Raw genomic sequence first — 115,343 nt, forward strand, 5'->3', positions numbered from 1 at the left:
AAATCGCTTATTAGCTCTCTTCTTGCACGCTGCTCATCTGTTTCGTTTCTTCGCCTTCTGCTCATAATTAAAACCTCCGAAGTAGTGTCTCTTCTATTATACACTACTTTGGAGGTTTACACAAATTTTAGGATAGACTCATTTGTGTTGCGGTCAATTTTCTCATAACTGAAATACTCCATTGGGCAGAACGTCAGCGTTTCGATGAATATCTGCTTTGCAAGATAACTGTTGATATGCTTACGTTCTGTAAGTGTTCTGTTATCGTGAGTGATGAGTTTGAGTTCTTCGAGCTTACCATTGTGCTGCATTTTCTTAGCAGTGTTCGAGTCATTTTTCGCAGCTGCTATCAATGATTTCTTAGCTTCAATCGTCTCAGGCAGCTCCTTTATTCTGCGTTCAACTCTTGTAGTTTCACGATTGTACTCAGCACGAACGACTTGTAATTCATCTATCTTGTTCTTTAATTCTGAATACTGTCTCAGCTTCGGATTACCTTCCGCTGCTGCTTCAAGTTCTCCAAATGTAAGAACCTTTTCGTCAATGTCCTCTGATGTTCTGCTGATACAAGTGTCATTCCAGAGCTGTGCGATTCCTCTTGCCTTATCCGTCACGCCCTGATACAAGTAGCTATCGAGAGTACCTTTTGTAACGTAATTGAATATCTCAACTTCATCATTGAGGTTGCCCTGACGGACAATTCTTCCCTCGCGTTGCTCGAAGTCGCTTGGTCTCCAAGGTATATCCAGATGATGCAGCGCATACAGATTTTTCTGAATGTTTGCTCCAGTTCCGAGCGTTCCCGTGCTTGCAATGACTACACGATACTTAGCTTCATTGATGTCTCTGAATATTTCTGCTCTGTTCTTTGCATCGGATTTCGGAGCAAAAATTATTTCATCTTCCTTCACACCGTTAGCTATTTACAAGCTTTCTACGGTCAAATATAATAAGGTTCTGTGTCATTTTATTCTGTCCGTAGTATAAGCCACCTTCATGAAGCAGTTCCTTTGCATTGAAAGGCATGAAGCCAGCAGTTGCCGATGAAGAAAGAGTCCTTCTTATCTGTAAATTCTTCTCCTTATCAACAGATGAAGCATTACCTACTGGAAGTACACTGTCAAAAGCTTCTTCCTGAAGTCCAGCACACCTCATGGGTTGTAACTGAAACTTTCTGAGAGTAATTTTCAGCGCATCGGTATTCTTTTCAAGTTCTTCATAACTGTCAGCTGTAATCATGATAATTATCTGTCCACGCAGCATTTTTTCATTTCTTTCCTGTAAATCTGTAAGGAGAGCTTGTGCAGCAGCCATATCTTTCTGGAGCTGAGAGCCTTCTATCGGATCAACAAAAGCTCCTTTTGCTGCTTCGGAAGATCTTTTCACCTTGGTGAGAGCTTCATATTTCATATCGGTGTTCTTTCTTTGCAGCAGACTAATGGCTTCCGACTGCTCAACAAAGTCAAGGTTTTCCGTTATTATCATAGATTGATTAAGCTCTATGATATTTTTAAAAATCGTATCTATTATGGATGCTGGATATTTCTGGATAGCTATGCATCGTGCGAACTTTTCATTGAAAAGAAAATAATCTTTCTTAAATTCCATGTATTCAGGACAACAATGCTGCTTTTCGGCTTTTCTTGCAAACTCATCACGAGAACAAGGCAATATCTTACAATCAACGTCCCTGAGTATATCAGCCATAAGTCTGACTCTGTCATTGGCAGTTAAAGGTATAAGCTCAGTTCCCATACGATTTAAGCAATTTATCATGTGTGCCTCAATGTTAAAGAACCTTGTGTTAGCTGTATCGAAGTTTATTGCCGCAACAGTGACAGTAAAAAATTTACGGCACTTCAAACCGTTCTGACTGTGAATTATTTTATCGTTGAGTATCTCGTTAAACTCATGGCGTTCACTGTCAAGACCATCATTCTTGTCTTTCAGAAGTATTTTCTCAGTAAATTCTTCTTTATTTATCTGAGTGTTCAGAATGGAAACCTGTAAACTTACTGTATCATCAAATCCGTTAAGCAGCTCAATATATAGAGCTTGAAGTTCTTCCTGTTTATCTATCGGTACAGATGAATAATTAATATCAGGAACAAGATATGTTTTGGAATAAAGGTTCGCAGTCTGCTTTCCAATCCTTACTCCTGTTTTATTAAGCATTACATAGTTACTTACAAAGCACTCATAAGGCATAGTCTGAATAGTTGTCCGCTTGATTTTACGCTTTTCTTTCTTATTCCTTTCTTTCTTGGAATGTTTTGATTTGGCTTCTCTTTCCTTATCAAGTTCTTTAGCAGATTTTATACCACTTGTGTCACTCTTTTTCTTGAATAAGCTCATATATAATTATTTCCCTCCTCCTGATCGTCATCATATTCACCATTTTCAATACGCTGCTGTAATATGCTTTCTTCAAGCAGTTCTTCATGTAAGGCTTGTAAAAGGCTTCCATCGGTATCTTCATAAACTCTTTTCTGAGGAAGAAAATTAAATGCAAACCATGAACGTATGTAATCTTCAAATTTCATACCTTGAAATGTGATAAATCCCCAAAGTACCCATGGTATAGTAACAAAAATTATGAACCACGGTAATATATCTGAGGAAATGCGATTATGCCCTAATACTCCAATCGGCAAAGCTGTTATAAGTGCTCCGCCGATAGCGATGAGCTGACGCAGCGATAAACCAGCTATGACTTTGGATTTATAACCCTGTATTTCTATCGGTATCTTTACTTCTAACATAGTTTTACCTCCGTTGTTACTTGTGTCAATTTATGCCGCATATCTTCTTAGACCATGTACCAGACCGCATAACTCCGAGTCCTAATGCACAAAGAATAATAAAATTGATAAGTTTCAGCTTAGTACCGCCTTGTGCAGCCATTTGTCCGACAACGTAAGTATCTGTTGCTGCATAAACAATAAACATCATAACTATTACAGCTACCTGTATTACAGTTGCTATATAGTTTTTTAGGAAGTTCTTTGCAACTTCATGAGTCGTATCTGATGCAAATGTTGCCAATGGTAATGGTGCAAATATCGTATATATTGAAAGCTCAAATACACGTCCTATAACTATGACAAAAACTATATATGCAATTGCTTTCATTATAAGGAACAGCGGCTGTAGTTTAGCCATTTCCCATGTTGGGAAGAAATTGATTTTTTCAGTTGGTGAAGGAAACGCATCTACAAACGAGTCAACTGATGTAAAATTTGTTGTTGATGGAATAACTGCATCAGGATAAAACATTCTTACAGCATCAGCCGAAATCTTATATGTATATGTGTCATATACATTATCAGCACCCTTATCGTACCAATAATCCCACCATCCCTTAGAGATCTGTTTAACAAAGCTTTGCTTTATAGTAGCAGTATATGTGCTTGTATTTCCATTTGGAAGATAATTGACCGATGTTTCGGTTGCAGCTTTGTTGATTGAGTCGAACATCTGATATATGTATCCGACGATAGTATCAGCGTTCTGAACTAATTGTTTTATTACAAGTATTTTTATCAGGAATATAAGGATATTTTCCCATTTTGATGACCATTCAAAATTTATAGATTTACGGAAAAAATCAACCATTAATAACAGTGTAGCAACTACAAGAGCCATAGTTTTTGATGCATTACGAACTGCAATGGCAATACCATGACTTTGTGAGGTTAATGGGATACTGTTTACTACACTGTATGGAGATGTTCGAGAGAACTTAAATGCTTTTGCTAAAATGCTATTTGTTTCATTTACATTATCAGTGATATCTTCGTATACATCTGGAACATAAAAGCCAAATATGTCTGCATGAGCCACAAACGGCGGTGCTATTATTGCTAACACTCCAAATACAATAATAATGATGAATACAGTTCTGTGAAACTTTTTAAGTCTCTGATATTGAGGATAAGGTATTACACCGTGCATTATATCCCTCCTTTACACAAATGTACTTAGAATAGCCGATACAGCAACTACTATTCCACCCGATGAAAATGTTCTTAGTGCAGTGACTTTTTGTCCAGCATCGTGATTTTTCATTGAAAAACCAATCATTACTGCTCCCATAAACATTCCAAATGCACCGACTCGTCTTGTCCATTTGCCTATAAAGCTTAGTATTGATTGGAATTCGGTATTAGCTGCTGCTTCTGAATACGTTTTAGGTATATTGAAAATACTTAAATCCTGTACGGCTGCTTTTATCATAAAACCTGATACCATTACCAGAACAGCTAACATCTGTTCTTTTGCATTATCGTCCTTTATTGAAAGAGCAAGCTTGATAGCTCCAACAAATGCTACAAGACCTCCTATACGAGCTATCCATGTAGAAAAGAAGGTGATACCATCTGCTGCAAGTTCGTTAGGTGTACCTGCTGGCGGATTGGGAAGTATTTGAAGTAAAGCGGCAAAATGTGAGAATAATTCCATTTTTACCTCCTTTAAAGGTGTTCTGCCCTTGCTTTCACAAGGGCAGAGTATATAAGCTTATTATTATGAGAACAAGTCAAACATATCGACTGCTCCACATACGGCGAATACTACAAATCCAGCAATTGCTGCCCAGATACCTCTTTCTTTTGCATCAACATCCTGTTGTTTAAGTCCTAAAGCGAGCATAATGATACCGAAGAATGCTACAAGAGCACCAGCACGGCGAACCCATGTTATAATGAAGTCAACTGTGTTTTCATAAGCTGAGTCAGCAGTTGCTGAACCTGACTTTGGAGCTCCCTGCTGTCCACCACCCTGTGGATTACCAAGCTGCTGAATAACTGGCTCTTCATAAGTATTCGCCATAGCCTGAACATAAATTACTTCTTCCTGTTCTGTGTATGTAGGAGCTGCTTCATCAGCAACAATTACTGCCTTTTCATTATCAGCTGCAAATGCAGTAACAGGGAGTGCTGCAACAATAGCAAGTGTGAATACTGCCATAATCATTGTTGTTAAACGGACAAAAAACTTTTTCATAATAATTTCCTCCAATTATAAATATTGTTTTTATCTAAATAGATCGTCCATATCAAAGTCTGCATCTTCCATAGCATCGTCTGATATAGTATGGTTTTCAGTTGAAGTGACAACCGCTTCGTTTATATCTTCTGAGGATAGTTCCTCAATAGTTGAAGTTCCCATTTCAGGTACTTCATAATCCTGTTGACTTTCTGATGCATCTTCGTTGCTACTTGTAGCAACGGTATCATCAATGCTACCATCTGGATTAATCATATCGGGCGTGATCTGTTCCTGATATTCACTTTTGGTTTCCTCCTTTCCCCATATCGGTTCTCCTAAGTCAAACCTTTCAATTGTTAGGCTGACTTTGTCATATTCGACTTCTTCGTCTGTAAGCTCTTCATCGCCGTAGATCTTTATCTTTTGACTTTCAAAAAGCGTAAGAGTATCAATATCAGGTGATATAGAGCTGTTTGTATCAATCAATACCGTTTCATTTATTGACTCAAATTCAGGACTTTCATCGTTGCTACTTGTAACAACGTCTGTCCTCTCGTTGTTACTTGTATCAACGACTCTTTTATTATCTGAGCCAGAGCTTTGATCGTTGCTATTTGTAGCAACCATATTAATCTCTTTTATAGAAACAGCATGAATTGAACTGATTTGGAATGTCCTTTCTGCCTTTTCTTCGTCTGTTTTAGCAGCGTCAGCAAGAAAGACATAATTTGGATGCTTTTCCAGAGGATACTTTTTACACTGGAATGGATTGTGAGAACGCATTATTATCAAGCATTCATCAATAGGGATTGAACCGACTTCGTTAGGTTGCAGCAGCTCACGACCTAAAATACTGTTGTTTTCAGATGTGCTTGATTGCCGTCCTTTGGTACGATTTGAACCTTTAACATCGATTGTCTCTTTTCCGAGATTTTCGGAAATATACTTTTTTGTCGTATCTTCATTACCGCCAATAAATAAGAGAGTACTACAACAACCGATAATACCCTCCCATGTCTTTTCATATTTGGATTTAAAAAGCGATAATGTCTGTACAATGACATTTAGTGACATTCCCATTGAACGAACGAAAGCAATAACACTTTCAAAGTTTGGAATCTGTGATATATTGCAAAACTCGTCCATGATACATCTTACATGGACAGGAAGCTTACCACCGTACTTGAAGTTTGCTCTGTTTGAAAGAACATCAAACATCTGCGTATAAAGCATAGATACCATAAAATTAAAGGTCTTATCTGTCGCAGGTACTATGATGAATATAGCTGTTTTTTCATCACCGATAGTTTCAAGATGAATATTATCACAGCAGCTTAAATTCTGTACTTCTTCCAAGTTGTACATGAATGTCTTCACATTTGCTGAAGAAAGGAATGATTGTCCCGTTTCCTCCGGAGCATTTCTGACTTCCTTATACATTCGCACCGCCAGACAGTCAGGTTTTCTTTTTTCAAGTTCAATGAAGTCCTTGTCCAGCGCACAAAGAAAAGCTTTATTACGACGTTCATCAAATGCTTCTTCTGTCTCATTGGCATCACGCTGCATAGTAAAACCGTCTTTTTTACCTTTTGTGGGATATACAAGTTTTCTCATTTTTTCTGTAACAGCAAAGAAATTAAGATTTCTTGTATCACGGGTAGACTCTATTATATTTCCGTTATCGTCCTTTTCAGCGTTGTATTCGCTTTCTTCAAAGAGTAGGAATATGATAGCCTGTAATAAGGATTTACCTTTCTGCGACCAGAAATCTTCTTTTTCTCCGTCAACCTTTGTTGCCGTGAACAGCACATCGACCATTTTTACAATATCTTGCGTTGACAGCTTACCTTCAGGATCATATACATAATGAAACGGATTATAGTTATTTGAATGCTTCATCTGGATAGTATTAAAAACTCTTACCTTATATCCAGCCTCTAAAAGCATTTTACCTGTATCCGCAAGTATTTCCCCCTTTGGATCAGTGATAACATAACTTGTGTTGAGTTGCATTATATTTGGTTTTGCAACGTATCTTGTTTTACCTGAACCTGAGTCACCGATTATGAACATATTCAGATTAAGGTTATGCTGCCAAGTGTTCAGTGATAGCTTTAGTTTGTCAGCGATGATGATGTTGTTATCAATTGTGAAGCCTACGAAATTGCCCTTACTGTCAAACACTCTCTTCCCGTCACGAAGAACAGGCTTGAATTCAGGCTTTTTCTCTTTTTCAGCAAGGCTCTTCATTTCTTTTTCATCGCCCCACTTGGCAGAGCCGTGTTCTTGCCCTCTGCGGTGCAACCGTTTTGGAGTCGCTGCGTACTTGTATAAAACAAAGACAGCCATGCATAAAAGACCAAAAAAGGTCATTTTACATACATTACTGTCTTTATCCGAAATATGATGTAATATATATGGTATGTTATTAGTAGCTCTTTTGAAGCCGATTCCCATTTTTGTATAATCTAATTTTCCATTTATACTAACGGAAAAGTCCATAGCACAACCTAATAACGAACATAGCACCGCCGTGAGCAGTGCTATTATTACATATATAATTACTGTTGTTTTTGTAAAACGTGGCTTTGGGCGAGGAGCTGACATATATTATCTACCTCCCCGTGCCGAAACTTCCTCTACTTTTTCAGTCATATCATCTATCCTGTCAGCGGTTTTATCTGCCGCAGATGAAAGCTTATCAGCATTTTCAGACAGGATATTTCCCTCTGGATGCATCTCATGACCGTTTTTGGCAGTTATTTCACTTTCGTTGTTACTTGTAACAACGACTGTTTCTTCGTTGCTACTTGTGTCAACGAGTTCATCTGCCTTATCCATAATATCAGAGGCTTCTTCTTTGGATATTCCGTATTCTTCAGCGAGAGCATCAATAGCACCTTCACGGTCAACGGCAGAGACTTCAAATGTATCATTACCATTTGAAAAAGAAAGAATATCATCCTTTGTTCTTTCGATTGCAAGCACAGGTGCTACATTTTGCAGTTCTGCTTTGTGATATACATTCTTTGCCATATCCTTTGCTGCTGCTTCAGGAACACCTTGAGATATGTACATCTCCTTTATTTCCTCCAGAGCAGTTTTTTTGTTTGCAAAAGAAAGTACAATCTGCTGCGTTTGTGATACACTGTTCTGCTGTCCTTTATTATCAGTTTCCGTTGCTATTGCTGTGCTTTTGATTTCAAATGAGTCTGCACCTTTTCTTGTTATTATGGTTGATACACTGTCAATAGGCTGTGTTTTGGCATATGTATTTCCGTCATCATCAGTCCGAAGCATACCTGAAACAACTGCTGCATTTGTCATATCAAAGGCAGCTTTGGTGAAAGAGGCATTATGAATGTGAATGTCCTCTATATTACCGAATACATTCCTGTATTTAGCGTTTGCCTTTGAAACATACTCAGCCTTTGTAATTAGAGCATCCTGTTCATGAACATCTGTTATCCCAAGATCTTTGGCGAGTATATTACGCATTTTCGCTTTGGTCTGACGTGGGGGATTGAGGATTGCAAAGCTTTCATCATCTTTATGATATACAACTCTGGAAATGCCGTCCTCTTTTGGCGTAACATAATAGCATTCATAAGCCTTTGCAAGAACATCTTCTTTATCCCAAGATACCTGTGAAACATAGGAGAAATCGTTAACAGGATTATCTTGGAAATACTGAGTTTTAGTATCTCCTACAAGCAGTTCATTTCCAAACTTCTGTGCTGCTATATCGGCTTTGTTTTTATCAAAGCCAAAACTTTTCTGTAATTCACGAGAGACAAACTTTTTGTTTGGTGTATCGTCAAACGAACAGGCATTACCAGATAATTTATCCTTTATAGTAAAGAACCCTTCATTATCCTTTGAAAACTCAAGGCTTCTCTCAATTTCATGAGCTTTGCGTACAAATTCAGAACGTGCGATTTCTATAGCTTTCGCGTCCTTTCCTTCGTATAGTGCAAGGAACTCCCCACTTTTGGTTTTAGCAAACTGAGCCGATAGATCGAGCCGTGTAAGCTCTGCGTTAATAAACGGTATCTCCCATTCTTTACACTTGAAGTTTGCAAGCTCCTGTGGTCTTGTCGCAAGCTTTTCTTTCATATTCTCAGTTGATATTTGTTTCAGTATCGGAACATCGCTCTTTCTTACAAGGGCATAAATATTGTCTTTTCCTTTTTCATTTCTGAAAGCAATAGGAATTCCATAGCTTTTAGCTTTGGAAGTTATGTAGTGCATATCTTCTTTTGTTATTCCTATTTCCGATGTAACAAGCTGTTCTCCTGTATTTCTGCAATGTGTTGTTAAGTCCTTTATTGTAACCTTACCGTTTTTTAATTCGGTAATTTCTTTGTTTGTTACGTCAGTTTTCTGCCGCCTTTTTTCTTTGTCACGTTCAGCCAGATGATGAAGCAGCTTATATATAGCTTCAATTACAGAGTTGGTAACATGAGCTGCTTCCTCTACTCCTTTAGCTGATACTTGTACAACAGCTCCAGCCACATCATCACTCATATTCATTATGATCACCTCCAAATGGGTATAAAAAAACCTTTAGCATTCATACTAAAGGTTTTTTATGTATTCACTTTTGTTCTTTTGATTTTTCTTCTTTCGTTCTGCCTATGCTGCGGACTATAATTCCTATTAAGAAACAAAGCAGACCGCCAACAGTGACGAAAAAGAAATGATCTGCAATTAAGTGCCCAAGACCAGACGAGTCTCCAAATGTTAATACATATATAACAGCAAGGGCAAAAAATACGCCTATTACTATAAAGAGAGTGCCAACATCTTTGATTTGTTTACCCATATTGCTTTTCATTTAAATACCTCCTTGAAAAATAGAATTTATTTTTAAACAAATTATATCATATCAGCCCTATGAAGTCAAGTATCATTAGAAAGGCGAATTCTCACATATTATTTCATCAAACTCTGCTGGAAAATCCCTGTCTGCATCATCTGTTGTGCCAGATGTAGACTTGTTGTATCCAGCAAATTCGACACTTTCAGCCTTGACATAGTTGTAATACTGCTTTTCACCGTTCTTTTCGTAAACGTCACACTTATTCTTACCGATTACAGCTATTCTGCTGCCTTTCTTGAAATACCTACTTACATATTCCGCAGTAGAACGCCATGCTTTGCAGTTGATGAAGTCAACGTCTCTTGAACCATCCTTGTTCTTATAGTCCTCCTGAACGGCAACAGTGAAACGACACGTTGAAATGCCACTCTCTGTTTTTCTGAGTTCAGGATCAGCGGATAGTCTACCCATAATAATTGCCTTGTTCATAACTCATTCCTCCGTTTTTATAATTTTATTAGCGTTGCTACTTGTAGCAACGTATACAATATTCACTATTATTAGAATTGTATCAACATTTATTACAAAGGAAAAGCTTCGGTAAAATGCCGAAGCTTATATATATACGAAACTTTTTTATTTTAGTGAACCTGTTGTCATTTTTTCGAACACCTCAACAGCATATCTTTCACCGTTATAATACTTATTAAAATAATAATCTTGCCAGTATGTACAGCTACTTGCCAATATAGAATAATACCCTTCATTTGAAATTAAATAACCAGAAATACAGAAAGAATAATGATGTTGACGAATAGCTGTAGTTGCGGAAATTTCTGCAGTTTCCTTAAAATTATTAGCATAACCTTTTAGAAGGTCAGACGATGGTTCTGTGAGAGCAGTTAATAATACCGGTACGCCACCTAATAATGTAGCTCCTCCACTTATTATCGCAATTACACTTTCCGCTTCCCCAAATGGCAATAATAAAAGCCCAGTAATTGATGCAAAATCTCCTATCTTATCCATAACATTAATATCTTCATAAACTTCTTTGTAAAATTTGTGATACATCTCATCTGCTATATATTGTCGATAGTGTTCTTCGCCTTCCTCAACGGTATAAAGTTGACTATTATTAATCTTTTTTTCGAGATTATCTAACCAAATCCAATCTTTAACTGTATCTTCAGGTAAATACACCATATAAATAGGCATAGAATCATCTGTATATTGATTAACAGCTCCACCATGTGGTGCATAAACCCAGTTATCCTGAGATATTCTTACCGCAAATTCGCCTTTATCACAATCATTATAATTTAACATACGTATTATATATTTTTTTCCAGATTCTAAACTTAGTTTTGAAATTAATGTTTTATTATCAATAGTTATTGAATACGGTTCTATTTCTTTGCGTTCATTACCTTTTTCATCAATTTCGTAAACTCGTATAAAATAGGCATCCATGCTTGAATCACTCATAGTTATTTCATAATCAGAATTTTTTGTGGGTTCGATTACAAACTCAAAATTATAATTAACTTTTCTTACAAACTCATAGTAATTCTTGTATTTTGATCCTTCTCCTACACGTATCGTTCCTAACCTGCCATCTGTTGGATAATCGGACTCAATAACATCCCAACCTGCCCAGTCAACATTGTCATTCAATGTACTGTCATCTATTTGTATTGGTTGAACAGTAAGTGGATCAGGATCAATGCCATCATTAAGATAATCTCCATCAGTATCAGGATTAAGTGGTTTTGTTCCTTTATCTTTTTCCTCTTTATCGGTCAAGCCATCGCCGTCTGTATCAGGATTGAAACGATTTGTTCCAAGCTTATATTCTTCAAGGTCAGTCAGCCCATCAGAATCGCTATCATTATCATTATTGATTATATTACTGTCGTTAATAGGCTTCTTACCGTTTATATGCTCTTCTAAAGCCGTGATATCCTTTTCATCAACAACACCGTCACGATTTGCATCAGCGGCTTTTCTCGCTCTGTCATCAGGTAATTCAATATCCCCATTGAGGAAATCAACGATCATACGCGCATCTTCAATATCTATTACACCGTCATCGTTTATATCACCATACATGAAATATGGTTCAATAATTGTACCATCGTTCATAATTATAGGAACATTAGTATAAATCGCAGATCCACTACCTACGCCTATATTTACACTGGAACTTTTCCATCCTCCGTCGTTATCTCTATTTCTTTCAATGCTATTTCCACATAAATAACATTCATAAGTTATGTTTGCTATTCTAAAGCTCTTTTTAGTGGAATCATCCCAATATCCTTTCAATACAATGTCATTATCTTTGAAATCATCTGTTTTTACAAAAAAATGTTCAAGACTCATTTGGTGATTATAAACACCTCGACTATGACTACTGTTATGCACAATAGTTGCAACACATTTGTACTTATCTCTTCCTCCATCCTTCAAAGATAGCGCATTATTAAGCAGTTCATCACTCGGAAAAATCTTGTCCATTTTAAAATCGCCGCCGAATTTATCACAGTAAAAGATTTTTTTCTTTATTTCAGAATCTTTATCTTTAACTTCCTCATAAGGTTCCCATGCTGGATTTCTCAAATCAATATCATACCAATCTGGCACAGTAAATGTTTTGGAGTAAGAACTATAATTATCTAGTTTAATGCTTTTTGCGCCAGAATCATCAATGAGCTGAACATTTTTGATTTTTTCAAGAGGAACCTCTTTATTTGGCGTTAAAACGGTATCATCTTTTTTAGTACCATCTTTTTCAGTGCCTTCATTTATAACTATAGGAATATTGGTATAGATAGCATAACCTTGTGTAACACTATTTATAGAAGAAAGCGACCATTCATCACTTTCTGATTCACTTGTAATTACGTGATTTTTATCATAATTATATATATGCGACCTTTTATAACAAAACGTTTTTAAATATGTGGGGTTAAAATATATGCCTTTTTTGTCATTTTCATTTGTCCACTGCCCTTTTAATTCAGTAATATCATTGTCTACAAATACATGATAAAGAGTTACTTCTCGAGTACCTACTATATTTTCATCTTTTTTGGGATTTAAAACAATTGTTGCGACACATCTGTAATCGCTCAGATTGCCAAACTTATCCTGTTCAAACTTTTCTTTAAGTTCTTTCTCATTTGGAAAGAATTCATCCATTTTATAATCTCCACCAAATTTGTCACAGTAATAAACCATTTCCTTTGTTACAGGATCTTTCTCACAATATTCCCAAGTCGGACTAGTAAGATCAATATTATAATCCATAGAAAAATCGTGAATCGGATTATTCTGTACTGACGGCTTTACAGCTTTAACAGAATTTGCTGCATAAATAGCAAGAACAGTTGACGCATCAACAGCATTGACTACTCCGTCATTATTTATATCTGCGCTTTTTATCTGAGCTTCAGTTAAAATACCCTTCTTATTTGTTGAAATAAGTGCATAGTGCGCAAGTATAGTAGAAGCATCAATCGCATCTATTCTACCATCATTATTAACATCACCAGAAATAATGTCCTTGGCAACAGGAGTTGTTGTACTTGAAGTAATAGAAGTTACAACAGATGTGGTTGATGTCGCAGATTTCGCAGTTTTAGTTACAGCAGCAGTAGTACTTGTTACAGGCGCTTTCACTGTAGTAGTTACAGCTGCTTTGGTTGTGGTAGCTGCTGCCTTTGTTGTTGAAACAGTAGTTACATCTGCTTTTGTAGTTGTGGTAGCAACAGCTTTGGTAGTTGTTACAGTTGTGGTAGTAGCCGCTATAGTAGTTACAATCGCCGTATCAACTTCCGCATTTGCTTTAACTGAGTAGTGTGGAGCATAGTTGTTAATGTTTGTAGTTGCCCCTGCTACAAACGATAGCGACAATACAGCCGCTATAAGCTTGTTTAGGTTCATCATTATCCTCCTTAAAAAAATATACTTATTAATTATACTACAGTATCAACTAAAAATCAAGCTGTTAATTGCTATGGAAGTGCTTATAATGTGCACATTCTGCCATATCCATATCACAATTAAGTATGATATCTAAATAGAAATCAAAGTTGCTACTTGTAGCACCCCTCTTGTCCGTAGTCGTTAAACTCAATAGTCAATGCTCTTATGACTTCGATAATTATGCGTTTCTGGGGAATAGCCATGAAGATGTGATACGGTATTTCGTAGTTAATCTCGTTATATCCTATGAAACAGACTTTTGCGGATTTTTCGTCAATAATCATATATGCATGAGCTAATATTTTCATATTGACACGCTTCTCAACTTCCTGTATTACAGCTTCGATTTCTTTGAGAACTTTCATACCATTGCTTCTTTCAGTGTCCGTCATAACTTTTCCTCCTTTTTTTATTTGTGCATAAGCACTCTATCAAGCATACCGAAGGTTCAGTATGTTTAAACAATGCCCATGTTATATCGTTGCTACAAGTAGCAACGAACTTTATTAAAAATGGATACAATAAAACCTCCACATTTTCGTGGAGGTTTCAAATTGCTATATTGTCTCTCAGCAGAAAGTTCCCCTTATTCTTGGCAAGTTTTTAAGGGAAACAACTTGAGCGTAAGGGAATCAGTTTATTCTATAATAACAAGTAAGCTTTCCCTGTCCTTCTCTCTTTAATTCACCTGTTTCAACCAGTTTTCTTAATGCACCTTCAACCGAACTCAAACTTAAAGAAGGGCAGAGTTCTCGAATATCTTGCTTGTTGAATCTGCCAATTCTTGTTTGTGTGGCACGTCTGACCATTTCTAAAGCTGTTAGCTTTACTTCAACAAGAGAAAAGCGTTCTTCAAAATCTTTATACGCAGAAAGAATGGTGCCAAGTAAATATTTTATAAACGGTAAACTATCTTCTTTACCTTCGTGCCAACCATTTTGAGCTTGACTTAACGCATCATAATACAAGTCCTTATTCTTCGCTATCTTTGCTTCAAGAGATATATATTTTCCTACATAAAAACCGTTACGGTATAGCAGAAGTGTTGTTAGCAAACGGCTCATTCTGCCATTACCATCGTTAAAAGGATGAATACAAAGAAAATCATGTATAAAAATAGGTATTGCTATAAGCGGCTCAACTTCCATATTACCGATAACACGATTGTACTCGTCACAAATACTGTCAAGTGCAGCGGGTGTTTCATAAGGAGCAAGCGGAGTAAAAAGTGTTTCTGTTCTGCCATCAGGATAAGTAGCACTTATATAATTCTGAACACTTTTGGTACGTCCTGCCATTGGATTATTCAGATGGCTATACATTATCTTATGAAGCTGTAAAATATAATTTTGAGATATCGGGATAGCATCAAAACTCTCATGAATTATATTTAAAGCATCACGATAACCTGCAATTTCTTGTTCATTACGGTTTTTTGGTGTCGTTTTTTCCTCAACGAGTTGTTTTAGTCGAGTATTTGTTGTTACAATGCCTTCAATTGCATTAGAAGCTTCAGTACTTTGAACTTTGGCAATCTCTACAAGTTTTTCAAGATCATCTGGACGTTGTTTCAAAAACAATTCCTGTTTACCGACTTCTTTATATATGGCAGCAATGAGACCAACAATCTCAGAATCCCATTTTTGATTTCTTAGTTCAGAATAATTAAACTGTCTCATATTTCAACTCCTTTCTGTTTCCCTTAAATTATACCTCAAAATAAGGGAAAAGTCAATATGTAAGGGAATAATAATATAATACCCTAAGATTAGTGCTTTATACATTTTTAGTGGACATTATAATCATGCAGATATAAAGCCTTGGAATGTTTTATTCGATAATCTTTCGATATTAGTACAATATGGGGTATTTTATTATACTGTTCTATCTCGAAAGATACTTGTCCTCAGCTGCTGTCTTATCGTAGCTGGAAAGAGCTTTCATCATTCCGCCTAAGAGTGCATTAATCTGCTCTTTTGAAAAAGAAGCTTCCTCAGCTGCAAGCATTATATAACCTTTCATAGCATTTGAAGTATACTTGTCGTCGTTGCTACTTGTAGCAACTTCTGTTGCTGCGCTGAGACGTATCGCTGCTTCTTTTAGTTTAGCTTGAAGCTCTGGTTCATCGTCAATGCTTGTATCATCGTTGCTACTTGTAACAATATCATCAATTTCGTTGTTATTTGTGTCAACCGCTCTTTTGTTGGCAGCATCTTTCTTATCGTTGCTACTTGTAGCAACGTCTTTCCTTTTTATATCCTTTGGCTGCACCTTGCTGAGATCTGTAATTTTGCTCTGTTCTTCTTTATCAAGCTTTGCTATCTCATTAGCGGTACTGATTGTTAGTTCACCGCTTGCAACAGCTTCTTTTACAGGCTCAATTGCATTTTTGTCAACATTCTGCATTTTTCCTACCTGTGAAGCCGAAACACCAAGTGTTTTTGCAATATCATCACGAAGTCTGCCATAGTATTCGCCTTTATCCTTTTTATCTTTTATAATTTTATCGAGTGTTTCATAAGCTCTCCAAAGCTCTTGATCGGAGATTTGTCTTGCTGAAACATTCATAAGGATAAGGTCAAGCATTTTATCATCTTCATTTGCATAGTCCTGAACAAGACAGGGGAGAACACGGGCTATGTTCTCTCCATTATCAAGAAGATACTGAACCGCAGCTCTGCGTCTATGACCACTAATGATTTCATAACCGCCAGTTTCAAGAGGTTTTACAATAAGGTTGTCCTTAACGCCTCCTTGACCGAGGATAGTCTGAGCGAATTGCTCTATATTCTCTACAACAAAGAAATTATCAGCCGACTCATGCAGTTCATTAATATCTATCATCTTTATATCATCGGTAAGTGTATTTGATACGACTGTTTTTAAGTTATCCAACATACTCTTTCTCATTATGCTTCAACCTCCTTAAGTATTTCGTCTGCCAGACTGTTATACGCATTGACTATCTTCCATGATGTGCCGATTTGCGGTACATTTCTTTCAATGAAGTACGCTTCTATCGGAAGCCCGGCTTTCTGAGACTCACGAACAGTGGTAGAAAAGGGAATAACTGTATTCATAAGGCGATTTTTGAGTACCGAGCGGAATTCCTCAATAAGCTCCTTATCGTTCTTTGCCTGAAACATAGTAACAAAGATACCTCCGAGCTTCGTTCCCTGATTATTGATTTCATCTGTAACCTTTTTTAAGCCCTGTATCTCAAATTCACCAAGCATTGTAGGCACATATACCTCATCAAGGTGCTGTATTATCTGCTTGACTTCATCGCTCAAAGCTGGGGGAAGGTCAAACAGGATATAATCATAGTCGTTGTTACAAGTAGCAACTTCCATTGAAACATATTTCTGCCATGTTGTGTGCAGAATACCGTCATATTCTGTATCAAATACTTCCTTTGAGGACTGATTTGAAAAGAAAAATGAGAAACAATTCTCCTGATTATCGCAGTCCACGACAAGTATGCGCTTGCCTTTTTTTGCAAAAGCATACGCAAGATTGATGATTGAGGTGGTCTTTGCAACGCCACCTTTGTTGTTATAAACGCCTATTCTTCTTGTCTTATTCATAACGAGCCTTCTTTCTGCACTTATGTGCGTTATATTTTTTACCTTCTTTTACATATATAATCACGGGACAGGGCAGAGAAGGCTCAACTGCCCTATTGTGTTTGCAACCACCGTCCGTGATGTTATATCCCTCATAGGGGATAATAACCGTTTACGTTGTTATTTGTAACAACGTAGCTTCACTTATTATTGTTTTCATTATCGTTGCTACTTGTAGCAACTTCAAATCTATTCATATAATTACTTAGCTGCTCAGCACCATGAATACGCATTTCATCCAAACAATGCCCATATACATCAAGCGTAAAAGCAGCTGAATAATGCCCCATATTATATTGGAGTGTTTTAATGTCCATTCCTGCTTTTAGTGATAAAACAGCGTGTGTATGACGTAAATCATGGAATCTAACATTAGGGCAACCTATTGATCTCATAACCTTCTTAAACGAATTATATATGGCTGCCGGCGTAAAATGCCTTCCATTGCGATTTTTAAAAATAAAATCTTCTGTTCCTTGATTTACGCAATACTTATTCAGAATGTCATATGCCTGTTGAGTAAGACTCAGCACACGCATTTTGCTGTTTTTTAATGATGTGAATTCATAAATATGCTTTCTGTCATTATATACGCATTGACGGTATACTTTCAGAGTATGTTCTTCTTTATCGAAACAATTGACTGTTAATCCAATTATTTCAGACTCTCTTAACCCTGTTAAAAGCGCAAATATAAATATATCCCTCTTTTCGTGATATTTAATCCTTTCAAAGAATTTTATAATTTGTGCATCCGTTAAGGGAGTAGGTGGTGTCCTTTCGATATTAGGTAACACAGTTCCCTGAGCAGCATTAAATGGCACGCATCCCTGTGTAACTGCTACACTTAACGCTTTATGTAAAACACCATGAATGTTTTTTATTGTTTTAGCATTTAACGGCTCTGGTATCTGATAGCCTATTATCAAACTATTAATAAATAATTGGACATCATCAGCTGTCAGATCTTCAAGTTTCATATCTTTGAAAACTCGCTTGAAGTGATTGTTTATTACGTATTCATATGAACTGCGTGTTGAGTCCTTTAAATTGTTGGCTCTCGTTGACAACCAATATTCGCACCATTCTATCAGCGTTGTCTTCATAGGTTCATAGCGTGGAATATTGCTGATGCTTCGCATATACTCTAGTACATCTTGCTCTTTTTTTGCCTTCTTTTTCATAGTGTACCTCCAAAATGTCATTTATTCGGGGAATACCCCTTGAAAATTATAGCATATAATAAAAAAGCCTGATATTGACTAAACACTTAAAGTTTCAGCAAATATCAGACTTTTTTCAAAAAAGTACTTGATTTAATTTGGCAAATATGATATAATTTGTCATATATTATTAGTCGTTTTGAACAATAATTTCGGCTGGGATCGTTTGAAGAGGGGGTGGCTACCCTCCCTTCAAATCCTTCCACCCCAACCAAAAGCCCGACAGCAAGCTGTCGGGCTCAATTTATAATACAGCTAAAAAGCTCTCCTCACGGAGAGCTTTTCTTACTTTAATACAGATCATTCGATCACGAAAAAATCATCCACGCCTTCGCCGTTCATGTCAAACAGGTCGTCATAATAGCCTAAATAGCGATATTCCTTATCATACATCCTTATCGTTGCAACTATCATTTCGCTGTCATCATGGAATATCTTATACGCCAGGGAAAAGAACTCAGGAATTATGGAATCCTTATCTGTTATGCCGTATTTCAGCGCTTCTTCCCTGTCCTCAGTGATATAGCTATCGAAGTTATACCAAAAATTCTCCCATGTCCTTTCGGTTATCTTATGCTCATCAGCAAAGGCTTTCAAGCTGTGCTTTATATCTTCCATGATCTACTCCTTACTGCTCCGGCGTTAACTGTAATTCTTAGCCACACGATAATCCACAGAGCCCGTAAAAGCGTCGTAGATTATATCCTCGTTATCCTCGTCCGCGACAAGGTAGGAACTCTTATAAAACAGCGGGATAAAACCGAACTGGTCAAGTATATCCTTTTCCTGCTGACTGTACCTGTTGACAAGCTCCTCTGCCGACGGGCATTGCAGTATTTTTTCCGCGCAGCTCATACCGTTTACAGCGTTTTTAAGGCATTCCACTGTATCAAACTCGTTCATTACCGCGATACCGCTGTTGAAGTCCGCCTTGAGCGGGTAAAGAGCTATGCTGTACTCGCCGTCAGCCAGTCTCCTGCTAAACTCCGCAGAAGTAAGGTCCTCGATACCTATATAAATTCCGAGACTATCCTGCCAGCTCTGGGAAAGCTGGTGCAGATACCTCGAGTCAATGGTATTCGAGTCCACGATTATCTTCACGCTCTCCACCGAGTTTATATTGAGCTCTGCCTTCGCCTTTGCAAGGAGCTCCGCCGCCGCTCTCGTATCGAAAACGTCGAACTGCTTATCGGAGACGAGCTCACGGTAGCTTCTGCCGAAAAGGTCTGTTGCAGGCGGTATTATGCCGTATGCAGGGGAAATATCTCCGCTGTTCTCGTCGCGGATAGCGTTCCTGTCCGCTGCAAGGGCTATAGCCTTCCTTATGTTTGGATTCGAGTATATTTTATCCTCTGGATTGAAGACCAGTCCGAGAGTAATGGCTTTCTGCCCGATAATGCTGTACTTCCTCGGGTTATAGCCGCCGACCTTCATAGTGGTGAAGCACTCCGCCTCCTTCGCCTTAAAGCGCTGACGTACCTCCTCCTCGCCGTCCTCTATGGAAAAGCTTACAAACGTCGGCAGAACGCTGTAATTATCGTTCTCGTTGACCTCGTTCTTACGCATATAGAGTATATTATTGCTTCCGTAGGGGTCAAAGAACCACTGACGCACAAAGAACGGTCCATTCGACATAACGGACCTGTCATCGAGCCCGTATCTGCCCTTAGTGGACTGGAAAAACTCCTCATTGCATGGGAAAGCCGCAGGAGTTGTCATAAGCGCAAGGAACTCCGCGCAGGGCTTGTCGAGGTCTATCACAAGGGTGCGGTCGTCCTCAGCCCATGCTCCGAGACCGTTTACCGTACCGCTTCCGTCAACAACATACCGGCTGTTTCTGATACACATGAAGTCCTTTGCGTAGGGGGAATGCATATTCGGGTCAAGTATCCTCCTGAGGGCGAAAACGTAGTCCGCAGCCACAACGGGGAAATACTCGTCCTCATCTATCTTGTCATTCTCATTCTTGTCAAAGAACCAGTAATTGTCATCACGCAGATGAAAGGTATACTCACGGCCGTCGTCGGAAACGCTGTAGTCCGAAGCATTACAGCAGACGATATTGCCGCTGCCGTCCTTCATCACAAGACCGCTGTACATATTTTTTATTACAGTTGCAGACGAGGGGTCGTTGGCAAACTGTGGATCGAGACTTTTGGGATTGTATTCAAGCGCGGCGCTGTACATATGACCTGCACCGCTGCCTCTTTTGTCATCATTGCCTCCGCAGCCGGCAAGGCTGCTCATAAGCAGCACAGCAGCCAGCATGACAGCTTTTCTTTTATTCTTCATTCTGTTTCTCCTATAACCAAAATATGTCCCCCATGCAGGGGGACATAGAATGCTTTAGTTCATAGTGACGGTCACGATAAAGCCGTCGACGTTGTTTCCCGAAACGGAATAGGTCTTGTTTGACGGGAGCGGTACCTCCGTATCGCCTGTTTTATTTGCGGGAACGTAGTATATCTGATAAAGCTTCTTATTTGCAGCCACCTCAAGAGGATTTTCGTTATTATGCCCCTTGAGAGCGTCGATATACTCTTCCAGGCAGAGATTGTTCTGCTTCATGTAGACAGCGTGGGGAACTCCCACGTATCTATATGTATAGGTCCTTGCCTGCTCGTGGGTAAATGTCTCCTTACCCTCGGGGAATCTTACGATAAAGCCGTACTCGGCAGCGTGCTCGTCCACATATCCGTAAACGCCTCTTGGCGAATAATAGCCTGTCATAGAGCCGTCTGTGGGGAATATGCCTATATCGAAGCTCCTGCCCGTATGGTAATCGGAATAACCGCTCTGGAACTGTGATCTACCGCTCCAGTAAATGTCATCCTGATTGCCCTTTGAGCGGTAAGTGCCTATAACATAGATATCAGAATTGTTTTCAGCCTCATAGAAGCTCTTCATGAGAGCTGTGAGCTGGTCGAGGACAGGCTTGTGAAGCTTCTGATTGAGGTCTGAAACGTGGTAATACTCGCCTGTGATATTTTCATATACGCTGACGAGCTCAATGTCGTCCTCGGGGAATTTATACTCATTATCTAAATTTACAAGGACGAGGTCACCTCTGTGGATATCCTCTGCCTTGAATTTCTCGTTTACGTACTGGGACTCCGAAGGCTTCTGACCGTCGGGAGTACCTGTAATGAGCGAACTTGTCTCGCTGCTTGTAACAAGGTCGTCAATAATGGATGACTGCTGTGTATTATTGGCGCTGGTCGCCTGTTTTTTATTAGCGGAGTTTTTATCCTTGTCCTTATCCGAGCAGGCATGGGCGCATGAAGCAAGCACCACAATGAGTACTACAAGGACGAGGACTGCCGCAACAAGACGATCGTATCTTACTTTATAGCGCTTTGACGATCTGTCCCTCTTGCGGTTTCTGCGCTTATCTCCGTTATTCATAAAAAGAAATCGCTCCTTAAAGAATATTCGATCAGATCGGAAGCTGCAGAATTTTTATATACAGCTCCTTCGTGCATCTGTGTTCCGCGCGTATGGCGGTCTATCTCTAAGTTTAGTTGTCCTTCGACTGTATAGTCAAAATTTGTTCACACTTAGTATTATATCACAACTTTTTGTACTTGTAAAGTGTTTTTTTTATTTTTTGCACTAATTTTTTATTGAAATTTGCACATTGTATACTAACAAAACACAAATGTCCACAATTGAAAGGCTATTCTTCTGTGGTCTTGGCTCTTCTTCTGTACTCTGTGGGAGTACATCCCTTGTGCATCTTGAACTGTCTCATGAAGTAGGATTCGCTGTCATAGCCGCAGAGCTCCGCTATCTCCGTAACGGTATTCTCCGTATTCCTGAGCATTTCAGCCGCAAAGATAAGGCGGCTCTCTATGACGTCCTGACGGCAGGTCACGCCGAAAGCTGCAAAATACAGGCGGTGGAAGTAAGTCTTGCTTATGTGCAGCTCGCCGCACATTTCATCAACGGACCATGTATTCACAGGGTCCTCGTAAATCGAGTCGCGCAGCTTTTTCAGCTTTGCATAGTGAGGTATCTTTTCCTCGGGAGACTGCTCGACGCACTCTGAGGCGTCGCTCATAGCTATGAATATCAGTCGCATGGAAAGCTCCATAAATTCACTGAAATGCTTTCCCCTGTGCATGGACTGGGACTGCATCGAGCGGAGAGCGCCCGATATTACGAAATCGTCATCAAGCTCCACGGGAGCGTCCTGCTTGAGGTTCATTGAAGCAATATACTGTCTGTCGGCAGCAGATGTCCTGAAGCTTACTATGTCATACCGCAGTGGGTTGCCCTTCACAGGCCGGAAACTCTGCTTGTAACCGCTGGTGAGGAGCGCCGCAGAAGCGCCGATGGTACGCTTGACAGTGCCGTTTTCGATGTACTCAACGGGAGACCTGAAAAGCAGCAGTACAGGGTCGGCACCCATTTCTCCGCCGAGAGCGCTGCTGCGCCTGCAATTGAGCTGTATGCGGTTTATCTTCATAGTATCCCCCCTGCCGTTCAGATAAAAACACTTATGCGCCGATTACTCCGCCGAATCCGCCATTTTCACAGCCTTCATCATGATAGCGCACTCCAGGCGCTTCTTTTCGAGCTGACATGATATCTTGTGAGCTGTTCTTATATCGCCCATATACTGGTAATTATTGGCATTGCAGCCGCCGCTGCAATAGAACTTCGCCCAGCACTCGCGGCAGTCGGGCTTGGAATAAACATGAGCCTTTGCAAAATCGGCTTTCATTTCCTGATTGAAGGTACCATCGTCTATATTGCCCATTTTGTACTCGTCGATACCCACGAACTGGTGACACGGGAAGATATCTCCGTCGGGGGTGATAGCAACATAGTCGTTTCCGCAGCCGCAGCCCCTGAGTCTCTTTATAGCGCAGGGCCCCTGGTCGAGGTCGAGCATGAAGTGGAAGAAATTGAACTTCCTGCCCTTCTTCTCATTTTCGAGGAGCTTCAGCGCAAGCTTTTCGTACTCCGCAAAAACAGCAGGAAGATCCTTTTCGGTAAGTGCGTAGATATCGTCGTCGCCCACAACGGGCTCTACGGATATCTGGTCGAAGCCTGCCTCATTGAGGGCAAAAACGTCGTTTGAGAAATCGAGGTTCTTGTTGGTGAAAGTACCTCTTACATAGTATTCCTTATCGCCTCTGCCTGCAACGAGCTTCTTGTACTTGGGCATGATGATATCATAGCAGCCCTGACCGTTGGGCAATACGCGGAAATAGTCGTTGACTTCCTTTCGGCCGTCGATAGAAAGTACTACGTTTGACATCTCACGGTTGATGAAATCTATCTTCTCATCATCGAGGAGGAGTCCGTTCGTAGTGATAGTGAAGCGAAACTTCTTATTATATTCCTTTTCGCGGCTTCTTGCGTACTCGACTACCTGCTTTACCACGCCGAAGTTCATCAGGGGCTCGCCGCCGAAGAAATCAAGTTCAAGGTTGGGGCGGTCTCCCGAGTTTTCCAGGAGGAAGTCGATAGCGTGCTTGCCTGTCTCAAAGGACATGAGCTTTCTTCCCTTGCCGAAATCGCCTGTGGAAGCGAAGCAGTACTTGCAGCGCAGCTGACAATCGTGAGCGATATTGAGGCACATTGCCTTTATGGGAGAAGCCACGGAGTACTGAGCGTACTTCTCGTAATCGTCCTCAGAGAAGAGTATCTTGTCGTTGTAGAGCTCCACGATCTCGCTGTAGCAGTCCCTGATATCCTCGGGGGAGTACGACTTTGAGAGCTTGTCCACCACATTCTGCGGACATTCAGCTTCAAAGGGCGGCTCAACGTTATCGAGAAGGTCGTATGTAAGCTCGTCCACAAGATGGACGCCGCCGCTGTTGACGTCAAGTACGATATTAAGCCCGTTAAGCTTATATTTATGGATCATGTAAAAAACCTCTATTCAAAAAATATGAGGCAGCATTTTCATACTGCCTCGACTAAACTTAGTGTTCAGCTTATCTCTCGCACTTCTGATTAGCAACTGTGCATGAAGTCTTGCAAGCTGACTGGCATGAAGCCTGGCACTTGCCGCAGCCGCCCTTCTGAGCGGATTCCTTGAGATTAGCCTTATTGATAGTCTTGATATGTTTCATTTTTTAACCCTCCATAGGAATGATACGGCTCGTGCCGTAAATTACTGATTAACATTATATCATACTTTGAAGTACAATGCAATAGTTATCAAAAATAATTTACTTTTTTACCTATATCTTACTCCTCCGCTGCGCTTTCATTGTTTATAGCGTCATTGACGAAATTGTAGATACTGATATAGGTGCCCGATGTATAGTGCAGACCGTCAGATGTTGAGAAGCCGTTCCACTGAAGGAATCCGTATGAATCGAGGAAAGTGATCCTGCTGTCCAGACCGTCCCTTACAGTGCTGTTGAACTCTTCAATGCCCGAATTGAGCCTCTCGTATGAGCCGCTGCACGGATTAACTGACAAGACGATCACCTTGTTGTTATCAAGGAATTCGTCAGGCAGACTATTGTACCAATTGAGATATGCACGGCTGTTGTGCAGATCGTTTACACCAAGGTTAAAAATGACTGTTTTATTGCGGATCTGACAGATACTGTCATGATTGCGGTTGAGCAGTGCTATGCCTACTCCGATCTCTCCGAGATAATCAATGGCAACATTATAGGACAGTCCCACTGTACGTGAGTCTCCTATCCAGAACATATCCGCATACTCACTGTCGATACGCGGAAGAGTGTACTCTGCTCCGCCATTCACAAGAGGCTGCTGGACGTCTGATATGCCGGCTTCCGGAGTCGCCGTTTCCTGAGCTCCGCTGTTTTCGTCATTTTTCTGTTTGATGCCGTGCTGTTCGAGGAAGTCTGTGAATATAGCTCCCTCATCGCTTACCGAAACGTAAGCATAATAGGAAAGTATCATGGAAGCGTCCACTGCGTCGATGATGTTGTCACCGTTTATATCAGCGGCTGATTCCTGATAGGTGTAAAGGGGACTTTCCTGTCCCGATGACACTGACGCATATGCAGCAAGGACAGAAGAAGCATCCGTTGCGTCCACCGTGCCGTCGCCGTTTACATCGCCGAAAACATAGAGTCCGGCTGCGCCGTTAGCAGTAATACCCGCTGACGGAACGACGAGCGCCGCAGCTGCGGCAAGGCTCATAAGCGTTTTGATTTTCATAGATTTACTCCTTTTCATTGGTCAAGCTCAATCAGAAGCTCGAAATCAGCGTCGATCCTCTGTTTAAGCTCTTCGATCTCGGCACATTTGCGGTTCATCAGCTCATAATCGCTGTAGACCTCTTCTTTGCCGATCTCCTCGTTGATAGAGTCGATCTGTGCCTGTAGATCGTCGATTTCCTTTTCAAGGCGTTTCATTTCATTTTTTCTCGCAGCGTCAGCACTTCTCTGCTGTTTGCTGCGATAGCCCTTAGCGGACTTTTCTTTTGCTGCTTCCGCAGCACGCTGTTGCTTTTCGGCGTCGAGAGCTTTACGCTCCGCTGCCTGTTCCTCCCTGAGCACATCGAGATATTTATTGAAGCCATAGTTATGCAAACGATAGCTTCCGCCCGATAGTTCGATGAGACGGTCGGAAATTTTACTTAAAAGGTAGCGGTCATGGCTCACAAATATGACCGTACCCGTATACTCGGCAAGCGCCTCCTCAATAGCCTCTTTTGAGCTAAGATCGAGGTGGTTTGTAGGCTCGTCGAGAATGAGCACGTTTCCATGCTCCTGCATCATTATTGCGAAGCAGAGCTTAGCCCGCTCGCCGCCGCTTATCACTCCTGTTTCCTTGAAAACATTCTCCCCTACAAGACGTACCTGCGCGAGGAGGCTGCGTACCTCAAGGTCAGACATGAGCGGATACCGGCTGTGGAGCTCTTCCATTACAGTAAGCTCCTTGTTAAGATTTGTGCTTTCCTGTTCAAAATAGGAAATCTTGATATTGCTGTTCCAGCGGACAGTTCCCTTGTGCGGCAGCTGTTCCTGGATTATGCGAAGCAGCGTTGATTTACCAATGCCGTTATCGCCTATGATACCGACTTTTTCGCCTCTGCGGACTTCAAAGTCGAGGGTATCCACAAGTGTTTTGCGTGAAGCGCCCTCCCCTACGGAAATGTCCACGCCCTTTACCTTGAGCACGTCGATAGGCGGCTCAACTGCGTATGTGAAGCGGATCTTCGCGTGTTTTGTGTCGTGGACGGGGCGTTCTACGCGCTCGATCTTCTCGAGCTGTTTTCTGCGGCTCTGAGCCATTTTGGTAGTTGACGCACGGACGAGATTCCTTGCAACGTAGTCCTCCAGTTGAGCTATCTGCTTCTGCTGGAGCTCGTATTCCTTCTCGCGGCGGGCGTCGTTCTCCTCCCGCTGTCTGACAAAGGCAGTATAATCGCCTCTGTAGCGTGTGAGAGTACCTCTTTCTATCTCGCAGATAGAGGTGCAGAGCCTGTCAAGGAAGTAGCGGTCATGGGAAACTATGAGGATAGCGCCCTTGTAGGAGCGGAGGTAGTCCTCAAGCCACATGATCGTCTTGAAATCAAGGTGGTTGGTCGGCTCATCGAGTATGAGCAGATTCGGCTCCTCAAGCAGGAGCCTGGCGATGCAGAGTCTGGTTTTTTCTCCGCCGCTGAAGCCCGAAACGGTACGGTTCAGCTCTTCTCCCGAAAAGCCCATGCCGTTGAGTACCATGCGTATCTTCACATCGGTGTTGTAGCCGTCGTTGGCTTCCACCCATGACGAGAGCTGCTGATACTCGTCCGCAGCGGAATCATCGCCCATTTCTATTTCAAGCTCAATTTCACGGAGGCGGTCTATAGCTTTATGTATAGGTCCGAATACGCTTCTCATCTCGTCGATGACGGTATTCTCCGTGTTCAGTCCGCCCATCTGTTCGAGGTAGCCCACGGTGGTCTTGGCAGCCATAGAAACTATGCCGTCCTTTTCCGTGAAGCGGTCGGGTTCGACCGAGCCCGTGAGTATTTTCAGCAGCGTTGATTTTCCGCAGCCGTTGTTTCCCACGAGACCTATCCTGTCGTTCTCATCAATGGTGAGCGAAACGTTATTGAGTACCTGGTTTCCGTTATAGAATTTATTGATGTTCGTTAAACTTGCAAGCATTGCAAAATTCCTTTTTCAGCCCTGTGTACAATGAGCATAAGGCTTTTTTGTACAGGCTGCATTCAAATATGAAGCTTTCCCCGCAGTGTTCCACAAAGGGGGCAGCATATATATACAACCATAATAACACTTTCAGTACAAAATGTCAATGGTCACGGTCAATATAATTATCATATAGACAGTTGGAGAATTTATACAATATTCATTAAATATTACGAATATTCATACTTAAATGAATAAAAAAGCGAAAAGGTCTCTCGCTGCGGAGAGACCTTTTCTCAGGAATATAAAAAGTGAGAGGGTAAATAACGTGACCTGTGAAGCACGAGCTCTGCGAGTAAAGTATATTCCCCGCAGAGCTGCCTGAACTCCGTCGGGGATATGCTTTTCCCCTGAAAGACATGGTGTGGGGCGGAAACTCCGACCGTCCCGTTTCTTGCAGTTAATGCCTTTGATTATCATTATAGCACATTTTATTGCAAAAACAATGAAAAATACTATTTTTTCAAGGAGATTTTTTGAAATTCCCACAACAAATATATATAATTGTCTTGCATTCGGCACATAATTATGATACAATAGTACATATAAATCATAGCTTTGCGAAGCAAAATTATGATTTACGAAAGGAGTGAGAGCATGAACAGAAGAATACTTATAGGCGTAGTCATCGCGGACTGCCATATCGACTTCCAGTGCGAGATACTCCGCGGCATCATCACCCAGGCTTTCAAGAGCAACTGCGATATCGCGGTAATAGCTCCCCTCCACGATTTTTCCGTACATTCGGTGCATAAGGACGCTGAAAAGTCCATTTTCGACCTCATTCTCTCCGACAGCATAGACGGTATCATCTATGACAGGAACACCTTCCATGACGATGATATCTGCCGCTATATCGACAGCCTATGCAAGCGCTCGGAGAAGCCCGTTATGCTCCTTGACCACAACGGCCACAACAGCTTCGAGACCACCTCGGTGGACGACCGCGAAGCCTTTGAGATAATCACCGACCACCTTATAAATATTCACGGTTTCAGAAAAATATACTGCCTGACAGGTCCGAAAAACACTTTCAGCGGCGAGGAAAGACTTGCAGGCTATAAGAGCTCCATGAAGAAGCACGGTCTGAGCATCGGCAGGGACTGGTGCGAATACGGAGATTTCTGGCTTGAAGCTCCAAAAAAATTCGCAAAGCGCATACTCAGCGGCGAACTTGAACGCCCTGAAGCAATAGTTTGCGGAAACGACGTAATGGCAATAACTCTTACAAAGCTGTTCACGGACGCAGGTGTGAGAGTTCCCGAAGATATAGCCATAACGGGCTATGACGCCTCCATAGAGGGCTACCAGTCCACGCCGTCCATAACCAGCTACAGCCGCCCGAATTTCCAGCTTGGGGCAGAGTCTGTAAGGCGGCTCTACCGCATAATCACGGGAAAAATATGCAGCAGAGTGCCAAACGAGAACGGCGAGCTCCGCCTGGGCGAGAGCTGCGGCTGTTCCGAAAACCCGGGACTCCGCCATAACATACAGCGAAACCTCAGCATTAACAGCCGTTTCGAGTCTCAGCTCCTTTACGGCGATATGCTTTTCGATATCACCAACGCAGACAATATTGCCACCTTTGCCGACAGGCTGGATAATTACACCTACTTCCTGCATAAAATGAGAAGGGTGCGTATCTGCCTTACCAAGAGCTATATCGACTCGACCGTTGACAAGAACGCAGAGGAGCTCGGCTTCCATACGGGAGATGTTATGAAGGTGGTACTGGCAAAGTCCGCTATATGGCGCGAATCCGAGAGCCGCGGCTTTTTCAGTTCCTCAGACCTCCTCCCCGATTACAGCGAGGAGCGCAGCTACCCCTCCGCTTTCTTTCTCTCTCCCCTGCACTACAATAACAACTTCTTCGGCTACTGCGCCGTTTCATTCGGAAAAGAACCGCGCTCGTTCAGCTCCCTCTATATGAAATGGATAAACTACGTGAACGTAGCCCTTGAACAGGTGCGTATAAAGGCTATTACCAACCGCACTATCCTCAATACCAGCAAGGCTCTGCTCTACGACCATATAACAGGTCTTCTCAACAGGAGCGGCATTGAACAGGAGTTCGGCACAAAGCTCTCCGCAGAGACGGGCAACGGCTTTATCGAGTGCGCCGCCTTTGAGCTCCACGGACTGAAAAAAGCCTACTATCAGAGCGGCGAGGAAAAGTCCAACAGTATCATGGCTGCCTTTGCAAAGAAGCTCCGTTCCTGTATCAGGAACAGGGAAATATGCGGCGCATGGGCTTCGCAGACCCTCTGCGTCATAAGTCCGCAGGAGGGACGGGCAGAGGAAATATACAGCGAGCTCTGCGGCAAGATAAAGGATACCCAGTTCAGCGGCGAGGAAAACTGCAACATCGACTTCTCGGTAGGCGTTTGCAGACTGGAGATAACACCATCCGCCGACCTTTCGGACGCTATGTACAAGGCAACGGTGAACCGCGTATTCACCTACACCATATCAGAGCCTACCTCAAATCCTCAGTTTGAGAAGCTCTGTCTCCTCAGGAACAGGATAAAGAAGAACCCCGAGCTCCCCTGGAGCATAAGCGAGATAGCGGAAAGCCTCTATCTCAGCAAGAGCTATCTGCAAAAGATATACAAATCCTACTTCGGCAGGAGCATTATCGAGGAAATGATACAATTCCGCATAGAAAACGCCAAGACGCTGCTCTCACAGACGGATATGACCGTCACGGAGATATCCCGTGAGTGCGGCTACTCGTCATACAACTACTTCGTCCGCCAGTTCAGGTCCAGCGAGGGCTGCTCGCCGTCTGACTACCGCGATGAACAGAAAAGAAAGGCTGAAGAAAATGAAGGCTGAAGTAATACTTATGAAATGTCCCGAAGCTAACCGTATCTACGGCGTGAGAGTCGAGGAATGGCAGGGAGACTGGTTCAGGACATGGGCTTTCCCCGTCGACCCGAAACGAGCCTCTCACGAAGGCTTCGACAGGAACGAGATAAAGGGCAACCTCTACCCTGCCAACGAATACAACGGCTGTCCGTACTGCAAGTCGGTACGCTTCGTGCAGTGCAGCCGCTGCGGCAAGCTGAGCTGCTGGAACAACGAAGAACGCATAACCTGCGGCTGGTGCGGTCTCACAGGCGATGTCACCTCCACTGAAGATGAAATAGAAGTTAAAAGCGGAGATTATTGATAAAGGAGATAATATTATGGCTTCTGTTATTGTCAAGGGTTCGGGAAGCGTTTCCGTAAAGCCCGACCTCATTCGTCTTGAACTTGATATGCAGACACGAAGCAGCGACTGCGGAGAGGCTATGGACAAAGCCGAAAACGGTCTCGCAGAACTCATCGGCATACTCGAAACGGAGGGCTTCGAGAGAGAGGACCTCAAGACCTCAGACTTCAATGTGCATACGGAATACGAGTCTGTTCCCGACGAAAACAATATCTATCACAGCGTTTTCAAGGGATATTGCTGCGACCACTCCATGAAGATAGAGTTCAGCCTCGACACCCGGCGTCTTGCAGCGGTGCTCAGGGCAGTTTCAGCCTCGGAGGCAGCTCCGCAGATATCGGTATACTTCACGGTAAAGGACGAGGAGGCAGCCCGTGAGGAGCTTATCCGCCTTTCCTCCGCAAATGCACGCAAAAAAGCTGAGCTTCTCTGTGAAGCCTCGGGCACAAAACTGGGAAAGCTGCTGAAAATAAGCTACGACCGCTCGGATATGAGCTTCGTTTCGCAGGCACGATACGCAATGGACATGAATTGTCTCCGTGCAGAGGCAAAAGCCGTGAGCATAGCTCCCGACGATATAAAACTCACCGACTTCGCAGAATTTGAATGGGAGATACTCTGAGGAAGGTGTATGCTGCATGAACAGAGATAAAGTAATCGTCAGAACAAGTATCGTCGGTATACTCGCAAATATTGCCCTTGCTTCATTCAAGGCCGTGGTGGGAGTCCTCAGCTCGTCCATCGCTATCGTGCTCGACGCTGTAAACAACCTCAGCGACGTTATGTCGTCGGTCATTACTATAATAGGTACAAAGCTCGCAAAAAAACGCCCCGACAAAAAACACCCCTACGGCTACGGAAGAGTCGAAAACCTCAGCACCTCCCTTATCGCAGTCATAGTCCTCTATGCAGGCGTGACTTCGCTGGTCGAATCCATAAAAAAGATAATCTCCCCTCCTGTCCCCGACTATTCCGCGTCAGCTATAATAATAGTAGCCTCGGCGGTAATAGTAAAGATACTTCTCGGACATTATGTGAGAAAGAAGGGCGAGAGCGTCAATTCCGACTCGCTTATCGCCTCGGGAAAGGACGCTCTTCTCGATTCCGTCATCTCCGCGGCAACTCTCCTTGCTGCGGCTATATATCTCTTGTTCAATATCCGCACCGAGGCATGGCTGGGAGCCCTTATCTCCCTCGTTATCATCAAATCGGGTCTTGAGATACTGGGCGAGAGCCTTTCGAGTATTATCGGAAAACGCATAAGCAGCGACCTTTCAAGAGAGATAAAGGAGACCGTTACCTCATTTCCCGAGGTGCAGGGCGCTTACGACCTGATACTCCACAGCTACGGTCCCGACCTGCTTATCGGCTCGGTGCATATAGAAGTCCCCGATACCCTCAGCGTTGCGGAGCTCGACAAGCTGGAGCACCGCATAACGGAAAAGGTCCTCGCGGAGCACAGGGTCATACTGGCAGGTATAAGCGTCTATGCGGTAAATACGCAGAACGACAGGGCTTCGCAGATGTACGGTGATATACGCAGGAACGTCATGTCCCATGAATACGTTCTACAAATACACGGCTTCTACCTGGACGAGAAGAAAATGACCATTCATTTCGATATAATCATCGACTTTGCCGCTCCCGACACTCAGGAGCTCTACGACCATATACTCACGGAAACTCAGGAGGCTTACCCCGATTATAATGTGAGCATCACCCTCGATTCGGACGTAAGCGACTGAGAATAATGCATAACTAATGAAAAAACGGCGGATTAACTGTAATACACATATGGCAGTTTTACACGTTATATTGAGGGGGACCCTGAAAAAGGATCCCCCCGATATAAAGTATAAATTACCATATAAGTATCACGGTTATATCCGCCGTTTTTTTATTACTGTGAAACAAGGAGCTTTCTGAGTTCTACCTCGTCGTATATGTCTGTATTTCCGTCGCCGTTGAAGTCGAACTGCTCTGCGGCCTCCTTACTGCTGAAAGGCGAGCCTCCGAGAAGCATTTTTCTCAGCCTTACGAGCTGCGCTACCTTATACACCTTTGCAGGCTTGGTGCCGTCGGGCTCTGTACCGCCTATGAGCTTTCCGTCGGCATACACGCAGACGTTCTCGCAACGCTTTGCAAACTCAACGCCGCTGACAATATTGTCGTAATCCTCACCCTCCTCGGTGAGGTCTATCATGCCCTTCTTGCTCCAGTCGTTGGAGGAGTCCCACTTCTCGCCGTAGTAATTGCCGATTATCAGCTGATACTTCTTGTTTGAGTTGGCGATAGCGTAATCAGGCCACGATATCTCTATGTAGTATATATCGTCCTTGTACTGCTTCGGCTGTGAAAGCACTGCGGACTTGCCTGTTACCTCAGTCTCCACCTGGTCGTAGGTCTTCTGCAGAACGAAGCTTCCGGGGATAGTCTTGTTCTCGAACTCCTCAATGCTGAAATAGTAGCGTATGGATATATCGTCATGGGGCTCAAGAGAGTCCGTATTCACGAAGAATGTGAGCTTTGTAACGCCCGAGCCTGTCTTTTCGGGAGCGTCCGAGCAGTAGCCTGCCGCCCAGAAGTCATCACCCGAGAAAAGCTCGGTATCGTCAACCTTTTCAGCAGGCGGGAAGTCCTCCTCGGGCTTCATCGTCTTGTCGCCCTTGTAGAGGTAAAGTCCTGCCGCCGCGCCGACTATCGCCGCATTGTAGTCGATAGTTACCTCGTTGTAGACCCAGTCCTTTGTGACGTCGTTGTGCTCGTCCTCTTCATCGGGACCGCCTGCAAGGGCGCCGTAAAGTACATGCTTGTGCTCAGCAGGGTCCTCTGCCATTGTAAGTCCTGAAGCCGCGCGGTGGTGAGGGTACTTGACGCTGTTCTCGCCGTATCCGACAACATAGCTCCTGCCGAGAGGATTATCACCGATGATGTATTCCATTTGTCCGAGTGACCACTTTGTAAAGGCGTAGTCCTCGTTCTTGTCGTTGTATCTGTCCTTGCCCTTCTGATACTTGTCGTAAACGAGAGCCGTGAACTGCACCGCTGTATTGTATCTTGCACTTCCCCATGTATCGAGGTGGAAGTATCCTGCAGGCGTGAGCTTCTTGTTCATTACGGTATTGAGAGCCTTTGCCTGCATTTCCCAGAAGTCCAGCTTTTCATACTGTCCTCTTCCGATAGCCACGCGGACTTCCTCACATACCTCGGGATAGATGTCCTGTATACGGCCGAAGATAAGTCCCACGCCGTTCCACATATCGTTCCAGCAGAGAACGTATCCGGGAGGCGCATAGTAGTCTATGTACTTCTCGCAGGCTTCAAGGTAGGCGTGATCCTCTGTAATAAGGTAGAGCCAGCCGGCCGCAAAGCAGAAGTCGTCCTCCCACTTGCTTGATGTGTAGAAACTCATGGGCCCCTCGCCGGGAGGGCCTACTGCCTTGTCATTTTTGTTTGCAAAGTCAAAGAGAGCCTTTGAATAGTCAAGGCATTTCTCCGCATACTCGGGGTCGGTGTCCCTGAAGTTGTAATAGTTTATGGCAAGAGCCGCCGCGCTCTCGGAAACATCGTCCGTTGTTGGGAGTTCCGAAGTTGCAAAGAAAGCAGGGCGTCCCATAGCGTCTATCTCGGGAGACTGCCAGTAGGAGTGATCGACGCTTCCGTCGCCTACCTGATAGCAGAACGCAACAACATCGCCGTTTTCGTCGCGGAAAGTGCTTCTCATGAAGTAGTCGCAGAAATAGCGGCAGATAGTCTCGACATGAGCGTCCTGCCCCGTTTCCTTGTAGGCGTCGCGGAACTCGTAATAGCCCCATGACACAACAGAAGCCGCATAAGCCTCGGGAAGTCCGAACTTTACGTGGTCGCCTGCGTCGTGGAAGCCGCCTGACACGTCGATGAAGCCGTCGCCGTCAGGATCAAGGATATCCTTGTACTTCTTCATGAACGACTCTGGGAGATTGGTTCCCGTGTGATCGTCGTCTATGGAGTGCATAGGCACCTTTGAGTCGTAAACGTGGCAGTTTCCGCGCCATGAAAGGCGGTTGTTCTCGGAAACGTCCGTACCGCACATATTGGCGTCGTAAAAATAAAGGGTGTACTGCAAAAGCTTCGCCCAGTTGTTTTCGGTCTCGTTGTAATCCACAACATCTGGAGTCGCCGCTGCATACGCAGGCATTGCCGCCGCAGAAGCCGACAGCGCAGTAAAGCCTGCAACTGCAAATGCAGATAAGCGTTTTATAAATTTCATAAGCCGGTTCCTTTCCATAAAATAATCTGTCAACTACATTTTAACGCATATTTCGGGAAATGTCAACGCATAACTTGCGGATTTATGCAATATCAGCCTGCAAACGGTCATATCTGTTCCGCAAAAAACAAAAGGCGTTCCCTTTCGCATCGGAAACGCCTTTAACGCTTATGATCTACTCATTTATCACTGCATCAATATATTCTGCAAAACACATGGGAGAGTGCGCTGCTGAGCTCGAAATACTGCTGATTTATCTCGTGAGCTTCAACGTACTCTGCGATCTCCTCTCTGAGGTCGCGCGGAACCTCGTCTTCATCAATGAGAATGCTGTCGAGAGAATAATTGAAATCGCGGTCCATTGTGAAGATAAGAACTCCGCACTGGTCGCATTCTCTCTCTAAGATATGATTTACGAACTCCTTGCTGACAGGGAGATACAAGCAATCATAGTCGTCGTCGTACATATAGTGATTTCTGCCGGTTACCACATCATCATAAATTTCACCTAACATTGAAAATAACCTCATAAATAAGGACCCCCTTAAAAGAAATAAATTATGTACTTATAATACTACTATTTTCCGCGTTTGAAAATACCTTTTCATGAAAAGTCACATTTTGTTAATCATATTCGTGATACTATAGCAAAATCCACTTGACAAATTGTATAATTTGTTCATCTGCAATATGATGTTCAACAAACTTTTGTGGACAGAAATACGTGCTGTAGGCGTTTGCAGTCTGTTTAACATTGTGTATATTGTACTATGTGTAATATTTAGCAGATTTGACGAAGCCTGTCGAAAGGTTAAAAGCACGTTTCTGTTTCCAGGACTCAGAAACGTTTCTGTTATAGTTTAATCATAAAACGTTCAGATAATAACACTTGAAAGATTTCAGGAAATGTGATATAATTAAATCAATTAAATCCCGGATCAAAAAAGGGGGACGGTCTTTTTATGACATTATCAGGTTATTTATCGGAACACTGGGGATTATTGATGATCCTTACCGCAATAGGGCTCGTTCTGCATTCCGATATCCAATTGGAACGCAGGATAATATACAGGATCTCATTTACCACCGCAATGCTGTTTTTGTATTCGGTCTCCTGCTATACAGAGAGCTACCTTTCAGATCTGCCCTCATATTCCGTATTGAGACCTATACTATGCGCTGTGAACTACAGTCTTGTCACGTTCATTCTCGTTAGTGCGATAATGATAATGTATCCTTCGCAGAAGAAATATCTGCTTATCCCCGCAGTACTGAACGCCGCGCTATGCTTCATATCCATTCCTACAGGTATCGTATTCCGTATTTCAAGCGACAACCATTTCGGGCGCGGAACTCTTGGCTACCTCACGTATTTCATAGACGCCCTGTATCTTATCTACCTTATCATAACTATGTTCAGGACTCACAGGACCGAAAAAGAAGACTACAGTCTGATGATATTCATGTCTATCGCATCGGTATTCTGCCTGATAATGCCGCTTTTCATGGAGGAGACAGCTCATCATTGGTTCAATATCACTATTGCCATAGATATTCTTGTATACTATATTTTCCTGCTGCAGCAGTTCACCAAACGCGATCCGCTCACAAAGCTCCTCAACCGAAAGAGTTACTACACAGATTCAGAGAAGTATTTCGAGGGGATAACTGCTGTTGTAGCTATGGATATGGACGGGTTAAAGGAAATAAACGACAACAGCGGACATATTGCAGGTGATATCGCTCTGAAAGCTCTTGCCGACTGCTTTTCTGCAGCTGCAAACAAAGAACAGCGCGTATACCGTATCGGCGGCGACGAGTACGCCATACTGTGTATCGGTTCCTCAGAGGAAGGAGTAAAGTCGCTGGTGGAGAAAATCAAGCAGAATATCTCCCGTACCGAGTACTCATGTTCTGTCGGCTATGCGGTCAGAGATGACGGCAGCTCAATAGACGAGACTTACCACAGAGCTGACAGTATGCTGTATGCGGAAAAGAAGCTTTATTATGCTAAAAAAGGCAATATCAGGGATAAAAAGTGATCAGGGAGTTTTATGTGCCATAAAATATAAAAAACGAGGCAGAGCAGATTTGCTTTGCCTCGTTTTTATTGCTTATCATCTAATAATGACGAAAAAAGGACACTTTTGTATTCAGCAAAATAAATAAGCGTTTCCTCATATAGAAGAAACGCTTATTTACCGCTATCTGCGTGGAGCTGATGATCGGACTTGAACCGACGACCTACGCCTTACCAAGGCGTTGCGCTACCGACTGTGCCACATCAGCACCAACATTTAATATTATACATCAGCGGCAGCCAAAAGTCAATAGCGGCTTATATTATTTTTTATGTTAACTAAATATTTTCAAAAAAAATTTCAAAAAAGGCTTGACAAGCAAATCAAATTCTGATATAATATTAAAGCAGTCACGAAATGCTACAATGCGAGTGTGCTGGAATTGGCAGACAGGCACGTTTGAGGGGCGTGTGTCGACAGACGTATGGGTTCAAGTCCCATTACTCGCACCAGGCGCGGTTCAGGAAACTGAACCGCGTTTTTTATGCATAACAGAGCGTTTACCATGGGGTAAACGCTTATTTTGTTATATACGAATTGATTTTTTGTACGCACTATGCTATAATTAGTGTGAACTCAACAGCCGTCTTCAGGCGGTTATCGCACTTATGGACTGCTGAGAAGACATTATTGATATGATCGAATGGCAAATCAAGAAAAAGGAAGCTTCTTTATGATATACACAGTAACATTCAACCCTGCCATAGACTACGTGGTACGCGCTGACGGGATAAAGCTCGGAAGCGTCAACCGTACCGCATCGGAGGAGATTTACTTCGGAGGCAAGGGCATAAACGTTTCCGCGGTACTTGCGGAGCTGGGTGTAAAGTCAAAAGCGCTGGGCTTCACCGCAGGCTTTACGGGCGAAGCTATAGAAAACGGCGTAATGGATATGGGTATCGAAGCTGATTTCGTAAGGCTCCCGGAGGGTAATTCCCGGATAAATGTGAAGCTCAGAGCCGCAGAGGAGACCGAGATCAACGGACAGGGTCCCCACATCAGCGATGAAGCCCTTGCGGAGCTCTTCGCAAAGCTGGACAATATCCGCGGCGGCGACACCCTCATACTTGCAGGCAGCATTCCGAACAGCCTTCCCTCTGACATATACGAAAGGATACTTGAAAGGCTTTCGGGGCGCGATATCCGATTTGTTGCGGACGCAACAGGAAAGCTTCTGCTGAATGTGCTGAAATACCGTCCATTTCTTATAAAGCCCAACAATTTCGAGCTCGGTGAGCTTTTCGGAGCCGGGATACAAAACGACGGGGACATCATTAAATACGCTTCGGAACTGCAGAAAGCAGGCGCCCGTAACGTCCTTGTCTCAATGGCTGAAAAAGGAGCTCTTCTCCTTGACGAAACAGGAGATATCCACCGCTGCGGCGTATGCAGAGGCGAGCTGAAAAACTCAGTAGGCGCAGGAGATTCCATGCTTGCAGGCTTTATAGCAGGCATTGACAGCGGCGATTACGACTATGCTCTGAGACTAGGAACAGCCTGCGGCGGAGCTACCGCCTTTTCCGACGGACTTGCCGCAAAAAGCCTCATAGACGAACTTATGAAACAACTCTGAAAGGAACAGCCTATGGACAATAAATACCTCTCTCTCCTTGCAAAGGAGTACCCCACTATAGAAAGCGCCGCCAGTGAGATAATCAATCTTTCGGCTATACGAAGCCTGCCAAAGGGAACCGAATACTTTTTCAGCGATATCCACGGCGAGTACGAAGCCTTTCTGCATATGCTCAGGAGCGCTTCGGGCATGATAAAGATAAAGACCGACCTCGTCCTTGGAAAGACAGTTTCCGCCCGTGACCGCGAGGAGCTTGCGGAGCTCATATACTACCCTGAAAAGGAGATAACCCGTCTTACCAACAGCGGCGAGATGTCCGACGAATGGAAAAGGCTCAGCATATACAGGCTCATTCTCGTCTGCGAGACAGTTTCCGCGAAGTACACGCGCTCACGCATCAGGAAACGTATACCCGAGGATATGGTGTACATACTCGACGAGCTTCTCAACGTTACAGAGGACGTAAACAAGGACTACTACTATGACGAGATAATCAGCGCCATAATTAGCACAGGCATTGCCGAGACCTTTATAGTCTCCCTGTGCAAGCTGATACAGTCCGTCTGTATAGACAAGCTCCATATCATAGGAGATATATTCGACAGAGGTCCGAGAGCCGACATTATCCTCGACGAGCTCATGAAAATGCACGACGTTGACATACAGTGGGGCAACCACGATATCTCATGGATGGGAGCTGCCGCAGGAAATCCCGCCCTTATCGCCAATGTTATCCGTATAGCCATGAGGTACAACAACTTTGACGTTCTCGAGGACGGCTACGGTCTCAACCTGAGAGCTCTTGCAGTGTTCGCAGCCGAGACCTACGAAAATGACGACTGCAGGCTCTATATGCCAAACGCTCTCGACGACAATATCTACGACCCCGTCGACCTTGAACTTGCCGCGAAAATGCACAAGGCAATCGCCGTTATACAGATGAAGCTTGAAGGGCAGCTCATCGCCAAGCACCCCGAGTGGGAGATGACCGACCGCGACCTTTTCGGCAGGACTGACTTCATAAACGGAACTGTCACCGCAAACGGTAAGACATATGAGCTTCTCGACAAGAGCTTTCCTACCGTTGACCCGAAATCTCCGCTGACGCTGTCAGATGGCGAGGAAGAGCTGATGAAGGTGCTGAAAGCATCTTTCCGCCACAGTGAAAAGCTGCAAAGGCATATCCGCTTCATCTACGCAAAGGGAGCTATGTACAAGACCTGCAACAATAATCTGCTTTTCCACGGCTGCATACCAATGGACAGCAACGGCGAGCTGCAGAGCGTGAACATACAGGGCGTGAAGTACTCGGGAAAGGCTCTCCTGGACAAGCTGGGTGAGCTTGCAAATCAGGCTTATTTCAGCAGCGGCGAGGAAAAGGAGTACGCCAGCGATTTCATGTGGTATCTCTGGTGCGGAGCTATCTCCCCTCTCTACGGCAAGGACAAAATGGCGTTCTTCGAGCGCGGACTGCTTGCCGATAAGGAGCTCCATACCGAAAACTACAACGCATACTATACTTTTTCGGAAAGAGCAGAGGTCTGCAAGGCACTTCTGGAGCATTTCGGACTTGACCCCGAAAAAGGCCATATCATAAACGGACACGTTCCCGTCAAGATAAAGAACGGCGAGAGTCCCGTAAAGGCAGAGGGAAAGCTTTTCGTCATAGACGGCGGTATCTCAAAGGCTTATCAGGCGACAACCGGTATCGCCGGATATACGCTCATATACGACTCCCACAGCCTCAATCTTGCGGAGCACAAGCCCTTTGTGGCAGGCGAGAGCGGCAATACTCCCACTATCCACCTTGTGGAAAAGCTTGAGCACCGTGCAAATATTTCCGATACCGACAAGGGCGAGGAGATACTTGACAAGATAAACGATCTCCGTCAGCTCCTTGAAGCCTACAAGGCAGGCACTATAAAGTAAATACGGAAATACCGACAAAAAAGGGCGCACAGTGTGCGCCCTTTGATCATGCATTATGAATTACTCAAACTCATATTCGCCGTCGTAGTTCTTCTTGAACTCCTCGAACACCTTTCCGAGAAGCTCGTCATCGTTTACGGATACAAAGTCGTCCTCCTCGGGAGTTTCGCCCGGGATAACTTCGAGAATGACTACCTCGTCGTCCTCGTCGTCGAAGGGCAGAAGTACCGCATAGAGGTGCTCCTCATATTCAACTGTTCCGATTATCTCAAAGGAAACTTCATTTCCGTCATCGTCCGTAAGGGTGATGTAGTTTTCGATCTCCTCTTCTTCCTCGAGCTCGTCAAGCTCCTTTTCGTTCATATCGCTCATGGCAGTACCTCCGCAAAAATAATATATCTCATTTTAACACAGATCGCTGTAAATTGCAATAGCTTACGCTAATTTTTCACCACAAGGACGGTTTTTATGCCGTAAGCACGGAATATTTCAATGCATTGGCGGTCTATTGTCTCTCCGCTGACCGCTATGGGAACTGCAGGCGGACAGGGCACCTTCACGGAAGCGCATACTCTCCCCTCCGCCTCCTCCACAGGTATTTCCTCGGCAGGCGCAAAGGCGGCTTCGCAGATGGCGCAGGCCATCTGCGGGAGCTTCGGCTGAAAGTCCGGCTTTTTCCTTTCGTATCGTGAAGCTCCCGATACCGCGCTCTCAAGCGCGGTGCGAAGCCGCCCGAAGTCCCCCGCAGGCGAAAAGGCTGACATCAGCAGCACAAGAAGCTCCTCGTCGGCGTATTCACACTCAACGCCGTTATCGCGGAGACGCTCCGCAAGCTCTGCTCCGCTGAAGCCGCTTTCGGCGGCTTTTATTGTTATGTGGAATGGCTCGGACTCCGCAAAAACGAGCCTGCCCGAAAAGCTTTCCCTGAGTGCGGCTATGCACGGCAGAGCCGCACTGATATCGCTTCTTATACTGTCCGAAAGATAGCGGTTGCACAGGTCGAGGGAAGCCATTATCAGGTAAGACGGGCTTGTAGAGCCGAAAAGGCTCATAGCCTGTTTGAGCTTAGGCGCATATTCCTCACACGAGGTGTGGAGCAAAGCTGCTCCCGTAAGCGCAGGCAGCATTTTGTGCGCCGAATCGCAGCAGAGGTCTGCTCCGAGAGCTATGGGGTGCATACTTTTCTCAAAAAAGGCAAGGTGAGCGCCGTGAGCGTTGTCCACCAACAGTCTTGCCCCATATTTTTTGCATAGAGCTGCCAATGCGGCGATATCCGCCAGTCTGCCCGTGTAATCGGGTGAAGTTACATACAGACAGGCAGGCTCTGCCGAGGCGGCTAAAGCCTCCTCTGCGTCGGAGAGCAGTATCCTGCCCGAAAGTATGCCGCCGCTGTACTCGGGAAGTATCCACTGAACATCGAATCCCAGCAGAGCAGCCGCATTCAGAAAGGCGCGGTGAACGTTCCGCACGGCTATGATACGGCGCCTTTCCTGTTTCATAAGCGCAAGCATAGCCTGTATGCACAGGGTAGAGCCCCCTGCCGAAAAGACCGTTGCGGCAGTCCCGTACAGCCGCGCGGTATTCGCCTCACTCCGTGCAATTATCCCCTCGGCTTCAAAAAGGCTGTCCGCGCCCTTTATCTCCGTGATATCAAGGCTGTAAAGCTCCCCGAGCTCCTTCACGGGCGAAACGCCCTTATGCCCGGGCATATGCGCGCGCAGCCCTCCCGAAGCGGCATAGCTCCGCAGAAAGTCATATATAGGAGTTTCCATTATATCTCTCCTCAGATGTAGTATTGAAGTACTCTGAACATTTTTATCCGGGCGCGTGACATCAGCTGCGACACTGCCTGCGGAGTTATCCCCAGGGTTTCACCTATTGCCACCGTGTCCATGTCCTTGAAATAGTATAACATAATTATTTCCTTTTGTCTCGGGGTAAGCTCATTATTAATAACTTTTAACATTATTCGGTGGAGCTTCCTTGCAGGCTCGTCCTCGTCGTCGCAGCCGAGTATCTTACGTATGCCTTTGTCGGCAGCTCCCGTAAACGTATCGGAATAGGTGTTACGCTTCGACACTGTCGTTCCGCCTCCTCTGACATGAGGTAAGATGAACTATTATCTCCGTAAGCTCCAGTTGCTCCGTATAGAGCAAACGTATACGGCGGTCGAGGTCGAGCTGTTCGGCGCGGAGAGCTTCCCCCCTTTCATGAAGTGAATGCCGCATGGCAAGAAGCTCTTCGATTCGCTTTTTGACAAGAGTGCGGCTGTAGGTGTAGTTTCTGATAAGATCTGTCATGTTTTGCCCCCCTTATTAAAAAAAGAAGCACGAGCAGCATATTGCTGCGCCCTTGGTAAGATAGCTTAGTGAACTTATGTTCTATTCCTTGTAATTATATTATAGAACATTTGTTCTGAAATGTCAAGGTTTTTTTCAAATTTATTATCGTCCGCGGAAACATGACAGTTTGCTTATGTAAACAGAAAGGGCGGCAAAAGCCGCCCGATCAATCACTATTTTTCAATCACTCGTCGCTGTCCGTATCATCGGAAGGTTCTTCCGCTGCTTCATCGGTTTCCTCTCCGCTGTCAGCTTCGGCCTTATCGGTGATAACGTCGGATATCACCTGCTGGAGCTCTTCGTCGTCGTACTCAATATCCTCGGCTTCAAGGGCTTCTCCCACTGTTGCAGCTGCCGCAAGCGAAGCTACCTCAAGGTCCTCACGTATACCGTCGGAGCATGAGTTCAGCTTTGTCATATCAATGATACCCGCACAGGTGACGTCGTCGCCGCTGCCCTTTTTCGTCATGGAAGGCAGGAATTCCGCAAGCTGCGCCACTCCCTCCTCCATGCCGTTTTCAACGATAGTGAGGGCAAGTCCGCGGAAGAAGCAGAAAAGCTGTTCTTCGTTCCAGTAGGAGTTTTCCACGCCGTCCGAGCACAGGAATACAGCCGCAGGCATAAGTCCTTTCGGCAGATAGAAGAATCTTGCCGAGAGAGCCGCGTCGTCCTGACACATGGAAGTCGTAACGTTCTCATAGCACCGCGGATCTTCGGGAACAGGCGCAAAAACGTTGCTGTCGCCGTCAATGACCACGCATTTTCCGTCGCCTATCTGAGCTCCGAAAGCATAGTTATGAGTAACCACCGCAAAAAGCAGGGTAGTACCGTAAGCGCCTATATAGTCGCCCGCTTCGTATCTTGTGCGGTAATTTGCAAATTTCTCGGGGATACGGTCAAGCTCCTCCTCGGAGAATGGATCGTTCTTGAAATCCTGCTCGGTCTTGTCGTGCCAGCGTGCGATTATGCCTCTCCACAGCTGATTGAATAGCTGTTCGCGCTGACGCTCGTCTGCAAGGACTTCCTCTGCGTTTCCGAGCCCATCGAGGAACTCCCTTACGCAGTCCTCCGCACATTCCACAGCAAATCTTGAACCTCTGTCGGTACGGAGATAGCAGAGACTTCCGTGACCGTCCGCAGCCGCCGCAAATGAATACTTCTCGTTATCCGCACAGGCAGAGCTGTCCTGACAAACAATTCCTCGGTTCAGGTGTGAAGCGCCGATACTTGTCTGAGCAAAGGATAATAATCTCTGCATAACCTCACCTTACCAGTCGGATTCGTCCCAGTCTGCGGTATTTGCTTCGCTGAGAGCTTCGGTCGTCTGAGTTTTAACGTCCTCTGCAAGCTGCTTTGATATCTCAACAGGGTCTGTGTCGCTGTCTACAGTACTTGAATGGCTTGCGAAAACGCTTGTGATAACGCTTGCCTTTTCGATCATAAGGCGGAGCTGATCCTTGTTCTTTACGTCGAGGACAGTTTCCGAGCTTCCGGAGAAGCGTGCAAGAATGTCCTTGTCAGCGTCATCTCCGATAGCAAAGGCTATCTTTATTGAACGCTTGAACCAGTTGTTCTTTTTGAGGGCGTCAAGTCCGCTCTCCCAGTTATCAGTAGGACCGCCGTCGCTGAAAAGCAGTATAACAGGCGGATAGGCGCCTGCAGCAGTCTGAAGGAACTCATTCCTTGAGAGCTTCTTGTCAAGCTCCTTACAGGCAGCGCCCAGGTCGGTAACGCCGCAGGCTTCAAAGGTCTTGAAGCGGTATCCCTCAGGGGAAACGGGCTCGGGAGTTACCCATGAAGCACCTGTTGAGAACTCAAGAACTGCAATTTTGATCTCAGCGTCGTCGCTTTCGTCGCTTATCTCCTGAAGAGTCTGCATGACCTCCTCGAGAGCTGATTCTACCTGTCCTATTTTGCTGCCCTGCATACTTCCAGAAGTATCAATGACATAAAAAAGAGTCATGACCTTTCTGACAGCAGGAGCGTAATCGTCTAAACCTGGCATTACTATGACCTCCGTTCGCATATAGCTTGTAAGAGCGGTCAATAATAGTATAAACCGCCCGAAATATCGCGCAATGGCATAAAAACAGCATAAGTTCCCGATATTACGGAACTAATTATACATATTATAACATGAAACTTGCATTCGGTCAAGTAGTTTGTTAATTCAGATATAATAGCCCCTGCAGCATATACTTTCAGACGGATATTGGTCGTCCATTCTCATCTCTTAGATCCTGATCCAAAATTGACAAAAGCACCGTATTGATATATAATTGAAATAGTATCCGGCCGGATAAGGAGGCAGAGATCATGGAAAAACGTGAGATAAAAAGATATATATTCATAGCAGTCCTCGCAATAGCGGTCTGCGTTATCAGTCAGAACTTCTCAGTGCTGTCGAACTTCGTATCAGTAGTTATCGGAGCTCTCAGATCATTGGTGATAGGCTTTTTCATCGCCTATATATTCAATATCATCATGAACCGCTTTGAAAAGATATACTTCCCGAAAAGCAGCTCGAAGCTCGTGATGCGGACGCGCAGACCCGTCTGCATAGCCGCTACCTTTGCTATAGCCATAGCGATAATAGCCCTTATAATGTACATAGTCGTACCCGAGATAGGCAAGGCTTTCGGTGTGCTCTATGCTGAAATACCGCCCTCATTCACCAGTGCAAAGGACTTCATAACGGGCAAGCTCAAGGAATACCCCGAGATACAGCAGCAGATAAGCTCCCTTGAATTTGACTGGGCAAACATAGCCGAAAAGGCTTCAAAGATACTCACATCGGGACTTGCAGGCATATTAAGCTCTGCAATGGGCATAATAGGAGGGCTCACCTCTGCCGTTGCGAACCTTGTCCTCGGCGTGATATTCGCAATATATATGCTTCTCCGCAAGGATAAGCTCATACATGACGCAAACCGCATAAGACGTGCATATTTCAGCGACGACTTCAACAAAAAGAGTTCTGTTGTGCTGAAAACCGCCAATACCACGTTCCAGAGCTTCTTTGTGGGACAGTTCGTTGAAGCTATCATACTCGGCTCGCTCTGTTTCATAGGCATGAAGCTGCTGAGACTGCCATATGCGGCTATGTCGGGAACTCTCGTGGGAGTTACCGCATTTATCCCCATAGTCGGAGCTTTTCTCGGCGCAGGCATAAGCGCATTCATAATCCTCACCGTTGACCCTATGCAGGCGCTGATATTCATAATCTTCCTCATCATACTCCAGCAGCTTGAGGGCAACATAATCTACCCGAGAGTAGTGGGCGGCAGCGTGGGACTTCCCAGTATATGGACGCTTGCAGCCGTTACCATAGGCGGCGGACTTTTCGGCGTACTCGGCATGATACTCGGAGTTCCGCTGACAGCTACTCTGTATAAGCTAAGCTTCCGCGTACTTGAAGCCAGGGAAGCCTCGGAAGGCATAGCTCCTCCCGAAACGGACAGCGAAAAGCCTGTCAGAAACAAACCTGCAAAGCCGAAGAAGCCTAAAAAAGCAAATAGAAAGCAGTGAGTAATAATTAACGATTAGTTTGTAGGAGACGGCGTCCTCGACGTTCCGTTGGCAAACAAAAAAGCACAAATGAACGCTCGTATGGGCGGATATTATCCGCCCATACGAAGTTCTATCTAATGCACAAATCGCTCAAACAATTTCACAACATTTTGATACGCGGCTGTTTTTATGCCGCGAAAATCTTCTATTTACCGTAAGACAAAAAACAATATTTCTCAGCGGGGTACGGACTTTGTAATCTGATAAAACGAAATCCCCGCTTTTTTAGTTTTCTGCGTGCAACTTCCGGTTTGACAATCTCGGAGCAAAGTGGTAAGATTACTATAGATATTAAAATTTAAAGGAGTAATGTGTTATGGTCAATTCATGGGCTAAGGAATGGGACGGCTTCACAGAAGGCCGCTGGAGCAGCAGTTCCATAAACGTCAGAGACTTCATCAAAAAGAATTACACTCCTTATGAGGGCGACGAGAGCTTTCTCGCAGGACCAACGGACGCCACAAAGAAGCTGTGGGAACAGGTCATGGAGCTTTCCCGTCAGGAGCGCGAAGCCGGCGGAGTCCTCGACATGGACACAAAGATCATATCAACAATAACTTCACACGGTGCAGGATACCTCAATAAAGACCTGGAGCAGATAGTCGGTCTCCAGACGGACAAGCCGTTCAAGCGTGCATTGCAGCCCTTCGGCGGTATCCGTATGGCTCAGCAGGCCTGCAAGGAGTACGGCTACGAGGTAGATCCCGAAGTCGTGGACATATTCACGAAGTACAGAAAAACTCACAATCAGGGCGTATTCGACGCATACACTCCCGAGATGAGACTTGCCCGTCACTCAGCGATACTCACAGGACTTCCCGACGCATACGGCAGAGGCCGTATCATCGGCGATTACCGCCGCGTGGCTCTTTACGGCGTGGACAGGCTCATAGAGGACAAGAAGCACCAGATCGACACTTCACTGGTGAGAATGACTTCCAAGAATATCCGTCTCCGTGAAGAGCTTGCAGAGCAGGTTCGCGCTCTCCAAGACCTCAAGAAGCTTGGCGAGATTTACGGCTTTGACATCTCAAAGCCTGCAGCTAATGCTAAGGAAGCCGTTCAGTGGCTATACTTCGGCTATCTTGCAGCTGTCAAGGAGCAGAACGGCGCGGCTATGTCATTAGGACGTACTTCAACTTTCCTTGATATATTCATTCAGCGTGACCTTGACCGCGGAGTACTCACCGAGGAAAAGGCTCAGGAGCTCATCGACCACTTCATCATGAAGCTCCGCATAGTAAAGTTCGCACGTACTCCCGAGTACAACGAGTTATTTTCTGGTGACCCCACATGGATAACCGAGTCTATAGGCGGCGTTGACGTTGACGGTCACCACCTTGTTACCAAGAACAGCTTCCGTTACCTCCACACACTGGAAAATCTCGGAACAGCTCCCGAGCCGAATATGACCATACTCTGGTCAACGAAGCTCCCGAGGAAGTTCAAGGAGTACTGCGCAAAGATGTCCATAAAAACATCTTCTATCCAGTATGAGAACGACGATATGATGAGAGTTGTTCACGGGGACGACTACGCTATCGCCTGCTGTGTATCCTCAATGGTAGTGGGCAAGGAAATGCAGTTTTTCGGTGCAAGAGCCAATCTTGCGAAGTGCCTGCTCTACGCCATAAACGGCGGCGTTGACGAGCGTCTCGGCTTACAGGTAGGACCGAAATTCCGCCCTGTTGACAGCGAGTATCTCGACTTCGACGACGTATGGGAAAAGTATATGGATATGATGGAGTGGCTGGCAGGACTGTACGTCAACACTCTAAATGTTATCCACTATATGCACGACAAGTACAGCTATGAGAGGCTTCAGATGGCGCTCCACGACCGCGATGTAAAGCGCTATTTCGCAACAGGTATCGCAGGACTTTCCGTCGTTGCTGATTCACTTTCAGCTATCAAGTACGCAAAGGTAAAGCCTGTACGTAAAGACATCGAAATAAAGGACAAGGCAGGCAACGTCACAAGCGTTGCAAAGAACGTTGTAGTTGACTACGAAATAGAGGGCGACTTCCCGAAATACGGCAACAACGACGACCGTGTCGACCAGATAGCAGTAACTGTAGTCCGCAAGTTCATGGACTGCATCAGAAAGCACCACACCTACCGCGACAGCGTTCCCACAATGTCTATCCTGACTATCACTTCCAACGTTGTATACGGCAAGAAAACAGGAAATACTCCCGACGGCAGAAAGCAGGGAGTTCCGCTGGCACCGGGAGCTAACCCCATGCACGGCAGAGACACTCACGGCGCTGTAGCTTCACTTTCTTCAGTTGCCAAGCTGCCTTTCAGACACGCACAGGACGGTATCTCCAACACCTTCTCCATAGTTCCTGACGCACTCGGCAAGGACATGGAAGTATTCGCAGGAGACCTCGACCTTGACAAGCTCAGAGGAGAATAATATGGCAGCACCCGAAAATAAAAACGCCCCTGCGGAGCTTGCTGACCTTATAGATCAGCTCATGTCCCAGGGCAGCGGTCATGTGAATATAGTCTCGGAAAACGGCGCAGAGCTGAAAGTCGATACCGTAAAAAGCACAGATATATGCGGCAAAAAAGGTGCCTGCTGTCAGCCCACCGAAAGCGCTGTTGACGAGGAAGAAGATTTTTGATTCACAACGCATTGATGATACAGAAAAGGAGAAGAAATATGGATAACCAGAAACAGGTAGATAACCTCATAGAATTACTTGACGGCTACGTTGAAAAGGGCGGACACCACCTCAACGTAAACGTTTTCACCCGCGAAACTCTCCTTGACGCGCAGGCTCACCCCGAGAAGTACCCCCAGCTCACCGTAAGAGTTTCGGGCTACGCGGTAAACTTCGTAAAGCTGACAAAGGAACAGCAGGACGACGTTATTTCCCGTACATTCCATTCAAATCTGTAAAAATAAGGCTGTACCTTCAAGGTACAGCCTTTCTTTTACTGCTCAAAGCGTATTATAATCTCCTACAAGATAGCCCTGTATCCAACGTGCGTCCAGTGAAGTAATACCGGTTCCCGGCTGATAAACATCGCCGTTTATAACGCCCTGCTTGGTTATATGGTTTTCATCGGTGCCGCCGATACCGTATTTGTCAGGATTTGCAAGAGCCTGCATGATACGGACAGCGTCGCCCATTTCGACCTTGCCGTTGCAGTTGGCGTCGCCGGGTGTACGCTCGTCATAGCTGACGGGGATATCATCAACGTCGATCTCAAGCATTGACTCGTCGAACTCCTTATCAGGGTCAAGTCTCATGAATTTGAGACCGTAATCGCTGGCATACTTTTCGGCTGTAGAGTCCTTGTAGCCGAAAATAATTGTCTTGTTATTTCCTCTTATGGAGCTCGGCTCCAGGTAGCAGTCAGGATTGAGAACTGCGACCCTTAAACCGTCGACCTCGTCACGATATGTAGAGTTGATAGCCATTCTTTCCACGTATTCAACGCTTTCGGGAAGGACCATTCTTTTCAGCTCATCGGAAAAGATCGCATAGGAACTGATAGTTTTCAGGCTGCATTCTTCCTTGAAAGTTATCTTTTTCAGGTACTGACAGCCGTAAAACGTGTACATATTGATCTTTTCAAGCTTTTCGCCGATGACCGCCTCTTCAAGGGCAGGGAACGAATAAAACGAGCCGTCCCATACAGTTCTGACATTCTTTCCTATCTGAACTTTCTTTACATTTGGGTTGTTCTTGTTACTGCCGACATAATTGCTGACTGCAACAACTGGGACTCCGTCGATGTCGTCGGGAATTACCAGCTCTTCACCGTCGCCCATTCTGACATCGAAAACCTCATAGCCGTCGTCCGCCTTGCACCAGTACATATTGTCGTTCCTGAATATTTCACGGCTTTTCTGCTTTGTCGGGTCGAGCTTCTTTTCGTAATCGCCGCTTTCGTACTGCTCGGGAGTGCAATATCTTATGCCGTTCTCCTCTGCGAAGGACTGTGCGGCAGAACCCTCAGAGCAGACGATTATGAAGCTGGTCCAGTCGCTGAGATTTTCTCTCAGACTGCAATTGGGATTCTTGATTATGATAGCCGTGTCCTCTTCCTTCGGCTCGTCATCGCTCTTATATGCAGATATCGGGCAGCCGTTGAGAGTTCCTACGCTTGCAGGGATCTCCAGGCTGCTTATGTTCTTATCATAGAACGCATTGCAGCCCACAGTCTTCAGCCTGTCCCCCAGCTTGATATTCCTGAGAGCCTCGCACTTATGGAATGCATTTTCACCGATAAACTCGAGACCTCTGCCGAAGCTTATCTCCGATATGGATGTACAGCCCTCGAAAGCGGATTCGTCTATCTTCACAAGGCTGTCCGGGAACTGCACGGAAGTCAGACCCGAACATAGTGCGAAAGCGTTTCTGCCAATGGTCGTGAGCTTTCTGTTGAACATGATCTTTTCCATGTTTTCACAGCGATAAAAAGCGCCGCTGCCGATAAACAGAAGCTCCTCGGGGAGCTCTATGCTCCTCAGCTCGGTACAGCCCTCAAAGGCGTAGCTTCCGATAGTTTTTATGTTCCGTCCGAAGGTTACGTTCTCGACTTTAGTGCCGTATATAGCGGTTCCGTTAATTTCTGTAACGGGAACGTTCTTTATCGTGTCGGGAATAGTGATGTCAAATTTCTCTGTTTTTTCGCGGTATTCAGCGGTCAGCGACCTTACAGCCGCATGATCCTGGTAAACGTCGTATATTATTCCGAATTGTGTGAAGCTTTCGATCTTTGTAAATTCATCTGTTTCAACGGTTATGCACGAAACATGGTTTACGGCATAAGCCGGCAGTGCAGCTGTGGGAAATGCTCCGCCGACGAGGAGCGCAGCCGTGACCGCTGCCATAATTTTAGATTTTTTCATGTTACAGTCCTCCTTTTATTAAATCTTAACCCCGATAAGACTGTCTCAGCTTAAATTATAACACAATTCACACAAAATCGCAATACTGCTTTCCGACAATTCACAGATTATTAACTTTTTGTTAACAGCCTTCGGATCAGAATTAAGAGCTAAGATTTAAGACCTAAGAGCTAAGAACTAAGAGCAAAGCTTAGGTGCACAGATAGAGCCACATTGTCTAACAACCTGCACATTTTCCAACGTGCATTTTTGTGCAAAATATAGAATTGCAGAATTATTTTTTTCTTATTAAACGGTTTTCCGTTTAATAAAGGCTGATTTCAGCCCCTTTACAGAAGGGCGTTTTTACTCATAGCAAAAACGGGCGCCCTTTGTGGCGCCCGTGCACTAATCACTAATTTCCTGCCAATAATCACTGCCCAAACAGTCAACGCGAGGAATTATCCGCATAGATACCGAGGATAATTGAAGCGTCCACTGCGTCAACTATCTCGTCGCTGTTCATATCAGCGCGGGCGTGCTTGTACTGGTCGAGTCTTCCTGACTTTCCCGAAGACATCGCCGCATACTCCTGCAAAACCATAGCAGCGTCCACCGCGTCTATGACGCCGTCGTCGTTGAGCTCACCGTGCTTTTCGGGAAGGTAGGCATAGCTGTACTCGCTTAAAGAGCTCATAAAGAGCTGCGTCCAGTAGAACGTCCCCTCATAGTTTGCACAGCCAACGCCGATATATCTGTAATTCGGGTTAAGAATGCTGTTGCGGTGGTCTGTGGAGTTCATCCACCCGTTCATAACGCTTTGAGGATCAGGAGAGCCCTTTGCGATATTTTCCGCGATATTTGACCATTTGAGTCCCTGCTCGTCGAAGACATCGAGTCCCGCCTTGCCGTTCCTGCGCTGATGGCTCCAGTAGGTAGTAGTCTCGTTAACGCGGATAACCGCGCATTTACTGAGCCTCGGGAACATTTTCAGCTCGACAAGTCCTCTGCTGCGTCTTTCCTTATTGACAAGCTTTATAACGCTGTCCGAATACATAACTAACTGATGCTCGCTGACAGCCTGCTTGTTTGTCTCTGTTATGACTGTATTACCGACTGAAGCTGCAAAGGTGGCAGGAGCTGTTATAAAAGCTGCTGTAAGAACCACCGAACCAATTAATGCTGCAATTTTTTTCATAGTAATGCCTCCTTTTTGCCCCTTTTACGTGACATAACAGTCAGACGCGGAGCTTCCAGAAAATACACGCTTAACAATACCATGACTAAAATCATATCCCAATCCAATTATAGCACAGTTCACTATGCAAGTCAACAATTTACAGATATTATTGTCGGCATAAACAATGAGCAGTAAACAAATTATATCATATCAAACAAGAAAGGCTGCACCCGAAAGTACAGCCAGTCTTTGTAAGCATTTTACGCAATGATTACTTGATTTCGATTGTAGCGCCAGCCTCTTCAAACTTAGCCTTGAGCTCGTTTGCCTCAGCCTCAGAAACGCCTTCCTTGATAGCCTTAGGAGCAGCCTCAACTATCTCCTTAGCTTCCTTAAGGCCAAGTCCGAGAACTTCCTTAGCAACCTTGATAACGCCCATCTTAGCGTCGCCGAAGGAAGCAAGGATTACGTCGAACTCTGTCTTAGCAGCAGCAGCGCCGCCTGCAGCACCGCCTGCAGCAGGAGCAGCAGCGATAGCAGCTGTTACACCGAATTCCTCCTGGATAGCGTCTACGAGCTCAGAAAGCTCAAGAACGGAAAGAGTCTTGATATCTTCAACAAATTTTGTGATCTTCTCAGAAGCCATGATAATAATCTCCTTTTTAATAGTATTTGCCCATATCGGGCTGTGATTTTAAGCTGCGGAGCATATCTCCGCGAAACGTGTGTGAAAGACTAAGCGGCGATTAAGCAGCTTCCTCTTCCTTCTTCTTGTCTGCAACAGCGTTGAGAGTAGCAGCCAGCTTCTGGAGTGGGCCCTGGAGAGAGCCAACGAGCTGAGCGAGGAGGGTATCCTTTGAAGGGATCTTGGAAAGAGCGATAACGCCTGCCTGATCGTAAACTTCGCCTTCAATGTAACCAGCCTTAAGATTGAACTTCTCATCGCCTGCCTTCTCAGCGAACTTACCGAGGATTCTTGCGGGAGCAGTCTGATCGTCGTTGGAAACAGCGAGAGCAGTTGTGCCGTTGAGAGCCTCTTCAAAGCCCTCGATACCGCATTCCTTGAAAGCGCGGAGAAGCATTGTGTTCTTCTCTACAAAGTAGTGAACGCCGGCCTCACGGAGCTCTTTTCTGAGCTTGGTATCCTCTTCAACAGTGATACCCTTGTAATCAACGAGAACGCCTGAAACAGAGTTCTTGATGATCTCGGTGAGTTTCTCGACCTTAGCCTTCTTTGCTTCGAGTACAGCATTGCTTGGCATAGTGTGTATTCACCTCCGAATGAAATTTATCGTATTCAGAGAGAGCAATAAAAATGCCCATTCCGACAGCGCAGAATGGACAATGATAATTCTATCAATTGCTATTCCTCGGCGGGACTTACTGAGCGTGAGCTCTGCCAGCTGTCTTTAGAATACGAGCTGTATTTTTCACAGCTTGATAATTATAGCATACTTTTTTTCGTTTGTCAAGCATTTTCTGAAAAAAAGAGCCAAGAACTAAATTCATAATTTTTAGTCTGTAGGGGAGCCCGTCCCCGGGCTCCCGACCGCGATGATGCGTATATTGCGGGAGAGCGAAGGTGACTCCCTGTAGTACAGGGAGATGTCCGAAGGACAGAGGGTACGGGCGCCTGTTAGGCGGCGTTCCCTACAAAACAATTATGAATTAAAAAGGGCGGATCGCTCCGCCCTTGCAATTACTTTTTAAGGTTAGCCTTGACTGTCTTAACGATGTTCTCAGCTGAGAGGCCGAACTCCTTGAGGAGAGCCACAGCAGGACCTGAGTGACCGAACTCGTCGTTCACGCCGATCTTTACTACAGGAACAGGACAGCACTCTGTAACTGCGTCTGCAACTGCCGAACCGAGACCGCCGATAACGCTGTGCTCCTCGGCTGTAACGATGAGACCTGTCTCCTTGGCACACTTGCAGATGAGCTCCTTGTCGAGAGGCTTGATAGTGTGGATATTAACAACTCTTGCGGAGATACCCTCTGCCTCCAGTGTCTTTGCAGCTTCAACAGCTTCGTTTACCATGAGACCTGTAGCAACGATGGTAACGTCCTTACCGTCCTTCATGACAACGCCCTTGCCGAGCTCGAACTTGTAGCTTGCAGCGTCGTTGATAACGGGTACTGCAAGTCTGCCGAAACGCATATATACAGGACCATTGAAGTCGAGAGCAGCCTTAACGGCAGCCTTTGCCTCAACATCGTCGCATGGGTTGATGATAGTCATTCCGGGGATAGTTCTCATAAGAGCGATATCCTCGTTGCACTGATGTGTAGCGCCGTCCTCACCTACTGAGATACCTGCGTGTGTAGCGCCGATCTTAACGTTGAGGTGCGGATAGCCGATAGAGTTTCTTACTATTTCAAAAGCTCTTCCTGCTGCGAACATAGCGAATGTGCTTGCGAAAGGTATCTTACCGCAGGCTGCGAGACCTGCAGCAACGCCCATCATGTTAGCCTCTGCGATACCGCAGTCGAAGAAACGGTCGGGATAAGCCTTCTTGAAAATGCCTGTCTTTGTAGCAGCAGCAAGGTCTGCATCGAGAACTATCAAGTCCTTGTATTCCCCGGCAAGCTCTTTAAGAGCCTCGCCGTAGCTTTCTCTGGTAGCCTTTTTGATAACATCTGCCATGATAATTAGTCCTCCAATTCCTTTAACTGCGCATTGAGCTCAGCCATTGCCTGCTCATACTGCTCCTGGTTGGGAGCTGTACCGTGCCAGCTTACCTGATTTTCCATGAATGAAACGCCCTTGCCCTTTGTGGACTTCTGAATGATAGCCACGGGCTTGTCCTTTACGGACTCAGCTTCTGTGAAAGCTCTGTCGATGTCGTCGAAGTCGTGAGCGTCCATTGTGATAACGTGCCAGCCGAAAGCTGCGAACTTATCGGTGATAGGCTCAGGTGAGCATACCTCAGTGATGGGACCGTCTATCTGTAAGCCGTTGTTATCAACGATAGCAACGAGGTTTGCGAGCTTCTTGTGAGCTGCGAACATAGCAGCTTCCCATACCTGTCCTTCCTCGATCTCGCCGTCGCCGAGGATAGTGTACACCTTGTATGACTTGCCGTCTATCTTGCCTGCAAGAGCCATACCGCAGGCAGCTGAGATACCCTGTCCGAGAGAGCCGCTTGACATATCAACGCCCGGTATGTGGATACAAGGATGTCCCTGAAGAAGTGCGCCTATATGACGGAGGGATTTCAGCTCGTCAACAGAAAAATAGCCTCTCTGTGCAAGTACTGAGTACAGCGCAGGAGCCGTATGTCCTTTTGAAAGAACGAATCTGTCTCTGTCGGGAGCGTCAGGGTTCTTGGGATCGTTGTTCATCTTGTTGAAGTAGAGATAAGTGAGAGTGTCGCTTATCGAGAGCGAACCGCCCGGGTGACCTGATTTAGCGTTATAAGTGCCTTCTATAACGCCCATTCTTACCTTGCAGGCAGTTTTCTGCAATTCCTTTTTAAGCTTTGCGTCCATATTGACCTCCAATATTTTATTTAACGGCATAATGCCGTGATCTGCTTTTTGGGAGCAGGGGCAGGCGTTCTCCTCCATCCAAAATGCGTAACCCAGACGGACGGTCCCACCCCTGCGGGGTTGGCTATACCAATATTATACCGCAATAATTGAGTGATTGCAATGCATTTCTTGCTGAAAATGTAAATTTAATATGTACATTATCTTACAGCCATCATTATTAATACAATGACATAAAATATGAAAAAGCCCGTACACACCACAGCAGGCAGTGATATGAGCAGTTTATTCTGTCTTTCGTGGAGAGTTCCTCTCAGTCTCAGCGCTTTCATGAGCAGCAGAGAGATTATCCACATGGGTATAGTGAATACTGCCAGTGCAAGAGTTGCGGCGTCCTCGAGAGTGAAATTCATGGTCTCCTCCGAGCTCCTTCCGCTCACCCTGCTGTATACCAGCAGTCCGATAAGTCCCAGCAGGCATATTACTGCGACTATGTATACCGTTATTGCCGCCTTCTTTTTCTTCATTGTTCTACTTTCTGCACCTTTCGATTATATATTCTATAAGCTCTGAAACAGCTCCCTCGTCGTTGGTGCGGTCAAGGATAAGGTCTGCCTTTTCCTTTACGGATCTTTCAGCGTTTGCGGGACAAGCTCCCACATCGGCTTCGACTATCATCTCTATATCGTTGTCAAAGTCGCCTACTGACACAAATGTGCAGCCCTCCATGCCGCTCAGCTTTCTGTACTCTGCAAGAGCCGAGCCCTTGCTCACTCCCAAGGGGAGCATTTCAAGAAATATATCCGAGGACTTGACATAGTCTACGCCCTCATGTCCCAGCTTCTTCACAAGAAGCTCCATATGCTCCACGTCCTCCGGGGACAGGGAGAAAAGCACCTTCAGCCAGCCGCCGTCCTCTATATCTTTCAGCTCCGCATAGTTCGGGACAATGCCGCAGAGCCTTGTGTGCAGCTGCTGATAATCTGTATTGCTGAAAACATAGGTGCCGTCGGTTTTCAGCACCTCTCCGCCCGCCTCGGGCATGAGACCGAGAAGCTCTTCAACGTAGCTCCTTGCTTCTTTCGGGAGAGGATGTGTGTAAAGTGTTTTTCCGCTTTTGTAGTCGTGGATAGCCGCTCCGTTATACATTATTATAGGATAACCGAGGGGAAGTATGCTGAGGAACTGCTCAAAGGACTGAACAGTGCGGCCTGTTGCCACTGTGAAACGTCCGCCCATAGCCGTAAAGCGCTCTATAGCGCGGCGGTCGGTGTCGGTTATCCGCTTGTCCGTACTCAGCAGAGTACCGTCAAGGTCGCTCAGCAGGACTACTTTTGATATATCTTCAAACAAGGGTATTCCTCCTACATCTTTTCAAGCCTTGCAAGTATGGATACAAAATAATCGGGCAGCCCGCTCTCAAACTCCATGTACTCTCCTGTTGACGGGTGGATAAATCCTATTTTACGGGCATGGAGGCACTGTCCCTCTATGCCCTTGTAGGGCTTTCCGTAGACGTCGTCCCCCAGTACGGGGTGTCCGATATAGCTGAGATGGACTCTTATCTGATGAGTTCTTCCCGTTTCGAGCCTGAGTTTCACATGAGCATAGCCGCCGTACTGCTTTATAACGCTGTAATGGGTTACTGCATTGCGCGAGTTTTCGGCAGTTACGCACATCTTCTTGCGGTCGGTCTTATGGCGTCCTATGGGAGCGTCTATCGTACCCTCGGACTCCTTGAAAAAGCCGCAGGCTACTGCTTCGTACTCACGGGTGAAGCTGTGAGCCTTTATCTGCTCCGCAAGCTTTAAATGGGAAGCGTCGTTCTTCGCAACTATGAGAAGTCCGCTGGTGTTCTTGTCGATACGGTGGACTATCCCGGGGCGGATAACTCCGTTTATGCCCGAAAGGCTGTCTCCGCAGTGGTGCAGGAGAGCGTTCACGAGAGTTCCCGTGTAATTGCCGTGCGCAGGGTGTACCACCATGCCCTTTGGCTTGTTCACAACGAGGAGGTCATCGTCCTCATAGACTATATCGAGGGGGATATCCTCGGGAACTGCGTCCATAGGCTCTGGCTCGGGTATCTCCACCGTGACCTCGTCCCCTGCTTTCAGCTTGCAGTTCTTGCTTACCTCTTTACCGTTCACAAGGACAAGTCCTTTTTCAATGAGCCCCTGCACGGCAGAGCGTGTAAGCTCCCCGACATTGTCCGCGATATACTTGTCGATACGGCTTCCTGCGTCCTCTGCCGAAGCCGTCAGCAAGACTGTCTCATTCATCTGCTTCCGCCTTTTCCTTCTTCGCCTTCTCAGCCTTTTCTATCTTCGGATCGATGAAAAGTCCGTAAATTATGAGCATTATGAACGCAAAGGTGACGCATATGTCCGCAACGTTGAATATAGCGAAGTGGAAGGGCTTGAACTCAAACATATCCACCACATATGCATAGCGGAAACGGTCTATGAGATTGCCGATACCGCCTGCAATAAAAAGTGCTATGGCTACATTGAGGAACTTCGAGCGGCGGTACAGCTTTATGAGCAGGAACACGCCCAGCAGTACGATAATGCTGGTAAAGCCTACAAGGAACCACCTCTGTCCCGACATAACGCCGAATATAGCTCCCTCGTTCTCAAGGTAGGTCAGGTCGAATATCCTGAAGTCGCCGATGCGGATAAAGTCCATAGTTCCCACGGGCTTGAGCTCATGCACCGCCCAGTATTTTACGATCTGATCCACTGCAACGAGCAGCACCGTCAGCAAAGTGAGTATTACCGCCATGTGTTTTATCCTTTCAATAAGACTGCCTGCCGACCTGATGAGCCGACAGGCAATATAGTACAAATCAAGCTTCTACTGCGACAGCGCATCTCTCGCAGAGAGTAGGATGTGTATGATTTGTGCCAACGTACTTGCTGAAGCACCAGCAGCGTTCGCACTTTTCTCCCTCAGCCTGAGCAACTGCGTAAACAGTCTCAGCGCCGTTCTTTTCTACCTCTACGCCTGAAACGATGAGGATATCCTTGAGCTGATCGGCGATAGCGATGTACTTGTCGTAATCCGCGTCGCTGCTCTTGATTATTATTTTAGCCTCGAGAGACTTACCGATAGTCTTTTCGTTTCTTGCGTCCTCGAGAGCCTTGTTTGCTCCGAGACGTGTATTGTAGATGAACTGCCACTTGTCGATGAAGTCGGCAGAGAACTCTATGCCGCTCTTCTCAGGCATCTGATTGAGGAATACACTCTGAGTGTCATCGCCTGCGGAGTGAGGCATGAACTGCCATATCTCCTCGGCTGTGAATGAAATGATAGGTGCGGCAAGTCTTGTTATCGCACTGATTATGCGGTACATTGCCGTCTGAGCTGCGCGGCGGAGGACTGAATCCTCCTTCTCGCAGTAAAGTCTGTCCTTGATGATGTCAAGATAGAAGTTGGACATATCTATTACGCAGAAATTGTGGAGCGCATGGAGTGCGATATGAAAATCGAACGCCTCATAGCCCTCCTTCATCTTGTCGATGAGTGAGTCGAGCTTCATGAGAGCCCATTTGTCAAGCTCTGTGAGCTGAGCGTCGCTTACGCTGTCCTTGTCGGGATCGAATCCTGCGCCGTTTCCGAGGTTGCCAAGTATGAAACGTGCGGTATTTCTTATCTTCTTGTAAGCATCTGAAAGCTGTCCGAGGATAGGCTTTGAGATACGGATATCGCTGTGGTAGTCGGAAGAAGCTGCCCACAGACGGAGGATATCAGCACCGTACTGGTCTGTTATCTCGCTGGGGTCGATACCGTTTCCGAGTGACTTGTGCATTGCCTTGCCCTCGCCGTCAACGACCCAGCCGTGGGTGCATACTGCCTTGTAAGGCGACTGTCCCTTGTATACTACTGATGTGAGGAGAGATGACTGGAACCAGCCTCTGTACTGGTCAGCGCCCTCGAGATAAAGGTCAGCAGGCCATGAAAGGCTCGGGAAGTCCTTGCCCTCCATAACAGATGTGTGTGATACGCCGCTGTCGAACCATACGTCCATGATGTCGTATTCCTTGGTGAACTCGCCGCAGCCGCATTCGCACTTAACGCTTGCGGGGATGAATTCCTTTGTATCCTTTATCCACCATGCGTCGCTGCCCTCCTTGCGGAAGAGCTCCGATATAGCGGAGATAGTCTCGTCGTTGCAGATAGGCTTGCCGCAGTCCTTACAGTAAACAACAGGTATCGGAACGCCCCATGTTCTCTGACGGGATATGCACCAGTCGCTTCTGTCGCGGACCATGCCCTTTATTCTGTCCTCGCCCCACTCGGGTATCCACTGAACGGACTCGATAGCCTTTATAGCCTCGTCCTTGAAGCCGTTTACTGAGCAGAACCACTGCTCTGTAGCTCTGTATATGATAGGGCTGTTACATCTCCAGCAGTGAGGATACTGGTGGACGATCTTCTGTGTAGCCAGCATAGCGCCAAGCTCCGTGAGCTTTGCAGCGATAGCCTTGTTTGCCTGATCTGTGTCCATTCCCTCAAATTCGCCTGCCTCGGCTGTCTGCTTGCCCTTTGAGTCAACGCATACGATGATACCGATATCGTCGTACTTCTTGCACACCTCAAAGTCCTCAACACCGTAGCCGGGAGCTGTATGTACGCAGCCTGTACCGCTTTCAAGAGTAACGTGGTCGCCGACGATTATGGGTGACGGACGGTCGTAGAGAGGGTGCTTTGTCTTCATGCCTTCGAGCTCTGCGCCTGTGAAGATATGCTCTGTGGTATACTCTGTGATACCCGCAGTCTCCATAGTAGTCTTTACGAGCTCCTCAGCCATTACATAGTACTCGTCGCCAACATGAACGAGAGTATAGTTGTACTCGGGACCGAGGCATATAGCAAGGTTGCCCGGGATAGTCCATGTAGTGGTAGTCCAGATAACAAAATATATCTTTGAAAGGTCAAGTCCGAGGCCTCTGAAGATGCCCTTATCGTCTGTTACGTTGAACTTGACATAGATAGAATAGCACGGGTCGTTTGAATACTCGATCTCAGCCTCAGCGAGAGCTGTATTACAGTCGGGGCACCAGTATACAGGCTTTAAGCCCTTGTACATATAGCCCTTCTTTACCATCGAGCCGAATACCTCTACCTGCTTTGCCTCGTACTCGGGGCGAAGTGTCAGGTAAGGATAGTCATAGTCGCCCAGCGAACCGAGGCGCTTGAAGCCCTTCATCTGGTTTGCGACCTGAGTCATAGCGTACTCGCGGCAATGCTTTCTGAGATCTACAGCAGGGATAGCACCGTTCTCAACACCGATAGCCTTCATAGCCTTAAGCTCGATAGGAAGTCCGTGAGTGTCCCAGCCGGGAACATACGGAGAACAGAATCCGCTCATATTCTTGTACTTAACGATGAAGTCCTTGAGCGACTTGTTAAGCGCATGACCAAGATGGATCTCGCCGTTGGCATAGGGAGGTCCGTCGTGGAGAACATATGAGGGCTTGCCCTTGTTCTTTTCTATCATCTTGTAGTAGAGGCGTTCATCCTCCCACTTTTTGAGAGTTTCAGGCTCTCTTTTCGGCAGATTTCCGCGCATGGGGAACTCTGTCTGCGGTAAATTAAGAGTACTGTTATAATCCTGTGCCATACTATCCGATCTCTCCTTCAAAAGCTCGGAGAGATCCTCCTTTCGATCTTTTTGTTTATGATTATTCCTCGACCTCTGAAGCAACTGCTGCTGCGATCTCTTCAGCTGTCTCTGCCTTCTCCTCTGTCTCCTCTTCCTCTGTCTCGTTGTCAAAGGTCTCGGGCATAGAGGAAATGAGCTCGAGGTGGCTCTTGTACATATCGAAGAGGCTCTTCTTGAAGTCTGCAACCTGCTGCTGAGCTTCGATGAGAGCTTCCTTTTCCTTTGCGATCTCCTCGCGGTTCTTTTCCATAGCCTCAGCGTGCTGACGGACAGCCTCGTCCTCGAGGGCGTCAGCCTTTGCCTGTGCCTCTGCGATTATCTGCTCTGCCTTTTCGTTAGCTTCGTTGAGCACCTGATGTCCCTGCTTCTGAGCGCCGAGAAGAGCGTCCTTGAGAGCGTCCTCGTCTCTCATATACTCTCTTACCTTATCTGCAAGCACCTGTATCTTGCTGTTTGCCTCTGCGCGCTCGCGCTCCATTTCGTCAAGCTCTGCCTCCAGCTGATTGAGGAACTCGTCTATCTCCTCCTGCTTGTATCCGAAAGCTGCTTTTTCAAACCTTTTGTTTCTGACATCTTTTGAAGTTATCATTTCAATTCACCTCTAAATATATTTCTTCAAGTTAATGTGTATGCGGTCTTTCTTTGTATGACCGTTTATTTCGGAAAGTACAAATCTTCCGTAGCCCCTAATCGACAATATATCTCCGCCCCTGAGTTCATGGGAGACTGATGGAACGGGCAGGTGATTGACTTCAACTCTGTCCGTGCGGATAAGTGCCGCCGCCTTTTCCCTGCTGAGCTTTGCAGCAAGTCCGACCACACAGTCGAGACGCAGCGACGCGACCGTACCGCATATTTCCTGAAACTTCTGAGCGTTTTCAAGTATAAATGGTCTGCTGTCGGAAATCTTCACTCCGACTCTGCCTATTTTGGACAAGCTTCCTGTTATATGTCTCGCAGCCACCCCGGTAACGAAGGCCTGTGTAATGCCATCTGTGACCACGATATCGCCTATGACCTCGCGCTTCAGCTGCAGGCCCATGAATGAGCCAAGAAAGTCCCTGTGAGAGAGCCTGTCCTCCGCCCTGTATTCAAAGGTGAGGCAGACGAAGGGATATTCCTCAAGGATACAGTCCTCGCAGTAATCGGGATATATGGCCAGCATCCTGCGTCTTGCGTCCTCATAGCCGCCCCACAGTCTGTACCTCAGCGCACCCGTATTCCTCGAGCACCACGCCTCTGCTTCCGCGCACTGTCTTTCATCGAAAAAGGACGAGAACACGGCTGCTCCGTCCCTTTCACAGAGCGCTGCCATGTCCCCGAGCCTTGCGGTAAAAAGCTTATCCGACGGTTCGTTCATCAGATGAATACACCGTTGTTCTCCAGCTCGCCTACGAGGTCCTCGCCGATAAAGCCTACATTATAAGGAGTGATGATGTAGGTAAGGTTAGCGACAGGCTTGAGGCTTCCGCCGTTTGCATAAGCAACGCCTACGAGGAAGTCGATTATTCTTCTCTTGTTCTCGGGCGAAGCTGTCTCAAGGTTGAGAACTACCGTCTTCTTAGCGATCAGGTGGTCTGCTATCTGCTTTGCGTCTGTAAATGCAGAGGGCTTTACAAGCACCACCTGAAGCTGTGCTGTTGTCTGTATATTAACGACCTTATTGCGTCTTTCTCTGCTCATGCCGCCGCCAAGTCCGCTTTCGTTTACGGGAGCATCGTCCTGCGGTGACGGCTGGAAGCCGCTTCTTTCGCCGCGTTCGTGACGAACAGGAACATCTGCGTCAAAATCGTCGTCCTCTTCAGCAAAGAAAAATTCCTTAATGTTCTCAAAAAGTTTCATCTTAATACTCCTTCTCCGCATTATTTATATTTTTTATCTCTCTTCACAGGATCAATGCGGAGTATCCCGTGTTGATATCCGGCTTTCCGCCGGGGAGTTACTTTGAGTAGTCCCTTGCGCCGAACAGTCCCGTGCCTATACGCACCAGTGTTGAACCGTATCTTATCGCTTCGGCGTAATCGTGGGTCATACCCATTGAAAGCGTATCCATGCCCTTGTACTCTGAGGAGATACTTTCGTACAGCTCCTTCATGCGTCCGAGGAAGATATCGCTGTCTGACGGCGGCGGAATGGTCATGAGACCTCTTACACGCACGCCTTCGAGCTCCGAGAGCCCGCTGATAAGCTCTTTCAGTCCTGTGGGAGCTATACCGCTCTTGGACTCCTCTCCGCCGATATTGACTTCGCAGAGGATATCCATTATCCTGCCGTTCTTAACAGCGAGGCGGCTTATCTCCTGTCCCAGCCTGAGGCTGTCCACGGACTGTATCATGCTTACCGTATTTATGATATATTTTACCTTGTTTGTCTGTAAATGACCTATGAACTGCACCTCTGCCGACTTGTCATAGAAGTCTGCCTTTGAGAGGTACTCCTGCACCCTGTTTTCGCCGAGAAGATCTATTCCCAGCTCAACGGCGTGATTTATCGCCACGGGAGCAACAGTCTTGGTGACCGCCATGATACGTACATTATCGTCGGGGCTCCGGTATTTTGCCATTGCCTCGGCGCATCTCTCTTTTATTATGTGCAGGTTCTCGTCGATATAAGCGAGATCGTCACTTTTCATTCTTTTCGACCTCCTCTATCAGTATATCATCGTAAAGCGCAAGGAACTCATCGTCGTTCATCGGCTTTGAGAGTACGTAATCGGTGCCCTCGTAGATTACCTCTATCCTTTTGAAGAGTATCTGCTCGCCCTTACGGATATAAACGCCCTTGCACTTCGAGACCTTTTCGCTGACATTTCCGTTCCCGTCGTCCACTGTTTCAGTGACGTCGGCGAAGCGGATAGCCTCACGGGGCACTTTAAGTCCCGTATAGTCGTCCTTTATCAGCTCGACTATCTCGGCTCTGTGCTGTACGAGCTCATAGTTGAACTTGTCGCAGTAAATGATGATGATGCTCTTATCCTTCTTTTCATCGCGGATATCGTGTATCACCGCAGGATAGCTCTCAGCCGAGGAATCAAATCTCAGCTGCACATTATCGCCGATAGCGTAAGTCTTTTTGGAATTATCCGCAACTACGGCAAGATACCAGCCGTAACCGTCGATAAGCTTGCCCACAACATTGGGCGCGGTAGACTTTCTGTCGGTGATCTCCTCCAGCATGGATACTGTGAGCTTGTCCATATTATGAGTATTCAGCTTTTCCTCATAGCCGTCGATATAGCTCACGAAATAAGCCGAGCGCGGAGCTCTGACCGTTTCGCTGGGAGCCGATCTTCTGGCATTGAGCTTGTCTATCTCGTTCCTTATGTCAATTATCTTCTGGTCGAAGCCCTGTACCTCATCTGTGACTATCTGGTATGTACTGAGCTGTATAAGGAGATCGTCCTTTGCGTCGTTCAGTTCATCCAGTTTGCCCATATCCCTGTAGTAGATAAGGCTGCGGTAGCTTTCGCTGATACTTTCGGAAAGGCTTGAAGGCTGTGCGGATTCAAGAGTACCGGGATTGGTTATCTTTTCCAGTATGCTGAGCTCTCTTCCGAGCTTAGCCAGCTCATGCTTTATACTCAGCTGTTCGTCGTCGAGGTAAGCCTCTGCGATGACCGTATCGTTTCCGACCTTTCCGCCGTCCGACACGTTGTAGCTGAGGAAGCCGTTTCCGCTGTAAAGCTGTATCTCCTCGTCCCTGATGAACACGCCCTTGTACTCCCTTGACGACAGCGCCGAGGCTGTAAGGGCGGAGACTGTATCGCTTTCCCTGTTGCGGAAGTTATAGACTATGCTGACAAACACGATCAGAAGCAGCACAAGCACCACGTTCCTGAGGAACTTGACCATGAAGCTGCCATCCGACTTGGAAAATCCCATTCAGATCACCCTTAGTCGTTCTTTTCGGAAGCGTCAAGGATTGAAACAGATCTTGCAGGTATGATAGTGGAAATAGCGTGCTTGTATACGAGCTGCTGCTTTCCGTCGCAGTCAAAGATAGCTACATAGCTGTCGAAACCTCTTACCATTCCCTTGAACTGGAAACCGTTTGTGAGTATGATTGTTACCATGATCTTGTCTTTTCTGCACTGATTGAGGAACACGTCCTGCAGATTGATTGTTTTGTTCATACACATTACTCCTATCAGATATTTGTTTCCGTGTAAAGCTTTGAGAGCAAAATTTTTTACCAAATTGCCCGCACAGAAATACACACAGTACATTATATCACATTTCCAAGTATTTGGCTATAGTTTTTTTGCATTTTTCTAATATTTCATTATTTTTATTAAATCTGTCCAAAAACAGCCACTCAATACGGGTGTTTTTGCGGAACCACGTCAGTTGGCGCTTGGCATAATGCCTTGTTTCCTGCTTTATGGTGTCAATGCAGTCGCTCAGAGCAGCTTTCCCCTCGAAATATGGTATGAGCTCCTTGTAGCCTATGGCGTTGGCGGCGGTCTTCATGGCGCTTTCATGCCAGAGCTGCCGCGCTTCTTCGATAAGCCCCGACTTCACCATTTCGTCAACGCGCATATCTATGCGGTCGTAGAGCTTCTGCCTGTCCTCAAAGCTGAGCCCGATGATAAGGGAATTGTAGGGGCTCTCCACAAGGCGGCTCTCCTTTTTCAGCTCGCTGAAACGCCGCCCAGTCACCTTGCAGACCTCCAGTGCGCGTACAACTCTCACGAGATTATTCGGGTGTATGCCCTCTGCGGCTTCGGGGTCGAGCTCCGCAAGACGGGCGTGGAGGGCTTCGTTACCGTTCTCACGGGCAAATGCGTAGAGTTCCTCACGGTAAGCCTCGTCGCTGCCGCCCTCGGAAAACTTCACGTTTTCAAGGAGGGAGTCGATGTAAAGCCCCGTTCCGCCCACTATTATGGGGAGTTTCCCCAGTGAGAGTATCTCCTCTGTCTTTTTATTGGCAAGCTGTACGTAGTCCGCGGCGCTGAAGCTCACGTCCCTGTCAAGTATGCCCATGAGATGATGCGGGATACCCTGTTTTTCGGCTTCTGTCGGCTTTGCCGAGGCTATGTCCATGCCCTTGTATATCTGCATGGAATCGGCGGAGATGACCTCTCCGCCGTAAATCTTCGCAAGCTCAACGCCCAGCCATGTCTTGCCCGAGGCTGTGGGTCCCACAACGGCAAGCACAAAGGGCTTGTTATTCTTTTCGTTCATTATCGATTTCTCCCGACTGTATGCGTTTTATGCTCCTTGCTGTCTGAATCCTTTTTCTCAATTTCACCGTGATAACAGCAGCTGTTATTGTGAAAAACAGCACAGCAGCTGTCACAGGCAAAAAGACTATCATGAAATAGGGAGGTCCTTTATTCACATCGCAGGTAAGGGTATTTCCGTCAGCTGATATATTGTATGCAGGTTTGCCCCAGAATACTTTTTTTATCCTGACTTCGTCGGTGATACCGAGGATATTGCCCTCTTTACCGCAATAAGCGACCTTTATGCTGCCGAAATGGTTGAATATCTCATCGCTTGGGATATCAAGCTTAAAAATCATATGCTTTCTGCCGTTCTCAGCGGTCATGTCACATTCCTGAAATTCGGCGCAGTTATGCTTAAAAAGCATACTCGTATAGCCGTCTTTGCTGTATTTTGCGATCTCGCTGTCACGGATGATCCCAAGAAGCTTTCCGTTGCTCTCCATGAAATCGGTCTCCGCCTTGCTCCAGCTGCCTTTCAGCAGTATATCGGCAAATACAGTTTCATCGGGGACTTTCCCCAAGCTTATATGCAGATGTGAAGTATCAGCGTCCCATGCATAGGCGGCAGTTCCGCCGAAAATACACATCAGCAACGAAAAATATACTGCAATAAGGGCTTTTACCGCTCGTTTCATGGCCTCTCCTTACGTTCTTCCGAACTGGTGGGATATATTGCTCTTTGTCATTGTGAACATCACAGGTCTGCCGTGGGGACAATGGCGTATCCTATCATCAAAGTAGACCTGCTCCGCAAGTGACTGGAGCTCCGCGATATCGTTCTTGTCATTGCCCTTTATCGCCGATTTGCAGGCAACTGTGTGGAGCATATCGTCCAGCACCCGCGACTGGGGATCGTGGCTGTACATACGGAGATTGTTTGCTATCTCCGAGATTATATCCTCCATGTCAAGCTCCATGATAAATGTGGGAACAGCCGTGGCCACCACGCAGGGTTTCTCCGAGAAGTCAAATGCGAAGCCCAGGTCCGCAAGAAGCTCCTGATTTGCCTCAAGAGCACTAAACTCGTCCCCTGTGAGAAGGACTTTCACCCCTGTGAGGAGCTGCTGGCTGTACTGGCGGCAGTTGCGGCTTTTCAGGCGCTCAAAGATTATACGCTCGTGTGCAGCGTGCTTGTCTATCATTATCATGGTGTCATCGCCCACCTCCGCGACTATGTAAAGTCCGAAGGCTTCGCCGATAACGCGGATCTTTGGCTTTTCCGTCCATACCGACTCACGTTTTTCCTCCTCCGCAGGCTTAGGCGCAGGAGCTGCCGCAAATGACTGCTGCGTGATGTAGCTGAAGCCCTCGACTGCCGCAGGCTCGGGAACTTCCACCTTTGCAGGCCCGGGAGCGGCTTCGCTCACCGTATCCGGAGCAGTTCCCGCAGCTGTCTCCGCAGGTTTTATTTCAGGTACTACAGGCTGTACGGGCTCCGGCTCGTCATAAGCAGGGCTCGGCTTTATATCCGCAGTCAAGGGCGGTTCCTCAGCTGTCGGCTTCGGAGCCGTATACACAGGGGCAGCAGCCGCCCCAAGCCTCTGCTCGGTCTCCTCTATCTTGTCAACGGGAGTGAAAAGGAACTCCTGCTGCTTCAACTCCTCCTGCTCGGGAGCAGCCTTTGTCCAGTCCGCATGGGGCTTGAGCTCAAATTCGTATATGAGACCGTCCTTCATCATGGCGTTCTTTACCGCAAAGTAAATGGCGTCGGAAACCGACTTCTCATTGGTGAAGCGCACCTCCGCTTTGGTCGGGTGGATATTGACGTCCATAGCGTTTGGGGCAAGGTCTATGAGAAGCACGCAGGCAGGGAATTTTCCCGTCATTATCATATTCGTATAGGCGTTCTCGAGAGCTGAAGAGCAAAGTCTTGAACGTACATATCTGCCGTTCACAAAGTAATTCTGGAAAGAACGGTTGGTCTTAGAGTAAAGAGGCTTTATTACGAATCCGCCCACGTGTACTCCCTCGTATTCATAATCCACGGGAATGAGGTCACGGGCGAAATCACGTCCGTAGACTGCATATATAGCCGAAAAGAGCTCACCGTCGCCGCTGGAATTGAACTCCGTGCGGTTGTCACGTATGAACCTGAACGCGATATCGGGGTGGGACATGGCTATTTTCTGCAGGATTGTGCTGACTGCGTTTCCCTCGGTAACGTCCTTCTTCATGAACTTGCGCCTTGCAGGGACATTATAGAAAAGGTCGCGTATCAGTACGGTCGTGCCGTCGGGACAGCCGCTCTCCTCATGGGACTTCTCCGCGCTGCCCTCGATACTGTAGAGAGTGCCGTAGAGCTGCTCGCGCTGCTTGGTCATTATCTCCACACGTGAGACCGCAGCCACAGAAGCAAGAGCTTCTCCGCGGAAGCCGAGGGTGATGATATTGTCAAGGTCCTCCTTTGCGCTTATCTTGCTGGTGGCATGACGAAGAAAGGCTTTCGGTACGTCGTCAAATGACATTCCGCAGCCGTCGTCGGTAACGCGCATATAGGTAGTGCCGCCGTTCTTTATCTCAACGGTGATATGCCTTGCGCCCGAGTCTATTGAGTTTTCCACAAGCTCCTTTATTACCGAGGAGGGACGCTCTATGACCTCTCCTGCGGCGATAAGCTCTGATATTTCCTTGCTGAGGACATTAATGGGGGGCATTTTTTACTTCCTTTCTGAATGACGCGCAGTTCAGACCAGCTTTATATCCTTTGGCGTGAGGATAACTCCGCCGTATTCGATATGCTCTGCGGTATAATTCGCTGTGTCCATGCGTCCGAACTGCTTTTCGGATACTATGGCGAATGGACAGGCACTGGGAGCTGCGCCGTCCCTTATATCCGCTTCGGGAGCTATCCCCTCTCCAAGCTCCAACTCTGTCTGCATGGTACGTGTTTTCGGCAGTATCCACAGCTTTGAGGCAATGGCCTTCAGCTTGTCCACAGCCTCTTTTTTGTAGGTATTCTTCTCAATGATGACTTCGTCCTCGGGGATAAGCAGAGTAAAGGTATACTCACCGCGTATAGGCGCTTCATTCGTGATAAAGCCGCGCACCTCGGAAAAGCCTTCGTAGTTGAAGCACATCTGCTTGTAGTCGTTGGAAACGTCCTCGTCATAGCCGAGCTCAAAGTCGTCCTCAAGTTTCTGCTGGTTCCAGTTCATGATACCCTCGATAGTATCGGAATGTACTGTTCCGCTTCTGAATTCGAGCCCTGCGTGCTTTATGTAAGCAGTGAGCTCCTTCATATTGTCAAAATCCAGCTCTGCACGGCTGAATTCCATTATCATAGAAAAGTAAGCAGGCATTTTGTTCACCTCAGATTTAATATAATTTATAATTGCAGTGTCTCTTATCGGACAAATTCAAAAAACAGGCGGCTTTACAGGCAGCTCTGAAAATACAAGCTTACAGGTCTCACAGTACCATGCTTCATTTTCCTCTGAAAGCTTTGCTTCATTCCGTTTCAGCTTACCTATATCCTTTTCGTCAGTCCATACAAGGCTTGAAGCAGCAATGGGATTAAGCCAGCTTGCTTTAGACCTTATTCTGCCTTTTTGCAGCTTGCTTCCGCAATATCTGCATTCCATGCCGTTCCCTCCTTCTTGTTCATGTTATCAGAGGGCGCCTTCGATATTTGGGCTCTGCCGCTTCCTAAAGGCTAAGGGCTAACGGCTCTCACTGGAGCGCCGCCAGCATATCGCTGAGGAGCTCGCGGCATTCGCTGTCCGAAAGCTCATCGATATTGGTCTTTTCAAGCATTTCCAGTGCCGCCTCACGTCCCAGACTGCCGAAGCTTATCTGTCCCGAATCCTCGCGGACGGCCACAGGACGCTCAGCCGCGTGAGCTCTTTCCATTTCTTCAAGGAGCTCCCTTGCACGTGCGACTACCTTTGCAGGAAGTCCTGCCAGCTTGGCTACGTCAACACCGTAGCTCTCATCTACGCCGCCGCGGACTATTTTTCGCAGGAAACGGATAGTTCCGCCGTGCTTGTTAACGGCTATGCTGTAGTTCTTAACTCCCTCCAGCTCGTTCTCGAGACCTATGAGCTCGTGATAGTGTGTGGCAAAAAGGGTCTTGCAGCCCAGCTTCTTTGAGCTGCATATGTACTCCGCAACAGCACGGGCTATGCTCACGCCGTCAAAGGTGGAGGTTCCGCGTCCCACTTCGTCAAGGATCACAAGGCTGTTGGGGGTCGCATTCCTGAGTATGTCCGAGACCTCGCTCATTTCTACCATGAATGTGGACTGTCCTGCCGTAAGGTCGTCGGAGGCTCCCACACGGGTGAATATCTTGTCCACTACGGATATTTTAGCACTGTCCGCAGGCACGAAGCTGCCTATCTGAGCCATGAGGACTATGAGCGCCGCCTGTCTCATATAGGTGGACTTACCTGACATATTGGGACCCGTGATTATTGACATACGGTCAGCCTTGTTGTCGATATGGAGGTCGTTGGGCACGAACATCTCGTCTGTGAGCATGAGCTCCACAACAGGGTGACGTCCCGCCTTTATATCTATCGAGCCGTCAATGGTGATATCGGGCTTTACGTACTGATTCCGCAGAGCTACGTCCGCAAAAGAGCAGAGCACGTCCACGGCCGCAACTGCTGAGGCTGTTTTCTGTACGGCTTCAAGCTTTGTGGCAAGGAAGTCGCGCACCTCGGAGAATATATCCGCTTCAAGTGAGAGAGCCTTGTCCTTTGCGCCGAGTATGGCGTTTTCAGCGTTTTTGAGCTCCTCCGTTATGAAGCGCTCCGCATTGGCAAGGGTCTGCTTGCGTATCCAGCCCTCGGGGATAAGGTCATAGTAGGAGCGCGTTACCTCAAGATAGTAGCCGAAGACGCGGTTGTAGCCTATTTTCAGGCTCTTTATGCCTGTAGCCTCCTTTTCGCGCTGCTCTATCTCATCTATTATGCCCTTTCCGTTGTTCATTATATGACGGAGGTCGTCAAGCTCCTTATTGAAGCCCTCTTTTATGACTCCACCGTCCTTTACCGATATGGGAGGCTCGTCCATAATTGCGTTCTCAACAAGGTTCACAAGCTCGTCAAGTGTGGATATCTCGCTGTTGTATCGTGCAAGGAGCTTCGAGTCGGACAGCTTTTCCAGCTCCTGCTTTATGAGGGGCAGCTGCATGGCGGTTGCCGAAAGCGATTTTAAGTCGCGGGGATTTGCGCTCTTGTACATGACCTTCGTCATAAGGCGCTCCAGGTCGTAAACTCTGTCAAGAAGAGCCGAAAGGTCCGTGAGGACTACGCTCTTGCGGTAGAGAGCCTCCACTGCATCAAGACGCTCGATTATCCTTGCAGGGCTCTTAAGGGGCTGCTCTATCCAGTTTTTCAGGAGCCTGCGTCCCATTGAGGTCTTTGTGGAGTCAAGCACCCACAGGAGAGAGCCCTTTTTCTCCTTGCTGCGGAGAGTTTCCGTGAGCTCGAGGTTTCGCCTTGCATTGAGGTCGAGACCCATGAATGAATCGCCGCTGAGAAGCTCTATTGCAGTAAATCTCGACACAGAGGACTTCTGCGTGTCGTTGATGTAGTCGAAAAGTCCGCATACAGCCGCGCAGTCGGCTCCGTCCTCGCTTATCCCGAGCTCTGTGACGGACTTCACATTGAATACGGCTGCCGCCATATCCCTGCGTGCCGAGGGCGTGAAGCATATTGTATCGCGGAGAGTCACCGCGCATGAAAGACGTACCTTTACGAACTCCGCCGCCGCTTTCAGCGAAAGGAAGTTCTGAGGGAAGATTATCTCCGCAGGACGGCAGCGGGAGAGCTCGTTGATGACGCCTGCCTCCAAGTCCTTGCCCCCGAAAAAGCTGAGTGCAGCCTCACCTGTGGAAATATCGGCAGAAGCCACGCCGCAGGTCTTGTTCTCCTCGTCGTAATAGATACTGCATATGTAGTTGTTGCTGCCGTCGTCGAGCATACTGCTCTCCGTCAGCGTACCCGGAGTTACCACGCGGATAACGTCGCGGACTACTATACCCTTGGTCTCGGCAGGGTCGGTGAGCTGCTCGCAGACAGCCACCTTGAAGCCCATGTCTATGAGCCTTTTTATGTACATATCCGCCGCATGATAGGGAACTCCGCACATGGGAGCCCTCTCCTCGAGTCCGCAGTCCCTGCCCGTCAGGGTCAGCTCGAGAGCCTTCGACACCTCGATGGCGTCATCGAAGAACATCTCGTAGAAGTCGCCGAGACGGAAGAACAGGACGCAGTCCCTGTACTTGTCCTTGACCTCGAAGTACTGCTGCATCATGGGGGATATTTTACTTCTGTCGATTTCCATTGGCTTTGCTCCTTTACTCAGCTTTACGGATCATCAGTGACAGCCGCCGCAGGTAGCGCAGCTTCCTGTACAGCCTGCCTCGGGTATCTGACAGGTTTCGGGGTCCTCGCCGTTGGCGCACATACTGATTATCTGCTGCATATTCGATACAAGCTTTTCGAGAGCCTGCTGTGCTCCCGAATACACTATCATTTTCGGGTTCTTCATGACCTTCTGATAAACTGCTTTCAGCTCGGAGTCAAGAGCCTTGATGTTGTCGGAATCGGGCTCCTCCGAGCTCATTGCCGTTCCGAGGTTGATACGGAGATCCTCAAAGTGAGCGATGTCCTCCTGGAGCTCCTGATCCTCGTCGTTAGCCTGCTTTGCAAGCATATACGCAATGTACCTGTCATCCTGCTGAAGAGCCTTTCCAAGCTCTCTTGTCATTTCCATAATATCCATTTCTATCTTCTCCTTTATTTTTTACTCAGCCTATATAATCGAGATAAAGTCCGTCATATTCCTCGGGACTGCCGTCTCCGTGATATACCCACGACTTGATATCGCCGTCAAGAAGGAATTTGTGAGCCGATACGAAATCCATATATCTTATGCCCTTTTCATCAAGAACAGTGTCATATGACGGAGTCTGCTCGTCAAGGCTGAAATCATAGCTGTCCTTTGATACCAATGTGCCGTTTTCCCATTCGTAATAAATAATGCTTGCCGCGCCCATGTGTCCCCAGAGGAGAACAAAGTTCCCCGTATTCTCGTCGTAGCAGAAGGAAGTGTGTCCGCCGCCGAAAACTCCGAGGTCTTTCAGCTCACATTCCTCGTCGTATCTGTATATGTGTATCTGATAATCAGCCTCACAGGAGCCGTATTTCAGAAGCAGCTCTGGTATTCCGTCTGCGTCAAGGTCGCGGAATGCATATTCTATGCTTGCCATGCCGTCATGTTCATTTTCAGTCTGCTCAAAAACGCTGCGTATCTTCTCCTTATATACAGCAGGGTACATATCCATGCGGCTTCCCGCAGACACATTTTCTTCGTGAGTAGTTACCTCTGTTTCAGCCTCTGCTGCTTCTGTAGTCTCGGCAGCAATTTCGGTTGTTGTCTCTGCTGTTTCCGTTGCAGCCTCTTCTGTCACTGCTGCCGTTGTATTTGCAGCAGTTGTGGTATTATTGCTGCTGTTTCCGCTGTTTACCGTATTTCCGCAGCCTGCCAGAACTAAGGCTGAAAAACATACTATTGCAATGAGCTTTTTCATTTTACTGCGTTCCTTTCTGCTATCCTTCCTGTAACTGCCCAGTTCATCGCGCCTGTTATCTCAACGTTCACGAACTGCCCTATAAGTGAACTGTCTCCCTCGAATTCCACTATTATGAACTCGCTGCTCTTTCCGGTCAGCCAGCCCTCCTTTTTCTTTGATACATCGTCCACGAGGACTCGCATGGTCCTGCCGATGAATCGCTTGTAATGCTCAGTGGATATCTCACGCTGAACTTCGAGGAGCTCCCTCATGCGCCTGCCCTTTTCCTCCTCGGAGGTGCTGTCGGGCATTTCCGCCGCTTTTGTTCCCGAGCGCTTTGAGTAGATGAAAGAGTAGATGTTGTCGTACTTCACCTTTTTCATTACGTCAAGGGTCGCACGGAAGTCCCCGTCGGTCTCATCGGGAAATCCAACGATAAGGTCGGTGGTAAGGGAAAAATCAGGGTCACGGCTGCGGATATATTCAACTATTTTCAGGTAGTCATCAATGGTGTACCGTCGGTTCATACGGGCAAGCACGTCCGTGCTGCCGCTCTGTACGGGCAGATGAAGATGCTTTGCCACCTTTTCGCAGTCGAATATGGCGTCTATGAGTTCCCCTGAAGCATCCTTCGGGTGCGAGGACATGAAACGTATCCAGAAATCACCGTCTATACCGTTCAGCTCCCTGAGAAGCCGTGGAAAGTTCATTTCGCCGCCCAGGTCCTTGCCATAGGAGTTTACATTCTGTCCGAGGAGCATTATCTCCTTGTAGCCCTCGCTCACAAGCTGCCTTACCTCGGCGATTATATCACCTGGTCGGCGGCTGCGCTCACGGCCGCGGACATAGGGCACTATGCAGTAGGTACAGAAGTTGTTGCAGCCGAACATTATGGGCACTGACGCTTTGAAGCTGCTGCTCCTCACCTGTTCCGCGGCTTCCGAGAAGTCGTCGTACTCCTTGATATCTGCCGAAAAAGCCGCTCCCCTGAGAGTATCGAGGATAAGCTCCGGCAGGGCGCTGAGTGCGGAAGTTCCCACAACGAAATCCACCTGAGGGTAGGACTTCTTTATCTTCTCCGCCACATGGCTCTGAGCCGTCATACAGCCTGCAATGCCGATCATCAGCGACGGTTTCAGCTCCTTGAGCTTCTTCATGCTGCCGACTATGCCGAAAACACGGTCCTCGGCATTCTCACGGACCGCACAGGTGTTGAGTATTATAAGGTCGGCTTCCTGCTCGACCTCCGTAAAGGAGTAGCCCATTTTTTTCAGCAGACCCTGTATCTTCTCGCCGTCCGAGACATTCAGCTGACAGCCGAAGCTCCTCACATAGGCTTTTCGCGGGCTGCTGCCCAGCAAGCCGTTTATTTCGCTTATCACTGCGGTGTTGTCCTTCAATTCGCAGAACCTCGCCTTCCAAAAATCCTGTAATAAATAATTATACCATATTATATGTCATAATGCAAGTGCGGATTTGCCGAACGCAACAAACCGGCTTTTTTCCGCATATGAGAGAAATTTTTTTCTTTTTTTCGATTTTTCAATCCATTTTTAAGTTTTTTGTGGTATAATATATAGTGTAGGAGTATAATAAAATACACCGTGGAAAGGAGTCTGAAACATGAAAAAAAACAGAAAGGCAGCTGCTCTGCTGTTTTCGGCATTTTTTGCGGCTCTCGCACTGTTCTCATGCAACGAAAAGCAGGAACAGACTGCCGCAGGAGAGCTCAAAGTCACTTTCTTTGACGTCGGAAAGGCCGACGCAATACTGCTCCAGTCCGAGAATGCAAACGTGGTCATCGACTGCGGCGAAAAGGGTGACGGAAAAAAGATCAGCAAGCTCCTTGAGGAGAATGAATGCGACACCATAGATTACCTCATCATAACCCATTTCGACAAGGATCACGTTGGCGGAGCTGCAAAGCTCATACGCAGCTTCGATATAAAGAACGTCCTCACCCCAAACTACGACGGAACTGTTGAGGAATATGACAAATATGTCGGCGCTCTTGCGGAAAAGTCCATTACTCCGATGAAGCTGACCGAGGACGTCTCATTCGCACTTGACGGTATCGACTACACGGTCTATGCGCCGAAAAGGGACTTTTACGGTAATAATGACAGCGATGAGAACAACTTCTCTCTCGTTACAAAGGTCGTACATAACAAAAACACTCTCCTCTTCACAGGCGACGCTATGGAGGAGAGACTTGAAGAAATAATGGACATCGGCGAGTGTACCCTGCTGAAAGTCCCTTATCACGGCAGAAAGCTGGACAATCTCTCCGATTTTCTGAGCGCAGTAAAGCCGAAATGCGCCGTTGTATGCACCTCGTCAAGCGAATTTTCGGGGAAAGTGCAGGACGCCCTCAAAAAGACGGGAGCAGCTACTTATGCTACCTGCTTTAACGGCGATATCACAGCAGTCAGTGACGGCAAGCAGATAAAAATAAGCACTGAAACAGGCTCTTCATTGTAATATATCACAAAAAAGCGGCGTTATAACCGCTTTTTTTGTTATTATTTATTGACATCCTGATTGGTAAATGTTATAATTTCAATATACTATATTTGATTTGATATATATATTACATTTTAATCAGGGGTGGAAAATATGAACAAACAGGAAAAACGTATCAGGACGAGCAAACGTAATTTCATCATAGCACTCGCTTTGCTTCTACTTACGAACATTCTTATGGCTATGGCGCTGACAACCATGGCTAAAAAGACTCTCCGCGAGCAGATCGACCAACGAATGCTGGATATCGCCAATACTGCGGCGTATATGATAAACGGCGACGAGATAAAGAATCTGCAGAAGGAGGACGCAGGCACCGAGCCTTACCAAAGGGCTCTCGAAACACTCAGAGCTTTTCAGGACAACATAAATCTGGACTATATCTACGGTATCAGGCAGATGCCAGACGGTTCCTTCACATTTACCATAGACCCTGCCGTTGAGGATCCGGGCGAATTCGGCTCTCCCATTGTTTCCACAGAAGCTCTCAGAAGCGCTGCAAAAGGTATTGCTGCCGTTGACAAAGAGGCATACAAAGACGAATGGGGACGCTTTTACTCGGCATACAGTCCTGTTTTCGACTCCGAGCACAAGGTCGCAGGTATAGTTGCCGTAGACTTTAATGCTAAGTGGTACGACGGAAAGCTCAACAACCACAAGGCAATATCTGTCGTTATCCTTATGGCAGCTCTTACCGTAGGTATCGTGCTAACATTTATCATCACGTCTCAGAACAGAAAGCGTTTCGCAGCTATGATTAAAGAAATCGACCAGCTCGATGCCGCTACGGACAAAATTAATGACAGTATCCTGAAAACCTCTATCAAAAAGCTCGACTTTCTCCCGAACAGTGAAAGTTCTCTGCTGAAAACACTTGCAGACGGCGAAGAGAACAAGCAGTCGTCGATCCATGACGAATATGAGGAAGTAACATCGAACCTGCATTCAGTATGCAAAAAGCTCAACAAATATATTAAATTCATTGATTCCAATATGTACAAGGACGAGCTGACAAACACTCTGAACAAGGCAGCCTATAAGAACGCGATACAAGCTCTCGACGAAGATATCAAAACGAATAACCCATTATTCTCCGTAGCTTTCTTTGACCTTATCGGCCTTAACCGCATCAATGCCCATTATGGCTTTGAAGCCGGTGACGAGCTGATGTTCCACTCTGCAAGGATACTGAAAAAGGTATTCGGAAACGATAATGTCTATCGTGTTGCAGGTGACGAGTTTATCGCCATAATGAAGGACAAGGGTATTCTCGACATGGAGGAGCTGTTCGCCCAGCTCGACAAGGAACTGAAAGAATTCAACAACATTAAGAAGATCGCACACGAGCTTGGAATATCAAAGGGTTCAAACACCTACAAGCCCGCAGAACATGATAATTACCGTCATGTATTCATGGTCGCACGCGAGAACATGAAGAAAGAAAAGGCTCTTTATTATCAGAGTCTGCAAAATTAATATCAGGACAGCGCGCCTCAGGTGCGCTGTTTTTACTGCAGTCGGCAGCAAGTGCATCGTTTTACGATTTTCATAGCGTATTTTAGCAATTCTAACTGTTGATTTTTTCATTGCAATGTGTTATAATAGATTGTAAGTGTGCATTTTTGACAGTTGACAGGTACTGTCCGCACAAATAATTATTATGAAAAGAGGAAAACAAATGCCTGCAAATATCGTAGTCGGAACTCAATGGGGAGACGAAGGAAAAGGCAAGATCATAGACATCCTTGCTTCCCGTGCAGATGTTGTTGTCCGTTCACAGGGCGGAAACAATGCGGGTCACACAGTCGTAAACAACGGTGAGGTATACAAGCTCCACCTCGTACCATCGGGTATCCTTTACTCGAACGCTCTCAACCTTATCGGTGCAGGTGTGGTTCTTGACCCCAAGGACTTCATCGGCGAGCTTGACAACCTCGAGTCAAGAGGTATCAAGACTATCGGTCACCTCAAGGTAGACCCACGCGCTCAGATCGTTATGCCGTGGCATATCGCTCTCGACGGTCTTTCTGAGGCTTTCCGCGGCGGCAAGGACATCGGTACTACAAAAAGAGGCATAGGACCTACATATATGGACAAATACGAGCGCTGCGGAATCCGTATGTACGACCTCGTTCACCCCGAGGTCCTCGCAGAGAAGATACAGTCCACAGGCAAGCTCAAGAACGAAATAATCACAAAGGTATACGGCGGTGAGGCTTTCGACCTTGACGCTGTTACCAAAGAGTACACAGAGTACGGCAAGAGGCTCCTCCCCTACATGGACGACGTTTCCGTACTTACATTCGAGGCTCACAAGGCAGGCAAGACCATAATGTTCGAGGGCGCACAGGCTACTCTCCTCGACATCGACTTCGGTACATACCCGTATGTTACCTCCTCTCACCCCCTCTCAGCAGGCGTATGCGTAGGTACAGGCGTAGGTCCCAAGGTCATCACCAACATCATCGGCGTTGCCAAGGCTTATACCACACGTGTGGGCAAGGGACCTTTCCCGACAGAGCTCGATGACGCTACAGGCGATCAGATCAGAAACGTCGGCGGCGAGTTCGGTACTACCACAGGCAGACCGAGAAGAACAGGCTGGTTCGACGCTGTTATCGTTCGTCACTCAGTAAGAGTAAACGGTCTTGACAGCCTTGCTATCAACAAGCTGGACACTCTCGCAAATATCGACACACTCAAGATGTGCGTGGCTTACAAAAAGCCCGACGGCAGCGTTATCAAGGAGTTCCCTCCCACACTTGAGGAACTCGAGGGCTGCGAGCCTATATATGAGGAGTTCCCCGGATTTACCGAGGATATCTCAAAGTGCAGGAGCTTCGACGAGCTTCCTGCCAACTGCAAGAGCTATATAGCACGCCTTGAAGAACTGGTAGGCTGCCATGTAAGTATGGTAGGTATCGGTCCTGACAGGGCTCAGATCCTTGAAAGATAAAAAATATATGCGATCAGCCGCTTCGGCGGCTGTTTGCTTATAAGTTAATGTGTATGCCATGAACTTTGTTCAGGCGGCACAGTTCCATATGATATGGAGGTCAAAGCAATGAAAAAACTGAAAAATGTACTTACTATAGCCGCAGCTGCCGCAATATGCATGAGCCCTTCAGCAAGTGTATATGCCGCTGCAAATTCCGAAATACCGTCAAAAACAACTGTATCTGCCGACACCTTTTCAATATCTTACAACGAAAACGCTCCGCGTTTCGCCGACATTGACAAAGCTACTGAGTATGTAAAAACTCAGCTCATGCAGCGCAATGAGAAATTTGACCTTATACTCACGGACTGGACTCCCGAAGAGGGCAGCGACGACAGCGCCTTTGACGTCATAAACAAAAATGTTGCGCGCCTGTCCGACGATCCGTCCGAGGGTATGTACCTTTATATGTGCTCGACAAACTCGGCAGGCTGCATATACTCCGATGACGGTGAGTATGTATACTATTCCGTCAAGTACAACACCACTGCCGAACAGGAAAAGGAAGTCACCGGGGCTGTGAACAAGCTCAGGGAAACTCCGGAGTTCAAAGCTGCTATGGAGTCAGACGCATATGACAGGATAAAATGGGCTTATGATACTGTTATCGCAGGCATGAGTCTCAACGATGACCTTACAGCTCCCGAATACAGCTCCGCTTACAGCGCTCTCATAGGCAAAAGCGCCAATGAGACAGGTCAGATACACCTTCTGGTAAGACTTCTCCAGGAAGTCGGCTTCCAGCCCACGCTTTACATATCTAACCTCAAAAGTATCACAAATGACAGCGCAGATTACCATACTCTCTGTCTCGTTGAGGTCGATGAGATATTCTATTTCCTCGACCCTGTGTGGGAGTACAGAATGGGCGGCGGCAAGCACCGCTTCTTCATGAAGGGCTATTCCGACCTTGACAATGAGAACGAGGGCAAGGAGGATTTCACCCATGTCCACCTCTTTCAGATATTCAATATCCCCATAGAGGACCTTCTTGACGGAACTGTAGTTGCAAAAAACTTCTATATAAGAAGCTGTGAGGACGGCGACGTAAATAACGACGGAGGAATAAACGCCGTTGACGCTTCACTTATTTTAAGGGAATACGCCCTGCTTTCAAGCGGCAAATCCAAAAGCTTTTCGGCTGCTCAGAAAAAAGCCGCCGATATCGACGAAAACGGTATCACCGACGCTGTGGATTCTTCCCTTACCCTTTCCTATTATGCCTACGTTTCCACTCTTGAAAACGGAAGTACGGCTAAGAGCATAAAGGAATTCATTAAAAAATAATATTTCCCGTGCAAAGGGGGTATCAGTATGAAACTGCCCATAAAACTTACCGCATTACTTTCGGCGTTTGTGCTTGCTGCCACAGCCGCTCCGGGCAGCGCAGCAGCAGTACAGATGTCAGCACCCGAAATATCGCAGACCTACGTTCTCGAATCCGAGGACGAGGCTGTTTTGCAGATAAGACAGTGCCTCAAGGAACATATCGGGGATTTCACGGTAACCGTTCCCGACAACGGCTCTTCACGAGAAGAAATGAGCTATCAGCTGCTCTACAAAGCCTTTGACGAAACAGGAAAGGGCGACGAGGGCGACTACCTGAGATTTGCCGTTAAAGGCTTCAGATGCGCTATCGCAAAAGTGAGCGGCACTCTGAAATTCACGTACAATGTCGGCTATTACACCACGGCCGAGGAGGAAGCAGCTCTTACCTCAAAGCTCGGCGAGGTAATGGACGAGAACCGCTTCGCAGGCATTGCAGGAGATTTCAACAAAATAAGGAGCATATACTATTTCGTTACCTCCTCCGTGACCTACGCCGAGGACGAGAACGACCCGTATGCATATACCGCATATAACGCCCTTTTCAACGGTACTGCCGTATGTCAGGGAGTTACTCAGCTCCTGTACCGTATGTTCAATGACTGCGGTATCTCCTGCCGTATCATTGCAGGCCTGTCCCGTGACAGCAGCACCATGAAGGAAGGACATCATGTGTGGCTCATTGTCAAGCTTGAGGGGCAGTATTACTACCTCGACCCCACATGGGACATGAAGTTCCAGGGACGCTCCTATTACTACTTCCTGAAGGGCACGGACGATTTTGATTCGGCTACTCCCTCGCTCCTGCACATCGCAACCAGTGAGGATCAGAAGACCTTCCCCGACTATCAGTCAGAGGAGTTCAGGAACGCTTACCCTATAGCAAAGACTGCTTACCCTATACCGAAATACAGCTACGGCGATATCAACGGCGACAAGATAATCGACGCTATAGATTCCTCCCTTATCCTTGCGGAGTATGCACGGCTTTCAAGCGGCGGAATGAGCTCGTTCAGCCAGTCACAGGCGTCCTGTGCCGATATCGACCACAGCGGCGTTGTGGACGCTGTTGACGCTTCATTAGTACTGTTATATTATGCAAAGGTCTCAAACGGTGCAGAAATAACTCTGTCCGACCTTATAAAAAAATAATTGACCGAGGTGTTGAATATGTATGATGAAAAGAATTTAGCAGGCGGCATTCCCGAAGAGATAAACTATTCTCCCGAAAACGAGAAAAAGGGCGCTCCCACAGGAGTTTCCGCACCTGTTCTCGACGACTTCGGGTATGTTGCTCCTTCCGATAAGAAGAACGGTCCCACAGGAGTAGCCGCTCCCGTACTTGACGATATGTCAGCATATACTCAGAGCACTGAGAAAAAAGGCGCTCCTACGGGAGTTTCCGCACCGGTTCTTGACGACGCAGTACAGTATTCACAGGCTTACGAGAAAAAAGGAGCTCCTACAGGTGTGACAGCACCCGTGCTCGACGACGGAGCCCCCTATATACACGAAAAGCTGGTAATGACCGATCAGGACGTAATAAACGGTCTCACCCCCGAGCTCAGGGCGCGTTTTGATTCTCTCCCTGCCGACAAGCAGCAGCAGATAATCGACATGAGAAGAACTCAGCTCGGCGCAGTTGCTCCCCCTGTGGAGGTACAGGCTCCCATACTGGACGAGGACAATTACACTCCTCCCCCGAAAAAGGAAGAGCCTAAGCAGCCCGAGGCTCCCATAACGGCTCCGAAACTCGACGACGAGCCCGAGCCCCCGAAGTATCAGCCGAAATACGTTGACGAGGATCTTGAAAGAGCAAAGGCTGAGGCTTCAAAAAACGCTGTATCCGCACAGCTCGTTTCCGAGCAGAAGGACTCAAAGGCAAGTCTGCAGATGATGCTCGAACTCAAGGAACAGGCTCGTCAGCAGCAGGCAGAAAAAGGCTTCAAGATAACGGCTGTACTTGCCGTACTCGGTATCGTGGCAGCCATACTGTTCTATATACTCTATTCCGGCGCAGGAATGTTCGCCTATAAGGGCGAGCTTGGCGGTATCAAGGAGACCGTTCAGCAGTCGGCAATATATATATCAGCTCTGGTGGGTATTCTCTCCGTTTCACTTATCGCAGGCATAGGCGGACTGAAAACTCTGACTTCTGTGGTAATGCTCCTTTTCGGCATAGTGCAGATAGTTCCCGGTATTATGATGATACCCCAGCACAAAGGCGCAATGCCGCTGGTGATACTCTTCTACGCTGTTCCTCTTGCAATTTCGTGGGCGATTTTTTTCCTCCTCGCAGGAAGCGAAAGCGTCGGACTGTTTTTCAGCAGAAAAAAAGAGTAAAAACTCAATTCAGTCTTTCAAAAAATATGTTAATTAAGGAGACACCCTCACTTGCAGGGCGTCTCTTCTTCACCCACAAGGGCTTTCTGCCCTTGACCTGACCAAAGGGTTGTGAACCCTTTGAAATTCCTTCCATGGATAAAGATTCTTTTGAGACAAACCAAAGGGCGGATATTTCCGCCCTTTTAATTACTGCTCTTCCTTTTTTATGCCGAATATTACTCTCAGGAGCCCTGATATGAACTTAGGGCTCTTTATGACTACTATCTTCATATGTACTCACCCCTTTGATGATATATTACATTATATTCATCAAAGGGGTTTTTGTTACTTCTTATCGGTGAGAATTATCAGCGCAAGGCCGTGGTTGATACGCAGCAGCGCTGCTTCGTCCGTTATCTCATTGCTGACGCCTATGGGGAAGGACTGCACCATCAGGTAGTCCTCGAGGGGATATTTCACTCCGCGGAGATAGTCGATGCCAATGCTGTCGGAAAGTGCAAATACCGACATATACAGACTTTCGCCCCTGCTCTTGTAGGAGACCTCTCCGTCGTCGGCAGTCTGCACCATGAGTATGCTGTCGCCGTATATCTTCAGGTCACAGCCCTGCTGAACGGCGTATATCATGGTCTGTATATTGGCTATCGTGTGCTCGATACGGCTTCCGCCGAGAGCTCCGAAGAGAGCTATGTCCTTGTATCCAAGCTCTATGGCTTTCTTAACAGCCATGAGAGTGTCCGTATCGTCCTTTTCGGGAATGCTCGCGATTATCTCCACACCTTTCGGGAGCTCCTCGGTAAAGGAATCAAAGTCTCCCGTGAGGATATCGGGCTTTATCCCCAGCTTCTTCGCGGTATAATAGCCGCTGTCAGCGCAGATTATGCAGCCGAAGCGCTCCCAGTAATCCGCATTTTTGTACTGCTCCTTGTCAGGCATATCGCCGCCTGCGATTATAGCGCACTTTCTCATTTCAATTCCCACTCCTTCAGCTGTTTTGCTTCTTCGTACATGGTCTTGTAGCTTTCATGGCGGCTGCGCGGGATATCGCCGCTCTCAACGGCTGCCACAACAGCGCAGCCCTTTTCGCACAGATGAGCGCAGTCTCTGAATCGGCACTTATCCGTAAGCCCGTCGAACTCCCTGAAACAGCCTGCAAGCTCCTCCTTGCGGATTATGTCATAGCGGTTGGTATCAAATGTCGAGAATCCAGGGGTATCCGCTATGTAACCGCCGCCGCTGAGCTTATACAGCTCCGCATGGCGTGTTGTATGCCTGCCTCTCCCGAGTTTTCGGCTTATCTCGCCTGTAGCGATGTTAAGCCCGGGGTCTACCGCATTCAGCAGGGTGGACTTTCCTGCTCCCGAGTTGCCCGTAAAGGCGCTTATCCTGCCGCGGAGCAGTTCCCTGACAGCTTCAACGGAAGCCTCGTCGTCATAATTCACTTCCTCAACGGCAATGCCTATGCGCCCGTATATCTCATGGATAGGGCGGCTGTCGCCGAGGTCGGTCTTTGTGATGACTACCACGGGCGTTATGCCCTTGTACTCCGCGATAGCTATGAACTTGTCCAGTATCAGGTAATTCGGGGCAGGCTCGCAGGTGGACACTATGAATATAAGCTGGTCAAGATTTGCAAGGGGAGGTCGGATAATACAGTTTTTTCGCCCGGCTATTTCCGTTATCACGCCGTTTTCGACGTCAACGCGGTCGCCTACGCAGGGACTTATCCCCCTGTTGCGGAATACTCCTCTCGCTTTACACTCATATATACCGTCAGGGGACTCTACACTGTAGAGTCCCCCTAAGCATTTTATTATTATTCCGCTGAACTTGTCGTTCATCAATACCAGCGCCAGGAGTTGCCCTCGCCTGTCCAGTCGCCGTTAACGCCGGCCTTGTAAGGCGTCCATGTGCCGTCTGAGTTCCATATGCCGTTTTCACCGGGCTTCTTTTCATCTTCGCCCGACGAACCCTGCTGCTCAGTTGTTGTCGGAGTTGTTACCTCTTGAGCCTTTGTAGTAGTCGGCTCTGTTGTCGGAGGTTCTGTCTCCTTGGGCTCAAATCCGTCTACTGAATTGAATGCGTTCCATACGTCCTCTGAATCCCTTGTGAACTTGTTGTTTGCAAAGTCAAAGGTATATGAACCGAGAGTTGCTCGCTTATTATTGCTGATGTTTGTAAGGTAAGCCTTTACTGTTACGTTCTTGCCAGAACCGTCGATGACCGTCGAGTAGCTGTTGCCCATTTCAGGACAGAGGATAGTACCCGATGATTCCGATGTGGTCTTCTTGCCGTCGCTGAGAACGAAGTCGATAGTAAATCTTCCGTATGCTTCATTCGGGAAGTTTACGCTGAAATCGACCTTACCGTCAGGGATAGTACCGTCGCTGAAGTAAAGTATGATCTCGTCGCCTGCCTCTATCTTTGCGCCCTTTTCAGGCTCCTGACGGATTACCTGATCCTTCTTCTCGTAAGAAGGCTCGGGCTCTGTCTTAACCTTGAGCTTCTTGTAGCCTGCCTTTACCGTTGCGTCCTTGAGCGGCAATCCAACGTAGTCCTCCATTGTCATAGCCTCGGCGTTTACACCGATACTTACATAGAGGATGACCTGAGAGCCCTTAGGCACCTCTTCGCCCTCCTCAGGTGAGGACTTGATAACGTAGTTGGCCTTTACTTCTCCGTCCGAAGTCTTTACTATCTTCGGTTCGAGACCTCTGTCCTTTAGCTGGGACTTCGCAAGGTCAACATTTATATTTGCTACGTGAGGAACCTCAACAGTCTGTGTACCGAGGCTGAGGGTAACCTTACATACGTCGTTCTTTCTGAAAACGTCGCCGGGGTCTATGCTCTGCTTGATGATAGTATTCACATCGGCTTCGTTGTACTCCGAGCCGCTGACCTCAAAGCGGAGGACATCGCCGTACTCCTGGGCAACAACATTGTAGTTCTTGCCGATAAGGTTAGGCATTGTCTTGCTGTTTCTGCTGCTTATGCCGTTTCCGCCGAGATAGTGGCTTATCATTGAAGCTATGAATATTACCGCAACGATGATAACAACAACTACTACCGCCGTAAGAACAGGAACTACCAGTGAAGAACGCTCCTCTTCCTCCTCTTCGTCGTCCTCGTCGTCATAATCATCATAATCGTCATATTTTGAAGCCTTATATGAGTCATTGTACTTCTTTGAAACTGAGCCGCCCGATGAATAGCCGCCGCCTGACGCGCCTCCTGCGAGAGCTGCCGCCATTGCAGGCGCTCTGCTGCTGGCCTTTGAAGCGTAAGCCTCTGCGACCTCATGTCTGCTTTCGGACTGTACCTCAGTACCTGCATTGCTGTCGAGGATATCGTCTGTATCGTCGCCCTCCTCTGCATAGTAGCCGAAGGAAATTGCAGGATTTGCCTTGAATGCTTCGATATCGCTTATCATTTCCGCAGTTGTCTGGTATCTGTCCTCGGGAGCCTTTTCCATAGCTCTGAGAACGATCTCCTCAAGACCGTCGGGGATATCGGGATTTATAGCTCTCGGACGCTCGGGGATATCGTGCATATGCATAACTGCGATAGCAACGGGGTTATCGCTGTCAAAGGGCTTTTTGCCCGTGAGCATCTCATACATCATAGCGCCTACTGAGTAGATATCGCTCTTTGCGTCGGTAACGCTGCCGCTTGCCTGTTCGGGGCTGATGTAATGGACGCTGCCGATAGCCTGATCTGTAGCTGTCTTGCCTTCCTCGCGTGCGAACTTGGCAATGCCAAAATCCATGACCTTGATAGTGCCGTCAGTGAACATCATGATGTTCTGCGGCTTGATATCGCGGTGAACTATGCCCTTGTCATGTGCGTGCTGGAGAGCGCGGAGAATCTGTATAACAAAGTGTACGGTGTCCTTCCATGTGAGGACCTTCTCCTCCTCGATGTACTCCTTCAGCGTAATACCGTCAATGTACTCCATTACGATATACTGTATCTTCTCTGAGAAGCCTACATCGTAGATCTTTACGATATTAGGGTGAGAGAGCACTGCTATAGCCTTGGATTCGTTTCTGAAGCGGCGGAGGAACTCCTCGTTCTCTGCATACTCCTTTTTCAGTATCTTGATAGCTACCGTCTTGTTGTCGATAACATCGACGCCCTTGTATACCTCAGCCATGCCTCCGACGCCGATAAGCTCGGTGATTTCATATCTGCCGTCGAGCTTTTTGCCAATATTCTTGTCCATTTCCTTTCCTCCTGCGTTAGTCAGAGATCACCGCAACTGTTACATTGTCACGGCCGCCCTTGGAGAGCGATAATTTGATTAGTTCGTCTGCAACATCATCAAAATCCGAGTTTAGTATGACGTTGTATATTTCATCGTCGCTGCAGTATCCCGACAGTCCGTCGGAGCACAGCAGCAGACTGATCTTGTCCTCATAGTCAAGCATGAACGTGTCGGTCAGCACCGTCTTTTCGACGCCTACCGCCCTAACGAGCATATGCTTCTGAGGGTGTACCTCCATTTCCTCCTCGGTTATCTTGCCCTGTTCAAAGAGCACCGAGGCGACGTTATGATCGTTTGTTATCCTGTATAGTCCCGTGTCGGTTATCAGATAGGCTCTGCTGTCGCCGACATTGGCAATGAAGGCAGTTTTATTGGTGACGAATGCAGCCACACAGGTAGTACCCATGCCGAAGTTCCTGAACTCGAACCTCGCCCGCGTATATATAACGGAGTTGGCTGCCGATACCGAGGAGATAAGGAGCTTGCGGATATCCTCGTCGCTGAGGCTTTCCTTGTAATCAGCCGAAAAACGCTGAAAGAATTCTTCTACAGCGAGCTCGCCTGCCTCCTTGCCTGCGCGTTCGCCGCCCATACCGTCACACACGACGGCGAGTACATTATGGCCGAAATATTCGCACCTGACCGCATCCTGGTTTTCCTCGCGGGCAAGTCCGATATCCGTACCGTAGCGAAACCTCAAGTATCCGCACCCCCATTCTGTCTGCTTTGTTTGTCGGCGTCGCGTCTCAGCTGACCGCACGCCGCTTCGATATCGCTGCCGAGAGTTCTTCTCACGGTAGCGTTTATCCCCCGTCTGCCCAGCTGCTTTGCGAACTCAGCAACGCCTGAGCGGACTGTACGATAATTTCGTTCCCTTACCTTGTTGACGGGGATAAGGTTCACATGACAGTTCATACCGCGGAGCAGCTTCGCCAGCTTGTCGGCGTCTGCCGCGGAAGAATTGACATTGTCGATAACGGCGTACTCAAAGGTGACGCGCCGTCCCGTCCTGTCGATATAGTATCTGCACGCCTCGATGAGGCTTGCAAGGTCGTATTTCCTGTTCACGGGCATTATAGCGCTCCTGCCCTCGTTGTCCGCACAGTGCAGGGACACCGAAAGGGTCAGCTGGAGCTTTCTGTCTGCCAGCTCATAGATACGCGGCACTATGCCGCAGGTGGAGAGAGATACGTGACGAAGGCTCATATCGTTGCCGTCCTTGTGGGACAGCAGCTCAAGGAACTTCATAACGTTGTCGAAATTGTCGAGAGGCTCTCCGATGCCCATGAGGACCACTCCCGACACCTTTTTGCCCGAATCGCGCTCAGCCTCGTATATCTGCAGCAATATCTCCGAGGGAGCAAGACTCCTGACATAACCTGCAATGGCGGAGGCACAGAAATTACAGCCCATTTTGCAGCCCACCTGAGTGGACACGCATATGCTGTATCCGTAGCTGTATTCCATTAAAACGGTCTCCACAAAATTGCCGTCAGAAAGCCTATAAAGATATTTTACCGTATTATCTATAGCAGATTCAAGCTTTTTCTGTATAAATAGTCCATTTATACAAAATTTTTCTTGTAAAGTACGGCGCAATTGGATAGATATATCAGTCATTTTGTCGAAATCAAGGGTCCTTTTTACGTGGAGCCATTGAAATATCTGCTTCGCACGGAATTTTTTCTCACCGATAGCCGCAAGAGCTTCTTCCAGCTCTGCCAGATCCAGACTGAGAATATCGACTTTTTCCAATTTATCACCTTACTTTTCTGAATTTGGAAATGAAAAAACCGCTGCCGAATTTCGGCGGCATAAGAGTTGCCATTGTGCCGAAGCTCTCTCCCAGCATTTCGGTGAGCGGAACTGCTTCAAGCTCAGTATGCTCACGCAGCAGTCTCTCGCAGACCGCCTCGTTCTCGGCTTTCCGCACCGTGCAGGTGGAGTAGACGAGGGTGCCGCCTGTTTTGAGGTAATTAAGCGCATTGCATACTATTTTATATTGTATGTCGGGGAGCCCCGCAAAATCCGTGATATCCTTGTACTTTATCTCGGGCTTGCTGCCGATGACTCCCAGTCCCGAGCACGGGACGTCGCAGAGTATCTTCGTGAATTTCGGCAGCTCGGGGTTGAACTTTGTTGCGTCTCCTGCCGCCGCCTTTATATTTGTGAGACCAAGTCTCTCAGCGCCTTTGCGTATGAGCTCCGCACGTTTTTCGTGAAGGTCAAAGGCGTATATCTGCCCTTTGCCGTTCATGAGCTCCGCCATAGTGAAGGTCTTTCCTCCTGGAGCAGCGCATATATCAAGGACCGTATCATTTTCAGTTGGTGCCAGCGCCTGACAGCAGAGCTGCGAGGCAAGTCCCTGAACGTGGAAGAAGCCCTTTTTGAAAGCCTCAGTCGCCGTAACGTCGCCGCTTTGCACTGCAAAGCAATGTTCATTCAGCCTTTCCGCTCCGATGCCGCCCAGTGCCGCAAGGAGCTCCTCCTCTGTGCAGCGCAGGCGATTTCTGCGGATATAGGTCACATTCTTTTCCAGCGACTGTGCAAGGAAGTTCTCGGCGGCTTCTCTGCCGTAATCGTCTGTAAGGCTCCTGACGAGCTCCACAGGCGCGGAATACTTCACGGAAGCAGCCTTTACAGCTTCTTTCGGGAGCTTTATCTCCTTACCGCCGCGGATAAAGTTACGCAGTACCGCGTTGACCATTCCCGAGGCGCTTGTCTTGCGGAACTTCTTCGCAAGAGCCACGCTCTCGTTGACCGCAGCGTTGTCGGGAACGCTGTCCATGTACATTGTCTGATACACGCCGCAGCGCAGTATATTCAGCACAATGCTGTCCAGCTTTTCTATGGGGCGCGAGCTCAGACCGCCGATAATATGGTCGAGAGTGAGCCTGCGCTCGATGACTCCGTAGTATACCGCCGAGCACAGCTTTCTGCCGCGCTCGTCAAGGTCAGAGTTTTTCAGGCCGCTGTCCAGCTGCAGATTGGAATAGCTGCCGCTCCCGAAGGTCTTATCCAGGAGCTTTACAGCAAGATATCGCGGGTCTGTCATTATCTTCTTCTGACAGACATGAGAAGTCTGAGAAGCTGAAGAATAGAAGCAACAAGGCTTGCAACATAAGTGAGTGCTGCTGCCCTGAGCACCTTCTGTGCGTGAGGCACTTCTGCCATTTCGAGTATACCGTCGCGCTCAAGAGTTTTGAGAGCCCTGTCACTTGCGTTGAACTCGCAAGGGAGAGTAACTATCTGGAATACTACAACTGCCGCAAACATAGCAATAGAAATGTAAATAAGCGGAGTTCCGATAGTAAGGCTGCTCAATAAACAGCCAACGATAAGCACAAGGTACCAGAGACGCGAGCAGATGTTCGTAAACGGAACAAGCTTGCTCCTGAGCACGATAGGACCGTAATTCTCGGCGTGCTGACAGGCATGGCCACACTCGTGAGCCGCAACTCCGATAGCAGCTACGGAAGTCTTGCCGTAAACAGAATCGGAAAGTCTTACCACATTCGAGCGGGGGTCAAAGTGGTCGCTGAGATTTCCCGAGATATGCTCTATCTGAATGTGGCTGAGTCCGTTGGAGTCAAGTATCATTCTTGCCACCTGATCTGCCGTAAGACCTCTTGAATTGCTTACCTTGCTGTACTTGCTGAATGTGGATTTTACGTTTATCTGCGCTATCAGCGGAATTATGAGCATTCCGAGGAACAGGAGCAGATATGCGCCGTAATTTCCGCCTGTTGAGCGGTATCCGTAGTAGCTGCCGTATCTCATTACAGCAGTCATCAAAGTCATTGTATACATAGATTATTCCTCCTTATGTGAGAAGTTCTCCCTCCGTGAGCTTTCTGCCCCTCAGAAAATCTTCTGTTTTCATGCGCTTTTTGCCTTCGGGCTGGACTTCGCGGAATATGACCGCACGTCCGTCGCCGCACTTCACGGCAAAGTTTTTTGTATCAACAACAGCGCCGTTCACGGCGTTGTATGTTCCGTTTGCTATTTCCGACCTGAATACCTTCAGGCGCTTGCCCTCCAGCATTGCAAAGCCGGTAACTCCGCGGATAGTATTGTGTACCTCCTCCGCAGTCTTTGAGAAGTCAAGAGCGCTCATCTCCTTGCGTATCATGGGAGAATAGCAGCTCAGGCTATCGTCCTGCACCTCGGGTCTGAGAGTTCCCTTTTCAAGGGCTTCTATGGTCTCCGCAAGGACTTCACCGCCCATTGCGGAAAGCCTTGCATAGAGCTCTTCATAGGTCTCGTTTTCCCCTATTGGTGCAGCTCTCTTTATGAGCATATCGCCTGTATCAAGTCCCTCGCTCATCTGCATGGAGGTAACGCCCGTTTCCTTTTCGCCGTTCAGGAGAACATGGTTTATGGGAGCAGCTCCCCTGTATCTCGGCAGCAGCGAAGCGTGGATATTGATACAACCGTACTTCGGCAGCTCAAGTATCTCTTTCGGGAGTATCTGTCCGTAAGCCGTTACGACTATGAGCTCGGGAGCTATATCACGGAGTATCCGCATAGCCTCCTCTGCGTCCTCCCCCTTTCTCAGGGAAAGCGGCTGATATACGGGAAGTCCGTATTCAAGAGCCGCAGCCTTTACGGGAGTAGGTATCATCTTATAGCCCCTGCCCTTCGGCTTGTCGGGCTGAGTGAACACCGCCGCGACCTCATGTCCGCTCTCTGCAAGAGTACGCAGGCACGGTACCGCGAAATCGGGTGTTCCCATAAAAACTATTTTCATTATTTGCTCTCCTCGGGTACGAAGAATTCCTCTACTATCTCGGTAAATATATGACCGTCAAGGTGGTCGTTCTCATGGCAGGTACACTGTGCGCCGAGCTCTGTGAAATCGCGCTCGAACCAGTTTCCGTTCCTGTCCTGAGCCTTTAAGCGGCAGCTCATGGGACGTGTAACATAGCCCCAGATATTCGGGCATGAAAGGCAGCCCTCCTGCACGCGCTGTTTGCCTTCCTTATTTATGACCTCGGGATTGATAGCCTCCACGATATCATTGTCTCCAAGATGCATGATGAATATTCTGCGGCATATGCCTATCTGCGGAGCAGCAAGTCCCACGCCCTCAGCCTTGTTCAGGGTCTCATGCATATCGTCGAGGAGCTGAGCGAGCTTCTCGTCAAATTTTTCCACAGGCTTGCAAACCTTATGGAGTATCTCGTCCTTATCAGTCAGTATTCTTCTTAAAGCCATTTTACCATATCCTTCTTACTTCTTATACGCCCACATCGCCGTTTATATCGGCGTAAAGGGCAATGTTTTTCATCTCTTTTATCCTCGCCGAAGCTGTCAGGACTTCGCTGATAAATCCTCTCATTTCGGCGTTATTCTTGCATTTCATGATTATCCTGTAGCGGTACTTGCCGTTTATCCTGCCGTATGAGCAGCGGACGGGTCCAAGCACGCGCACGGGAGTTTTCGGCTGGAGCGCTCTCAGCTTTTCATTCATCAGCCTCAGCACAGCATCCGCCCCGAGTCTCGCGGATATGTCCTCATTGCCCGAAAAGCAGAAGATACACATATCACAGAGAGGCGGAAATATCATTGCGCGTCGGATAGCTATCTCCTCGTTGTAGAAGCCCTTGTAGTCCTGAGCCGCAGCAAGGTTCATGACATAGTGCTCGGGAATAAAGGTCTGCAGAACAGCGCGTCCGCTGCGCTCGCCTCGTCCGCCCCTTCCCACCACCTGAGTGATGAGTGAGAATGTCCGCTCGTAGCTGCGGAAATCCCCTGCATACAGAGCCTTATCCACGGAAAGGACTCCCACCAGCGTAACGTTGGGGAAATCAAGTCCCTTTCCTATCATCTGAGTACCTATCATTATATCATATTTTCCCTCGCGGAAGTCCGTAAAGCTCTTCTCGTAGGAGTAACGGGAAAAGGTAGTATCCGCGTCCATACGCAGTACACGGGCTGTCGGGAAGAACGTTGACAGCTCCTCCTCAAGCTTCTGTGTGCCGAAGCCCATATTTTTAAGGTGCTTCGAGCCGCAGGACGGGCAGGTATCCACAGGGTCGCTGACATAGCCGCAGTAGTGGCACATCAGCTTGTTGTTCTTCTTGTGGTAGGTCAGAGGTACGGAGCAGTTCGGGCAGTACACGGGCTGATAGCAGTCGCAGCAGCTTATAATGGTATGATAGCCGCGCCTGTTGAGCAGCAGTATTGACTGCTCTCCGTTTTTCAGGTTTGCGCTTATCTCCTCTGCCAGCTTACGGCTGAATTCCGTGCGGTTACCTGCCTCCCTCTCGAAGTTCATATCAATGATACTCACCTCGGGAAGCGGAGCATTTCCGTATCTCTCCTTCATTTCGAGCAGCCTGTACGCTCCCCTCTCGGCGAGGTAGTAGCTCTCGACAGACGGAGTTGCCGAAGCGAGCAGAAGCGACGCATTGTGATACGCACAGCGCTGCTTGGCAATGTCATGTGTGTGATATCTCGGTGAGCTGTCGGATTTATACGAACGCTCGCCCTCCTCATCTATAATAATGAGTCCCATATTGCTGAGGGGCGCAAATACCGCGCTCCTCGTACCGATAACGATATCCGCGTCACCGCGTTTTATCCTCTTGTACTCATCAAGTCTCTGACCGAGAGAAAGACCGCTGTGTATAACGGCAACTCTCTCGCCGAAAAGTGAGCGGAATCTCTTCAGAGTCTGCGGGGTAAGACCTATCTCGGGAATGAGAAGCATTGCCTGCCTGCCCATTTTCACCGTATCGTCAATGAGCTTTTCAAAGACAGAGGTCTTGCCGCTTCCCGTAACGCCGTGAAGCAGAAAAACCGCAGGCTTTTTCTCATTGAGCTGTGCAAGGACTGTATCCCTTGCCCTCTGCTGTTCCTCCGAAAGGACTATATCCCCCGGACTTCTCCTTTCATCGGAGAGGTCCTCCACTTTTCTGAGCACCTCGGCTTCGTACTCCTCCGCCGCGCCGCCGGCACAGAGCCGCTTGATGACAGACTCCGTGATACCGCACATATAGGCAGTCTCCCTGACTGCCGCCGCGCCGTACTCACTGAGGAAATCCGCCGCCTTTTTCTGCTTCGGCGTAAGGTCAAAGCTCTCTGGAGAGGATATATACCTTTCCGTAAGGCGGACCATTCTCACAGCCGCGTCGCCGACATTCTGCCTGAACACGTTATCCGATTCAAGGGCGCCTGCGTCGCAGAGCTCGTCTGAGAGCCGCCTTCCGTTCTCAATGATATGCTCCTCTATCATGGTGTTGAGCTCCCTGCTGTCAGCGGCGCATGAAAGTGTCCGCAGCAGCTCCGCAGCTCCCTCGCTGAGAGAAGCAATATCCGTGAAATTCTTAACAATCCTGAATGTTTCCTTTGCACTTACGCTCATTGCAGGCGGAAGCATGGTCTTCACCGCGTCGAAGTAAGTACAGAAGGTATTTTCGCGCAGATAAAAGGCAAGTCTGAGAAGCTCCTGGGAAATAACAGGCTCTTCGTCCACAAGTGATACAAGGGATTTGAGCCCCTTCGTACTGCCGTCGGAAAGCTTCATAACAACGCCTATCCTGCGCGCATTGCCCTTACCGAAGGGGACAAGCACCCGACAGCCGCAGGCTGTCTTTGCCGCAAGCTTATCGGGAACGGCATAGCTGAACAGCATATCAAAAGAGTAGGCTGTTCCGCTGACCGCAGTCTCCGCTATAAGGGGCATTATTCGCTGACAGCAGGAGCTGTGCTGACTATCTTGCACTTGCCGCTTGCAAGCTCCTCAACAGCTGTCTTTACAGGCTTCTCTTCAAGAGTCTCGCCTTTCTCGTAAAGCTCCTCCGAGATCTGTCTTGCACGCTTTGCAACAGCGATAACGAGCGAATAACAGCTCTCATTCTTTGTGATGATCTGATTTACTGCCGGTCTAAGCATTTTTCAACACCTCTTCTATAATATCTCCCGAGTAGTCCACCTTCAGCTGTTCTCCGCGTATTACCGCAAAGAAGTCGCTTACAGCGTCCTCAAGGGCGTCATTGACTATAACATAATCGTATTTTTCAGCCTGCGAGATCTCCCACGCAGCCTTTGAAACACGTTCCTCTATGACCTCGTCGGACTCTGTGCCGCGCTTTTTCAGTCTGCGGCGGAGCTCTCCGACAGAGGGCGGAACTACGAATATAAACACAGCGTCGGGACGCTTTTCACGTATCTTCATAGCGCCCTGAGGCTCTATTTCGAGGATAACGTTGAGACCCTGTTCGAGTCTGCCGTCCACCTCGCTGACGAGAGTACCATAAAGGTTCTGACAGTACTCCGCGTGTTCTATGAACTTTCCCTCAGCCACACGCTGCTCGAAGTCCCCGCGGGTAAGGAAGTGATAATTCACGCCGTCCTTTTCGCCCTCACGGGGAGCTCTCGTGGTAGCCGAAACAGATACCGCAAAGCGCTTATCCTTGAGTATCTCCTCCAGCATAGTGCCCTTTCCGCAGCCCGACGGCGCAGAAAAGACTATAAGTCTGCCTTTATTCATTTTCGTCTGCTCCTCCTGAGCCGTTGATCCTTGCAGCAAGGGTCTCGGTGATAAGGGACGACAGGATTATATGTCCGCTGTCCATCACCAAAACTGCCCTTGTTTTTCTTCCATATGTGGCGTCAATGGCTCTGCCGTCGTCACGCGCCTCCTGCACCAGCCTCTTTATGGGCGCTGATTCGGGGCTTACCACCGTAACTATCCTGTCGGCGGAGACCATATTGCCGTAACCTATATTTATAAGCTTCATAGCGGTCATTCGATATTCTGTATCTGCTCGCGTATCTTCTCGATCTCAGCCTTCATGTCCACAACGACCTTTGTAACATTGAGATCCTGAGCCTTTGAGCCGATAGTATTCACCTCGCGGTTCATTTCCTGTACGATGAAGTCAAGCTTTCTGCCCACGGCGTCGTCACCTGCGAGCATGGACTCGAGCTGTGATATATGGCTTCTCAGGCGGACAGTTTCCTCGTCAACTGCGATCTTTTCAGCGAATACAGCAGCCTCCGTAAGGACTCTCTGCTCGTCGATATCTCTTCCCTCGAGGACTTCGCTGAGCTTCTTGTACAGTCTGTTCCTGTAGTTCTCAACGGTCTTGGGAGAGAGCTCCTCGACCTTGCCCACCATAGCAAGTATGCCCTCAGCTTTCTCGGTTATGTCAGCCTTCAGGCGTTCGCCCTCGACCTGTCTCATTTCCACAAATCGGTCGATAGCCTCCTTAGCCACCTTTGAAACGTCCTCCCAGACCTGTTCCTCGTCATCGGGAGTTTTCTGTATATTGAAAATATCAGGGAGCTTCATCAGCTTTGAGAGAGTGATGTCGTCCTCCACGCCGAGTTCGCCTGCAATGCTTCTGAGAGCGTTAACGTATCCCTCTGCCGCACCCTTGTTTATAGCTATCTCGGTATCTCTGCCCTCGATGTTGTTGATAGTGACAGCTATCTCCACCTTACCGCGTGAAATACCTGTTTTCAGCAATGCCTTGAGCTTTTCGTCGATATAGCTGTAAGTCCTCGGAACTCTCGAGGAGTACTCATAATATCTATGGTTAACGGAGCGTATCTCCACAAGGATATCTCTTCCGTTCAATATCTGCTGGGCTCTTCCGTAGCCTGTCATACTTCTAAGCACCTTATCGCCTGCTTTCCTGTAATTATGTATATTTTTTCGCATAAAAATGCTATTATAATATTATAACATCATTTGCGTAAAAATGCAAGCTTTTTCTGAAAATATTGGGGCAAACTTCACTTTCAGCGGCATAAAAAAGCTGCACGGCTATGCCGTGCAGCTTTAATTATTATGATCGTTTAACGATTAAGCGTTAGGATCAAGAGTAGAGATCTTCTTAAGGAGATACTCCTGGATGCGGAGAGCATCGTTTGAAGTGATACCCTTGCTGCTAACGTCAACGTCAGCATTGAGCTGGCCCTGAGCTGTGATAGCCTTAGCGTCTGTACCGCCAACGCCGTACTTGTTCGGGTTAGCAAGTGACTGCATGATAAGAACAGCATCAGCCATATCTACATCGCCATCGCAGTTAGCGTCGCCCCACTTAGTAACCTTACCTGATGTAGCAGGATCAGTCTTAGGCTCTGTTGTAGCTTTAGGAGCAGTTGTAGTTGTAGTTGTAGTTGTAGCCTTTGATGTTGTAGCAGTTGTAGTTGTTGTAGTAACAACAGGTGTAGGACCATCAGGTGTAACCTCTGGGAAGAGGAGTGCCATTGTACCGTAAGCAACAACTGCATCACCAGCGTGCCAGAATCTGTGATACTGGAACTGGTAGTCCTTGATATCAACAGTGCCGTCCTTGTTATTGTCTGTGCCTTCGCCCTTCCAGTACTTCTGAGCTTCCTGCCACATCTTATCATCTTCGTAGCTCTTACGGATAGATGAGAATGTAGCGCCGGGCTCGAGCTTGGAACCGTCAGGCATTGTGCCGCTGTAGAAATCAGGAATATAAACTTCTTCCTCGAATACTCTCTTGAGGCTTGGGTTGCTGTCTGTGAATGTGATACCGATCTCGTCACGGCCCTCGTTGTACTGAGCTGTGAGGAGCTTGTTAGCAAGGCGGAGAGCCTTCTCAGCAACTGTTGTACCCTCGTCGCTGTTAGCGAACTTAGCGTCAACTTTCTTAGCCTTTGCATAGTAGATAAGTGTGTTACAGAGTGAGGATACGCATCCTACGTCTCCCTGGCCGTAACCACCGATCTTACAAGTAAGCTTCTGGTTAGCGTTCTCGTCGTATGTACCTGTCCATGTATCAGGTGTGCAGGTATAGTCTGTATCGCTTGAACCCCAGTCAAGAGTTGATGGGATAGCATATGTATGAGTATTTCCGTCCTCGTCCTCGTAATCGAACTTGGTGTTCTTCTCGAACCAAGCGATCCATCTCTCAAGGAGCTTGTCAAGAGCTGTCTCGAGGTCAAGTCCGCCGTATGTCTGGTTGGACTTGTCGCCCTCTGTTACTACATAGTAGTAGAGCTCTGCAAGACGCTGAGTTGACCATACCTGGTTACCGATCCAGTGGTTTGAACCCGGGTCAGCATATACAGGGTGAGGAACGTAAGCCATATCATAGAATGTAGCGTGGCCTGAAGGATACTCCTCGTAACGACCTCTCCAGCTGTTTGTACAACCGCCTGCGAAAGGACCGTCAACTGACTGGAGCCACTGGTACATTTCGATCTGTCTCTTGAGAGACTCCTTATAGTCTGTATCAGCATCCTTGCCCTTCATACCTGAATTGATATCGCTATCATAGAGGAGAGCGTAAGCAGCAAGAGGATTCTGATAGAACTGATGTGAGTGCGAACAGCCAATCTGCCAAGCCCAGCCGTAATCGCCGTAGCTTGCTGTGAGAGCTCCGCCCCAAGCAGTGTACCATGACATGAGGTAGTGCTTGGAATCCATACCTGCAGAAGAGTCTGTGATCTTAGTGTCCTTAGCGATCTTCTTGTAGTACTTATCGAACATATCGTTACGGCACTGGTCACCCATCTTACCGGCAAGACCTGAAACCTTTGAATCGCCAGCCTTGTACATATTTGCAAAATGTACAGCCTGGATACAACGGTCCTCAGCGTCAGGAGCGTTAGTGAAAGAATACTGCGGAGGTACCTTGTCCTTACCGTTGAAGATAGCCTTGATACCGTTACCGTTATCCTTATCCTTAGCTTCTGTCATACCCCAGAGGAGTTCCTCAAGACAAGGAGCCGGAACAGTCTCGAAACAAGACTCCTGCTCACCTCTCTGGAAGGTATTGATGAATGTGAACTTGCCCTCGCCCTTTGTTCCCTTGCTGAAGCCATACCAGTCATCAACGTCAGCGAGCCAGTTCATAAGGTAGTAACCGTTGTCACTGCCGTATGCAGACTTGAATGTATCATAGATTGGGTTCTTAGCCTTTACACCTGGCTGCTTAGCAGGATAATCCTTAGGTGAATCACACTCTTCGGAGGTATCAGCCTGGAGGCCGTCCTTCTGATCCCAGATTGAGCTGTACTTGATCTCTGTGTCTCTGCCTGAAGCCTTTGACCAGCCAGGGATCATAGCTTCCATAGTGTTCCATGCCTTTGCAAGGTCACCCTTGGAGCCTGAGATTGTGTTGTTAGCAGCGAGAACATCGTGCATAGCTGCCATCCATACGATGTATGACATAGCCTCAGATGTAGTCTCGTGACCGTAGTCAGGAGCCTCAACGATGAATGTCTCTACTGAATGGTAAGGAATACCGAAGCCTGAACCGTTTGTCTGTGAGCTGAGATAGCCGTTCTTCTGGCCGTTTGTTACAACATCCTCATAGAGTGATGCGAACATATCAGCATAAGTTGATTCCTTGGCATATGATGACTTTTCAGCAGCAGAAGCCATTGTAGGAATTACAGCTGACGCAGACATTGCTGCAGCGAGAATACTTGCTGCAAGAGCCTTATTCTTTTTGCTTATCATTTGTTTTTACCCCTCTCGTAATAATATAGTGGTTAAAAAATGGATAACTGCCCCCAAAAGGCTTAATTTCGGGAGCTCATACGAAAATACTTCGTACCTGTGTACATTTTCACGCCAGTGTACACAATCTTCAAACTATTTTCAAAGATATTATAGCCCACCTTTTAATTTGTGTCAACAGTTTAGATTGTTTTCAGTTTTAAGGCAAGTCAATTTTGTTGCAATGCACACATTATCAAAACTATTTTTGTGCATTTTAGACACTGGGGAGCTGGAACATTTTTCGTGATTTTTAACAATATATGAACAAGTTTCGCTTAGTAACAAAGCCTGCAAACATTCGTCTGCTTCTCAATTTTTCCACACAAAATCCTCACACAATAGCTATAATATTTACCTGTCAGCGTGCATTCGACATGATATAATGATTTCAGCACTTCATGTCAAATTAACTTTTTATTCACATTTTGTTCATCTTGTGTTAATATTATTCTGCGATAATAAAACAGTATGTTATGCTGAGATAATTGCACCTGCTTTTACCTCAAAAAAATGATTTCTGATCGGAAAGGAGCGCCTCATGATCACTATTGATAATCTTACGAAATTTTACGGCAATAACCGGGCCGTCAATCATATAAGTTTTACAATAAACGATAATGAGATACTCGGCTTCCTCGGACCCAACGGTGCGGGAAAGTCAACTACCATGAACATGATAGCAGGATACCTGCCCATGTCCGACGGTACAGTCAACATCTGCGGCTCAGACATAAATAAAGACCCCATAAAGGCAAAGAGCAACATCGGATATCTCCCCGAGATACCCCCTGTTTACCCCGATATGAAGGTTAAGGAGTACCTTTCCTTCTGTGCGGGACTAAAAAGAGTGCCAAAGAGCAAGCGAAAAGATGAGATCGACCGCGTTATGGGACTGCTCAAAATCAAGGACGTGGAGGGAAAGCTGATACGCAATCTCTCAAAGGGCTACAAGCAGCGTGTGGGATTTGCACAGGCTCTGCTGGGAGACCCCAAGTTCCTCATACTTGACGAGCCCACAGTCGGACTCGACCCCAATCAGGTGGCAGAGGTAAGAGCGCTCATCAAGAGCCTCAGGAAAGACCACTCGGTCATATTCAGCTCCCATATCCTCAGCGAGGTGAGCGCCGTATGCGACCGCGTCATCATCATAAACAAAGGCGATATCCGCGCAATGGACACTATCGAGAACCTTGAAAAGTCATTCGCGGCTTCGCTTGTGCTCCACATCAAGGTCAAGGGCGACAGGACAAAGGCTGCCTCGATAATCGAAATGACCAGGGGCGTCAAGGAGATACTCGACATCGACGACGAGGGCAGCAGCATATACGCCTTTGCCGTACAGCTCGAAGGCGACTCCGACGAAATAAGGAACTCGATCATGTCACAGTGTATCGACAGCGGTGTAACCATTCTTGAAATGTATACCGACAAGCCAAACCTCGAAAATGTATTCATTGAACTCATAAACCGTCCCGTGAAGAAATCCGGTCTTGAGGAGCTCCTTGAGGAGACGCCCGACGAGTCCGGAGAAGCTTCAGAAGACGAATCCACAGAAGAAAAGGAGGAAGAATAATATGTTTCCTATTTATAAAAAGGAGCTGCAATCCTTCTTCTACACTCCTTTCGCATACGCTATCGCAGCACTCTTCCTGCTGCTTTTCACTCTGCCGCTGGCAAGCTCTATCAGCAAAATTGAAGGCACCAACAGGATCGTGTTCTCGTTCACCGAGATGTTCTACGCAGTAATACTCTACTTCATATTCCTGCTGCCCATACTCACTATGAGGACCTTCGCCGACGAGCGCAAGAACGGCACCGAGGTGCTGCTCATGACCTCGCCTGTCAGCGTGGCTAAGATAGTCATAGCCAAGTTCCTCGCAAACCTCACGGTATACATTTTCATGCTGGTATGCTCATTCTTCTTCCCCATACTCACAGCTATCAAGGGCGAAGTGGTCATGAGCCAGCTCATATGCGCCTATATCGGCATATTCTGCTGGGGAGCAATGTACATCGCACTGGGTATGCTCATCTCCTCATTCACCGAGAACTCCATTATCGCAGCTATCATCGGTGAAGTAGTCATGTTCATACTCCTCTACGTTGATGAATTTGCAAACTCGGGCTTCATCTCACAGTTCCCGAAGCTCCAGTCTGTCATCTATTCATTCGCAGCAAAGCCGAGATTCGCATACTTCTCCGAGGGCTTCATCCGTATTTCAGATCTTGTGTTCTTCGGCTCGGCAGTAATCGTGCTTCTCGCATGGACCTTCATTTCCATCGAGAAAAGACGCTGGAACAGGGGGTAAGCTGAAATGAAGAAAAAGAAATTCAACCTTTCGGGCGCACTGGCTTTACTGCTGGCACTCCTTGTACTGCTGATATTCGTACCTATAAACATCATCGCAGGAATGTTCGACAAGGGCTACGACATGACGCCTAAGAAAAAGTATACTCTCGATCAGAAGACCGTCGATCTCCTTGACAGGACCTCCGGTCAGCAGATAGACATCTACTATCTTTCGCTCCTCCAATACTTCAAGGACTCAAGAGTCTCCGACCTCCTCCCCCTCTATCATACGCTCACACAGCTTGAGGAGAGGGATAATATCAGGCTCACCTGCTTCCGCCCCAACGAGAACCCAGCTCTTGCACAGGAGCTTGACCCCGATGGTCTCCTCGGCACCTACGAAGGCGACATCTTCGTAAAGTGCAACGGCATAATCAAAAAGGTAAGCCGCGACAAGATATTCCAGACAGGCGCTGACGGCTCAAAGCAGTACGCAGGCGAGGAGCTTATAGCAGCAGCTATAGACACCTGCTCCAAGGGCTATCTGCCCACTGTTTACTTCCTCACAGGACACGGCGAAAAGACCATAGATACCAATTTCTCCAACTTCTCCGCTGCTATCAGGTCAAACAACTATTCAGTCAAGGAACTCGACCTCGGCGCAGAGGGAGCAATCCCCGCAGACGCAAAGATAATCTACCTTACAGGCCCCACAAAGGACTTGACCGACAAGGAGAAACAGCTCCTTCTCGACTATGCCGACAACGGCGGCGCAATGTCCTTCCTCCTCGACCCATGCGATACAAAGGGCCGCTTTTACAACATCGAAAAGATAATGGAGGAGTTCGGACTTATCCTCGATTACAACATCGTTACCGAGACTCTGGATTATAATAAGCTCAACGACCCCGACAGAAAGCAGAGCGAGAACTACCTCCGCGTAGAATACCCGGCAGGCGCTCAGTCAGGCGCAGAGCTCACACAGGATCTTACAACCGACCTGAACATGATACTCAACGGTGTCTCGGCAGAGGACAGCAAGCAAAAAACGAAAATCATTGCAGGCATCTCCTACCCGAGAAGCCTTACCGAGATACCTGACGACTCATTCCCTGCCGCTGCATACGTAGAGCGTTCATCTATCATCAGGAACACTGAGAATGTTGACGCGAACGGAAATCACTTCTGGTCAACTGTCAGCAAGTCAATGGGCGGCGATGAGACAACTGCAAAAGAGGCAGACGAAAAGCTCAGCAATATCTCCCTTGATTTCGGATACTACTCCTACAATAAGAAATCAGGCGCAAAGCTCATAGTTATCGGTTCTACCGCTCCTATAGACGACGTTATATGCACTCCGACCGTTGAGCTGTCACAAGCCTCTGAAGAAGTATCAAGCACCAGCGGCACAAGAATGCTCACGGTATTCTCAAACACATGGCTTTATGACAGTGAAGTGCAGTTCGGCGTAGGCAACAAGATAAACTCCTACGACCACATGGTATTCCAGGATTCCGGCGACGCAAACGGCATCATAGCTATACTCTATATCTTCCCTGCAATAATCGCAGCGATCGGAGCCTTCGTATGGCTTAGAAGGAGAAATTCCTGATGAATAAACGAATAATCGCACTTATAGTGCTGATCCTTATGGCAGGAGCTTCCATAGGAACCATGCTCTTCTTCAAGGATAAGAAAAACAAGGAAGACAATAAGATACAGGAGGAGATAAACGACAACGTCCTGTTCGACTTTGATCCCTACTCCCCCACACAGATAGTTTTCACAAAGGGCGACGAGTCCTATACCTGCAAGCTCGACGGCGAAAAATGGATCCTTGAATCGGGAGAATTTCCCGTGGATCAGACCTACTGTCAGCTCATATGCACCTACTGCTCAAACCTCACAGCCGTTGAGAACTACGGCGAGATAACCGACGAAAAGCTGAAAATGTACGGCCTCGACAACGCCGACAAGGTGGAGATAACCGAGCCAAAGGGCACACATACCATAACTATCGGCAACATGAGCCCCACAGGCGAGTACTACTACGCAACGGTCGACGGCAAGAAGAACGTCTATGCGCTGGAGCTCATGCGCGGAAGCGTCCTCAAGCTGGACAGGCTCCTCATCAAGAACAAGGAGCTTCTTCCGTACACGCTTTACGACCTCAAGGAAGTAACCACTTACAAGGACGGAAAGATACTCTGCGACCTCACCTTTGACGAGGACGGCAGCAAATGGGAACTTCCTGCATACTACTCACAGGTAACTCTCGACCAGACCGAGGTAACAGCTACCTTCAACAACATCGTCCGTCTCGAAGCTGAGGAAATGATGGACGAAAAGCTTGACGACCTCACCAAGTACGGCTTTGACAAGCCCTACGGCGAGGCTGTTGTAAAGGGACTTGACGGAAGCGAGAGACATCTTCTCGTAAGCATAAACGAAAGCGACCCTAAGTACTGCTACGTCCTCGTGGACAAGGAACAGGTGGAGATGTACTACACCGCAGACCTTGATTTCACCCAGAAGACCGCATATGACTACATCGTTCAGAACTACAATACCGCAAGCTATTACAACATAAGCGGATTCAGCTTCAAATTCCGTGAAAACGACGATAAGTGCACGCTTGACAACGACGCAAAGGAATGCACCTACAACGGAAAGAGTGTAGATATCGATTCTTCCGAGACATATCTTGCGTTCACCAACTTCTACAACTCGTTCTCTATACTCAAGCTCAAAGGCACGGACGCAGAGGCAAAACCCGAGCTGAAAGACCCTGAGCTGTCTGCCGAGTTCCTTCTCAAAGAGGGCGGCAGCATAAAGATCGACCTTGTAAAGGGTGAAGACACAATCTACTATGTATTCCGCGACGGAAAATACATCGGTGCATACGTGGACGAATCAATGCTCACAGGAAGAAACACGGTCAGCGACTTCTACCTGAAGTTCAAGAAACTGGCGAATATATAAAGAAAAAGCAGCACATCATGTGCTGCTTTTTTCAGTTTGTCGAAAAAATATGTTTTTAATCATTTATTCACGGGCTGATGCGGGCGTCAGCCCTGCAGCCATAGCTTCCTTTTATCTGTAAAACCGTCCTTTTTTATGACAAGTCATAGCTTCGTACTTCCTTTTTGTGGCAAGACCGCCGCGTATATGGCGTTCCTGCTTGTTTATTTCAAGAATATCCTTTACTTTCGCATAAAGCTCGGGATCGTCCGTTCTTAGCCGCTCGCTCACATCTTTATGGACAGTGCTCTTTGAGATACCGAAATACTTGGCGGCAGCTCTTACTGTAGCCTTGTTTTCGGTTATGAACTTCCCGAGCATGACCGCCCGCCCCTCAGGCTGAGTTTTCAAACACATCACCTCTTTTCATGACGTTTACTAATGTATATGTCATAAAAAAGAAATAGATGTTACGTTAAATCAAAATTTAACTTTGCCAAATTATGATTGAACGAATAATTTGCGCAAAAACGCACATACTACCGCAAAGGAGCTGATAATATGAAGATAACCCCCGAGCTTTACAGCGATATGACGCGGCAGGCTTCACCGAAGTCCAACTCCAAAGCCAACATAACAGCCGCATTTTTAGTGGGTGGAACTGTCTGCGCCATAGGACAGATACTGCTCTCCCTCCTCGAAGCCTGCGGACTTGACAGAACAGCGGCAGGCACATGGACTTCCATAATCCTTGTGGGGATAAGCTCAATATGCACCGGCTTCGGCTGGTACCAGCGGCTCGCAAAGCTCGCAGGCGCAGGAACGCTCGTCCCCATAACAGGCTTTTCAAACGCCATAAGCTCATGCGCCATAGAAGCACGTTCAGAGGGACCCATTCTCGGCGTAGGAGCAAAGATATTCACCATAGCAGGCCCCGTACTCCTGTACGGCTGCACAGCAGCAAGTATCTACGGCGTGATATACTATTTTACTGCCCGATAAACCTGCAGAGGGGCGGATATTATCCGTCCGTCACCTGACATAACCGTTCCCTCCCGTATAAGCAAAAAAAGGCAGGGCATAAAGCCCTGCTTGTCTTAGATAAACAGATAAAAATAAATATGTGTAGAACAAAAGAAAGGAGACAACAAAACGAGTGTTAAATAAATCTTAACACTGTAGTTATTATACCTTATTTCTGACCTTTCGTCAAGCAAATCCCCTAACTTTTGTCAAAATACACAACTTTAAGCAATCTTAGTAATACATTTTTCACAACGCCCGTTAAAATCACTGACAGCTGTACATATTTATTCTGCCGCAGCTGCGGACATTGTCAGACAAACGGCTTTATATAGACATATTGCTAAAAAAACGCCTGATAATTTTGTAACAAGTCAGCAAAAAAAGTGTTTACAAAGATTATGATTTGTGGTATAATATTTCACAGTAGTTATATTTGGTTAACGTTATCACCCGCTAACCACTTCTATAACCTAATTATTATAATATTTAGGAGGTCATTCCTATGGCAATCAAAAGAAAAATGAAAACAATGGACGGTAATAATGCCGCTGCATATGTTTCTTACGCCTTCACGGAAGTTGCCGGTATCTACCCGATCACACCTTCCAGCCCGATGGCAGACTATGTTGATCAGTGGTCTGCTCAGGGTGTAAAGAACATTTTCGGCACTACCGTTAAGGTTGAGGAGATGCAGTCTGAAGCTGGTGCAGCCGGTACTGTTCACGGTTCTCTGAACGCTGGTGCACTCACAACTACATACACAGCATCACAGGGACTTCTCCTCATGATCCCGAATATGTACAAGATCGCAGGTGAGCTGCTTCCTTGCGTATTCCATGTTTCTGCACGCTGCGTTGCTTCTCACGCACTGAACATTTTCGGCGACCACTCTGACGTTTATGCTTGCCGTCAGACAGGTTTTGCAATGCTCGCTGAGACAAACCCGCAGGAAGTTATGGATCTCGCTGCTGTTGCTCATCTCGCTTCAATCAAGAGCCGCGTTCCTTTCATCAACTTCTTCGACGGTTTCCGTACATCCCACGAGATCCAGAAGATCGAGACATGGGATTACGAGGATCTGAAGGAAATGTGCGATATGGATGCTGTAAAGGCATTCCGCGAGCGTGCTCTTAATCCTGAAAATCCGACAATGCGTGGTTCTCACGAGAACGGTGATATCTTCTTCCAGCACCGTGAGGCTTGCAACTCCTACTACAATGCTGTTCCTGCTATCGTTGAGGAGTACATGGGCAAGGTAAACGCAAAGCTCGGCACTGACTACAAGCTCTTCAATTACTACGGTGCTCCTGATGCAGACCGTGTTATCGTTGCAATGGGTTCGATCTGCGACGTTGCTGAGGAAGTTATCGACTACCTGAACAAGAAGGGTGAGAAGGTCGGTATCGTTAAGGTTCGCCTGTTCCGTCCGTTCTCAGCTGAAAAGCTTGCTGAGGCAATCCCTGCAACAGCAAAGACGATCGCTGTACTTGACAGAACAAAGGAGCCCGGTTCTCTCGGTGAGCCTCTTTACCTCGATGTAGTTGCAGCTCTTAATGTTACAGGCAGAAACGGTATCAAGGTAATCGGCGGCCGTTACGGTCTCGGTTCAAAGGATACTCCTCCTGCATCTGTATTCGCTGTTTATGCAGAGCTCGCAAAGGCTGATCCTAAGCCGCAGTTCACACTCGGTATCGTTGACGATGTTACAAACCTCTCACTCGCTGAGGAAGATGCTCCGAATACTGCAGCAGAAGGCACTATCGAGTGCAAGTTCTGGGGTCTCGGCGGCGACGGCACCGTTGGCGCAAACAAGGACTCTATCAAGATCATCGGCGACCATACCAACAAGTACGTTCAGGCATACTTCCAGTATGACTCCAAGAAGACCGGTGGTATCACAATCTCACACCTCCGTTTCGGCGATAAGCCTATCAAGAGCCCTTACTACATCAACAAGGCTGACTTTGTTGCATGTCACAATCCTTCCTACATACTCAAGGGTTACAAGATGGTAAACGATGTAAAGCCCGGCGGTGTATTCCTCATCAACTGCCAGTGGAAGCCTGAGGAGCTCGATCAGCACCTCACAGCTGATACAAAGCAGTATATCGCAAAGAACAATATCCAGCTCTATCTGGTTAACGCAATAGACCTTGCACAGGAGATCGGTCTTGGCAAGCGTACCAACACCATCCTCCAGTCTGCATTCTTCTCACTTTCAAAGGTTCTTCCTGAGGCTGAGGCGATCGGCTACATGAAGGAAAAGGCTCAGAAGTTCATGAAGAAGGGTATCGAGATCGTTCAGATGAACGAGAAGGCAATCGACGCAGGCGCAAATGCTTATGTCAAGGTCGATGTTCCTGCTGAGTGGGCAAATGCTGTTGATAATTCCGCACCTGCAAAGCTCGAGGGCGCAGAGAAGCTCGTCAAGATGGTTGACGGCATCATGAACCCTGTAGGCAAGATGCTCGGTGATACTCTTCCTGTTTCTGCATTCTCAGATCACGTTGACGGTACATTCGAGCAGGGTGCTTCTGCATATGAAAAGCGCGGAGTTGCTGTTATGGTTCCTGAGTGGAATCAGGATACATGTGCAAAGTGTAACAAATGTTCATTTGTCTGCCCGCACGCAACGATCCGTCCTTTCGCTCTTACAGACGCTGAAGTTTCTGCTGCTCCGGAGAACATCAAGATCGCTCCCAAGCCGATCGTAAAGAGCGAGTACAAGTACACTCTCGCTGTTTCCGCTATGGACTGCATGGGCTGCGGCGTATGTATCGGTGTCTGCCCGACAAAGTCACTCAAGATGGTTCCAAGAGAGTCTCAGGAGTCACAGCAGGCAGTATTCGATTACTGTGTTGCTAAGGTTACAGAGAAGGCAGATGTAGCAACTGACGCTAATGTTATCTCCAGCCAGTACAAGAAGCCTCTTCTTGAATTCTCAGGTTCATGTGCAGGCTGTGCCGAGACTTCATATGCAAGACTCATCACACAGCTCTTCGGTTCAAGAATGTATATCTCCAACGCAACAGGATGTTCTTCAATCTGGGGCGGTCCTGCTGCTACTTCACCATATACTGTTGATGCAAACGGCCACGGTCCTGCATGGGCAAACTCACTGTTCGAGGACAACGCTGAGCACGGTCTCGGTATGTATCTCGGTCAGAAGGCAATCCGTGAAAGACTCATCGAGGAAGTAAAGGAAATCGCTGCAAGCGACAAGGCATCTGCAGAAATCAAGGCTGCTGCTGATGAGTATCTCGCAACTGTTAACGACGGTGCTAAGAATACAGCTGCAACTGCTGCACTCGTTGCTGAGCTCGAGAAGTGCGACTGCAAGTGCGATAAGAAGGCAGATATCCTTGAGAACAAGAACTACCTCTCCAAGAAGTCCGTATGGATCTTCGGCGGCGACGGCTGGGCTTATGATATCGGCTTCGGCGGTCTTGACCACGTTCTCGCTACAGGCGAAGATGTAAACATCATGGTATTCGATACCGAGGTTTACTCAAACACAGGCGGACAGGCTTCCAAGTCATCCAACATCGGTCAGGTTGCACAGTTCGCAGCAGCTGGTAAGGCAATTGCAAAGAAGCGCCTTGCTGATATCGCTATGAGCTACGGCTACATCTATGTTGCACAGATCGCTATGGGTGCTGACATGAACCAGACACTCAAGGCAATCAAGGAAGCTGAGTCTTATCCGGGACCGTCACTCATCATCGGTTATGCACCTTGTGAGATGCACTCAATCAAGGGCGGTATGACTAACTGCCAGGCTGAGATGGAAAAGGCTGTTAAGTGCGGCTACTGGAATAACTTCCGTTATGATCCTCGTCTTGCTGCTGAGGGCAAGAACCCATTCCAGCTTGATTCCAAGGCTCCTACAGAGTCTTATCAGGACTTCATCATGAACGAGGCTCGTTACAGCGCTCTCACACGTTCATTCCCTGACCGTGCTAAGGAGCTGTTCGCTAAGGCTGAGCAGACTGCAGCTAATCGTTACGATTACCTCACAAAGCTCGCTGAGAAGTAATTCTTCGCAGAGAAGCTCTTCAGTGAAGACTGTTTAAACGGAAAATATTTCCGCTTTATAATCAACGTGCACATACGAATATAATAAATCTCCCCGATACGAACAGGTACCGGGGAGTTTTTTATTACATTTTCTTCTTATAGAATATATTGACAATAACTGTTATCAACGCACTTGCCGTCATTTCAGCAAACAGCGTAGTAGCTATGACTTTGCTGAAAAATCCTGATACTATTACCGCAATAGCCGTAAGCATAAGGCTTACCACAGAGGCTGTACGCATAGTCTCCTTGCTTATGGCAATATTGCGCTCGTCAGTCGATTTTATGTACTCCTCTTTCAGCTTTTTCTCATTGCGGAGCAGCATAAGATATTTTATCATCAAAAAGACCGCTATCACGTCCATTCCGACCATAACTCCTGCTATCATTCCGCGTGAGAAATCGGGAGCATTTTTTATCAAATGCTGAAGCAAAAAGTATGTACCCGATGCCGCACCGCAATACATCGTGCATAAATAAAATCTTCTCTGAATTTTTTTCTTGAATTCTTCCATAATAATTCTCCTTATAGGTTCTCCTCGCCCTCGAAAATGAACAGCTCTTCGATAGAAACGCCGAAGAACTGCGCCGCCTTATGGGCGAGGGTAAGTGAAGCATTGTATTTTCCGTTTTCCAGTGATATGATAGTCTGCCGCGTGACGCTGAGCGCGTCGGCAAGTTCCTGCTGCGTGACCTTTCGGACTTTCCGCAGTTCCTGTATCCTATTTTTCATATTTATTCTCCTTCTTTGCCCTGCCGCGGCAAACAAAGACGACCGCAATCGCTGTAGCAACTGTCGCCCACGGCAAAGCCGCATTTATAAAATCGTGTAATAACTCAGTCATGATATTACCTCCTCGCCTATGTAAAGTTCGCTTTACCTTCTCTGTGATTATAGTATAGCACGCTTTACATTTTTTGTCAAGCTCACTTTACATATTTTTATTTTTTAACATAAAAACAGCTCCATGTCATAAAACATGGAGCTGTTTTTCGTAACACCGAGAGCGGCGTATCCTACTGATTATTAACAGCTTTCATATACTTCCTGTACTTTATGCTCTTAATTATATACAGTATCTGCCAGAATATACAGAACGGGAATACAGGGATAATGCAGCTGAAAAGGAGAATACCGATGAACACGAATGTATCCCAGAACGCCTCCGAGCCGTACCATGTCGAGCCCATGAATGAAAAGCCAGTAAAAATACTTGCCGTGCAGTTTATCATCAGGAACATAAACGGAATGAAGCTCAGGATGAAGCTTGCCCTGTAGGCAGGAGATATGGGCTTCTGCTCCTTTTCAACGCGCTTTCTCAGCCTTGTGGATACCAGTATCACAAGAGAACCAACTACCGATATAGCAAAGCCCCATACTATAACAAGTGTGAACGGGTCGAAGAAATTGTAATCAAGACTTTCCTTCAGCACTCCGCACCTGTAGACGAGCTCCATAATAAACAGCCCTATAAATGAACCGAATATTATCATGCATACTTTTTCCCATTTTTTCATAATAACATCTCCTTACTGTAAAGCCGCAGTCTCAGCCTTTTTCACTTTGCGGCGTCTTATCAGATAAATAACCTGCCATACGATACACAGCGGCAGAACGGGAACAACTACCAGCGCTATCCCACCGAACAGCACTGCGATAAGAAACGCGTCCAGACCATAGCTCCTTGACCAAAGGAAATCAATGCCGAAGAACGCGGAGTAAACTCCGTACAGAAGCATGAGCAGAAACGGCACGAACGACAGTCTGAACCATATCCTGTCCGCATTTGTTATAGCCTTTTTTCCTTTGTTCTTCCTGTTCCTCATTGCATGGGAAACAAGCACTGCAAAAAGTCCGAGGCAGGAAACTACCAGTATCACGCCGAACTCGGAACAATAGCCCTTTTCAAAGCCGTGAGCAAGTCCGAAACCCGTTATGCCCTCTGTTATGCAGTAAGCAAGAAAGATCAGTATACCGAGACCAAATACGCCTATAAGAACTTTTTCCACCTTATTCATACAACTCAGCTCCTCTCACGATAATGTTTTCTTATGCTTATGATACGCTTTATGAATTTCACCTGAACTATGACCGCCATAGGTATCACAGGGAAAACAGTCATAAGGAACGATGATATGAACAGCGTTTCCGAAAACGCCTCCCAGCCGTGTTTTTCACGGAATATCATACTTCCGCCCGTACCGTTTATACCTGCGTCCGCCGACCAGTAAATGCAGAGAGCAGCAGGGAGGAAAGAAAGTATGAACAGCAGTACCAGCCACCATGGCATTTTCTCAGCGCTGCTCTTTCCGAGGAAATGCGACAGCACAGTGCAGAAGCCCATGCTGATACCGACAGCAAGCAAAAATGCCGAAGCCCAAGCAAAGATCACAGATACCGCTCCCACAGCTGTAAGCACAGCCGATATTATAAGCAGTATTTTTTCCGACTTTTTCATAAGCTCTCCTCCTTTTCTTTTCTGATATAATGATACCACAGAAAAGGAGCTTTTTTAAGGTGTCAGATGTCACTTTCCGAGTGACAAATGTCACTGAAAAAAAGCACGGACTTATGAAATTCTCACAAGTCCGTGCGTATGATTTTATACAAAACAGAGAAACTGAAAATTATTTTTTTCTTATTAAACGGTTTTCCGTTTAATACCCCTTCATTTCAGCCCCCTTACAGAGAGGTACTAATGTACAAGCTGCTGCTTGAGTATCACTGTAACAGAGGACTTATTTTATTCCCCATATATTCTCGGCGTAATCGGCAATGGTTCTGTCGGAGCTGAACTTGCCTGCATTGCACATATTCAGCCACTGCTTACGTGCAAATGCGAGCCTGTTGCTGCTGTAGTCGTTTATGCAGCGAAGCTTTGTCTCCACGTAGTCCCTCATATCGCCGAGGAGGTAATAATGGTCGGGAGCGTGCCAGCTCGCACCGTCAAGGAGAGCCATATACAACTCGTGGAAGTCACCGCTGCCGCCGTCTGAAACAGTACCGTCGATAAGCGAGGAAACGACTTTGCGAACCATGCTGTCTGACGAGAAGATGCTTCTGCTGTCGTACTCGGGAACTATATTTTCAAGCTCCTCGACACGGGCGCCGAAGATATAATTGTTCTCCTCCCCTGCCTCCTGCACTATTTCGATATTAGCTCCGTCGTAGGTACCGAGAGTTACCGCGCCGTTGAGCATGAGCTTCATATTTCCCGTACCGCTTGCCTCGGTGCCTGCTGTGGATATCTGCTCCGAGACATCAGCCGCCGCCACAAGCTTTTCCGCATAGGAAACATTATAATTCTGCACGAAAACTACCTTTATAAGGCCGCGGGTGTCCTTATCCTCAGAAACTATCCTGCCCACCTCGTTGATGAACTTGATTATCGCCTTTGCACGGCGGTAACCTGGGGCAGACTTGGCTCCGAAAATAAAGGTTGTGGGCGTAAAGTCCGTGATACTTCCGTCCTTTATGCCGTAGTAAATCCAAAGTATGGAGAAAGCATTGAGAAGCTGTCTCTTGTACTCATGAAGTCTCTTTATCTGGATATCGAAAACGGAGTTTTCATCAATATCAATACCGTCGTGAGCCTTGATGAACTCCGCAAGCTGACGCTTCTTGCCCTGCTTGATATCAACAAAACGGCGGAGCACATTCTCATCGTCGGCATATTTTGAAAGCTCTTTCAGCTTATCGAGGTCGTTTATCCAGTCATCTCCGCCGAGAAGCTCCGTGATATAAGCGGAGAGCTCCCTGTTGCAGAGTGCTATCCAGCGGCGCTGAGTTATACCGTTTGTCTCGTTGCGGAAACGCTGGGGATAAAGGCTGAACCAGTCCGCAAGGACAGTATCCTTGAGTATCTGAGTGTGGATCTCCGCAACACCGTTTATATGCCCCGAAGCATAACACGCCATATCCGCCATATGGATAAGGTCCTTCTTGATTATCCTGATGCGGCTTATCTTTTCCTTTTCAACTCCCGAGGCGTACATTTCGGCAATGAGAGCCTCGTTTATCTGAATGATAATAGCGTATATCCTCGGAAGGAGCTCCTCCACAAGGTCTGTACGCCACTTTTCGAGAGCCTCCTGCATTACGGTATGGTTTGTATAATTGAATATCTTCTTTGCCATATCAAGGGCTTTCTCAAAGGTGAAGCCCTCGTTGTCCACAAGCTGTCTTATGAGCTCGGGGATAGATATAACAGGGTGCGTATCATTGAGCTGAACCGATATATAGTCAGCTAAATTGTCGAGAGTTCCGAAACGCGCCTTGTGCTTCTTTAATATATCGGTAAGGGAAGCACAGCTGAAGAAGTACTGCTGCTTCAGACGGAGCTTCTTGCCCTCGTCGGTATC

The 115,343-nt window shown here is 47.0% G+C and carries 105 protein-coding genes and 2 tRNA genes (1 of these 107 running past the window's edge); 24 read left to right on the forward strand and 83 right to left on the reverse strand.

The features are described 5' to 3' along the window. Positions 1 to 116: 116 nt before the first annotated feature. The 24 genes from IKW96_RS14015 to IKW96_RS14130 form a co-directional block, all read right to left on the reverse strand. A complete protein-coding gene (locus IKW96_RS14015; protein WP_296576290.1) occupies positions 117 to 911 on the reverse strand; it encodes a helicase-related protein in 795 nt (264 codons plus the stop codon). Between the two features lie 4 nt (positions 912 to 915). Further along, positions 916 to 2,355 carry a hypothetical protein gene (locus IKW96_RS14020; RefSeq protein WP_296576293.1) on the reverse strand — a complete coding sequence of 480 codons (1,440 nt, stop codon included), beginning with the start codon at positions 2,353 to 2,355 and terminating at the stop codon, positions 916 to 918. Continuing rightward, positions 2,352 to 2,762: a PrgI family protein gene (locus IKW96_RS14025; RefSeq protein WP_296576295.1), complete on the reverse strand. Its 411-nt coding sequence runs from the start codon at positions 2,760 to 2,762 to the stop codon at positions 2,352 to 2,354. Before IKW96_RS14025 ends, IKW96_RS14020 begins: the two co-directional genes overlap by 4 nt. 25 nt (positions 2,763 to 2,787) lie before the next feature. After that, positions 2,788 to 3,954, reverse strand: a complete 1,167-nt coding sequence (locus IKW96_RS14030; RefSeq protein ID WP_296576298.1) for a hypothetical protein — start codon at positions 3,952 to 3,954, stop codon at positions 2,788 to 2,790. Positions 3,955 to 3,966: 12 nt separating this feature from the next. Beyond that, positions 3,967 to 4,461, reverse strand: a complete 495-nt coding sequence (locus IKW96_RS14035) for a hypothetical protein (protein ID WP_296576301.1) — start codon at positions 4,459 to 4,461, stop codon at positions 3,967 to 3,969. A gap of 63 nt (positions 4,462 to 4,524) precedes the next feature. Continuing rightward, the gene (locus IKW96_RS14040; RefSeq protein ID WP_296576304.1) at positions 4,525 to 5,004 is read right to left on the reverse strand and encodes a hypothetical protein; all 480 of its coding nucleotides are present in this window, start codon (positions 5,002 to 5,004) and stop codon (positions 4,525 to 4,527) included. Positions 5,005 to 5,034: 30 nt separating this feature from the next. Further along, positions 5,035 to 7,596 carry a VirD4-like conjugal transfer protein, CD1115 family gene (locus IKW96_RS14045; protein ID WP_296576306.1) on the reverse strand — a complete coding sequence of 854 codons (2,562 nt, stop codon included), beginning with the start codon at positions 7,594 to 7,596 and terminating at the stop codon, positions 5,035 to 5,037. A 3-nt stretch (positions 7,597 to 7,599) separates the two neighbouring features. Next, entirely contained in the window at positions 7,600 to 9,522 is a 1,923-nt protein-coding gene (locus IKW96_RS14050; protein WP_296576311.1) for a hypothetical protein, read from the reverse strand. 64 nt (positions 9,523 to 9,586) lie between these two features. Beyond that, positions 9,587 to 9,826 (reverse strand): hypothetical protein, encoded by a 240-nt coding sequence (locus IKW96_RS14055; RefSeq protein ID WP_296576313.1) that lies wholly within the window; start codon positions 9,824 to 9,826, stop codon positions 9,587 to 9,589. A 75-nt stretch (positions 9,827 to 9,901) separates the two neighbouring features. Then, complete coding sequence (locus IKW96_RS14060) at positions 9,902 to 10,300, reverse strand: single-stranded DNA-binding protein (RefSeq protein ID WP_296576318.1); 399 nt, start codon at positions 10,298 to 10,300, stop codon at positions 9,902 to 9,904. A 147-nt stretch (positions 10,301 to 10,447) separates the two neighbouring features. Further along, a complete protein-coding gene (locus IKW96_RS14065) occupies positions 10,448 to 13,759 on the reverse strand; it encodes a dockerin type I domain-containing protein (RefSeq protein WP_296576320.1) in 3,312 nt (1,103 codons plus the stop codon). A 152-nt stretch (positions 13,760 to 13,911) separates the two neighbouring features. Next, positions 13,912 to 14,193 (reverse strand): hypothetical protein, encoded by a 282-nt coding sequence (locus IKW96_RS14070; RefSeq protein ID WP_296576322.1) that lies wholly within the window; start codon positions 14,191 to 14,193, stop codon positions 13,912 to 13,914. Positions 14,194 to 14,433: 240 nt separating this feature from the next. Continuing rightward, a complete protein-coding gene (locus IKW96_RS14075) occupies positions 14,434 to 15,480 on the reverse strand; it encodes a Fic family protein (RefSeq protein WP_296576324.1) in 1,047 nt (348 codons plus the stop codon). A gap of 205 nt (positions 15,481 to 15,685) precedes the next feature. Then, a complete protein-coding gene (locus IKW96_RS14080) occupies positions 15,686 to 16,711 on the reverse strand; it encodes a ParB/RepB/Spo0J family partition protein (protein ID WP_296576327.1) in 1,026 nt (341 codons plus the stop codon). Further along, complete coding sequence (locus IKW96_RS14085; RefSeq protein ID WP_296576331.1) at positions 16,711 to 17,388, reverse strand: ParA family protein; 678 nt, start codon at positions 17,386 to 17,388, stop codon at positions 16,711 to 16,713. Before IKW96_RS14085 ends, IKW96_RS14080 begins: the two co-directional genes overlap by 1 nt. 179 nt (positions 17,389 to 17,567) lie before the next feature. Further along, a complete protein-coding gene (locus IKW96_RS14090) occupies positions 17,568 to 18,611 on the reverse strand; it encodes a site-specific integrase (RefSeq protein ID WP_296576334.1) in 1,044 nt (347 codons plus the stop codon). Between the two features lie 339 nt (positions 18,612 to 18,950). Continuing rightward, the gene (locus tag IKW96_RS14095; RefSeq protein ID WP_296576337.1) at positions 18,951 to 19,268 is read right to left on the reverse strand and encodes a hypothetical protein; all 318 of its coding nucleotides are present in this window, start codon (positions 19,266 to 19,268) and stop codon (positions 18,951 to 18,953) included. 24 nt (positions 19,269 to 19,292) lie between these two features. Continuing rightward, positions 19,293 to 20,942: an ABC transporter substrate-binding protein gene (locus tag IKW96_RS14100; protein ID WP_296576341.1), complete on the reverse strand. Its 1,650-nt coding sequence runs from the start codon at positions 20,940 to 20,942 to the stop codon at positions 19,293 to 19,295. Between the two features lie 54 nt (positions 20,943 to 20,996). Further along, positions 20,997 to 22,055, reverse strand: a complete 1,059-nt coding sequence (locus IKW96_RS14105; protein WP_296576346.1) for a D-alanyl-D-alanine carboxypeptidase family protein — start codon at positions 22,053 to 22,055, stop codon at positions 20,997 to 20,999. Between the two features lie 271 nt (positions 22,056 to 22,326). Beyond that, positions 22,327 to 23,118 carry a helix-turn-helix transcriptional regulator gene (locus IKW96_RS14110; protein ID WP_296576351.1) on the reverse strand — a complete coding sequence of 264 codons (792 nt, stop codon included), beginning with the start codon at positions 23,116 to 23,118 and terminating at the stop codon, positions 22,327 to 22,329. Between the two features lie 42 nt (positions 23,119 to 23,160). Then, positions 23,161 to 24,528, reverse strand: coding sequence for a thioether cross-link-forming SCIFF peptide maturase (scfB, locus tag IKW96_RS14115; RefSeq protein ID WP_296576354.1), 1,368 nt, complete (start codon positions 24,526 to 24,528; stop codon positions 23,161 to 23,163). Between the two features lie 70 nt (positions 24,529 to 24,598). Then, positions 24,599 to 24,736, reverse strand: coding sequence for a six-cysteine ranthipeptide SCIFF (scfA, locus tag IKW96_RS14120; protein ID WP_019679123.1), 138 nt, complete (start codon positions 24,734 to 24,736; stop codon positions 24,599 to 24,601). 118 nt (positions 24,737 to 24,854) lie between these two features. Next, positions 24,855 to 25,808 carry a dockerin type I domain-containing protein gene (locus IKW96_RS14125; RefSeq protein WP_296576357.1) on the reverse strand — a complete coding sequence of 318 codons (954 nt, stop codon included), beginning with the start codon at positions 25,806 to 25,808 and terminating at the stop codon, positions 24,855 to 24,857. A gap of 14 nt (positions 25,809 to 25,822) precedes the next feature. Then, the gene (locus tag IKW96_RS14130; protein WP_296576361.1) at positions 25,823 to 27,748 is read right to left on the reverse strand and encodes an ABC-F family ATP-binding cassette domain-containing protein; all 1,926 of its coding nucleotides are present in this window, start codon (positions 27,746 to 27,748) and stop codon (positions 25,823 to 25,825) included. 639 nt (positions 27,749 to 28,387) lie between these two features. Between IKW96_RS14130 and IKW96_RS14135 the strand changes: the two genes are divergently transcribed. From IKW96_RS14135 to IKW96_RS14150, 4 genes are read left to right on the forward strand one after another with little or no spacing between them, the layout of a single operon-like run. Then, positions 28,388 to 30,625 carry a substrate-binding domain-containing protein gene (locus IKW96_RS14135; protein WP_296576363.1) on the forward strand — a complete coding sequence of 746 codons (2,238 nt, stop codon included), beginning with the start codon at positions 28,388 to 28,390 and terminating at the stop codon, positions 30,623 to 30,625. After that, positions 30,615 to 30,962, forward strand: coding sequence for a TerY-C metal binding domain-containing protein (locus IKW96_RS14140; RefSeq protein WP_296576366.1), 348 nt, complete (start codon positions 30,615 to 30,617; stop codon positions 30,960 to 30,962). The genes IKW96_RS14135 and IKW96_RS14140 overlap by 11 nt, the downstream gene beginning before the upstream one ends. Before the next feature lie 16 nt (positions 30,963 to 30,978). Continuing rightward, positions 30,979 to 31,626: an SIMPL domain-containing protein gene (locus IKW96_RS14145; protein ID WP_296576370.1), complete on the forward strand. Its 648-nt coding sequence runs from the start codon at positions 30,979 to 30,981 to the stop codon at positions 31,624 to 31,626. 16 nt (positions 31,627 to 31,642) lie between these two features. Then, complete coding sequence (locus IKW96_RS14150) at positions 31,643 to 32,749, forward strand: cation diffusion facilitator family transporter (RefSeq protein WP_296576371.1); 1,107 nt, start codon at positions 31,643 to 31,645, stop codon at positions 32,747 to 32,749. Positions 32,750 to 32,904: 155 nt separating this feature from the next. On the opposite strand, the gene IKW96_RS14155 is transcribed toward IKW96_RS14150, so the two are convergent. Next, complete coding sequence (locus IKW96_RS14155; RefSeq protein WP_296576374.1) at positions 32,905 to 35,253, reverse strand: glycoside hydrolase family 9 protein; 2,349 nt, start codon at positions 35,251 to 35,253, stop codon at positions 32,905 to 32,907. A gap of 194 nt (positions 35,254 to 35,447) precedes the next feature. Further along, entirely contained in the window at positions 35,448 to 35,768 is a 321-nt protein-coding gene (locus IKW96_RS14160) for a hypothetical protein (protein ID WP_296576376.1), read from the reverse strand. 489 nt (positions 35,769 to 36,257) lie between these two features. On the opposite strand from IKW96_RS14160, the gene IKW96_RS14165 reads away from it, so the two are divergent. After that, the gene (locus tag IKW96_RS14165; protein ID WP_296576379.1) at positions 36,258 to 37,295 is read left to right on the forward strand and encodes a GGDEF domain-containing protein; all 1,038 of its coding nucleotides are present in this window, start codon (positions 36,258 to 36,260) and stop codon (positions 37,293 to 37,295) included. Between the two features lie 171 nt (positions 37,296 to 37,466). Here the strand turns inward: IKW96_RS14165 and IKW96_RS14170 are convergent. After that, a tRNA-Thr gene (locus IKW96_RS14170) sits at positions 37,467 to 37,542 on the reverse strand. Between the two features lie 159 nt (positions 37,543 to 37,701). Between IKW96_RS14170 and IKW96_RS14175 the strand changes: the two genes are divergently transcribed. The 3 genes from IKW96_RS14175 to IKW96_RS14185 all read left to right on the forward strand — a co-directional run bounded on the left by IKW96_RS14175 (position 37,702) and on the right by IKW96_RS14185 (position 40,836). Further along, a tRNA-Leu gene (locus IKW96_RS14175) sits at positions 37,702 to 37,786 on the forward strand. A gap of 221 nt (positions 37,787 to 38,007) precedes the next feature. After that, on the forward strand, positions 38,008 to 38,907 hold the full coding sequence (gene pfkB / locus IKW96_RS14180; protein ID WP_296576381.1) for a 1-phosphofructokinase: 900 nt from the start codon (positions 38,008 to 38,010) through the stop codon (positions 38,905 to 38,907). A gap of 12 nt (positions 38,908 to 38,919) precedes the next feature. Further along, positions 38,920 to 40,836 carry a fructose-1,6-bisphosphatase gene (locus IKW96_RS14185; protein WP_296576382.1) on the forward strand — a complete coding sequence of 639 codons (1,917 nt, stop codon included), beginning with the start codon at positions 38,920 to 38,922 and terminating at the stop codon, positions 40,834 to 40,836. Positions 40,837 to 40,896: 60 nt separating this feature from the next. Here the strand turns inward: IKW96_RS14185 and IKW96_RS14190 are convergent, their stop codons facing one another. The 6 genes from IKW96_RS14190 to IKW96_RS14215 all read right to left on the reverse strand — a co-directional run bounded on the left by IKW96_RS14190 (position 40,897) and on the right by IKW96_RS14215 (position 45,183). Then, the gene (locus tag IKW96_RS14190) at positions 40,897 to 41,208 is read right to left on the reverse strand and encodes a DUF1292 domain-containing protein (protein ID WP_296576385.1); all 312 of its coding nucleotides are present in this window, start codon (positions 41,206 to 41,208) and stop codon (positions 40,897 to 40,899) included. Between the two features lie 68 nt (positions 41,209 to 41,276). Beyond that, on the reverse strand, positions 41,277 to 42,608 hold the full coding sequence (locus tag IKW96_RS14195) for an aminotransferase class I/II-fold pyridoxal phosphate-dependent enzyme (RefSeq protein WP_296576389.1): 1,332 nt from the start codon (positions 42,606 to 42,608) through the stop codon (positions 41,277 to 41,279). 11 nt (positions 42,609 to 42,619) lie between these two features. Then, positions 42,620 to 42,916, reverse strand: a complete 297-nt coding sequence (locus IKW96_RS14200; protein ID WP_296576392.1) for a sigma-70 family RNA polymerase sigma factor — start codon at positions 42,914 to 42,916, stop codon at positions 42,620 to 42,622. Beyond that, positions 42,903 to 43,136, reverse strand: coding sequence for a hypothetical protein (locus IKW96_RS14205; RefSeq protein WP_296576396.1), 234 nt, complete (start codon positions 43,134 to 43,136; stop codon positions 42,903 to 42,905). Before IKW96_RS14205 ends, IKW96_RS14200 begins: the two co-directional genes overlap by 14 nt. 226 nt (positions 43,137 to 43,362) lie before the next feature. Beyond that, positions 43,363 to 44,436, reverse strand: a complete 1,074-nt coding sequence (locus tag IKW96_RS14210; RefSeq protein WP_296576399.1) for a PP2C family serine/threonine-protein phosphatase — start codon at positions 44,434 to 44,436, stop codon at positions 43,363 to 43,365. A gap of 9 nt (positions 44,437 to 44,445) precedes the next feature. Continuing rightward, positions 44,446 to 45,183: a VWA domain-containing protein gene (locus IKW96_RS14215; protein ID WP_296576402.1), complete on the reverse strand. Its 738-nt coding sequence runs from the start codon at positions 45,181 to 45,183 to the stop codon at positions 44,446 to 44,448. Between the two features lie 311 nt (positions 45,184 to 45,494). Between IKW96_RS14215 and IKW96_RS14220 the strand changes: the two genes are divergently transcribed. The 4 genes from IKW96_RS14220 to grcA3 all read left to right on the forward strand — a co-directional run bounded on the left by IKW96_RS14220 (position 45,495) and on the right by grcA3 (position 49,656). Continuing rightward, positions 45,495 to 46,706 (forward strand): AI-2E family transporter, encoded by a 1,212-nt coding sequence (locus tag IKW96_RS14220; protein ID WP_296576405.1) that lies wholly within the window; start codon positions 45,495 to 45,497, stop codon positions 46,704 to 46,706. A gap of 358 nt (positions 46,707 to 47,064) precedes the next feature. After that, positions 47,065 to 49,167: a formate C-acetyltransferase gene (gene pflB / locus IKW96_RS14225; protein ID WP_296576407.1), complete on the forward strand. Its 2,103-nt coding sequence runs from the start codon at positions 47,065 to 47,067 to the stop codon at positions 49,165 to 49,167. Position 49,168: 1 nt separating this feature from the next. Further along, positions 49,169 to 49,378 (forward strand): hypothetical protein, encoded by a 210-nt coding sequence (locus tag IKW96_RS14230; RefSeq protein ID WP_296576409.1) that lies wholly within the window; start codon positions 49,169 to 49,171, stop codon positions 49,376 to 49,378. A gap of 38 nt (positions 49,379 to 49,416) precedes the next feature. Further along, the gene (gene grcA3 / locus IKW96_RS14235; protein WP_173450509.1) at positions 49,417 to 49,656 is read left to right on the forward strand and encodes an autonomous glycyl radical cofactor GrcA3; all 240 of its coding nucleotides are present in this window, start codon (positions 49,417 to 49,419) and stop codon (positions 49,654 to 49,656) included. 42 nt (positions 49,657 to 49,698) lie between these two features. On the opposite strand, the gene IKW96_RS14240 is transcribed toward grcA3, so the two are convergent. The 26 genes from IKW96_RS14240 to miaB form a co-directional block, all read right to left on the reverse strand. Further along, a complete protein-coding gene (locus tag IKW96_RS14240; RefSeq protein WP_296576411.1) occupies positions 49,699 to 51,618 on the reverse strand; it encodes a leucine-rich repeat protein in 1,920 nt (639 codons plus the stop codon). 427 nt (positions 51,619 to 52,045) lie between these two features. Next, on the reverse strand, positions 52,046 to 52,795 hold the full coding sequence (locus IKW96_RS14245) for a CAP domain-containing protein (protein ID WP_296576414.1): 750 nt from the start codon (positions 52,793 to 52,795) through the stop codon (positions 52,046 to 52,048). 253 nt (positions 52,796 to 53,048) lie between these two features. Beyond that, positions 53,049 to 53,423 (reverse strand): 50S ribosomal protein L7/L12, encoded by a 375-nt coding sequence (gene rplL, locus IKW96_RS14250; protein ID WP_028516123.1) that lies wholly within the window; start codon positions 53,421 to 53,423, stop codon positions 53,049 to 53,051. A 100-nt stretch (positions 53,424 to 53,523) separates the two neighbouring features. Beyond that, the gene (rplJ, locus tag IKW96_RS14255; RefSeq protein WP_296576417.1) at positions 53,524 to 54,039 is read right to left on the reverse strand and encodes a 50S ribosomal protein L10; all 516 of its coding nucleotides are present in this window, start codon (positions 54,037 to 54,039) and stop codon (positions 53,524 to 53,526) included. Positions 54,040 to 54,476: 437 nt separating this feature from the next. Further along, entirely contained in the window at positions 54,477 to 55,421 is a 945-nt protein-coding gene (locus tag IKW96_RS14260) for a transketolase family protein (RefSeq protein WP_296576421.1), read from the reverse strand. Positions 55,422 to 55,426: 5 nt separating this feature from the next. Further along, the gene (locus IKW96_RS14265; RefSeq protein ID WP_296576423.1) at positions 55,427 to 56,266 is read right to left on the reverse strand and encodes a transketolase; all 840 of its coding nucleotides are present in this window, start codon (positions 56,264 to 56,266) and stop codon (positions 55,427 to 55,429) included. Positions 56,267 to 56,466: 200 nt separating this feature from the next. Beyond that, positions 56,467 to 56,793: a hypothetical protein gene (locus IKW96_RS14270; RefSeq protein ID WP_296576425.1), complete on the reverse strand. Its 327-nt coding sequence runs from the start codon at positions 56,791 to 56,793 to the stop codon at positions 56,467 to 56,469. A gap of 4 nt (positions 56,794 to 56,797) precedes the next feature. Then, on the reverse strand, positions 56,798 to 57,619 hold the full coding sequence (locus IKW96_RS14275) for a Cof-type HAD-IIB family hydrolase (protein ID WP_296576429.1): 822 nt from the start codon (positions 57,617 to 57,619) through the stop codon (positions 56,798 to 56,800). A gap of 11 nt (positions 57,620 to 57,630) precedes the next feature. Continuing rightward, on the reverse strand, positions 57,631 to 58,545 hold the full coding sequence (locus IKW96_RS14280) for an RluA family pseudouridine synthase (RefSeq protein WP_296576433.1): 915 nt from the start codon (positions 58,543 to 58,545) through the stop codon (positions 57,631 to 57,633). Then, positions 58,538 to 59,047, reverse strand: coding sequence for a signal peptidase II (lspA, locus tag IKW96_RS14285; RefSeq protein ID WP_296576435.1), 510 nt, complete (start codon positions 59,045 to 59,047; stop codon positions 58,538 to 58,540). The genes IKW96_RS14280 and lspA overlap by 8 nt, the downstream gene beginning before the upstream one ends. Before the next feature lie 64 nt (positions 59,048 to 59,111). Then, positions 59,112 to 61,889, reverse strand: coding sequence for an isoleucine--tRNA ligase (gene ileS, locus IKW96_RS14290; protein ID WP_296576437.1), 2,778 nt, complete (start codon positions 61,887 to 61,889; stop codon positions 59,112 to 59,114). Positions 61,890 to 61,950: 61 nt separating this feature from the next. Beyond that, a complete protein-coding gene (locus IKW96_RS14295) occupies positions 61,951 to 62,520 on the reverse strand; it encodes a DivIVA domain-containing protein (RefSeq protein ID WP_296576440.1) in 570 nt (189 codons plus the stop codon). Positions 62,521 to 62,532: 12 nt separating this feature from the next. Then, positions 62,533 to 63,291 carry a YlmH/Sll1252 family protein gene (locus IKW96_RS14300; protein ID WP_296576443.1) on the reverse strand — a complete coding sequence of 253 codons (759 nt, stop codon included), beginning with the start codon at positions 63,289 to 63,291 and terminating at the stop codon, positions 62,533 to 62,535. Further along, positions 63,291 to 63,773 (reverse strand): cell division protein SepF, encoded by a 483-nt coding sequence (locus tag IKW96_RS14305; RefSeq protein ID WP_296576446.1) that lies wholly within the window; start codon positions 63,771 to 63,773, stop codon positions 63,291 to 63,293. Before IKW96_RS14305 ends, IKW96_RS14300 begins: the two co-directional genes overlap by 1 nt. A 97-nt stretch (positions 63,774 to 63,870) precedes the next feature. Continuing rightward, on the reverse strand, positions 63,871 to 64,563 hold the full coding sequence (locus IKW96_RS14310; protein WP_296576449.1) for a YggS family pyridoxal phosphate-dependent enzyme: 693 nt from the start codon (positions 64,561 to 64,563) through the stop codon (positions 63,871 to 63,873). Then, on the reverse strand, positions 64,553 to 65,812 hold the full coding sequence (locus IKW96_RS14315; RefSeq protein ID WP_296576450.1) for an HlyD family efflux transporter periplasmic adaptor subunit: 1,260 nt from the start codon (positions 65,810 to 65,812) through the stop codon (positions 64,553 to 64,555). The genes IKW96_RS14310 and IKW96_RS14315 overlap by 11 nt, the downstream gene beginning before the upstream one ends. Positions 65,813 to 65,823: 11 nt before the next feature. Next, the gene (gene hfq / locus IKW96_RS14320; RefSeq protein ID WP_295079446.1) at positions 65,824 to 66,063 is read right to left on the reverse strand and encodes an RNA chaperone Hfq; all 240 of its coding nucleotides are present in this window, start codon (positions 66,061 to 66,063) and stop codon (positions 65,824 to 65,826) included. 97 nt (positions 66,064 to 66,160) lie between these two features. After that, positions 66,161 to 67,114: a tRNA (adenosine(37)-N6)-dimethylallyltransferase MiaA gene (gene miaA, locus IKW96_RS14325; RefSeq protein WP_296576452.1), complete on the reverse strand. Its 954-nt coding sequence runs from the start codon at positions 67,112 to 67,114 to the stop codon at positions 66,161 to 66,163. Then, positions 67,098 to 67,793, reverse strand: a complete 696-nt coding sequence (locus IKW96_RS14330; RefSeq protein WP_296576456.1) for a hypothetical protein — start codon at positions 67,791 to 67,793, stop codon at positions 67,098 to 67,100. Before IKW96_RS14330 ends, miaA begins: the two co-directional genes overlap by 17 nt. 9 nt (positions 67,794 to 67,802) lie before the next feature. Next, positions 67,803 to 69,812, reverse strand: coding sequence for a DNA mismatch repair endonuclease MutL (gene mutL, locus IKW96_RS14335; RefSeq protein ID WP_296576459.1), 2,010 nt, complete (start codon positions 69,810 to 69,812; stop codon positions 67,803 to 67,805). A gap of 30 nt (positions 69,813 to 69,842) precedes the next feature. Then, on the reverse strand, positions 69,843 to 70,457 hold the full coding sequence (locus IKW96_RS14340; RefSeq protein WP_296576462.1) for a hypothetical protein: 615 nt from the start codon (positions 70,455 to 70,457) through the stop codon (positions 69,843 to 69,845). Positions 70,458 to 70,514: 57 nt separating this feature from the next. Then, positions 70,515 to 70,739 (reverse strand): PF20097 family protein, encoded by a 225-nt coding sequence (locus IKW96_RS14345; protein WP_296576463.1) that lies wholly within the window; start codon positions 70,737 to 70,739, stop codon positions 70,515 to 70,517. A gap of 88 nt (positions 70,740 to 70,827) precedes the next feature. Then, positions 70,828 to 73,446, reverse strand: a complete 2,619-nt coding sequence (gene mutS, locus IKW96_RS14350) for a DNA mismatch repair protein MutS (protein ID WP_296576464.1) — start codon at positions 73,444 to 73,446, stop codon at positions 70,828 to 70,830. Between the two features lie 33 nt (positions 73,447 to 73,479). Continuing rightward, complete coding sequence (locus IKW96_RS14355; RefSeq protein WP_296576465.1) at positions 73,480 to 73,887, reverse strand: YlbF family regulator; 408 nt, start codon at positions 73,885 to 73,887, stop codon at positions 73,480 to 73,482. Positions 73,888 to 73,912: 25 nt separating this feature from the next. Continuing rightward, positions 73,913 to 74,695: a hypothetical protein gene (locus IKW96_RS14360; RefSeq protein WP_296576467.1), complete on the reverse strand. Its 783-nt coding sequence runs from the start codon at positions 74,693 to 74,695 to the stop codon at positions 73,913 to 73,915. Next, a complete protein-coding gene (gene miaB / locus IKW96_RS14365) occupies positions 74,692 to 76,077 on the reverse strand; it encodes a tRNA (N6-isopentenyl adenosine(37)-C2)-methylthiotransferase MiaB (protein WP_296576471.1) in 1,386 nt (461 codons plus the stop codon). The genes IKW96_RS14360 and miaB overlap by 4 nt, the downstream gene beginning before the upstream one ends. A 223-nt stretch (positions 76,078 to 76,300) precedes the next feature. Here miaB and IKW96_RS14370 point away from each other — a divergent pair, with 223 nt between their 5' ends. The 6 genes from IKW96_RS14370 to IKW96_RS14395 all read left to right on the forward strand — a co-directional run bounded on the left by IKW96_RS14370 (position 76,301) and on the right by IKW96_RS14395 (position 83,867). After that, entirely contained in the window at positions 76,301 to 77,158 is an 858-nt protein-coding gene (locus IKW96_RS14370) for a ComEC/Rec2 family competence protein (protein WP_296576473.1), read from the forward strand. 135 nt (positions 77,159 to 77,293) lie between these two features. Continuing rightward, entirely contained in the window at positions 77,294 to 78,676 is a 1,383-nt protein-coding gene (locus IKW96_RS14375) for a GGDEF domain-containing protein (protein WP_296576475.1), read from the forward strand. A 202-nt stretch (positions 78,677 to 78,878) separates the two neighbouring features. After that, positions 78,879 to 80,156, forward strand: coding sequence for an adenylosuccinate synthase (locus IKW96_RS14380; RefSeq protein WP_296576476.1), 1,278 nt, complete (start codon positions 78,879 to 78,881; stop codon positions 80,154 to 80,156). A 108-nt stretch (positions 80,157 to 80,264) separates the two neighbouring features. Then, positions 80,265 to 81,485, forward strand: coding sequence for a dockerin type I domain-containing protein (locus tag IKW96_RS14385; RefSeq protein ID WP_296576478.1), 1,221 nt, complete (start codon positions 80,265 to 80,267; stop codon positions 81,483 to 81,485). A gap of 27 nt (positions 81,486 to 81,512) precedes the next feature. Continuing rightward, complete coding sequence (locus IKW96_RS14390; protein WP_296576480.1) at positions 81,513 to 82,676, forward strand: transglutaminase domain-containing protein; 1,164 nt, start codon at positions 81,513 to 81,515, stop codon at positions 82,674 to 82,676. An 18-nt stretch (positions 82,677 to 82,694) separates the two neighbouring features. Next, complete coding sequence (locus IKW96_RS14395; RefSeq protein WP_296576482.1) at positions 82,695 to 83,867, forward strand: ABC transporter permease; 1,173 nt, start codon at positions 82,695 to 82,697, stop codon at positions 83,865 to 83,867. Positions 83,868 to 84,056: 189 nt separating this feature from the next. Here the strand turns inward: IKW96_RS14395 and spoVM are convergent, their stop codons facing one another. From spoVM to IKW96_RS14470, 16 genes are all read right to left on the reverse strand, one after another. Then, positions 84,057 to 84,140: a stage V sporulation protein SpoVM gene (gene spoVM, locus IKW96_RS14855; RefSeq protein ID WP_365685986.1), complete on the reverse strand. Its 84-nt coding sequence runs from the start codon at positions 84,138 to 84,140 to the stop codon at positions 84,057 to 84,059. A 54-nt stretch (positions 84,141 to 84,194) separates the two neighbouring features. Continuing rightward, positions 84,195 to 84,839 carry a thiamine diphosphokinase gene (locus IKW96_RS14400; protein WP_296576485.1) on the reverse strand — a complete coding sequence of 215 codons (645 nt, stop codon included), beginning with the start codon at positions 84,837 to 84,839 and terminating at the stop codon, positions 84,195 to 84,197. Continuing rightward, positions 84,836 to 85,711 (reverse strand): ribosome small subunit-dependent GTPase A, encoded by an 876-nt coding sequence (rsgA, locus tag IKW96_RS14405; protein ID WP_296576487.1) that lies wholly within the window; start codon positions 85,709 to 85,711, stop codon positions 84,836 to 84,838. The genes IKW96_RS14400 and rsgA overlap by 4 nt, the downstream gene beginning before the upstream one ends. After that, complete coding sequence (gene pknB, locus IKW96_RS14410; RefSeq protein ID WP_296576489.1) at positions 85,711 to 88,092, reverse strand: Stk1 family PASTA domain-containing Ser/Thr kinase; 2,382 nt, start codon at positions 88,090 to 88,092, stop codon at positions 85,711 to 85,713. The genes rsgA and pknB overlap by 1 nt, the downstream gene beginning before the upstream one ends. Positions 88,093 to 88,108: 16 nt before the next feature. Continuing rightward, entirely contained in the window at positions 88,109 to 88,834 is a 726-nt protein-coding gene (locus IKW96_RS14415; RefSeq protein WP_296576491.1) for a Stp1/IreP family PP2C-type Ser/Thr phosphatase, read from the reverse strand. Continuing rightward, positions 88,831 to 89,889, reverse strand: coding sequence for a 23S rRNA (adenine(2503)-C(2))-methyltransferase RlmN (gene rlmN / locus IKW96_RS14420; protein WP_296576494.1), 1,059 nt, complete (start codon positions 89,887 to 89,889; stop codon positions 88,831 to 88,833). Before rlmN ends, IKW96_RS14415 begins: the two co-directional genes overlap by 4 nt. Before the next feature lie 4 nt (positions 89,890 to 89,893). Then, on the reverse strand, positions 89,894 to 91,189 hold the full coding sequence (gene rsmB / locus IKW96_RS14425; RefSeq protein WP_296576496.1) for a 16S rRNA (cytosine(967)-C(5))-methyltransferase RsmB: 1,296 nt from the start codon (positions 91,187 to 91,189) through the stop codon (positions 89,894 to 89,896). Continuing rightward, on the reverse strand, positions 91,189 to 91,944 hold the full coding sequence (locus IKW96_RS14430; RefSeq protein ID WP_296576498.1) for a zinc metallopeptidase: 756 nt from the start codon (positions 91,942 to 91,944) through the stop codon (positions 91,189 to 91,191). The genes rsmB and IKW96_RS14430 overlap by 1 nt, the downstream gene beginning before the upstream one ends. Positions 91,945 to 91,957: 13 nt before the next feature. Beyond that, positions 91,958 to 92,884, reverse strand: a complete 927-nt coding sequence (fmt, locus tag IKW96_RS14435) for a methionyl-tRNA formyltransferase (protein ID WP_296576500.1) — start codon at positions 92,882 to 92,884, stop codon at positions 91,958 to 91,960. Next, entirely contained in the window at positions 92,884 to 93,351 is a 468-nt protein-coding gene (gene def / locus IKW96_RS14440) for a peptide deformylase (RefSeq protein ID WP_296576502.1), read from the reverse strand. The genes fmt and def overlap by 1 nt, the downstream gene beginning before the upstream one ends. Positions 93,352 to 93,373: 22 nt before the next feature. Further along, positions 93,374 to 95,863, reverse strand: a complete 2,490-nt coding sequence (gene priA, locus IKW96_RS14445) for a primosomal protein N' (RefSeq protein ID WP_296576504.1) — start codon at positions 95,861 to 95,863, stop codon at positions 93,374 to 93,376. Further along, a complete protein-coding gene (gene rpoZ, locus IKW96_RS14450; protein WP_296576506.1) occupies positions 95,824 to 96,033 on the reverse strand; it encodes a DNA-directed RNA polymerase subunit omega in 210 nt (69 codons plus the stop codon). Before rpoZ ends, priA begins: the two co-directional genes overlap by 40 nt. After that, positions 96,026 to 96,631, reverse strand: a complete 606-nt coding sequence (gmk, locus tag IKW96_RS14455) for a guanylate kinase (RefSeq protein WP_296576507.1) — start codon at positions 96,629 to 96,631, stop codon at positions 96,026 to 96,028. The genes rpoZ and gmk overlap by 8 nt, the downstream gene beginning before the upstream one ends. After that, the gene (locus tag IKW96_RS14460; RefSeq protein ID WP_296576508.1) at positions 96,624 to 96,881 is read right to left on the reverse strand and encodes a DUF370 domain-containing protein; all 258 of its coding nucleotides are present in this window, start codon (positions 96,879 to 96,881) and stop codon (positions 96,624 to 96,626) included. Before IKW96_RS14460 ends, gmk begins: the two co-directional genes overlap by 8 nt. A 5-nt stretch (positions 96,882 to 96,886) precedes the next feature. Next, a complete protein-coding gene (locus tag IKW96_RS14465; RefSeq protein WP_296576638.1) occupies positions 96,887 to 97,765 on the reverse strand; it encodes a YicC/YloC family endoribonuclease in 879 nt (292 codons plus the stop codon). A gap of 186 nt (positions 97,766 to 97,951) precedes the next feature. After that, positions 97,952 to 100,585 carry a glycoside hydrolase family 48 protein gene (locus IKW96_RS14470; RefSeq protein WP_296576509.1) on the reverse strand — a complete coding sequence of 878 codons (2,634 nt, stop codon included), beginning with the start codon at positions 100,583 to 100,585 and terminating at the stop codon, positions 97,952 to 97,954. Between the two features lie 580 nt (positions 100,586 to 101,165). Between IKW96_RS14470 and IKW96_RS14475 the strand changes: the two genes are divergently transcribed. Genes IKW96_RS14475 through IKW96_RS14490 form a run of 4 tightly spaced genes read left to right on the forward strand, consistent with a single transcriptional unit; the run spans position 101,166 to position 105,899 of the window. Then, a complete protein-coding gene (locus IKW96_RS14475; RefSeq protein ID WP_296576510.1) occupies positions 101,166 to 102,200 on the forward strand; it encodes an ABC transporter ATP-binding protein in 1,035 nt (344 codons plus the stop codon). A gap of 1 nt (position 102,201) precedes the next feature. After that, positions 102,202 to 102,936, forward strand: coding sequence for an ABC transporter permease subunit (locus tag IKW96_RS14480; RefSeq protein ID WP_296576511.1), 735 nt, complete (start codon positions 102,202 to 102,204; stop codon positions 102,934 to 102,936). Positions 102,937 to 102,942: 6 nt separating this feature from the next. Continuing rightward, positions 102,943 to 104,529 (forward strand): Gldg family protein, encoded by a 1,587-nt coding sequence (locus tag IKW96_RS14485; RefSeq protein WP_296576513.1) that lies wholly within the window; start codon positions 102,943 to 102,945, stop codon positions 104,527 to 104,529. After that, on the forward strand, positions 104,529 to 105,899 hold the full coding sequence (locus tag IKW96_RS14490) for a DUF4340 domain-containing protein (protein WP_296576515.1): 1,371 nt from the start codon (positions 104,529 to 104,531) through the stop codon (positions 105,897 to 105,899). The genes IKW96_RS14485 and IKW96_RS14490 overlap by 1 nt, the downstream gene beginning before the upstream one ends. 111 nt (positions 105,900 to 106,010) lie before the next feature. On the opposite strand, the gene IKW96_RS14495 is transcribed toward IKW96_RS14490, so the two are convergent. Continuing rightward, positions 106,011 to 106,289, reverse strand: coding sequence for a sporulation transcriptional regulator SpoIIID (locus IKW96_RS14495; protein WP_296576517.1), 279 nt, complete (start codon positions 106,287 to 106,289; stop codon positions 106,011 to 106,013). 150 nt (positions 106,290 to 106,439) lie between these two features. Here IKW96_RS14495 and IKW96_RS14500 point away from each other — a divergent pair, with 150 nt between their 5' ends. Together IKW96_RS14500 and nifJ are read left to right on the forward strand one after the other, a co-directional pair. Continuing rightward, on the forward strand, positions 106,440 to 106,880 hold the full coding sequence (locus IKW96_RS14500) for a SpoVA/SpoVAEb family sporulation membrane protein (RefSeq protein ID WP_296576519.1): 441 nt from the start codon (positions 106,440 to 106,442) through the stop codon (positions 106,878 to 106,880). A 532-nt stretch (positions 106,881 to 107,412) separates the two neighbouring features. After that, complete coding sequence (gene nifJ, locus IKW96_RS14505; protein ID WP_296576640.1) at positions 107,413 to 110,940, forward strand: pyruvate:ferredoxin (flavodoxin) oxidoreductase; 3,528 nt, start codon at positions 107,413 to 107,415, stop codon at positions 110,938 to 110,940. 124 nt (positions 110,941 to 111,064) lie between these two features. Here the strand turns inward: nifJ and IKW96_RS14510 are convergent, their stop codons facing one another. The 7 genes from IKW96_RS14510 to IKW96_RS14540 form a co-directional block, all read right to left on the reverse strand. Beyond that, a complete protein-coding gene (locus tag IKW96_RS14510) occupies positions 111,065 to 111,496 on the reverse strand; it encodes a hypothetical protein (protein ID WP_296576521.1) in 432 nt (143 codons plus the stop codon). An 11-nt stretch (positions 111,497 to 111,507) separates the two neighbouring features. Then, positions 111,508 to 111,714, reverse strand: a complete 207-nt coding sequence (locus tag IKW96_RS14515) for a helix-turn-helix transcriptional regulator (protein WP_296576523.1) — start codon at positions 111,712 to 111,714, stop codon at positions 111,508 to 111,510. Beyond that, positions 111,704 to 111,826, reverse strand: coding sequence for a hypothetical protein (locus IKW96_RS14520; RefSeq protein WP_296576524.1), 123 nt, complete (start codon positions 111,824 to 111,826; stop codon positions 111,704 to 111,706). The genes IKW96_RS14515 and IKW96_RS14520 overlap by 11 nt, the downstream gene beginning before the upstream one ends. Before the next feature lie 172 nt (positions 111,827 to 111,998). Then, a complete protein-coding gene (locus IKW96_RS14525; RefSeq protein WP_296576526.1) occupies positions 111,999 to 112,499 on the reverse strand; it encodes a hypothetical protein in 501 nt (166 codons plus the stop codon). Positions 112,500 to 112,511: 12 nt separating this feature from the next. Next, positions 112,512 to 113,000, reverse strand: a complete 489-nt coding sequence (locus tag IKW96_RS14530) for a hypothetical protein (RefSeq protein WP_296576528.1) — start codon at positions 112,998 to 113,000, stop codon at positions 112,512 to 112,514. Between the two features lie 5 nt (positions 113,001 to 113,005). Further along, a complete protein-coding gene (locus tag IKW96_RS14535; RefSeq protein WP_296576530.1) occupies positions 113,006 to 113,440 on the reverse strand; it encodes a hypothetical protein in 435 nt (144 codons plus the stop codon). A 280-nt stretch (positions 113,441 to 113,720) separates the two neighbouring features. Further along, positions 113,721 to 115,343, reverse strand: partial view of a glycogen/starch/alpha-glucan phosphorylase gene (locus IKW96_RS14540; protein ID WP_296576532.1) — the 3' portion only. The gene runs 723 nt beyond the window's last position; 1,623 of the gene's 2,346 nt are visible here — the last part of the coding sequence; the start codon falls outside the window, past its right edge — the gene reads right to left on this strand; it ends in the stop codon at positions 113,721 to 113,723.

Source organism: Ruminococcus sp. (genome assembly GCF_017549005.1).
In the GTDB taxonomy this organism is placed as follows: domain Bacteria; phylum Bacillota; class Clostridia; order Oscillospirales; family Ruminococcaceae; genus Ruminococcus.

What these genes read in the sequence shown, in the direction of transcription:
- IKW96_RS14510 (WP_296576521.1), bottom strand. Translation starts at nt 111,496, where the DNA reads ATGGAAGAATTCAAGAAAAAAATTCAGAGAAGATTTTATTTATGCACG.
- gmk (WP_296576507.1), bottom strand. Translation starts at nt 96,631, where the DNA reads ATGAATAAAGGCAGACTTATAGTCTTTTCTGCGCCGTCGGGCTGCGGA.
- pknB (WP_296576489.1), bottom strand. Translation starts at nt 88,092, where the DNA reads ATGGACAAGAATATTGGCAAAAAGCTCGACGGCAGATATGAAATCACC.
- IKW96_RS14310 (WP_296576449.1), bottom strand. Translation starts at nt 64,563, where the DNA reads ATGAAAAGTGACGATCTCGCTTATATCGACGAGAACCTGCACATAATA.
- IKW96_RS14050 (WP_296576311.1), bottom strand. Translation starts at nt 9,522, where the DNA reads ATGAATATGAGTGATGATGTGGCTGGAGCTGTTGTACAAGTATCAGCT.
- pflB (WP_296576407.1), top strand. Translation starts at nt 47,065, where the DNA reads ATGGTCAATTCATGGGCTAAGGAATGGGACGGCTTCACAGAAGGCCGC.
- IKW96_RS14065 (WP_296576320.1), bottom strand. Translation starts at nt 13,759, where the DNA reads ATGAACCTAAACAAGCTTATAGCGGCTGTATTGTCGCTATCGTTTGTA.
- IKW96_RS14370 (WP_296576473.1), top strand. Translation starts at nt 76,301, where the DNA reads ATGAAAAAAAACAGAAAGGCAGCTGCTCTGCTGTTTTCGGCATTTTTT.
- IKW96_RS14090 (WP_296576334.1), bottom strand. Translation starts at nt 18,611, where the DNA reads ATGAAAAAGAAGGCAAAAAAAGAGCAAGATGTACTAGAGTATATGCGA.
- grcA3 (WP_173450509.1), top strand. Translation starts at nt 49,417, where the DNA reads ATGGATAACCAGAAACAGGTAGATAACCTCATAGAATTACTTGACGGC.
- IKW96_RS14035 (WP_296576301.1), bottom strand. Translation starts at nt 4,461, where the DNA reads ATGGAATTATTCTCACATTTTGCCGCTTTACTTCAAATACTTCCCAAT.
- IKW96_RS14130 (WP_296576361.1), bottom strand. Translation starts at nt 27,748, where the DNA reads ATGCTTGCAAGTTTAACGAACATCAATAAATTCTATAACGGAAACCAG.
- IKW96_RS14475 (WP_296576510.1), top strand. Translation starts at nt 101,166, where the DNA reads ATGATCACTATTGATAATCTTACGAAATTTTACGGCAATAACCGGGCC.
- IKW96_RS14030 (WP_296576298.1), bottom strand. Translation starts at nt 3,954, where the DNA reads ATGCACGGTGTAATACCTTATCCTCAATATCAGAGACTTAAAAAGTTT.
- IKW96_RS14185 (WP_296576382.1), top strand. Translation starts at nt 38,920, where the DNA reads ATGGACAATAAATACCTCTCTCTCCTTGCAAAGGAGTACCCCACTATA.
- pfkB (WP_296576381.1), top strand. Translation starts at nt 38,008, where the DNA reads ATGATATACACAGTAACATTCAACCCTGCCATAGACTACGTGGTACGC.
- IKW96_RS14205 (WP_296576396.1), bottom strand. Translation starts at nt 43,136, where the DNA reads ATGACAGATCTTATCAGAAACTACACCTACAGCCGCACTCTTGTCAAA.
- IKW96_RS14025 (WP_296576295.1), bottom strand. Translation starts at nt 2,762, where the DNA reads ATGTTAGAAGTAAAGATACCGATAGAAATACAGGGTTATAAATCCAAA.
- IKW96_RS14110 (WP_296576351.1), bottom strand. Translation starts at nt 23,118, where the DNA reads ATGAAGATAAACCGCATACAGCTCAATTGCAGGCGCAGCAGCGCTCTC.
- IKW96_RS14230 (WP_296576409.1), top strand. Translation starts at nt 49,169, where the DNA reads ATGGCAGCACCCGAAAATAAAAACGCCCCTGCGGAGCTTGCTGACCTT.
- IKW96_RS14400 (WP_296576485.1), bottom strand. Translation starts at nt 84,839, where the DNA reads ATGAGAAAGTGCGCTATAATCGCAGGCGGCGATATGCCTGACAAGGAG.
- IKW96_RS14085 (WP_296576331.1), bottom strand. Translation starts at nt 17,388, where the DNA reads ATGAATAAGACAAGAAGAATAGGCGTTTATAACAACAAAGGTGGCGTT.
- hfq (WP_295079446.1), bottom strand. Translation starts at nt 66,063, where the DNA reads ATGAACAAAACAATCAATCTGCAGGACGTGTTCCTCAATCAGTGCAGA.
- IKW96_RS14155 (WP_296576374.1), bottom strand. Translation starts at nt 35,253, where the DNA reads ATGAAATTTATAAAACGCTTATCTGCATTTGCAGTTGCAGGCTTTACT.
- IKW96_RS14135 (WP_296576363.1), top strand. Translation starts at nt 28,388, where the DNA reads ATGAACAGAAGAATACTTATAGGCGTAGTCATCGCGGACTGCCATATC.
- fmt (WP_296576500.1), bottom strand. Translation starts at nt 92,884, where the DNA reads ATGAAAATAGTTTTTATGGGAACACCCGATTTCGCGGTACCGTGCCTG.
- IKW96_RS14215 (WP_296576402.1), bottom strand. Translation starts at nt 45,183, where the DNA reads ATGCCAGGTTTAGACGATTACGCTCCTGCTGTCAGAAAGGTCATGACT.
- IKW96_RS14430 (WP_296576498.1), bottom strand. Translation starts at nt 91,944, where the DNA reads ATGTATACAATGACTTTGATGACTGCTGTAATGAGATACGGCAGCTAC.
- IKW96_RS14530 (WP_296576528.1), bottom strand. Translation starts at nt 113,000, where the DNA reads ATGAATAAGGTGGAAAAAGTTCTTATAGGCGTATTTGGTCTCGGTATA.
- IKW96_RS14390 (WP_296576480.1), top strand. Translation starts at nt 81,513, where the DNA reads ATGAAACTGCCCATAAAACTTACCGCATTACTTTCGGCGTTTGTGCTT.
- miaA (WP_296576452.1), bottom strand. Translation starts at nt 67,114, where the DNA reads ATGAACGAAAAGAATAACAAGCCCTTTGTGCTTGCCGTTGTGGGACCC.
- IKW96_RS14020 (WP_296576293.1), bottom strand. Translation starts at nt 2,355, where the DNA reads ATGAGCTTATTCAAGAAAAAGAGTGACACAAGTGGTATAAAATCTGCT.
- rsgA (WP_296576487.1), bottom strand. Translation starts at nt 85,711, where the DNA reads ATGAACGACAAGTTCAGCGGAATAATAATAAAATGCTTAGGGGGACTC.
- IKW96_RS14190 (WP_296576385.1), bottom strand. Translation starts at nt 41,208, where the DNA reads ATGAGCGATATGAACGAAAAGGAGCTTGACGAGCTCGAGGAAGAAGAG.
- IKW96_RS14165 (WP_296576379.1), top strand. Translation starts at nt 36,258, where the DNA reads ATGATCCTTACCGCAATAGGGCTCGTTCTGCATTCCGATATCCAATTG.
- IKW96_RS14470 (WP_296576509.1), bottom strand. Translation starts at nt 100,585, where the DNA reads ATGATAAGCAAAAAGAATAAGGCTCTTGCAGCAAGTATTCTCGCTGCA.
- rplL (WP_028516123.1), bottom strand. Translation starts at nt 53,423, where the DNA reads ATGGCTTCTGAGAAGATCACAAAATTTGTTGAAGATATCAAGACTCTT.
- IKW96_RS14300 (WP_296576443.1), bottom strand. Translation starts at nt 63,291, where the DNA reads ATGAACGAACCGTCGGATAAGCTTTTTACCGCAAGGCTCGGGGACATG.
- IKW96_RS14260 (WP_296576421.1), bottom strand. Translation starts at nt 55,421, where the DNA reads ATGGCAGATGTTATCAAAAAGGCTACCAGAGAAAGCTACGGCGAGGCT.
- IKW96_RS14100 (WP_296576341.1), bottom strand. Translation starts at nt 20,942, where the DNA reads ATGAAGAATAAAAGAAAAGCTGTCATGCTGGCTGCTGTGCTGCTTATG.
- rplJ (WP_296576417.1), bottom strand. Translation starts at nt 54,039, where the DNA reads ATGCCAAGCAATGCTGTACTCGAAGCAAAGAAGGCTAAGGTCGAGAAA.
- IKW96_RS14345 (WP_296576463.1), bottom strand. Translation starts at nt 70,739, where the DNA reads ATGGAATGCAGATATTGCGGAAGCAAGCTGCAAAAAGGCAGAATAAGG.
- mutS (WP_296576464.1), bottom strand. Translation starts at nt 73,446, where the DNA reads ATGGAAATCGACAGAAGTAAAATATCCCCCATGATGCAGCAGTACTTC.
- IKW96_RS14125 (WP_296576357.1), bottom strand. Translation starts at nt 25,808, where the DNA reads ATGAAAATCAAAACGCTTATGAGCCTTGCCGCAGCTGCGGCGCTCGTC.
- def (WP_296576502.1), bottom strand. Translation starts at nt 93,351, where the DNA reads ATGGCTTTAAGAAGAATACTGACTGATAAGGACGAGATACTCCATAAG.
- IKW96_RS14480 (WP_296576511.1), top strand. Translation starts at nt 102,202, where the DNA reads ATGTTTCCTATTTATAAAAAGGAGCTGCAATCCTTCTTCTACACTCCT.
- IKW96_RS14095 (WP_296576337.1), bottom strand. Translation starts at nt 19,268, where the DNA reads ATGGAAGATATAAAGCACAGCTTGAAAGCCTTTGCTGATGAGCATAAG.
- IKW96_RS14145 (WP_296576370.1), top strand. Translation starts at nt 30,979, where the DNA reads ATGGCTTCTGTTATTGTCAAGGGTTCGGGAAGCGTTTCCGTAAAGCCC.
- IKW96_RS14140 (WP_296576366.1), top strand. Translation starts at nt 30,615, where the DNA reads ATGAAGGCTGAAGTAATACTTATGAAATGTCCCGAAGCTAACCGTATC.
- IKW96_RS14040 (WP_296576304.1), bottom strand. Translation starts at nt 5,004, where the DNA reads ATGAAAAAGTTTTTTGTCCGTTTAACAACAATGATTATGGCAGTATTC.
- ileS (WP_296576437.1), bottom strand. Translation starts at nt 61,889, where the DNA reads ATGGCACAGGATTATAACAGTACTCTTAATTTACCGCAGACAGAGTTC.
- IKW96_RS14535 (WP_296576530.1), bottom strand. Translation starts at nt 113,440, where the DNA reads ATGAAAAAGTCGGAAAAAATACTGCTTATAATATCGGCTGTGCTTACA.
- IKW96_RS14295 (WP_296576440.1), bottom strand. Translation starts at nt 62,520, where the DNA reads ATGATAACTTCAAAAGATGTCAGAAACAAAAGGTTTGAAAAAGCAGCT.
- IKW96_RS14375 (WP_296576475.1), top strand. Translation starts at nt 77,294, where the DNA reads ATGAACAAACAGGAAAAACGTATCAGGACGAGCAAACGTAATTTCATC.
- scfB (WP_296576354.1), bottom strand. Translation starts at nt 24,528, where the DNA reads ATGATCCATAAATATAAGCTTAACGGGCTTAATATCGTACTTGACGTC.
- IKW96_RS14490 (WP_296576515.1), top strand. Translation starts at nt 104,529, where the DNA reads ATGAATAAACGAATAATCGCACTTATAGTGCTGATCCTTATGGCAGGA.
- IKW96_RS14385 (WP_296576478.1), top strand. Translation starts at nt 80,265, where the DNA reads ATGAAAAAACTGAAAAATGTACTTACTATAGCCGCAGCTGCCGCAATA.
- IKW96_RS14395 (WP_296576482.1), top strand. Translation starts at nt 82,695, where the DNA reads ATGTATGATGAAAAGAATTTAGCAGGCGGCATTCCCGAAGAGATAAAC.
- rpoZ (WP_296576506.1), bottom strand. Translation starts at nt 96,033, where the DNA reads ATGCTTAGACCGGCAGTAAATCAGATCATCACAAAGAATGAGAGCTGT.
- lspA (WP_296576435.1), bottom strand. Translation starts at nt 59,047, where the DNA reads ATGGCGGTAATACTCACTTTGCTGACGGTGCTGCTCGTTGCAGTGGAT.
- IKW96_RS14305 (WP_296576446.1), bottom strand. Translation starts at nt 63,773, where the DNA reads ATGAAACTTTTTGAGAACATTAAGGAATTTTTCTTTGCTGAAGAGGAC.
- IKW96_RS14330 (WP_296576456.1), bottom strand. Translation starts at nt 67,793, where the DNA reads ATGAAACGAGCGGTAAAAGCCCTTATTGCAGTATATTTTTCGTTGCTG.
- IKW96_RS14355 (WP_296576465.1), bottom strand. Translation starts at nt 73,887, where the DNA reads ATGGATATTATGGAAATGACAAGAGAGCTTGGAAAGGCTCTTCAGCAG.
- IKW96_RS14080 (WP_296576327.1), bottom strand. Translation starts at nt 16,711, where the DNA reads ATGAGAAAGAGTATGTTGGATAACTTAAAAACAGTCGTATCAAATACA.
- IKW96_RS14340 (WP_296576462.1), bottom strand. Translation starts at nt 70,457, where the DNA reads ATGCCTGCTTACTTTTCTATGATAATGGAATTCAGCCGTGCAGAGCTG.
- IKW96_RS14460 (WP_296576508.1), bottom strand. Translation starts at nt 96,881, where the DNA reads ATGAAGCTTATAAATATAGGTTACGGCAATATGGTCTCCGCCGACAGG.
- IKW96_RS14380 (WP_296576476.1), top strand. Translation starts at nt 78,879, where the DNA reads ATGCCTGCAAATATCGTAGTCGGAACTCAATGGGGAGACGAAGGAAAA.
- IKW96_RS14055 (WP_296576313.1), bottom strand. Translation starts at nt 9,826, where the DNA reads ATGAAAAGCAATATGGGTAAACAAATCAAAGATGTTGGCACTCTCTTT.
- IKW96_RS14060 (WP_296576318.1), bottom strand. Translation starts at nt 10,300, where the DNA reads ATGAACAAGGCAATTATTATGGGTAGACTATCCGCTGATCCTGAACTC.
- IKW96_RS14195 (WP_296576389.1), bottom strand. Translation starts at nt 42,608, where the DNA reads ATGGAAACTCCTATATATGACTTTCTGCGGAGCTATGCCGCTTCGGGA.
- IKW96_RS14265 (WP_296576423.1), bottom strand. Translation starts at nt 56,266, where the DNA reads ATGGACGCAAAGCTTAAAAAGGAATTGCAGAAAACTGCCTGCAAGGTA.
- IKW96_RS14070 (WP_296576322.1), bottom strand. Translation starts at nt 14,193, where the DNA reads ATGACGGACACTGAAAGAAGCAATGGTATGAAAGTTCTCAAAGAAATC.
- mutL (WP_296576459.1), bottom strand. Translation starts at nt 69,812, where the DNA reads ATGCCCCCCATTAATGTCCTCAGCAAGGAAATATCAGAGCTTATCGCC.
- IKW96_RS14150 (WP_296576371.1), top strand. Translation starts at nt 31,643, where the DNA reads ATGAACAGAGATAAAGTAATCGTCAGAACAAGTATCGTCGGTATACTC.
- IKW96_RS14500 (WP_296576519.1), top strand. Translation starts at nt 106,440, where the DNA reads ATGAAGATAACCCCCGAGCTTTACAGCGATATGACGCGGCAGGCTTCA.
- IKW96_RS14240 (WP_296576411.1), bottom strand. Translation starts at nt 51,618, where the DNA reads ATGAAAAAATCTAAAATTATGGCAGCGGTCACGGCTGCGCTCCTCGTC.
- IKW96_RS14210 (WP_296576399.1), bottom strand. Translation starts at nt 44,436, where the DNA reads ATGCAGAGATTATTATCCTTTGCTCAGACAAGTATCGGCGCTTCACAC.
- IKW96_RS14075 (WP_296576324.1), bottom strand. Translation starts at nt 15,480, where the DNA reads ATGAGACAGTTTAATTATTCTGAACTAAGAAATCAAAAATGGGATTCT.
- IKW96_RS14515 (WP_296576523.1), bottom strand. Translation starts at nt 111,714, where the DNA reads ATGAAAAATAGGATACAGGAACTGCGGAAAGTCCGAAAGGTCACGCAG.
- IKW96_RS14220 (WP_296576405.1), top strand. Translation starts at nt 45,495, where the DNA reads ATGGAAAAACGTGAGATAAAAAGATATATATTCATAGCAGTCCTCGCA.
- IKW96_RS14270 (WP_296576425.1), bottom strand. Translation starts at nt 56,793, where the DNA reads ATGAAGAAAAAGAAGGCGGCAATAACGGTATACATAGTCGCAGTAATA.
- IKW96_RS14105 (WP_296576346.1), bottom strand. Translation starts at nt 22,055, where the DNA reads ATGAATAACGGAGATAAGCGCAGAAACCGCAAGAGGGACAGATCGTCA.
- IKW96_RS14525 (WP_296576526.1), bottom strand. Translation starts at nt 112,499, where the DNA reads ATGAAAAAATGGGAAAAAGTATGCATGATAATATTCGGTTCATTTATA.
- IKW96_RS14045 (WP_296576306.1), bottom strand. Translation starts at nt 7,596, where the DNA reads ATGTCAGCTCCTCGCCCAAAGCCACGTTTTACAAAAACAACAGTAATT.
- IKW96_RS14315 (WP_296576450.1), bottom strand. Translation starts at nt 65,812, where the DNA reads ATGGGATTTTCCAAGTCGGATGGCAGCTTCATGGTCAAGTTCCTCAGG.
- IKW96_RS14160 (WP_296576376.1), bottom strand. Translation starts at nt 35,768, where the DNA reads ATGTTAGGTGAAATTTATGATGATGTGGTAACCGGCAGAAATCACTAT.
- IKW96_RS14485 (WP_296576513.1), top strand. Translation starts at nt 102,943, where the DNA reads ATGAAGAAAAAGAAATTCAACCTTTCGGGCGCACTGGCTTTACTGCTG.
- rsmB (WP_296576496.1), bottom strand. Translation starts at nt 91,189, where the DNA reads ATGACAGACCCGCGATATCTTGCTGTAAAGCTCCTGGATAAGACCTTC.
- IKW96_RS14360 (WP_296576467.1), bottom strand. Translation starts at nt 74,695, where the DNA reads ATGAAAAAGCTCATTGCAATAGTATGTTTTTCAGCCTTAGTTCTGGCA.
- IKW96_RS14280 (WP_296576433.1), bottom strand. Translation starts at nt 58,545, where the DNA reads ATGAATGAGACAGTCTTGCTGACGGCTTCGGCAGAGGACGCAGGAAGC.
- scfA (WP_019679123.1), bottom strand. Translation starts at nt 24,736, where the DNA reads ATGAAACATATCAAGACTATCAATAAGGCTAATCTCAAGGAATCCGCT.
- IKW96_RS14520 (WP_296576524.1), bottom strand. Translation starts at nt 111,826, where the DNA reads ATGACTGAGTTATTACACGATTTTATAAATGCGGCTTTGCCGTGGGCG.
- spoVM (WP_365685986.1), bottom strand. Translation starts at nt 84,140, where the DNA reads ATGAAGATAGTAGTCATAAAGAGCCCTAAGTTCATATCAGGGCTCCTG.
- IKW96_RS14245 (WP_296576414.1), bottom strand. Translation starts at nt 52,795, where the DNA reads ATGAAAAAAATTGCAGCATTAATTGGTTCGGTGGTTCTTACAGCAGCT.